Below are 115343 nucleotides of genomic sequence, written 5' to 3' on the forward strand. Positions count from 1 at the left end.
TTGGCTATTAACGCACATCGACGCAGCTCTCTATATCCCTCTTGTTACGCTGGCAAGTGTTGCTCTTTCTTACTGGGCGGTACGCCTTACCTATCGAGTTCGCTATTTATATTAAATTGATAACAAAGAGCCATAAAAGCGCTTCACGTTACTTTTATGGCTGAAGGAGGAATAGCTAGGTGGTTTAAAAAATATTATGACGAGGTCTGTGCATCAAACAACACACTGCGATTCATGGCGTTATTGGCAAGAAAACTGATAAACAGCATCACGATACTGAACACGGAAACCCCAGCCCAACCGAACTCTTCAAAAGCCATTACTCCAACAAATGAGCCCCATGCACCACCTAAGTAATAGCCCAGCATATACACGCCATTGATGCGACTTTGTGCCGCAGGATCAATGGAGAATACTCGTACTTGGTTAGAGACTTGCGCACTAAACACGCCCAGATCAATCAAGATAATGCCCACAATTAATCCAGCTAAGCTATCACCAAACACTCCTGAAATAATAAAGCCAAACACAATCAATGAGACCGCGACATTGATCATATTGCGTGAGCCCACTTTGCTCACCAACGAGCCGGAAACCTTAGCACCAATAATTCCCGCAAGAGCGATGACACCAAATAGACCCGCTTGTTGAGCATTGTAGTTAAAAGGAGAATCATTCACATGCAGCGCCAATGTCGCCCACAGTGCATTAAATGATGCAAACCAAAATGCACCGGTTAACGCCGATTGGCGTAAAGCGGCATGCTTCTTTAACAAGGTCGCCATACTCAGCACCAATTGTGGATACGGGATTTTGCTCGCGGGTATGTTTGACGGTAAAAAGCGATACAACAACAGACCAAAAATACACGCCAGTACCGCTGACATCATAAACACCGCTCGCCAACCAAATTGTTCACCAATGAACCCACTTAACGTTCGTGATAACAAAATACCCACGGTTAAGCCTGTCATTAAAGTACCAATCACTTTGCCCTTGCTCTCAGGGGTACTGAGCGACGCCGCAAAAGGAATTAACTGCTGGGTAATGTTGGCACTTAAACCAATCGCAAAACATGCAATCACAAGCATGAATAGGCTAGAGACAGAAAATGCCAATACTGATGAGGCAACCAATAGTACCGATAAAATCGCAATTAAACGTCGACGAGGAATGGTATCGCCTAACGGAGACAACAGTAACAAAGCGGCGGCATAACCCAGTTGCCCCGCAGCAGGAATTGAGCCTAACTGCTCACTGGTTAAGCCTAAATCGCTACCAATCTGAGGTAAAATAGGTTGGTTGTAGTACAGGTTTGCTGCCGTCGCCGATACTGCGCTCGACATTAACAACAGGCGCCCTTTACTTAATGGATTGTTATTGCTTTGATTCATTGATACACCGATAAACTCACACAACGAGTCACTATGACCCTGATACCAATCGTGATAATCCACTGTGATTGGTATTCCTAAATTAAAGGCGAGCATCATACGTCGACGTAATTGATACCAAAAATAATAAATTGAATTAGATTCAATACCAAAATTGAATAGATCAGGTTATTTCTGCTGTCGCTTTATTTCATCACAATGCTGATGGATTAATTGAGCAAAGTCCTTTGCCATTGGCGAAGCTCGATGTGTTTGATAAGTTAAAACTAGTGGAAGGGTATCTCGCATTCCATCAATGGGGACAAACACGCACTCATCACTGCGTAAATCTTGAATCGCAGAAGGCACAACAGACACACCAAGCCCGGAAGCAACTTGTGTTAAGACGGTTTGCATCTGCTTGGGATGATGAATAATACGCGGGGAAAATTGCGCAATTTGGCACTCTTTGATAATGCCATCAAACAGGCCAATTGCGGATTCACGATCAAATAAAATAAAAGGCTCATGCTGAATGTCTGACAACTGTATCGAAGCGCACTGCGCCAATGGATGATCCAGTGAAAGCACCGCGACCAATTTATCTTTGTATATTTCAAAAGAAGTATAACTTTGCGCGTATTGCTCTGGCATAGGGCGTGACAAGCTAATATCAATGCGCTGATCAAGTAATGCTTCTACTTGTTCGGCGGCGGTCATTTCCACCAAATTCACATCAATATTGGGGTGACTCTTTATGTATTGGCGAACCAAACGTGGTAGGAAGCTCAATACTGCGCCCCCTAAATAACCAATTGTCAAAGTGCCAATTTGTCCTTGCGAAGCTCGCTGAACAGCTTGTTTCGTTTGCTCTACTTGCAAGATAAGTGCTGAGGCATCTTTGAACAAACGTGCACCTGATGCGGTTAAAGAGACCTCTCTTGAGGTGCGAAAAAAGAGCTGGGTTTTCAACTCACTTTCCAGTGCAGCAATATGACGACTGATGGCAGGTTGTACCGTGTTCAACTCTTTTGCCGCTCTAGAAAAACTGCTAAAGGTTGCTACCGCTACAAAACTTTTGAGCGTTTTTATTTCCATATGACAAACCTACTTCTTTACTTTGCTAGTCAGATTTTGATGTTGTCACCAACGGCAAAGCCCTCTGATCTACTGCGCGCATCTAATCACTGGTCAAGCATTTGGTCAAGGTATTCAGTCGGTTTAAAAACGAGGCGACTGGGTGGTGAGACCACCCAAATCAATAGGCTTAGCACCTTTACCCGATATGTGTCATTTCATTTAATGTAAAGCTTGCCACCGCCCCTTCTGTAGCGGCCATATAGTCGGCAAGGTGAGTGTTCGCCATATGCGTTTGCCATAATTCACGAGATGCCCAGTTTTCATAGAAGGTAAAGTGAGCTGGATTCTCATTGTCTTGATGAAGATCGTAGTTAAGGCAGCCTTCTTCGGCGCGAGTAATATCAATTAACTTTAACAGCTCAGCTTTAACCAATTCCATTTTGTCTGCATTGGCAACGATGTTGGCTACGATAGTCAGTTTGGTCATTAGGTTCTCTCTTTCATTCTTTCCCAATACAGCGACATGCCAACTGGGTATGCGCATAGATTAAGGTTACACAAAGCAATCATAAACAGGTTAATCATTGAATTATTATCAATATATATTTGACAATAAGGCAAGATATTCATACGACGGCTATGACAGCCTATTCCTGTGCGTGACTTGGCTCTCATAACTGTCTTTTGTTGAATAAATCTGTATAATTCGTCGCCTCTAAATTCACAGTTCATGTTTTGCTAAATCCCTCTCTTTTATTTGGCAACTTTCAACTCCAACACCTAGGAATTCTTCTTTGATATCTACCGCAAACATCACCATGCAATTTGGCGCAGAGCCGTTATTTGAAAACATCTCTGCTAAGTTTGGTAACGGCAACCGCTATGGCCTCATTGGCGCAAATGGGTGTGGTAAATCAACCTTTATGAAAATCCTAAGTGGCGCATTAACACCGAGCTCAGGCAATGTATCAATTACTCCAGGGCTGAAGCTAGGCGTACTGAGTCAAGACCAATTTGCCTTTGAACAACACAATGTTATCGATGTGGTGATCATGGGCGATCGTAAACTTTGGGAAATCAAACAAGAGCGTGACCGCATTTACTCTTTGCCAGAAATGAGCGAAGAAGATGGCATGAAAGTCGCTGAGCTTGAAAGTGAATTTGCTGAAATGGACGGCTATACCGCAGAAAGTCGCGCCGGAGATATTTTACTACAAGCTGGCATTGAAGAAGAGTTTCACTTTGGCTTGATGCAACAAGTGGCTCCTGGTTGGAAACTGCGTGTGTTACTAGCGCAAGCCTTATTTGCTAACCCAGATATTTTGCTACTGGATGAGCCTACCAACAACTTGGATATTCATACCATTAACTGGCTCGGCGAAGAACTGAATCAACGTAAGTGCACTATGATCATTATCTCGCACGATCGCCACTTCCTAAATTCAGTCTGCACCCACATGGCAGACATCGATTACGGTGAGCTTCGCATCTATCCGGGCAACTACGAATACTTCCTTGAAGCATCAGGGCTTATTCGCGAGCAATTATTGGCAAGCAATGCAAAAAAAGCGGCTGAAATTAACGAGCTGCAAGACTTTGTGAACCGTTTTGGCGCGAATGCTTCTAAAGCAAAACAAGCCAGTTCAAGAGCGAAGAAAATGGATAAGATCAAGCTAGACGAAGTGAAATCTTCTAGCCGCATCAGCCCTTCTATTGACTTTGGAGAAGGCAAAAAACTGCACCGACAAGCGCTAGAGTTACAAGATTTAGGCCATGCGTTTGGCGATGAATTATTATTTGAAAACGGCAATCTCCTCCTTGAAGCAGGAACGCGCCTTGCGGTTATCGGTGAAAACGGTGTAGGTAAAACCACCTTACTGCGCTGCTTAGTCAATGAATTAGAGCAAACGCAAGGTGTAGTGAAATGGTCAGAAAACGCCTCTATTGGTTATTGCCCACAAGACAGCACCGCAGATTTTGACAACGACCTTTCGATCTTTGATTGGATTTCACAATGGCGTACCGTCAAGCACGATGATCTTATGGTACGTGGCATTCTTGGCCGCCTACTGTTCACCGCAGATGATGCGAACAAGAAAGCAAAAAATTGTTCTGGTGGCGAGAAAAACCGACTGTTATTTGGCAAGCTAATGATGCAAGACATCAACGTACTCGTCATGGATGAGCCCACTAACCACATGGATATGGAAGCCATCGAAGCGCTAAATAACGCGTTAAAAGACTATCAAGGTACGCTTATCTTTGTCAGCCATGACCGCGAGTTTGTCTCGTCATTAGCCACTTCAATCATTGATGTGAAAGACAAAAAACTCGTGAATTTCCAAGGTACTTATGACGAATATCTTGCCCATCAAAAGAAAGAACTGGCGATGGCTTAATACACGATAAAGTAATGTCATTCATTGTTAATCAATGAATAAACCACCAAAAAAGCCCCGTCACTTTGCAGTAACGGGGCTTTTTAATGCTTAGCGCATTACTTTTTATTACTGATAATATTACGAGTCACAAAGTCACGGTTTTTCACTAATAACCACATGATAAGTCCTAACAGCCCGACTGCAATCTGAATCAAACCAAGATCTTCAATCAGCGCATTTTGTCTTAAAGACACCAGTACCATACCTAACGAACCCGACATCATGCCGCAGAACTGGATAATCGCTACCGCCGAGCCTGTATCCTTCTCTTGCTGATCCAACATTAAGTTAGTGCCAGGAATTCGCGTGGTAATAATCGCCATCGTAATTGGCGCAGCAATGAATGCAAAAATCCAAGGAGAAAGATGACCAATCGTCAGTGTTAAAATGCCTAACAATAAGATAAAGATATAACAAGCCGTGATTATACTTTGAGTGCGAACCCGTTTTGACACTTTCATGTAGATCGTAGGGCCAAACGAAGCAAACAATGCATTAAAAGCAAAAGCATAACTAAATTGCTGCTCAGTCAAACCAAAGCCATTAATGTAAATGTAAGAGCCTGCGGCTAAGAATGCCATCAACGCCATTGGTGTCAGTGAAAATATCGCCAACAGAGCCACAAAGCGCGGATTTTTAAATACGGTAATGAGTCTTCCCCATGAACGCACCATTGAGCCTTCATAGCGATGTTGTAGTGTTTCTGTATAGCAAAGTGCCACCAGCGTTGCGACAAAGCCAAATGACGCTAAGAATACAAACATCATATGCCAAGAAGCGATTTTCAATAACAGTGCCCCAATCACAGGCGCGACCATAGGCGCTATGATCACCAGAGACATAATGGTTGCCATGATTTTTTCTCGCTCACGACCACTGTACATGTCTTTTACTATCGCCGTTGCTACAACGGTAATCGCACTACCACCAAAAGCTTGAAGTGACCTCGCACCAATTAAGATATCAACATTAAAGGCGAAAGCACAAAGCACACTCGCACACATATAGATGCCCAGTCCCGTCAACAATATAGGTTTACGCCCAAACTTCTCACTTAATGGCCCCCAAAAGAGCAAGCCAATCGCATAGGTTACAAAATAAATACTCAAGGTGAGGTTCACCATCGCTTGAGTAGTATTTAAAATTTCAACCATTTGCGGCAATGCAGGGAGATATAAATCTGTAGTTAGAGGAGGAAAAGCACTAATAATCACTAAAAAGAATAAAGTGCCTTTGTTACCAAGAATCGGTTGGTGTTTTGTCAAAATAAATCTCTATATCAAAGTGTAAGCGAGGTAAATGCGGGAGGTGATTTTGAGCTTAAGTCACACAAGTGTCAATTAGATATCCAATTCACCCTTTAATTACCACTTTCTTAAAGCCGACGTATAGAGAAAATTTTAGCTGAAAATTTATGCTAGTCACAGCCTTAGTTCTTCAGCTAATAGAACCGTACTACTTATCTTTTTCGAGGTTTTCTTGTTCGGTTACACCTCAACACATGAAAACCTCGAACCTGACTCCGTAATTTTGCTGGCTATTTCAGCGGGTCGTTATCTGGGAGTGCTTTATGCATCCACAAAGCTAAGCGTTTTTTGATGTTTGGCCCGTCCTGTTTGTCTTCTGGAAGTGGGGCGATTTGTTTTACGCCGACTAAGAATAAATAGACAGATTGAACTTTTAAAGGTTGGGTAGAACTTGGCAAATCAAATCCTTGCATCTTTGCCATCTTAAAACCGACTTCTATTGCTTTTTTTACTAGCTTGTCTTCGTTATGGATCTTAGCGGTTTTCGACATAGTAAACTCATCCTTTGCATTGATTTAAGAATGAGTATACCAAACAACAAAAATTACACGTATATCTAGATCTCAAGTTGGGAAAGCATCCGCAAACTGTCATACACACCTTCGCTCACAAATCATACTGCGGGAACGAGTCTTATCGAGCACACACGTCTCGTTTCAAAAATAAGTACTGTTAACAACAATATACCTGTGACGCCAAGTCCAATGCCGATACCGCCCCAAATGCCTGCTAGACCGTAGCTTTTCATTAAAAACCACGCTGCTGGAAGGCCAAATACCCAGTATCCAATGGCGGTCATAATGGTGGGCACCACTACTATTTTCATACCGCGCAATAGGTTAATGGCGAGTAATTGCCATGCGTCCACCACAAAGCACAATGCCACGACCCAAATGACAGAAATCAGCATATTACTGAGCTCATGACTGCTACCACTGTCTAACTGGAATAAATTGGCAATCACTTCGGGCCAAATCGCAAAGGCACTGGCAATCACTAGACTTAATACCGTAACCGCAATAAAGCTTTTACTGGCTATTTTGTTGATGCCCGCAAAGTTATTCGCGCCATATTCTTTTCCGACCAAAATAGCTGAGGCTTGAGCAAAACCGAAATTAATATTCCAAGTAAAAGATAAACACTGCAACATGATTTGATGTATCGCCAGAGACGCCACGCTGATACTGCCTGCCATCAAGGTGCCGCCATAAATAAGCCCATGCTCAAGCAAAGCAGCTAATGCGATGGGGCCTCCCATTGCGAGCATAGGTAATAACAGTTTTGCTGAGTATTCATCAGTATTTTTCCAAGGAGAGAAACGCTGATATTTATGTTGGCGAAATACCCAAAATCCATAACCTAAAAGGACAATCCAAGCCGACAGCGCTGTGCCATAGCCTAGTCCTGCGATACCCCAATGCAAATGAAAAGCCATGAAGTAACTAATGGGCACATTGATGAACACCGTAATAATGGACATGATCATGACTGAACGCACATCGCCAAAGGTGCTGGTTAATCCTCGAAGCACCAATAGCAATAAAGTGGGTAGCATTGTCCATTTAAGCGCATTTAAATATTGCATCGCCACCGCAACCACCTCTGGTGATTGCTTTGCCTCTATCAGTAAATGTGGCGCAAAAGAAAAGCTCAAAGTAAGCGCCGTACTCAATAATAAAGAGAGCATGACCGCCCCTTTCACCGCAAAGCGTATCTGCTGATGACCAAACTCAGGACGGGAAATACTTTGTCCATAAGCGATCGCAATTAAGTTTGCCACACAACCGACAATGCTTCCTGCGACAAGAAAAACAAACGAATACACCGAAGCACCCAGACCACCAGCCGCCAAATCGGCGACACTGATGCGTGACATCATCCATACGTCGGTTAATACCAACGCCATACCGATGAGTTGGGATAATGTAAGTGGCAACGCCAGTTTTAAAATGTTTTTCATAAAGACCTCATTGAATGCCTAGCCAAAGTAATGACTATTGCGCTAGCATTCAATTAACATTTACGCCTCTTGGCATTACTTGAAGTCATGGGAAAGCACAATGAAACCGTATCCAGATATTCCCTACTCCCACAACAGCTTGAAAATATTTGAAAGTGTCGCAAGACACTTAAGCTTTACGCAAGCCGCAACAGAGCAAAATGTCACTCAAAGCGCAATCAGCCGTCAGATAAAGCAACTGGAATTAGGGGTTGGTGTAGAGCTAATCATTCGCAAACATCGCCGCATTGAGCTTACCGCTCAAGGGAGTGAGTTATTTGCTGTGCTACAAAGGAACTATCAAAGCCTACAAACACTGATTGAATCGTGGCGACCAGAAACGCACAAACGCATCGTCATAAAAACAGCGCTAAGTTACGCCACTCGTTCTCTATTGCCTAAAATTCAACAACTGCAAGAACGTTATCCCGATTATGAAATAGTCGTGATCCCCACCATCGATGAGGACGAAGCGCTCCACTCTACTGACTATGACTTGCTGATATTGAATTCTCGAATGCCTCATCAATATAAAGATCGCAAAGACGTGCTGTTTCTAAGAGATGAGTACATGGCGCCAGTGTGCGCACAAAAACTCTACGCCCGAGACCCTAACTTTGATGCTCTGCTGCGTCTGCCACGCTTGCACCCTACCCTTGATCATCATGATTGGAAAACCTGGCTCAGCACTATTGGGCACAAAGATGCTATAAAAGTTCGTAATACTACCTTTTTCACCTTAGATCTGGCGCTAAGTGCTTGTCTATCGGGGCAAGGGGTCACGGTAACGGACTTATTGCTTATTTTGCCAGAACTTGAACATGGCTATTTAGTTTGTCCAAGCAAAGCACAAATTCAACCCAGTGCTTGGCAGTATTTCATCCATTGCCGAAGCACTTCTAGCATCGTTGAAGAAATTAAAGAATGGATACAAAGCGAAACAAAGAAAGAGCTCAGTGTATTAAAGAGGCTTAGTCAGGATTTTGAATGGTATATGGTGTAAAAATAGCCAATATTCGAGTATTTTTTATTTTCCTCATGCGAAATTGGCATATTTATGGGCAAAATCCGAATATTCAGTCACACACGATATATATCAATGACTTAGAAAAAGAGAAGAAGGTGATTTCGATATAAAAAGAAGGAAATAAAAAAGAATTACACAATAAACAAGCCCTTGATCACAAAATTTAGATCAAGTGCTAATAAATACAATTTTCAGGGTTTCAACTTTACCGACAAACTGATTAACTTGCCACACCTAGCGCGCGAGTAAACACTTATATGTGTGTAAACTTATATTTACACCCCTCTTTTTAAGCGCCTAGTCCAACCTATACATTGATAATTTGGAGACATCGTGGCGACTGGAAATATAACCGCAGCCCCTCGTGATAACTGGGGTTCAAAACTTGGATTTGTAATGGCAGCAGCAGGTTCGGCTGTTGGTCTTGGCAATATTTGGAAATTCCCATACACCGCCGGCGAAAACGGTGGTGGTGCTTTTGTACTTATCTATCTTGCCTTTGTCATCGTGATTGGTTTTAGCGTCATGCTAACGGAATTTGCCATTGGTCGTCATACCAGCCGCTCTGTCGTAGGTTCTTTTAAATCTACGGATAAACGCTGGAGCTTTGTCGGCATTATCGGTGTGCTTAGTGGTCTATTAATCATGGGGTTTTACCCTGTTGTCGGCGGTTGGGCACTGGCCTATGTACCAAAGATAGCGACAGGTTTACTCGATACACCTGAAGCCATCGGTGACAGCTTCGGCGGCTTTATCTCTGATCCTGTGCAGCCACTACTATGGATGGCCGCTTACCTAGTGCTTAACATTGTGATTGTGAGTAAAGGCATTTCAGGTGGCATAGAAAAAGCAGGCAAAATCCTAATGCCTCTACTGTTTCTTATTCTTATTGTGGTTGCAGTCAAAGGGCTTTCACTGCCAGGCGCAGGTGCAGGTCTTGAATTCCTATTTAAACCTGATTTCAGCAAAGTAGACAGCCACGTAGTATTGGCCGCACTGGGTCAAGCCTTCTTCTCTCTATCTCTAGGTATGGGCGCGATGATTACTTACGGTAGCTACCTGAAGAAGAAAGAGAACCTAGTACAAACCACAGGTATGGTTGTTGGCATGGATACCGCGGTTGCATTACTGGCAGGTATCGCCATGTTCCCTGCAATGTTTGCCTTTAATATGGAACCTGCCGCAGGCCCTGGCCTAGTATTCGTTGTTGTGCCACAGTTATTTGCTGAAATGGGACACGTTGGTTTGCTCTTTGCCCTGATGTTCTTTGTCGGCCTAACTGTCGCGGCGCTAACCTCTTCTGTCTCACTACTTGAAGTTGTGGTTTCTTACCTTATTGAAGAAAAAGGCATGAAACGTGTGACTGCGGTACTTTCTGCAAGTTGCGTAATGGCCGCAATGTGTGTGTTTGCGTCACTGTCTCTTGGCGGCGTTGGACCGAAACTGTTCGACACGGGTGTATTTGATATTTTCGACCTTCTGACTGATAAAGTATTCCTAGCGGTCGGCGGCATGTTTATCTGTATCTTTGCGGGCTGGCGTTTAAATCGTATCGATTTGGAAAAAGAAATCACCAACAACGGCAAAGTCTCCTTCCCACTGTTTGGTCTTTGGTACAACCTAGTTAAATACGTGATTCCAGTTGCTGTTGCTGTAGTTGCTTGTGCCGGTATATTGAGCGGATTTGAGAGCGGTAAAGGCGCTATCATGATTCTGGCTTTGGTGATTATTGGTAGTACAGCGCTGATTTCTAAGAAGCTTTAAGTTTGACTTAGTTATCACAATTTAAAGCGGCCTTAATGGTCAAGCCATTGTGATTTCGTGATGCTAAATCCAAAAGGAGTTCATTGTTGAGCTCCTTTTTTGCGTAGGGTGTTAGTTTAAATGAAAGCTCAGCTAGCCTAAACTTACTCGGATATCAGATATCGTAATGAACAGTTTATTGTCAGCATCCTGAAATGGTGTAAACCCATAGTGTTCATAAAACTGTGTTGCACCGTCTTTCGCATCGACAACTACGACTGGGAAAGCAACACTATCACTTGCAGTAAGTAACTTTCTTAGTGCATCAATCAAAAGCCACTCACCAAAGCCTCTACCTTTGTAACGGTCATCAACGGCTAAGCGGGCAATTAAACCACCCGAAGTCGATGACTGATGTTTTTTCTGTAATTTTTCAGGTAATGCTTTTAAATCAATCGGTGTCATGGTCAAAGTATAGAAACCAATAATATGGGTATTATCGTTTTCGTCCTCTAACACAAAAGTGCGGGTATTGTCTTTTTTGGCCTGCTGGCTAGCCATGACTTTTAAGTAATTATTTAGAGCCTCAGTACCACAATTGAAGCGCTTTCTATCATGTTTAGCTTTCTCTAGGAGTACAGTGTTTATCATCGAACTTTGCTATCGTAGCGATCAGCGGCAGCTTTTAGGTTGCTATTTACCATCGCAGGTTTATCTAGCGCATCCATCAATAACATCGCGTCAGCTTGGCTAAGCTTTAAAGCTTGTTCACGCTCGACAACTTGTTTAGCTTTCTCGACAGCCGCACTCAGCACAAATGAGTTTATGCTAGACATACCAGCGATAGCGGCGGCCTTAGCCAGCAAATCTTGTGTATCGACATCAACTCTAGCAGTGATGCGAGGTAATGTAGTCGCCATGAACTTTCTCCTATGTGTCAAAATGTCACACCACACATTATGCTCTAAAAATGAACAACAAGCAATGATTGTGTCATTTTGGCACACCAATAACAAACAGCCTCGCGAGCTCTTTTTATCCCTCACCAACAAATATTCATAATATCAATAAAGAGATTTTCCTCATCCGCAAAATTTGATACCTTAAACGGACTTCAGGGCGGGGTGAAACTCCCCACCGGTGGTAAAAGCCTAGCTTGAGCCCACGAGCGCCTTAGTCTCTACTTTTATGAGTAGTGGTTAAGGGACAGCAGATCTGGTGTGAATCCAGAGCCGACGGTTATAGTCCGGATGAAAGAAGTGACACAATTGATTTAACCAATGACGCCTAGTGATCCTCACTTAAGGCGGTTTTTGTGTTTTGCGTAAACTTGCTCGCTAGTCATAGCGGCAGTTCAGTTTATCGTGCCGATTGCCTAACCTCTTACGCTCTGTTCACGTTTATATCAAACCAAGCACACAAGTCACTTTTGACTTGCACGGCTTATATTTGGAGATCCTCGTGGCAGGTATTATTTTTGTTATGATCGCAGCTGGTCTTTGGGCTGCCGATACGTTATTTCGCTATCCGTTACTGGAAAGCAACAGCACCTTACAAATCGTGTTCTTTGAGCATTTGGTGTTGGTCGCTATCATTGCACTATTGCAAATTATGGTGCCTCGCTGGCGGTTTGCGTATATCAAAGGTTCGCTGTTTTCTTTCATCTTGATTGGTGTGTTTGGCTCGGCCATTGGCACTTTGGCCTTTACTAAAGCCTTTACATTGATGAACCCTACCATCGTTATTTTGCTGCAAAAGCTACAACCTATTGTCGCGATTTCGTTGTCAGTAATTTTACTCAAAGAGAAACTGCAAAAGCATTTTTTACTGTGGGCCAGTGTGAGCTTGCTGGGCAGTATTGTGATGATTTCACCGGATATCATAGCGCTGTGGTCTGAAAATTCCGTTTGGCACTATAACCCTAAAGTGATGGCTATTTTACTCGGTTATGGCTGTGCACTTTTGGCGGTTGTCGCTTGGGGAGCATCGACCGTTTATGGGCGAAAACTCACGCTTATGGGCTACAACACCATGCAAATCATGTCGGGTCGATACACCCTTGCTCTGCTTACTCTGACGATCGCTATGTTTGGCTATGGCGAATCATTCACACTTTCTCAGGGCAGTTTTTCCCACCTGTTTTATATGGTGATTCTGTCCGGTCTATTGGGAATGTTTATCTACTATAAAGGGTTAGAAAGGATCCCTGCCCGTTACGGCACGATTGCGGAACTCTTTTTCCCTGTGTCTGCGGTGGTAATCAACTGGATTGCTTTCGACGTCACCTTAACCCCCCAACAAATTATTGGTGCGGTATTGCTGGTCGGTGGCGCGTTAATGATCAGCCGTGAGCCAAAGCAAGCTGAACCACTTGAAGTGGACGCTGTATTAGCAAGATAATACCAACCCTAGCAACATATTTTGAGCAAAAAAAAGCTAGGCGACTGTGAGCAGTGAACGCCTAGCTGACTGGAAAATAGCAGAGGTAAGTAATGACTTACATCTGTACGTTCAAACTAATACCTTGGTTTATGGTGTAACGTACGCCTTTCTCTTTACCTTTAATGGTATCGAACATGCGCGACACTTTGCCCTTTTTTACCCATACTTGCAGCATGGCATCGACACCATCTTCAGATAAACCAAAGTGGTTAGAGAGCACCGTTCTTTCCGTTGTGCCATGTTCTTCAAGGTAAGCTTTTAGTTGTTGTAAAATCATAATACTGCCTTACTTATAGGCTCTATATTTAATTGGTGCGGCTAGACTCAGTCGCACCAGCCAACATAGACCTTATACCTTATACTGCTGGTTGTAGCTCATCTTGCCATTGCTGTTTTCTAGCATGGCGTTTAAGGCCTAAGAAAGTCGCTAAGCCCGCAATAATGATTCCCACAATCCAACATGCACTCACAACTGGGTTCATGCTGAACATCATGACTTGGTAATAAAGTACCGCACTTGAATAAGCCAGCCCCATTGTCCAAACCGCAATGAATTTAGCGTAATCACGACCAAACTCTCGTACGTATGCACCTAATGCTGCCACACATGGTGTGTACATTAGGATAAAGAGCAAGTAGGCAAATGCTGCGTGACCCGATACAAACTTACTTTGTAGGTTAGCAAATACAGATTGATCAACGTCTTGTTCTTCAGCAGCGGCTTGAGTATCGTTTAACTCGCCGACTTCAATCCCTAATGGATCGCTAAAGCTCAAACCCGATAAGTTTTCAGGAATCGACATAACGGCTTCTTTTAAGCTACCTAGCAAATCAAATTCAGCATCTTCATCCGCAGGTGCTGCATATAGATTATTTAAGGTACCGACAACCGCTTCTTTAGCGAAAATACCCGTCACAATACCCACTGTTGCTGGCCAGTTCTCGTCTTTTATCCCCATAGGAGCAAACACAGGAGTAATCACTTGCGCGACTTTAGATAGAGCCGATGTTTCACTGTCTTGGTTACCAAAACTGCCATCAGTGCCGATAGAGTTCAGGAAGCTTAAAATAGTCACCACAATAACAATGGTTTTACCCGCGCCAAAAACAAAGCGTTTCAGTTTTTGCCAAGTTTTAATTACAACATTACGTAGACGAGGGATTTCGTAATCCGTCATTTCCATAATAAAGCTGTCGTTACCACCCGGGTAGATGGTGTGCTTAAGAATGAGTCCGGTAAATACGGCGGCTAATATACCAATGATATACAAAGCAAATACCACATTTTGACCCGCACTAGGGAAAAATGCCGCAGCAAACAATGCATAAACGGGTAGACGAGCACCACAAGACATAAATGGTGCCATTGACGCCGCTAAACGACGTTCACGCTCTTGATCCAGTGTGCGACTTGCCATGATAGCAGGTACGTTACAACCAAAACCTAATACAAGTGGCACAAATGCTTTACCCGGCAAACCCACTTTTTGCATTACTTTATCTAATACGAAAGCGGCGCGAGACATGTAACCAGAACCTTCTAGAAGGGTAAGGAATAAATACAAGCCAGCAATCACAGGGATGAAGGTTGCGACGGTTTGAATACCACCGCCAATACCGTCTGCTAATAGAGTAACGATCCATTGTGGTAGTACCGGATCAAGTAGGTGGTGAGTACCATCCACAAGAACCGCACCAAAGGCGATATCAAAGAAATCAATAAATGCGCCGCCAATATTGATGGCAAACATAAACATCAAGTACATCACGCAGAAGAACAGTGGAATACCCACCCACTTGTTTAAGACCACCGCATCGATGCGCTCACTCAGACGACGTGTGATTTTGCCTTCGGTTAAGCGAAATGCTTTCGTGAGTTCATGTAAAAAAGTAAATTTCACATCAGCAATGTGCAAATCTAAATCCAGATCCAATGAGTGACGAGCTTGCGCTACCGTGTCTTTTACATCATCAGAAGCGGTGTTTAACACCAATGTATCGTCTTCTAAAGCGCGAATAGCCAGTGCACGCTCGTCAACCATGTCATTAGAAAAGAGTGAACGGATATCCGCCACAACGGCTTCAAACTCAGTGCCGTAATCCAATGCTAACGGCTCAACTTCGATGCCAGCTTCTAGCATGCGGTGCAAGTCGGTTTTAAGCTGAGTAACTTGATCTTCACGAGTTGCTGTTACGGTTAATACAGGGCAACCCAACGCTTTAGACAAGCCTTTCGTATTTACGGTTTGGCCGTTTCGAGCGAGTGCATCCATTTTATTGAGAATAACGACCATAGGTCGGCCAAGCTCTCTCAATTGCAGTGTGACGTATAAGCTTCGCTCTAAGCAGCTTGCATCAATCACGTTTACGATGACATCCGCTGGAGTAGAAAGCACTGCGCGAGAAGCAATGGTTTCATCCACACTGTTGGCGTCGTTACCGCTGTCTAGTGCATAGATTCCCGGTAAATCGGTTAGGCTAAACTCTGCGCCTGAAAAAGAATAAACACCGACTTTTTTCTCTACTGTAACGCCCGCCCAGTTACCGACTTTTTGGTTGGCACCTGTAAAGGCATTAAACAGTGTTGTTTTACCACTATTAGGGTTACCGACAGTTAAAATTGAATAGTCCATTATTGTGCCTCAACCATAATTTGTTGAGCCGTCGATTTACGAATAGCAACACTGACATCTCGAATTCTCACTTGCAGGGGATCACCCATCGGGGCTTTACGAATCAGAGTCACTAAAGTATTCGGCAGTACGCCCATTACCATTAGTTTTTTTCTAGTCGAAGTATCTAGTTGTTTTAGCGAACAAATATTAGCTTGTTGCCCAACTGCAAGTTCTGAAAGTTTCATAATCTAAATGCCAATTGTTATCATTTGCGGATAAATATATCACACTCTCTTACAGTTTTACTTATCTTAAATCAAAAAAAACACCCTATTGAAGGGTGCTTTAAAATATTTTTGATTATTACTAAATTTATTTTAAGCAGGTCTCAAACTGCTGAGAAAGCTGCTTTAGAAAAGCAAAATAAGCACCGGGTTTCTCTTCAACAGAACTGGCAAGTGGATCTAATTCACCCTGATTGACGTTGCTACCACGAGTAACGGTATTGATAACCGCTGGCGTATATTGTGGCTCACTGAATACGCAGTGCACATCCCCTTTGGCTAAACGTGTTTTAATTTGAATTAATGTTCTTGCACCCGGCTTTCTTTCTGGGCTCACCGTAAAGTGACCGAGGTGGTTCAAACCAAAGTAGTCTTCAAAATAACCGTACGCATCATGGAATACGTAGTAGCCCTTATCCTGAACTTCTTTTAATTTCACGCTAATTTCTGAGGTTGTGAGCTGTAAGTTATTTAAGAAGTGATCCAAGTTCACTTTATAGCTCGACTCGTTTTCAGGGTCGATAGCAATCAATCTTTCCGCGATACTCTTTGCAACAATCGCAACTTGCTTTGGCCCTAGCCAAATGTGTGGATCGGTACTTCCATGATGATGTCCTGCGTGCGAACCATGATCATGGGCATCAGTAAACTCACGAAGATCAATATGTGGGATTTGACTGATGGTCAAAGTGTTGGTTTGGTCTTTGACCACGCCAGCCATAAAGTTCTCTAAATCAGGCCCAAACCAAATGACTAAATCGGCATCTCGTAGTTTTTTCACATCAGACGGGCGTAAAGAATAATCATGTGGAGACATTGCCGTCCCCAAAAGAGCTGACGAGCTCGCGACATCTGTCGTAATTTCTTGAGTGATAAGATGTATCGGCTTGATACTACTTACCACCTCTATCGCCTGAGCGTTGTTGATAAACACCAATGAGAGTAGGCACAGCAATACACGTTTCATCGTTCAGTTCCATTGTATTAGAGAAAATTAACCGCAGATGTTACATTATAACACTCGCGCTTAGCAAACGAATTGTATAGTTGCTAATTATGAAAAAGCAGCGATACTACTCTTCTCATGAATAACAGCGCACTCATCGAACCGCACACTAAGCAGGCCAATCCGTTATGACACAAATCGTCTCATTAAAAGATGTGACCGTTCAGTTTAATAAACGCAAGGTATTAGACAGCATCACTCTATCGATTGACGAATCAGAAATTATTACTTTAGTTGGTCCAAATGGTGCAGGGAAATCAACCTTAGTTAAAGTGATTCTAGGCATTCATAAGCAGTACCAAGGTAAAGTATCCAAAGCCAATAAACTGAGAATTGGCTATGTTCCGCAAAAGCTCCACTTAAACGAAACACTGCCGCTCACTGTAGACCGCTTTTTACGCCTTGCTGGCAAGTACAGCCAACAAGAGCGCCAAGATGCGCTAGCCTTGGTCAGTGCAAGTCACCTGCTACATTCAGATATTCATAAATTATCTGGCGGTGAAACGCAGCGAGTGTTGCTCTCTAGAGCGCTATTAATTCGCCCTCAACTACTGGTATTAGACGAACCTGCGCAGGGTGTCGACGTGCAGGGGCAAATCGAGCTTTACAATCTCATTGATACTCTACGCCACCGTTTTAGCTGTGCAATATTTATGATCTCCCATGATTTGCATCTGGTGATGGCAAAAACCGACAGAGTCATTTGTTTGCAACATCATATCTGCTGCTCAGGATCACCTGCCGCGATTTCATCTCATCCAAGCTATTTACAAATGTTTGGCGGTGCACCAGAAGCGAGCCTTGCCTTGTATCAACACCAGCACGACTATCATCATCATGATCTCTCAGGTGAACCTGTTGCCGGAGATATCAACACTTGTCACGATCATCAGCACGGACATAAACATGATTGAGTTTTTATTGCCTTCCATTCTAGCCGGTCTAGGCATCGCGATTATTGCAGGCCCTTTAGGCTCTTTTGTCGTTTGGCGAAAAATGGCTTACTTTGGTGACACCCTCGCTCACGCTTCGTTGATGGGTTTAGCACTCGGATTTTTATTTGACATTAATCTATACCTTGCTTTAGTAGTGTGCTGTTTAGCATTGGGGTTAGTGTTAGTGACTCTGCAGCGTCAGCAATTGGTTGCTACCGATACCTTACTCGGGATATTAGCGCATAGCTCACTATCGCTAGGCTTAATTGCGGTGAGCTTTCTAGACAATATCCGTGTCGATCTGATGGCGTATTTATTTGGTGATTTGTTAGCGGTAAATACGCAAGATGTCATGTTTATCTTTATGGGGGTCGCGGTGATCATGCTGCTACTGGTCACCTTCTGGCGACCATTACTTTCTAGCACCGTTAACGAAGAATTAGCCGCAATTGAAGGCGTTAATATTTCACTAATGCGTTTACTCACTATGATAATGATCAGCGTTGTCATTGCCGTAGGCATGAAGTTTGTGGGTGCGTTAATCATCACTTCACTGCTTATCATACCAGCGGCGACCGCGCGACGTTTTGCCAAAAGCCCTGAACAAATGGCCATTATGGCCTCATTGATTGGCGCGTTGTGCGTACTATCAGGATTGAGCCTTTCTTGGCAATACGATACCCCTGCCGGCCCGTCAGTCGTGGTAAGCGCTGCATTCCTATTCTTGTTAGTGCAACTCAAACCACAAGACAATTAAACCCAATAAAAAAGCCTCTGATTCACTCAGAGGCTTTGTTCAACTGTGCTGCATTTAGGGTTAGATTACCAACCCGTAATCTCGCGTAGCCCTTGGCCAATATCAGCAAGACTTTTCACTGTTTTTACACCAGCGGCTTCCAATGCTTGGAATTTATCTTCCGCAGTACCTTTACCACCAGAGATAATAGCGCCAGCGTGTCCCATACGTTTTCCCGGAGGCGCAGTGACACCAGCAATGTAAGAAACAACAGGTTTCGTCACATGATCTTTAATATAGGCTGCCGCTTCTTCCTCTGCGGTACCACCGATTTCACCGATCATCACGATAGCTTCTGTTTCAGGGTCTTGTTCAAACAGCTTGAGAATATCAATGAAGTTTGAACCCGGAATAGGATCTCCACCAATACCCACACAGGTAGACTGACCAAAGCCTTCATCAGTAGTTTGCTTAACTGCTTCATAGGTAAGTGTACCGGAGCGAGACACAATACCCACTTTACCTTTCTTATGAATGTGACCAGGCATGATGCCAATCTTACACTCATCAGGAGTGATAACGCCCGGACAGTTAGGGCCAATCATCACCACACCCGCTTCATCTAAACGCACTTTAACGTCAAGCAAATCTAACGTTGGAATGCCTTCGGTAATCGTCACAATCAGTTTGATGCCTGCATCAATTGCTTCAAGAATGGCATCTTTACAAAACGGCGCAGGGACATAAATCACCGACGCTGTAGCAGCGGTGGTTTCTACAGCTTCACGAACCGTATTAAATACCGGTAAACCTAGATGAGTTTGACCGCCTTTACCCGGAGACACACCGCCCACCATCTGTGTACCATACTCAAGCGCTTGCTCTGAGTGGAACGTACCTTGCCCACCAGTAAAACCTTGGCAGATAACTTTTGTCTCTTTATTGATTAAGATAGACATTATTTGCCCTCCGCTGCAGCTACGACTTTTTCTGCTGCTTCAGTTAGAGAGTTTGCAGCAATAATGTTTAGACCACTTTCCGCCAGTTTTTGAGAACCTAAAGGTGCATTATTACCCTCTAAGCGAACTACGACGGGTACTTCTACGCCCACTTCTTCAACTGCGCCAATAATACCGTCAGCAATCAAGTCACAACGAACAATACCACCAAAGATATTTACCAGTACCGCTTTCACGTTACTGTCAGAAAGGATGATTTTGAAGGCTTCTGTTACACGCTCTTTGGTTGCACCGCCACCGACATCGAGGAAGTTAGCAGGTTGACCGCCGTGCAAGTTAACGATGTCCATTGTCCCCATCGCTAAACCTGCGCCATTCACCATACAACCAATGCTGCCATCTAGAGCTACATAGTTTAGCTCCCACTGCGCCGCATGTGCTTCACGATCGTCTTCTTGAGATGGGTCGTGCATTTCACGCAATTTTGGCTGGCGATACATTGCATTTGAATCGATATTAATTTTGCCATCAAGACACAGTAGGTTGTCTTCTGCTGTGATCACAAGAGGGTTAATTTCCAGTAGTGCTAAGTCGTACTGTGCAAACATATTGCCAAGACCAAGGAAGATCTTAACAAACTGTTTGATTTGATCGCCTTTAAGACCCAGTTTAAAAGCCAGCTCACGACCTTGATAAGATTGAGGCCCAACCAATGGATCAATAGCGGCTTTGTGAATCAGCTCTGGTGTCTCTTCTGCAATTTTCTCAATATCGACACCGCCTTCGGTGGACGCCATAAAGACAATGCGACGTGAAGCGCGATCCACTACTGCACCTAAGTACAGCTCGTTGGCAATATTCGACGCTTCTTCCACCAAGATCTTCGTCACTGGCTGACCGTTAGCGTCAGTTTGATAAGTCACTAGGTTTTGACCTAGCCACTTTTGAGCAAATTCTTTTACCCCTTCTTTGGTGTCATGCAATTCAACCCCGCCCGCTTTACCGCGACCACCAGCATGTACTTGGCATTTAACTACTTTTTTTGCGGTGCTAATGCGCCCAGCAGCTTCAAATGCTTCTTGTGGTGTATCGCAGGCATACCCTTCAGGGACAGGTAACCCAAATTCAGCAAACAATTGCTTCGCCTGATATTCATGCAAATTCATTAGTATCTTCCATTTTTATTTTTCAGTGATAACCAGGTCATCACCTTCATTACTTCCTCATGCTAAAGAGAATGCTTTAGCAGGTGTGGGGCGACTCTCTTTCTATGACAGTTACACCTATCAGTGTCAATAATGGGCATAAAGTCAAAATAAGGGCGCCTAATGGCACCCTTAATTCTTAATTACACATCGAGTAGAAGACGCGCTGGATCTTCTAATAGTTCCTTGATAGTGACCAAGAAGCCAACAGACTCGCGACCATCAATCAGGCGATGATCGTAAGATAGGGCTAGGTACATCATTGGCAAGATTTCGACTTTGCCATCGACCGCCATTGGACGGTCTTGGATTTTATGCATGCCCAGAATCGCCGCTTGTGGTGGGTTGATGATCGGTGTCGACATCAAAGAACCAAATACGCCGCCGTTGGTAATAGTAAAGTTACCACCCATCAACTCGTCGACTGTCAATTTTCCGTCACGACCTTTAATCGCAAGATCTTTGATGCCCTTCTCGATATCAGCAAAACCTAACGTATCACAGTCTTTTAGAACTGGGGTCACTAGGCCGCGCGGAGTCGATACCGCCATGCTAATGTCAAAGTAGTTGTGGTAAACAATATCGTCACCATCAATAGAAGCATTCACTTCTGGATAGCGTTTCAGCGCTTCAGTCACCGCTTTTACGTAGAAAGACATAAAGCCCAAACGTGTGTCATGACGTTTTTCAAACGAATCTTTGTATTGCGCACGCAGATCCATAATAGGTTTCATGTTCACTTCGTTAAACGTCGTCAACATTGCGGTGCTGTTCTTCGCTTCCAACAGACGCTTTGCGACCGTTTTACGCAAACGCGTCATTGGTACACGTTTTTGACTGCGAGCTGCCGCTGGCACTTCCACAGGAGCAACAGGTGCGATTTCTGGCGCTGCTTTTTTAGCGTTCGCCAAATGTGCATCGACGTCTTCGCGTGTAATACGACCACCGACACCAGTACCTTTCACATCAGAAGGACTCAAGCTATGTTCGGCCAACAAACGTCTTACTGCTGGGCTTAATGCTTCGTTATTTTCTTCAGTCAGTGTCGCTTTGTGACGCTTGTCTGGAGAAGCTTCGGTAGCTTCGGTTGAGTCTTTAGTTGGCTCACCCGCCACTGCGCCCGGCTTAATTTTGGCCAGAAGTTGCTTGGCAAGAACGGTTGCCCCTTCTTCTTCAAGGATTTCTTCAAGCACACCCGCTTCAGGTGCCGGAACTTCAAGGACAACTTTATCAGTTTCGATATCCACTAATACGTCATCACGCTCTACTCTATCGCCAGGCTTTTTGTGCCAGGTTGCAACGGTAGCATCTGCAACTGATTCAGGTAAATCAGGAACCAGAATTTCAATTGTCATTTGTTGGGCTTCCTTATTCTTCTAGTTCTTTATCAATTGTAAGAGCGTCATCGATTAACGCTTTCTGTTGTTTCAAGTGCACCGACATGTAACCCACCGCTGGTGATGCTGACGCAGGGCGACCCGCATAATTCAAAGTGGTGTTAAATGGCGTTGCGGCGCGGAAGTTGTGTTGGCTTGAATACCAAGCACCTTGGTTTTGAGGCTCTTCCTGACACCAAACGTAATCGGTCACTTGCGGGTAAATAGAGATCACTTCACGTAAATCTGCGATTGGGAATGGGTACAATTGCTCGATACGAACAATCGCCACATCATCAATCTCACGCTTGCGTCGTTCATCCAGCAGGTCGAAATATACCTTACCAGAACAGAACACCACGCGGCGTACTTTAGACGGCTCAAGATCATCCACTTCAGGAATACAAGCTTGGAAAGTACCTTCAGCTAAATCTTCTAGTGACGACACACACAATGGATGGCGTAACAAAGACTTCGGCGACATCACAATTAAAGGACGACGCATTGGGCGAACCACTTGGCGACGCAACATGTGATACACCTGTGCGGGTGTTGACGGTACCACAACTTGCATGTTTTGTTCCGCACACAACTGTAGGTAGCGCTCAAGACGTGCAGAGGAGTGCTCAGGGCCTTGACCTTCATAACCGTGAGGTAACAGTAGGGTAATGCCACATAGACGATTCCACTTTTGCTCACCCGAGGAGATAAACTGATCAATCACGACCTGTGCACCATTGGCAAAATCACCAAACTGCGCTTCCCAGATAGTCAGGCCACCCGGCTCTGCCGTGGTATAACCATATTCAAACGCCAGTACGGCTTCTTCGGACAAGACCGAATCAAAGACTTGGAACGGGCCTTGTTTGTCATGAATATTGGACAACGGCACGTAAGTGCTTGCATCACCTTGGTTATGCAATACCGCATGACGGTGAAAGAAAGTACCGCGCCCAGAATCTTGCCCTGAGATGCGGATACGCTTGCCATCGTCCACAATCGTGGCGTACGCCAATGTTTCTGCCATACCCCAGTCAATGGCTTTTTCACCTTCAACCATGGCTTTACGGTCGTTATAGAGCTTGTTGACTCGACTTTGCAATTGGTGACTATCTGGATAGTTACACACTTTATTGCCAAGCTCTTTTAGACGAGTAAGATCCAGTTGACTGTCCCACTCCATATCCCACTCATGGCCGATATAAGGAGACCAATCTACAGAATGTAAAGCCATTGGACGCCACTCTTTCACCACCACTTCACCGTGGTCAAGGGCATCACGATACTCATTGACTAATTGCGTGGCGGTATCGATACCAATCTCATCGCGCTCCATCATCACATCCGCATAAAGCTTACGTGGTGTTGGGTGCTTTTTGATTTTTTGGTACATCAATGGCTGAGTCGCATTGGGCTCATCCGCTTCATTATGACCATGACGGCGGTAACACACCAAATCAATCACCACATCACGTTTAAAGGTGTTGCGATAATCCAGTGCGATACGAGTGACAAACGCCACCGCTTCAGGGTCGTCCGCATTGACGTGGAATATCGGTGCCTGCACCATCTTCGCGATATCGGTACAGTACATGGTCGAACGGGTGTCTCTTGGGTTTGACGTGGTGAAACCAATTTGGTTATTGACCACAATTCGCACCGTACCACCCACTTGGAAGCCACGTGCTTGAGACATATTAAATGTCTCTTGTACTACCCCTTGTCCTGCAATAGCAGAATCACCATGAATAGTGATAGGCAATACTTTAGAACCGTCTTTATCACCTAAGCGGTCTTGGCGGGCTCGTACTGAGCCAATGACCACAGGGTTAACAATTTCTAAGTGAGAAGGGTTAAATGCCAATGCTAAGTGAACATTGCCACCGGGAGTGGCAAAATCGGCCGAGAAACCTTGGTGGTATTTAACATCACCGGTACCCCAAGTATCATCGTGTTTGCCCGCAAACTCGTCAAATAAGTCCTGAGGCTTTTTACCTAGCACGTTGACCAGCATATTCAAACGACCACGGTGAGCCATACCCACAACGACTTCGCGCATACCACTACGACCCGCATGACGAATGAGTTCTTTGGTCATAGGAATGAGCGCATCACCGCCTTCTAGAGAGAAGCGCTTTGCACCAGGGAATTTAGCACCAAGATAGCGTTCAAGACCTTCTGCTGCGGTCAATTCATCAAGATAGGTAATCTTCTCCTCTAGGGAGAACTCTGGTTGAGATTGAACTGACTCAAGACGCTGCTGAACCCAACGTTTTTGCTCAGTGTTGGTCATATGCATATATTCTGCACCGACCGAACCACAATAAGTCTTGTTAAGCGCTTGATAGAGGTCTTTCAACTGCATGGTTTCTTGCGCAACCGCAAACGAACCCACGTTGAAATTTTCGTTGAGATCATCTTGTGTGAGATTGTGGAACGCAGGGTCCAGTTCAGGCTGAACTGGGCGTTGCCACAAACCTAACGGATCTAGGTTGGCCGCTTGATGGCCTCTAAATCGATAGGCGTTAATAAGTTGCAAAACTCTTACTTGTTTTGCGTCGACATCAGGATCACTTACTTGGACACTATAATGCTTGGTCTCTTGTGCCAGTCTGCGAAAGTAGTCACGAACACGCGTATGGGACTGTTCCCCTTGTTCTGATGCCTGCACGGGCAGTTCATCAAAAACACGTTTCCATTCCTCACTCACCAGATCTGGGTCACTGAGATAAAGTTCGTAGAGTTCTTCTACGTACGTTGCATTGGCGCCAGCCAAGTGTGAAGACTCGAGCCATGCCTTCATCACACTGTTATGCATATATTCCCTTAATCTGTAGATTAGTACTTACTGTTTCGGTCTTTGCCGAACTTATCTTCAACCCAAAGGTTGGCTAAAACAGGCTTAACAGTAAACTCCGAAAAGCCCGTAATTTCAATGATCTAAACCGAACGATTTACCAACATCGTCTTAATATGTCCAATCGCTTTGGTTGGGTTTAACCCCTTAGGACATACACTGACACAATTCATGATGCCATGACAACGGAAAACACTGAATGCATCGTCTAAACTGTTCAGTCGCTCATCAGTTGCGGTATCTCGGCTATCAATTAACCAACGATAAGCCGCTAATAAACCGGCTGGACCGATAAACTTGTCAGGATTCCACCAGAACGAAGGACAGGATGTGGTACAACATGCACACATAATACATTCATATAAACCATCAAGGTGTGCACGCTCTTCCGGCAGTTGTTTGTGCTCTCGCGATGGTGGCAGTTCACCATCGGAGATAAGAAACGGTTTTACTTTGGCATAGTTGTCATAGAACTGCGTCATATCCACAATCAAGTCGCGTACTACAGGCAAACCTGGCAATGGACGAATGGTCAGAGTATCCCCTTTTAAGGCTGACAGCGGTGTAATACACGCTAGGCCGTTTTTGCCATTCATGTTTAACCCATCACTACCACATACCCCTTCACGACATGAACGACGGAAAGACAGCGACGGATCTTGTTCTTTTAGCAAGATCAGTGCATCCAACACCATCATGTCTGAGCCTTCTTCCACCTGTAAGGTATAAGATTTCATGTAAGGCTTGTTGTCCACGTCTGGGTTATAGCGATAGACAGAAAAATTCAGGTTCATATCTCGCTCCCTTAATAAGTTCTAGCTTTCGGTGGAAACGCTTCACGATGCACAGGTTCCATATTCACATCACGCTTAGACATACTTTCCGTTTCTGGATTGTAAATTGAGTGGCATAGCCACTGCGAATCATCGCGGTCTGGATAATCAAAGCGGGCGTGTGCGCCACGGCTTTCTGTACGGTAGTTAGCAGCAACCGCAGTTGCTACAGCGGTTTCCATCAAGTTATCAAGTTCGAGACACTCAATACGCTGTGTATTGAACTCTGTGGATTTATCGCTAAGGTGCGCATCTTGCAGGCGCTCGCGAATTTCACGCAACTCAGTAAGCCCCGTTGCCATCGCTTCACCTTCACGGAATACCGAGAAACTGTTTTGCATGCAGCTTTGCATATCTTTACGGATTTGCGCAGGGTCTTCACCGCTGGTGCTGTTCTCCCAACGCATAGTGCGCGCTAGAGACGCTTCAATATCTGACTCTGAAACTGCACGAGCTTCTGACTGAGCATCCAATGTATCACCAAGGTGTAGACCGGTTGCTCGGCCAAATACCACCAAATCAAGCAGCGAGTTGCCGCCTAGACGGTTTGCACCGTGTACCGATACTGAGGCAATTTCGCCACAAGCAAATAAACCTTGTACTTCCACATCTTGTCCATTGCCGTCGAGCTTAATGGCTTGGCCGGAAACTTGAGTCGGTACGCCGCCCATCATGTAGTGACAAGTTGGGATAACAGGAATCGGTTCTTTTACTGGGTCAACGTGAGCAAAGGTACGTGATAGTTCACAGATACCCGGCAGACGAGACTCGAGTACGTCTTTACCTAAATGATCCATCTTCAGCTTAATGTGAGGTCCCCAAGGGCCATCACAACCACGGCCTTCACGAATTTCAATCATCATTGAACGCGCCACAACGTCACGGCCAGCTAAGTCTTTCGCATTCGGTGCATAACGCTCCATAAAGCGTTCGCCATCTTTATTAAGAAGATAACCACCCTCACCACGACAACCTTCTGTTACAAGAACACCGGCTCCTGCAATACCCGTTGGGTGGAATTGCCACATTTCCATGTCTTGCATAGGAACACCAGCGCGCAGTGCCATGCCTACGCCATCACCGGTATTGATGTGAGCATTAGTGGTTGAAGAATAAATACGGCCTGCACCGCCAGTGGCTAAAATAGTGGCCTTCGATTTGAAGTAGCACATCTCGCCGGTTTCCATGCAGATTGCCGTACAGCCCATGACGACGCCGTCTTGGTTCTTCACCAAATCAAGGGCATACCATTCACTGAAAATCGTGGTTTTGTATTTGATGTTCTGTTGGTACAAGGTATGCAATAGTGCGTGGCCTGTACGGTCAGCCGCCGCCGCAGTACGCGCCGCTTGCTCACCACCAAACTGTTTTGACTGACCACCAAACGGACGCTGATAAATCGAACCGTCTTCAAAGCGAGAAAACGGTAGTCCCATTTTTTCTAGCTCGATGACAGATTCTGGACCGTTCTTACACATATATTCGATAGCGTCTTGGTCACCAATGTAGTCCGACCCTTTCACGGTGTCGTACATATGCCATTGCCAATTGTCTTCGTGAGAGTTGCCAAGGGCAACGGTAATGCCACCCTGCGCTGAAACCGTATGAGAACGAGTTGGAAAAACTTTTGATAGTAATGCGCAAGTTAAACCTTGCTCAGAGATTTGTAGTGCTGCGCGCATACCTGCACCACCAGCACCAATGACAACAGCATCAAATTCGCGAACTGGAATTGTCATCTATGCCCCCCAAAGAATAAATAGGCCAGAGAAAAAGTAACCAAATAGCACTGCAACGAGAACCAGTTGCAGGCTGCCGCGTAGCAGCGCTGGTTTAATGTAATCGGTTAATACCTGCCACACACCAATCCAAGCATGGATAAGAATGCAAAACAGTGCGATCATGGTAAATATTTTAGTGAACAGCCCACCAAAGAAGTGAGTCCACTGCAAATAACCAATATCACCAGAAAATAAGAAAAAGCCACAAAGATAAATGGTGTACAGCGTTAAGATAATGGCCGTAGCGCGAATCAATAGAAAGTCATGTACGCCATTGCGCCCTACGGAGGAAACAGGATTTACCATACTATTACTCCTGCAACGATTGCTAATACGCCTGTCACAATAAAGGAGATTTGAGCGCTCTTCGCACCGCTCTCTAATTCTTCAAAGTAACCAAGGTCTTGGCAAAGATGTCGAATACCGCCCACGATATGATAGAAAAGTGCAGTCAGTATTCCCCACAATATGAATTTGACGAAGAAACCATCCACATAGCTGGCCGCCTCCATAAATCCTTTTGGTGATGATAATGAGATAGAAAGTAACCAAAGCAAGATCCCTACAGCAACAAAGGTAATCACACCGGACACCCTATGCAGAATCGAAGCAATGGCAGTAATTGGGAAATGAATCGTTTGCAGATCCAAATTGACAGGTCTTGTTTTTTTCTTGTCCACGGCGTGCTCTCTCAGCTCCTTTGAACAGTTACAAATAGTAAACAATTGAGCTTTTTAGCAAAAAATTAACAAAAGCTTACATAAGTTAAGGTAAAAGCTAATCATCTTGTCATATCAGTCATCTATAACTTAAATTCGCCTCTAATTAGCAGAAGGCCGCCTTAGAGATAAATCAACGATATAGCTTTTATTTCATGGTCACTATAACGATTGTTAACAATGACGCACAATATTATTAACAAATTTTGTTACATACCCCCGATTTTTAGCAATTCCACTTATAGAAATCGAGGTAAGTGCACACAAAAAGCTATATAAATTGACATCGAAGGCGAACACCAGTACAAATTTGGTGCACCATTGAATCAAGATGGAAAATAAATAACAAAGGAGAATGTTATGGCAGATAAGCAAGCGACTCTGACTATTGAGGGTCAAGCGCCTATCGAATTGCCGATTATGAAGGGAACTGATGGCCCAGACGTGATCGATGTTCGTACATTAGGAAGCCAAGGGTATTTCACCTTTGACCCTGGTTTTCTAGCCACCGCATCTTGTGAGTCTCAAATCACCTACATTGATGGCGCCGCAGGTATTTTACTGCACCGTGGTTACCCAATCGATGAGTTAGCAAACAACGCAGATTATTTAGAAGTTTGTTATATTTTGCTCTACGGAGAAGCTCCAACTCGCGAAAAATACGAGAACTTTAAGAAAGTGGTTGGCCGCCATACTATGGTACATGAACAAATCGCCAGCTTTTTCCACGGTTTCCGTCGCGACGCCCACCCGATGGCAGTAATGTGTGGAGTAGTAGGTGCTTTAGCCGCCTTCTATCACGATTCACTCGACGTTAACAATGATGAACACCGTGAAATTGCAGCATTTCGACTACTGTCAAAAATGCCGACTCTTGCGGCAATGTGTTACAAATACAGCATAGGTCAACCGTTCATTTATCCACGTAATGACCTGACTTATGCAGAAAACTTCCTGCATATGATGTTTGCTAACCCATGTGAGGAATACGAAGTTAACCCTGTGGTTGCTCGCGCAATGGACAAAATCTTCACCTTGCATGCAGACCATGAACAAAATGCTTCAACTTCAACAGTTCGTTTAGCGGGCTCTTCAGGCGCTAACCCATTTGCTTGTATTGCGGCAGGTATTGCCTCTTTGTGGGGACCGGCACACGGCGGCGCAAACGAAGCTTGTCTGCATATGCTTGAGGAAATCGGTAGCGTAGACAAGATTGAAGAGTATGTGGCGAGAGCAAAAGACAAAGATGACCCATTCCGCTTGATGGGCTTTGGTCACCGCGTCTACAAAAACTACGACCCTCGTGCAACGGTCATGCGTGAAGCTTGCCATGATGTGCTAGAAGAGCTAGATATTAAAGACCCTTTGCTTGATGTAGCAATGGAACTGGAACGTATTGCACTTTCTGATGAATATTTTGTTGAGAAGAAACTCTACCCGAACGTTGACTTCTACTCAGGCATTATTCTAAAAGCGATCGGTATTCCAGTCTCTATGTTTACCGTTATCTTTGCTATCTCACGTACTGTGGGTTGGATTGCACACTGGGGCGAAATGCACAATGATCCAAATAACCGTATCGGCCGACCTCGTCAGCTTTATACGGGTGCAACTCAGCGTGAATTTAAGCCACTTCATGAACGTGAATAACGGCTAATCTCAACGCAGAATAAAAAGGCTTGAGCACTATTGTTCAAGCCTTTTTTGTCCTTTACGCTATATCGAACGACACCAAGTTACACTGGGTTATGAATATCCACAAAAGTCACTTCAAAGCCGTGTTCTTGTGCTAACCACTCACCCAGCGCTTTAATTCCATAGCGCTCTGTCGCATGATGACCTGCCGAAAAGTAGTGAATACCCTGCTCACGAGCGACAAAAGTCGTGCGCTCTGCAATCTCTCCTGAGATAAACGCATCAAGATTCTGATCGGCAGCAAGCTGAATATAATCCTGCCCTCCTCCCGTACACCAACCGACAGTTTCGATCACTTTGTCGGCATGATCTGGGGCGATATGCAGTGGTTCTCGATCGAGTACTTGCGCAATACGTAACGCAAACTCCGCACCAGTCAGCGGTGCTTTTAAACGTCCATAAAGTGCGATAGATTGAGCATGCCCTTCTAGACCACCTTCTATCTCGATATCGAGTAATTGTGCCAGCTGGACGTTATTCCCTAGTTCAGGATGAATATCCAGCGGTAAGTGATAACCATACAAATTAATGTCATTTTTAATCAAAGCGCGAATCCGGCGCCCTTTCATACCAACAATAGGCTCAGCTTCACCTTTCCAAAAATAACCATGATGCACCAAAAGTGCGTCGGCATTTTGTTTAATCGCCTCATCAATTAACGCTTGGGACGCCGTCACGCCCGTTACAATTTTTTTGATGTTTTCGACACCTTCAACCTGCAATCCATTCGGCGCATAATCTTTGATCTGCGTTGCACTTAACTTGTCATTAAGAAGGCTTTGTAATTTTAAATTATTCATTTTTATTCCAAATATTTGAAAATACATCGGATATGTAGCAAGTTAAATAAACCTCCTTTTACAGGTTTGTACCTATGCGGGTTTATTTATGCCTAACTATACGGTGAATGCTTCAATTTTAACTCAATTTGCACAGTGGATTGCAACTACCCCACCGCTATTTATAGGTGATGAGATCATTGTGCAGAAACTGCCCTTTACTCATACCGATAATCTGCAGATTAACGACTATCGTGGCAACTCTCGCCTTGGCTTTATATATCAGCACCTATGCCAAGAATTATTTACGCACTGCTCTCCCCTTGCTATCGAACAGACCGAACTGCAACTCAATAATGAAGGGCGAACACTGGGGGAGCTTGATTTCATTTTACGAGACCCATTCTCGCTTGATGCAAGCCATCTTGCTCAGCATTGGGAAGTGGCGATTAAATTTTACTTATTGCACCAAGGAAGATGGTATGGGCCGAACGCCAAAGATCGTTTAGATAAAAAATTGCGCCATATGTTAAATCATCAGCTCAAGCACACCCATACGCCATGCTTTATTGAGCAATATCCACAATGGCAATATCTGTCTCAGCACCTATTAATGCAAGGGCGTTTGTATATCAACCCCTTTGAGTCACACCCTATTCCTCGTTTTTGCGAAGGAAAAGAAATTAATGTAAGCCAAATTACCGGCTATTGGTGTTACCAAAAGCAGTTTTCCCAAATAGATGAATCTTTATATCAACTCGATAAGTCCTGCTGGGCAATTGGCGCAGCACTCACCCCTGAGCTCACTGCGGTGACAAAACCCCTACAGTCTATTTTGCACTGTCAGAGCCAATCGGGTCGGTTTTGGTTCATCGTGCCCGATAATTGGCCAAATAATACGTAGCTAATTTTTCAAACAGTGATTGCAAATTCTACTTCACTGCTCATGAAAACAAATAAAAATCGCTATAAAACAATAACTTAAGCATATAATAATATACAAAATATTTATCAATGCGTAAACTGGTCGCTACGTGCATATTGAACCTGCCAATGCAGAAGAATAAAGTCTTGCTACATTTTTAGCACTGGCTAGTTTATCTAGGAATTCTTATGGCACAATTGGTAGAAGCATTATTCGTTTTTATGCTGATGATCTGCGCCCCACTGTTCATCGTGATTCTTCTGCACCGAATGCAAGAGAGAAAAACCGCTCGACGCCTATCTCATTAATTTTTCAGCGTTTTTTAAGTCTCGATTTAATACCAATCACACTAAGAAAGTGTTCAGTACTAGCACAGCTATCGAGCATTTTAACAAGCTAGAATAACCCGTTATTTCGTACGATAGGTATAAGATATAAAAAAACCCATTGACCAAAAGGCAATGGGTTTTTGTCACTTTATCGATGTAAAAGCAGAGATTATAAACCTGCGGCCTTAAACACCTGATTTACTATTTCTTGCGCTTCCGTTTCAATCGCCTTTAAGTGCTCAGCACCTTTAAAGCTTTCACAGTAAATCTTATAGATTTCTTCGGTACCTGAAGGACGAGCGGCAAACCAACCATTTGCTGTGGTCACTTTTAGTCCGCCAATCGCAGCGCCATTGCCCGGAGCGTGTGTTAAACGCGCTGTAATCGCATCACCCGCTAGAGTATCGGCAGACACCATCTCAGCAGACAGCTTAGTCAGTACGTCTTTTTGTGGGCCGTTTGCTACTGCTTGAATACGGTTGTAGCTAGACTCACCGTGTTTCGCGGCTAACTCGTTGTAGTATTGCTGAGGGTTTTTACCCGTTACGGCAGTAATTTCAGCCGCTAGCAAACATAAGATGATGCCATCTTTATCCGTTGCCCAAGGCGTACCGTCTTTACGTAAGAAAGACGCCCCTGCGCTCTCTTCACCGCCGAAGCCAAACTTGCCTTCGTACAGACCGCCTACAAACCATTTGAAGCCAACAGGCACTTCACACAGTTCGCGACCAAGATCAGCCACAACGCGATCGATAATGGCACTAGAAACCAATGTTTTACCCACGGCAACTTCTGCGCCCCAACCTTCACGGTGACGGTATAAGTAATCGATACACACAGCTAGGAAATGGTTTGGATTCATCAAACCTGCTGGCGTTACGATCCCGTGACGGTCATAGTCCGGGTCGTTGCCAAATGCTAGGTCGTAATCGTCTTTCAGTGCTAGCAGACCTGCCATCGCGTAAGGCGAAGAACAGTCCATACGTACCACACCGTCTTTATCTAAAGACATGAACTGGAAGCTAGGGTCAATGGCTTCACTCACTAGAGTAAGATCTAGGTTGTACGCTTTTTGAATTTGACGCCAGTAATCAATGCCTGAACCACCTAATGGATCAACACCGATTTTTAAGTTGGCTTTTTGAATCGCTTGCATGTCAACCACGTTGACCAGATCCGCCACATAAGGAGCCACGAGATCTTTTTCAATAAACAACTCGCTGGCTTTTGCATCCGCAATGCCTACACGTTTTACATCCACCAGACCTGTAGCAATGATTTCATTGGCGCGATCTTCAATTGCTTTAGTCAACTCACCTTCCGCAGGGCCACCATGTACAGGGTTGTACTTGATGCCACCATCTTGCGGCGGGTTATGCGAAGGAGTGATGACGATGCCGTCAGCTTTCGCATCGTTGACTAAGTTATGAGTCAGGATTGCATGAGAGATACCCGGAGTTGGGGTATAGCCTTCATGCTCTTGACAGATAACCTGCACACCATTTGCTACCAACACGTCTACCACAGTAGAAAATGCAGGTTCAGAAAGTGCGTGGGTGTCTTTACCCACAAATAACGGCCCGGTCACTCCATGACTCGCGCGAACTTCAACGACTGCTTGCGCGATCGCTAAAATATGATTTTCGTTAAAGGTTACCTTATCAGCACTACCACGATGGCCTGAAGTACCAAACGCGACTTTTTGTGCCGTGTTGCCTGCTTCAGGTTGCAATAAATAGTAGTTAGCCACCAACTGGGGGATGTTGTGTAGATCTTCTTGCTGAGCCTTTTGCCCGGCACGAGGATGCATAGCCATTGCGTTATTCCTTTTTATAGTTCTTAAAATCAAAAATACCCACGAACCTGGGGGGATTCTGTGGGTATTATTCCTTGGGATTATATCGAACGTGTGACACGTTCTATTAATTCGGCAGGGAAGGACATTCTTACCATTAACTGCTCAACCATCTGACGTTTACGGCTGGTGTTGTTATTGGTAATCACCCAAAACGGTGACCCGGGAATCGCTCTTGGTTTGGTCGTAGTGCCACTTGCCAAAAGCACAGCTTCGTTATCTGCAAAGTAAACTCGCTTGCGCCCTTTTACTTGGGTCGCTTCAGCGAATCCGTCTTTATCAATTCTATGAAGCGCAGATAACATAAACATAAATCGATCAATCGCCTTATCAAGAGAGGCAAATTCATCTGAAATCAACTCGCTGCGGATTTGCTTGATAGGGTCAATAGACTGCGTTGGTTTACCAACGGTGATAGGTGTTGCTGGGCCTTTAGGTTCAACTTCAGTCTCAACTGGAGTGGTCTCGGCTTGTTTTTCTACAGCACCATTCACATCGAGTAAACGTCGTAGAATATCGGATGCACTCTCTCCAATACGTTGGGTACGGCTCGCGATAAATCTATACAGTTCTTCGTCAACTTCGATGGTTTTCATTCGCTTTTCACAATCTTATTAGTTTAAACTGCCTCAGATTATACCCAGTTATTGAACAAGTCTCTACGGAAAGAAAAAAGGAAATAGAGAAAATGTCGAGCCAGTTGCACTATAAAATCCAAGGTAGCGGTAAACCGATACTTCTCATTCATGGTTTATTTGGCAGTTTAGATAACCTAGGACTGCTTGCTCGCGATCTCAGTCAAGATCATCAAGTGATCAGTGTGGACCTGCGTAACCATGGCCGTTCTCCGCATTACCCTGAACACAATTACGAGGATCAAGCGTCAGACATACTGACTGTTATTGACGATCTTAAACTGACCGAGCTCATTGTGATTGGGCATTCGATGGGCGGTAAAGTGGCAATGAAGCTGGCTTCACTAAAGCCAGAGGCCATTCAACAATTAATCGTACTGGATATGGCACCAGTGGCTTACCATGTTGATCGTCACAGCAATGTCTTTGCGGGTATTCAGGAAGTGGCAAAACAAAAACCGACACTCCGCTCTGAAGCCATGTCGCAGCTCGCGCAACATATCGAGATGGAAGGTGTTAGCCAGTTTTTAAGTAAATCTCTATATAAAGAGGGAGAAACTTTGGGCTGGCGTTTCAATTACATCGCCTTACAAAATCAGTATGAACAAATCATGACTTGGGAGGATTTAGCGCCGAATCCCGTTGCAACTTTATTTATGAAAGGCGCTAATTCGGACTATATTCAAGCGGAACATCAACACAGCATTATGCAGCAATTCCCGAATGCGAAAGCACATATCATTTCTAATACTGGGCATTGGCTACATGCAGAAAAACCCGACATGGTATTGAGAGTGATTCGCAAGTTTATTACACAAAATTGAGGTTCAAGGGTAAACAGACCTCACTAGATTATGATATAGTTCCGCGATTGATTAAGCATAAAGGGATGCCATGCTATACGATTACATTAATCAAATTGAATCCATCGGACTCGATTTGTTGTTTGCAGCCGTATTTTTACTAATAGGCTTGGCAATCAAAGATGTTCTAAAGCAGGGCAATGTTCCTCCATTTGGGCGTCGTATCGTATGGTTAGTGCTGTTTCTAGGTTGTGCCGGCTTTGTGACCAAGGGAGTGATACAACTCTCTTGGGAAGGCTCAGGTTTATAATCTTTAACACCGTATAAACGCATCCCATTACATCCAATATAGGTACTGATTCTATGGCAAGTGTAGGTCTCTTCTTCGGCAGTGATACTGGTAATACAGAAGCTGTTGCAAAGATGATTCAAAAACAACTCGGTAAAAAACTGGTTCACGTTCAAGATATCGCAAAAAGTAGCAAAGAAGACATTGATAACTTCGATCTACTATTACTTGGTATCCCTACTTGGTATTACGGTGAGTCTCAATGTGACTGGGACGATTTCTTCCCTGAACTAGAAACCATCGATTTTAGCACTAAGCTCGTCGCCATTTTTGGTTGTGGTGATCAAGAAGATTACGCTGAGTACTTCTGTGACGCTATGGGGACAGTTCGTGATGTTGTTGAAGCGAAAGGCGGTACTATCGTCGGTTATACTTCAACAGAAGGCTATGAATTTGAAGCTTCTAAAGCACTGGTTGATGATGATAACTTTATCGGCTTATGTATAGATGAAGATCGTCAGCCTGAACTGACCGAACAACGTGTTAACGCTTGGGTAGAGCAGATTCATTCCGAAATGTGTCTGGCCGAATTAGAAGACTAAACCTTCTTTATTTGTAAAGGGGGCCTTTAGGCCCCCTTTTTTAATTTTGATACCTATCCACAAACAATACGCGTATAAATGCCATATACTGTTCATAATACCCTTCTGCTTTATGGATAAAAATGAGATTGACAACCTTTATAATGTTTATTGTTGTCTATCCTTTCCATATAATGAACAATTAGCGTACAGCTCAAATTTTTAAAGGAAGATACATGCCAGATAACAACAAAGCCCTGAAGGAAGCTGGGTTAAAAGTCACTTTACCCCGCTTAAAAATTTTAGAGCTCCTGCAACAACCCGGTTGTCAGCACATCAGTGCAGAAGAGCTGTATAAAAAACTTATCGATATCGGTGAGGAAATTGGGCTAGCAACGGTTTACCGAGTATTAAACCAATTTGATGACGCAGGCATTGTCACTCGCCATCATTTTGAAGGCGGAAAATCGGTCTTTGAACTTGCAACTCAACACCACCATGACCACCTTGTTTGCCTTGATTGCGGTGCGGTGATCGAGTTTAACGACGAAGTGATTGAACAGCGTCAGCATGAAATTGCTAAAAAATACAACATCAACCTAACCAACCATAGCTTATACTTATACGGTCGTTGTGCGTCAGGTGATTGCAAGACAAACCCTAACGCGCACAATTAATCTCATATAAAAAGGGTTTTATGTCATTCAGCAGAAATGGATTTACGCTGATTGAACTGGCCGTCGTCATTGTTATTCTTGCGGTGCTCACTGTTATAGCAGCGCCGCGATTTCTCAACCTCAATGCTGACGCTAGAGAATCAATGTTGCGCGGTGTTGCCGCCGAGATGCAGCAATCCATCAATTTTGGACACCACAAATGGGCGATTGAAGGTCGTTCCAACCAACCACAAATTGATCTTCCAAACTACGCCAATGGTGAAGTGGATTTCAATGATGTGGGCTTTCCTATTGGTACTACCAAGCAGGCCGTATTTAGGGCGCCTTATAACATCGGCAGTGGTGAAGTAGCATGTTCGCTATTGTTTGATGCCATTCTGGTCACCTCTCTCACCGCTACCCGAAACTATAATCAAGCCGATAACTTTGACTTTGTTGCCCGCCGCACCAGTACCGATCTCACCGGTGAAAATGACGGCCCCTATCAGACCAAATGCCACTACATCTATACCAAGGATGGCTTTGATAGAGATCCAGAAGTTGCCACGCATGTGATTTGGTATAACTCTCGCACAGGTAACGTGTATTACGTTAACAACGGATAAAAGCTCTCCCAACCCGACGCTTTAACACTCACGCTTGGCTATGACGTATAAACCGCTTTGAAGCAAATTGCGCCATGTGTGGGGCGAGCAATACCACCATCAACAAACGTACAATCTGCATACTCATGACAAAACCTAAGTTGACTTGGGTGTGGCTTGACAATGCTATCGCGGTAACGGCATCTAACCCTCCCGGCGTCGTCGCCAGATAAGCGGTCAAAGGACTGACATGGAATATCAGCACTAACAGTACAGCCACCAAACCGCATAATGAAATGAGTCCCAGAATAGACAATAGAATTTTAGGAAGCGCAAACAAGGCTTGTTTTACTATCTGTGGGCTAAATCTCATACCGATACTCACGCCAAGCACTAAATAAGCGATATCAAGTGTCCACTCAGGTACTTCAAGTACCGCAATCCCAGAGTTAACACAAAAAGCACTGGCAAATATCGACACGAGAAAACAGCCGGCAGGCAAGCGTGATTTCACCCCAAGATAAGAGGTCACCACAATAATAAACAGCGTTTCCAGCACAGCTACCAATGGATGTGGATCGAGCCAGTGCTGTATATGCAGTTGCGTGGATTGAGTAGCATCAATCGCTAAGAAATGCGCAACGGTCGCCGCCAATAAGCTAACCATAACCACACGTAGATACTGCATGAACGCCACTAAGCTAGGATCATTACCATAAGACTCTGCCATCACCACCATAGCGGATGCACCACCCGGGGCGCACCCCCATATCGCGGTACTGCCTGGTAATATGCGTAACTTAGCGAGGCTATATCCCATTAACTGGCAAGCGAGTAGCACCACCAGCGCTACGCCGACAAATATCCACCAAATAGACAGAAACGGCTTTAAGATACTTAAATCCAACACCCGCCCTGCCATCAATCCAATCACAGACTGAATCAGGTAAATAGCCGATTTTGGCGTTTTCACTGACCATTTATAAAAACTAAACACAATAGCGGCCAACATTGGGCCCAGTAACGTTGCAGCAGGGATATGTACGCTATCAAACAGGATGCCCGCGAATAGGCATGCGCAATAAACAAATAAGGTTCGAAATGAAAACATAAAAAATGCCAGTCAGTGAAACTGACTGGCATTTTACCTATCGCTTACCGTTAATAGTTAACTATTAACGGAATGTAATTTTGTCACTAGTTTACTTTAGCCCAAGTATCACGCAACCCAACGGTGCGGTTAAATACCAGTGCGTCAGCAGTGCTGTCTTTGCTATCTATGCAGAAGTAGCCCGTACGTTCAAACTGATAGCCTGCGTCCACCGCTGCGCTCACTAGGCTTGGTTCTACAACACCTTGTTTCGTGGTTAAAGACTCAGGGTTAATTACCGCTTTAAAGTCTTCTGCTGCCGCTGGATTTGGCACAGTAAATAAACGATCGTATAAACGAATCTCAGCAGGGACACCTTTGCTCGCCGAAACCCAATGGATAACGCCTTTAACTTTACGGCCATCGGCTGGGTTTTTACCTAATGTCTCATCATCGTAAGTACAGTAGATGGTGGTGATATTACCTTGCTCATCTTTTTCGATACGTTCAGCTTTAATCACATACGCACCACGTAGACGAACTTCTTTGCCCAAAACCAAGCGTTTGTATTTCTTGTTCGCTTCTTCACGGAAGTCATCCGCTTCAATCAATACTTCACGAGTAAATGGCACTTCACGATTGCCCATTTCTGGCTTGTTCGGGTGATTCGCAACCGTGAGGGTTTCGACCTGATCTTCAGGGAAGTTTTCAATCACAACCTTCACTGGCTCAAGAACGGCCATTGCACGCGGTGCATTTTCGTTGAGATCGTCACGAACACAAGATTCTAAAGAACTAAATTCAATCATGTTCTCTTGCTTTGTCACACCAATGCGCTGACAAAACTCACGAATAGAAGCTGGCGTAAAACCACGACGACGCAAGCCAGAAATAGTCGGCATACGAGGATCGTCCCAACCATTGACTAAGTTCTCAGATACAAGCTGGCTTAGCTTACGCTTCGACATAACGGTGTATTCAAGATTTAAGCGGCTGAATTCGTACTGATGTGGTTGAGTTTCGATAGTGATGTTTTCCAAAACCCAATCGTACAGACGACGGTTATCTTGGAATTCTAGGGTACACAGTGAATGCGTAATGCCTTCTAGAGCATCCGAGATACAGTGTGTAAAGTCGTACATTGGGTAAATGCACCACTTATCACCCGTTTGATGATGGTGAGCAAAACGCACACGGTACAACACTGGATCGCGCATCACCATAAAGGAGGAGCTCATGTCGATCTTAGCACGCAAACAAGCCGCACCTTCTGCGAAATCACCCGCACGCATTTTTTCAAACAAAGCTAAGTTTTCTTCTACCGTACGATTGCGGTAAGGGCTTTCTTTACCTGGAGCGGTCAAAGTGCCACGGTATTCGCGGATCTCATCGGCACTGAGCTCTTCTACATACGCTAAACCTTTATTAATCAGTTCAATGGCATACGCATGTAACTGATCAAAATAGTTAGATGAATAACAAATTTCACCAGACCAATCAAAGCCTAACCATTGTACGTCACTTTTGATTGAGTCAACGTATTCAATGTCTTCTTTTTCAGGGTTAGTATCATCAAAGCGTAAGTTACACTGACCTTGATAATCTTGAGCAATACCAAAGTTTAGACAGATCGATTTAGCGTGCCCGATATGCAGATAGCCGTTTGGCTCTGGCGGGAAACGAGTATGCACGCTGTTGTGTTTACCATCCGCGATATCTTTATCGATAATCTGACGGATAAAATTCGATGGTCGAGCCTCAGCTTCACTCATCTATAGCACCTCATGGTTCAATTTTGCGAATATATTCTTATGACCTTACATTGTATTCGTCTAAACAACTAAATCTAGATGTTTATGTTCTTAAAAGTAAAAAAAATGCCTCCCAAAGGAGGCATAAGGAAAATAATTAACCGTTATTCAATTAAGATGGCAACTCAACTGCTGTTAGGTCAGCATCAGCAGGGATTTGTTTCATTTCGCCTGCAACGATTTCAGCCAGAGGACCTAGGATAACTTGAACGTTATTTGAACCCAGTTTCACCACGCCCATTGCACCTAAATCTTTCAGTATTTTCTCGTTTACAACACTTGTGTCGTTCAGTGTTAGACGTAGACGAGTGATACATGCATCGATAGATGAAATGTTGCTGTGACCACCTAGCGCTTTTAGGTACTGTTTTGCAAGCTCAGAAGAGTTTGAAGAACCACTTACCGTTGATGCTTCACCTTCGTCGTCTTCACGGCCTGGAGTTTTAAGACCAAACTTAACGATAACGGTGCGGAACACTGCGTAGTAAATACCGAAGAACGCAACACCTTGAAGGATTAGCATGTACCAGTCTTTCGCCAGTGGGTTACGGCTAGAAAGAACCATATCCACAAGACCTGCCGAGAAACCAAAGCCTGCAATCCACTGCATTTGTGCAGCGATGAATACAGAGATACCGGTTAGCGCTGCGTGCAGAACGTATAGGCCCGGAGCTAGGAACATGAACGAGAACTCTAGTGGCTCAGTAACACCTGTGAAGAATGATGCGAAGCCTGCTGCAATCATAATAGATGCAACTTTCTCTTTATGCTTAGACTTAGAAGTGTGGTAGATAGCCAATGCTGCGCCCGGTAGACCGAACATCATAATTGGGAAGAAGCCCGCTTGGTACATACCAGTAACACCCAGTGTTGCCGTACCTTCAGCAATAGACTTCGCGCCGCCTAGGAAGTTTGGAATATCGTTAATACCTGCAACGTCGAACCAGAATACTGAGTTCAATGCGTGGTGTAGACCGATTGGAATCAGTAGACGGTTAAAGAATGCGTAGATACCAGCACCTACAGAACCCATACCTTGGATAGACTCACCGAAGTGTACAAGACCGCCGTAGATTGCAGGCCATACGTACATAAGTACGAATGCTAATAGGATACCTGCAAATGAAGTCAAGATAGGTACTAAACGCTTACCAGAGAAGAACGCCAATGCTTTATGGAGTTCAACGGTAGAGAAGCGGTTATAGATTTCAGCAGAGATAATACCCACAAGGATACCGACAAACTGGTTTTGGATTTTACCAAATGCTGCAGGAACGGCGTCACCGCTGATCCCTTGAATCTGAGCTACTGCTCCTGGTGATAGTAATGTTGTTACAACGTACATCATAACAAGGCCGGCTAGTGCAGCTGCACCGTCTTTGTCTTTTGACATACCGTATGCAACACCGACAGCAAATAGCCATGACATATTGTCGATGATTGCTGCACCCGCTTTAATAAGGAAACCAGCCATTGGGCTGTTTCCACCCCAACCGGTTGGATCGATCCAATAGCCGACACCCATTAATATTGCTGCTGCCGGTAGGGTAGCAACTGGCACCATCAGTGCCTTACCTACCTTCTGTAAATATCCAAGAATGTTCACGTTACTTCTCCTCCTGAGGAACCTGTTAAAACTTTTTTTAGTAAATTAATTTAGTCCTCTTCATCTTAAAGCGATAATTTTGCGTCGCAAATTAAAACCCTATAAACTGTGACCAGTGTCATATGAAAGTGGCGTACTGAATGGTTTTTGTTATCTGGATCATAAAACTTATTTCACTATATAAAATAACTGTTTTTTTCAGTATACTTCTTTTAGCCAAACAAAATTAAATCTCAATTAGATGCTCTTTTCGAGACTTACCCTATGAGATAGCAGCACCAAATTAAGCGCCGGGTTGTTTATAAATGTTCAATAGAATCAACAGGTTTAGTTTTACAGTGTGAGTGAGTTCATTGGATAAGTTTCTGACTAATAAGCGCTATTGAGGCCTATGAAAAGTTTTACAAATTAGAAGTACATTTACATCAAACAATTTATCAGGAGATGCAAATTATGTATGCATTAACCAACTGTACCGTATATACCGGTAGTGACATCTTATATAACCACGCTGTCGTCATTGAAAATGACCGTATTAAAACTGTCTGTCCAGAGCAAGACGTAGAGCAAGGCATCGAAGTGATCGACCTAAACGGTGCGAACTTAAGCCCGGGCTTTATCGACCTACAGTTAAACGGTTGTGGTGGAGTTATGCTCAACGACGACATCTCTCCTGAAACACTGCATACCATGCACAATGCTAACCTTAAATCTGGTTGTACTAGCTTTTTGCCTACATTGATCACCTCATCAGATGAAAGTATGCGCGCCGCCATTGCCGCTCAAAAACAATTTCAAGAGGAAAATGCACATCAATCGTTAGGCTTGCACTTAGAAGGGCCTTACCTTAACGTCGCTCGTAAAGGTATTCATACTGAGTCGTATATCCGTCAATCTGACGATGAGATGATTGATTTTATTTGCCAACATTCGGATATGGTTGCCAAAGTCACCTTAGCGCCTGAGCAAAACAATCCTGAACACATTACTCGTCTCACTGAAGCTGGCATTGTGGTTTCAATTGGACACACTGGCGCCACCTACCAACAAGCAAGAGACAGCTTTGAGCACGGCATCACCTTTGCCACTCACCTATTCAATGCCATGACCCCCGTAACTGTTCGTGAACCCGGGGTCGTAGGTGCTATCTTTGATACTCCAGAGGTGTATGCTGGTATTATTGTTGATGGACATCACGTTAACTACGCGAATATTCGCATGGCGAAGAAACTAAAAGGCGACAAGTTGGTCTTAGTGACCGATGCTACTGCACCTGCTGGCGCTGAAATGGACCAGTTTAATTTTGTCGGGAACACTGTATATGTTCGTGATGGCATGTGTGTAGGAGCAGACGGCACATTAGGTGGTTCAGCGTTAACGATGATCGAAGCGGTAGAAAACAGTGTTAAGCACGCTGGATTCGCTTTAGATGAGACTTTACGAATGGCAACACTGTATCCAGCAAAAGCTATTGGTCTAGATCATAAACTAGGTCGTATAAAAACTGGTATGATTGCTAACCTTACTATTTTCAATCGCAACTTTAATATTGAAGGGACCGTGGTAAACGGTCAATTTACAAAAGGATAGTTATGACGGGCGGACAAATTGGCAACGTTGACCTTGTAAAACAATTAAACAGTGCAGCTGTTTATCGTCTCATCGACCAACAAGGACCTATTTCTCGAATTCAAATCGCCGAATTGAGCCATTTAGCGCCTGCAAGTGTGACGAAAATCACTCGACAGTTACTGGAGCACAACTTCGTACAAGAAGTTGCCCAGCAAGCCTCGACCGGGGGACGACGAGCGATTTCATTAACCACGCAGGTGACTCAGTTTCATTCTATCGCGGTGAGAATTGGTCGAGATTACATTCAATTGTCCTTGCATGATTTGAGTGGTGAGATTCTGACTAAAACAGAATCTTCCATTCAATACAGCAATCAAGAACAATTGGTGGGTCAAATCATTGATAAGATTAAGCTGTTCAAGGCTAGCCTTGAAGGCTCTGATTACAATTTGATTGCCATTGGTGTCACTTTGCCCGGCCTAGTCAATCCTGATGAAGGTGAAGTGCAATACATGCCTAATACTCAGATTGACCATCTACCTTTAGGCAAAATTCTACAAGAGCAGTTTAAGCTCGAATGCTTTGTCGGTAACGACATTCGAGCGAAAGCCCTTGCGGAACATTACTTTGGTGCCACTCGTGACTGTATGGATTCTGTCCTCATCAGTGTGCACCGAGGTACAGGCTCTGGCATTATGGCTGGAGGACAAGTCTTTTTAGGATCGAATCGAAATGTCGGAGAAATTGGGCATATCCAAATCGACCCTTTAGGTGAACAATGTCAATGTGGCAATTTTGGTTGCTTGGAAACGGTAGCCTCAAACCCAGCCATTATTAAAGGCGTAAAAACCCGTCTCGCGCGTGGCTATAACTCTACCCTGTCTGATGAACCAAACATCAATATAAACACCATTTGTGAACATGCACTGCTTGGCGATGCATTGGCTACACAAAGTATTGTGCGAGTTGGTGTTCAGCTTGGTAAAGCCATCGCAATTGTAATTAACCTTTTCAATCCGCAAAAAATTGTTTTAGCGGGTGATATTACGGCGGCAAAAGAGTTACTATTCCCCGCAATTCAAAGAAATGTAAACAGCCAATCTCTAACCGCATTTCACAAAGACCTGCCTATAGTGTCATCTGAACTTGAGCATTTACCCACATTAGGTGCTTTTGCAATGATAAAACGTGCAATGCTCAATGGTATGCTGTTACAAAAGTTAATGGATTCAGAACACTAAATTTTATGACAGTAGACTCGGTTCTGGTTGAGTGACTGCTGTCTCTCAACCACTTCGAGACTGCATATAATGGACATCATGCTCATCTGTGGTGCATTTTTGGCGGGATTTATCGCGCAAAGATGCAACCTTCCTCCTCTAGTTGGCTTTTTGTTAGCCGGTTTTACTCTCAATGCATTAGGCTTTGAGAGCAACAATGCCATCAGTGAGATCGCCGACCTTGGCGTCACCTTATTGCTGTTCACCATTGGTCTTAAATTAGACGTAAAAGTACTTCTCTCAAAAGAAATTTGGGGAGGCGCCACATTACATAATGTCGCCTCAACCACGTTCTTCACATTGTGTTTATTTGGGTTGCAAGCGATTGGCGTGAGTTTCTTTGCCGATATGCCGCTTTCTCAACTGGCTATTTTAGGGTTTGCGCTGTCATTCTCTAGTACTGTATTTGCCATAAAAGCACTGCAAGACAACGGTGAGATCAACTCAACCTATGGCAGTATGGCCATTGGTATTTTGGTTATGCAGGATATCTTTGCAGTCGCCTTTCTTACCGTATCAACCGGAAAAATCCCAGAATGGTACGCCATCTTCTTATTTGCATTACCCGTAGTGCGTCCGCTGTTTTACAAAGTATTGGATAAAGTCGGCCACGGCGAGTTGCTGGTGTTGTGTGGCATCTTTTTTGCTTTGGTTATTGGTGCTGGATTATTTGAACTGGTTGGCGTTAAAGGTGACCTTGGCGCGCTGATCCTCGGCATGTTACTAGCAGGCCACAAAAAAGCCTCTGAACTCTCTAAGTCGTTATTTAATTTAAAAGAAATGTTTCTGGTTTGTTTTTTCTTAAACATCGGCCTTTCCGAACAACCGACCATGGCAGGCCTAATCCTTGCGCTGGTATTTATGCTTTTATTGCCCGCTAAAGGGCTCTTATACTACGTCATTTTGGACCGATTTAAATTTCGAGTTCGTACCTCGCTACTCACCTCTTTGACCTTATTCAACTACAGTGAATTTGGCCTAATTGTTGGGGGGTTGGCTTACAAAGAAGGTTGGATTTCGGGTGACATCATGGTGTCGATAGCGCTCGCAGTCTCTATCTCCTTTGTTTTAGCCGCGCCTTTAAATCGCTTTAGCAACAGCATCTATCGTCACAGCGCGAGCTGGCTTCGTGAACACAGTGATAGCAAAATCCATATTCGCGATCAGGCCATCAATATTGGGCAATCGCAAATCCTAGTGTTGGGTATGGGACGCATCGGTACTGGCGCGTATGACGAACTGAGTGAGCGCCATGGTGACATCTGTCTGGGCATAGAAATTAGAACGGATACATCAGAGCATCACGCCAGACGACAACGCAATATTCTGTGCGGGGATGTGACCGATTCTGATTTTTGGGAAAAGGTGCAAGATCTTGAACAAATAAAGTTGATATTGCTCGCTATTCCGAACAATAAAGGTAACCGTTACGCGCTAGAACAATTAAGGTTGAGAGGCTACACAGGAAAAATTGCAGCCATTGCTGAATATCAAGATCAGGTAGACCAATTTATCGAGTTAGGCGCCGATGCGGCGTTTAATATCTACAGTGAGGCGGGCAGCGGATTTGCACGCCATGTGTGCGACACTTTGTCGCCACAATTTACAACAAGCGCTCGTAGTAAGATGTAACCTCTTGATTTAGTGCTGTATTTATTTGCTTAGAACCCAGCCATTTCATTTGTATTGAAAGGCTAGGTTCTATTCTTAATAACCATTATCGAGAACACATGGATCATTGTGACCAATACTCTCTCAGATCTACAACAAGCTCAGTTTCAAAGCTATATCACAACCTATAACCGTAAACAGCTCAGGATATGGTTGCCCATTATTGCCCTATGCCTATTTTCATTTGGGATAGTGATGCCATTTTGGAGCCCCAAAAGTGCCCTACTTGACTCCGTCACCAATTTACAACGCTTTCGTGACTATTTGATCTTTTTTGGCCCTATCGCCTGCTTAACCATTTGGTTCTTCGTACCAAGACTGCCGCACAATAACAGTTTCAACATACTGTATTTGTTTTTAACCACTTGTATTCTCACTATTTTCCATGCAGCTTTAATTAGTCACTCTTACACTCTAGCCCCCATATCCGTCATCATGATCACAGCCTTAGTGAAAGTGACCATACTCAAAAGCCGAGAGATAGCCATCATCTACGGCAGCAGTATTATCTGCGGTTGTGCGTTTGTCATGTGGCAACAAGACCGCACTGACATTTTAAGTGTGCACCTGCTGATATCCAATTTGATCATCATTTCGTGGCTACTCTACTTAGGAAAAGATCACTATACATCTCAGTCACTTAACTTTATCCATACTCAGCAACAAAGTAAGGCAAAACAGCAGATCACTATGCAGTTGATGGAGCTAGAAGCACAAAAGGTACAACTCAAAGTGCTGCTTGGCCGAGATACACTGACGGGGTTATTTAATCGTCGCTACTTTGATCAAAAACTGGCAGAAGAAATCCAGCGCGCGACTCGCGCTCATTCGCCACTGGGTTTATTAGTGATAGATATCGATCATTTTAAAATGGTCAACGACACACTCGGTCATCAGGTGGGTGATGTATGCCTAAAACAAGTGGCGATCGCATTAAATAAAACCTGCCGCCGAGAAATTGATACCGTCGCACGCTTTGGTGGAGAAGAGTTTGTCGTATTGTTGCCCAATACCGATAAAAGCGGGTTAACGCTACTGGCAAAGCGCTTACTGCAAGCCGTATCTGATCTCAATATCAGCCACCCAACTCAGCCTAAACTCACTATTAGCATTGGGGGGTGCCAGTTTGATGAAGCCCATATGGATAGTCAGCAATTTTTCCAAAATGCTGACCAAGCGCTATATCAAGTAAAAAGCTCTGGACGTAACAACTTTATGATCCATACTCTTTAGTTGGTTATTATTGAGCCAGTAGTTAAACGCCATATACTAAACTTGGTGTTTTATTAGATTAAATCTATCGTACAGTACCTTTAACTATCTAAATGTTGATTTGTGGGTTGCTTTTTTTAGAAACAATGGCAAATTGAACTTATATAAAGTGAACTTTTAAGGAAGAATTATGTGCTCGGTATTTGGTATCCTCGACATAAAAAGTGATGCAAGCAAACTGCGCCCTGTCGCGTTAGAAATGTCGAAGAAACTTCGTCACCGCGGACCGGATTGGTCAGGTATTTACTCATCAGAAAGAGCTATCTTGGCACACGAACGTTTAGCGATCGTTGGCTTAAATAGTGGTGCACAACCTCTGTATAGCCCAGATAAAAAATTGGTGCTTGCGGTAAATGGTGAGATTTACAACCATAAAGAAATCCGAGCTCGTTACGAAGGAAAGTACGAGTTTCAAACTGATTCAGATTGTGAAGTTATCCTAGCGCTATACCAAGACATGGGCGCTGACTTGCTAGAAGAACTGAACGGCATCTTTGCTTTTGTTCTTTATGATGAAGAAAAAGACACTTACCTTATTGGCCGTGACCATATCGGCATCATCCCTCTATACCAAGGTCATGATGAGCACGGTAACTTCTATGTAGCGTCAGAAATGAAAGCGCTGGTTCCTGTTTGTAAAACAGTCAGTGAATTCCCTCCAGGTAGCTACCTGGAGTCAGGTGCTGCAGAAGCGACTCGCTACTACATCCGCGACTGGAACGAATATGCCGCAGTACAAGGCAACTCCACCAGCAAAGAAGAGCTAACAGAAGCACTAGAAGCGGCGGTTAAACGCCAGCTAATGACAGACGTGCCTTACGGTGTGTTGCTTTCTGGCGGTTTAGACTCATCTATCACATCAGCAGTGGCAAAACGTTTTGCTGCAATGCGTGTGGAAGATGACAGCCAATCGGAAGCGTGGTGGCCACAACTTCACTCATTTGCTGTGGGCCTTGAAGGCGCACCTGATTTGAAAGCGGCTCGTGAAGTTGCCGATCAAATTGGCACTGTTCACCACGAAATGACCTACACCATTCAAGAAGGTCTAGATGCCATTCGTGACGTGATTTATCACATCGAAACCTACGACGTCACCACTATCCGCGCGTCTACGCCTATGTTCCTAATGGGCCGTAAAATCAAAGCGATGGGCATTAAGATGGTACTGTCTGGTGAAGGTGCTGACGAAATATTCGGTGGCTACTTGTACTTCCACAAAGCGCCAAACGCTCAAGAATTCCATGAAGAAACCGTACGTAAACTATTAGCACTCAACATGTTTGACTGTGCTCGCGCCAACAAATCTTTGGCGGCATGGGGCGTAGAAGGTCGCGTACCTTTCCTAGATAAAGAGTTCATCGACGTTGCGATGCGCTTAAACCCGAAAGACAAAATGTGTGGCAACGGTAAGATGGAAAAACACATCTTGCGTGAATGTTTCGAACACTACCTTCCAGAAGCGATTGCTTGGCGTCAAAAAGAACAGTTCTCTGATGGCGTAGGCTACAGTTGGATTGATACACTACGTGAAGTAGCAGAAGCGAAAGTCACAGATAAGCAAATGGAAACGGCAAGCTTCCGTTTCCCGTACAACACGCCGACCACTAAAGAAGGCTACGTGTACCGCGAAATCTTTGAAGAGCTATTCCCTCTTCCATCAGCGGCTGAATGTGTCCCTGGTGGTCCATCAGTGGCGTGTTCGTCAGCAAAAGCAATTGAGTGGGATGAGTCATTCAAAAACAACGCTGATCCTTCAGGTCGCGCTGTGAAGGCCATTCACAACGAAGCGTATTAATCTCTACTCTCTAGAATAAACAAAAAAGGGGCGCTAATTTTAGCGCCCCTTTCTTTATGTGATGAAAAGAGTGGTTTGTGAGAAACGTTTTATACCAATTACAAGACAAGGTCTTTGTTGTCTATTTTCACCGCCACTTTTTTATTGATCATCGTGATCAATAATATCGAGCGAGTCTCGCCATCAGCCTCTTGATAAATCGCATCAACCCCAGAGAATTGACCAGAGCTAATCTCAACCTTATCCCCAATACTAGGAGTATTGCACGTCACAACCTCTTGAGCCTGCTCCTGCTGCTTTAAGGTATACACCAAATCACCTTGCAGCTCGGTTGGGTATGCGCCGGTACGAATAAAGTCTGACACACCGCGAGTGGAGCGCACCGTGGTAAACGAAGGGCCTTGCTCATAATCAAAACGCACAAACATATAGCTAGGAAATAAAGGCTCCACCTTTTGCGTACGTTTACCGCGCACCCGTTTTTCCATTACCAGCTTAGGGTAATACACTTCTACGCCTTGATTTTCTAAATGTGCTTGAGCACGTTGTTGATCACCACGTTTACAATACAACAAATACCAACGTTTCATGATCGCTACCTTATAACTAAAACGGCTTCTGTGGTCACAATTTTCTTTCACAGAATACTGTCGTTATATTATCAGCTCATCTAGCAAGTTAAAATCATAGCGACAAAGAAGTGTTTACTCATCACTCAACATTTGTTCATTCACTAGGCTTACCATCAAATCGATATGCGCATCGTTGTCGTTTAAACAAGGAATATAGTCAAACTGCTCCCCTCCTGCATCCATAAAGAGCTGTTTGCACTCCTGTGAAATCTCTTCCAGTGTCTCTAAGCAATCAACCGAAAACGCGGGTGCCATAATCGTTAAGTGTTTCACCCCCTGATGAGGTAACGTCTCTAATGTTTTATCGGTATAAGGTTGTAACCACTCTTCACGACCAAAACGAGATTGATAGGTCATTCCTATTTGATTGCTGTCCAGCCCAAGCTCTTTTGCCAGTAAATTCGTTGTTGTTTGGCAATGTTGTGGATACACATCACCATTATCAGCGTAACGCTTAGGTATGCCATGATACGAGCAAAGCAGGTACTCACTTTGTCCTTGCTCCTGCCAATTACGACGTACCGAATCGGCTAAGGCTTTTATATATAAAGGATGATCGTGATAGTCACCGATGACAGAAAAAGAAGGCACCACCGTCATTTTCTTAAAAGCTTTTCCAAGACCATCGACTACAGCCGCTGTTGTAGTCCCAGAATATTGAGGATAAAGAGGAAGTACGATAACTCTTTCAACCCCTTGCTCAATTAAGGACTGCATGCCATCAAATAAACTGGGATTACCATAGGTCATCCCTAACTCAACAGGAATACTCCGTTTTTGTTTGAGCAACTTTTGTTTGAGCTTAGCCGCTTGCCTTGCAGAGTAGACCATCAACGGGGAGCCATCATCCATCCAAACACCTTGGTAGAGTTTAGCGACCTTAGGTGCGCGCACAGGCAATATCACGCCATGCAACAAAGGGCACCATAGCCAGCGCGTCATATCGACGACTCGCGGATCATGCAAAAATTGACTTAAGAAGCGCTTTACCGCTTTAGGCGTTGCTTGGTCTGGTGTTCCTAGGTTAACTAATAACACGCCTTCTTTAGGTTGATGTTCCATAAAATCCTGATATTTAAGCAATAAAAAAGGACGACCTTAGGTCGTCCTTATAGTATCTAAATTCGCGTATCAATAAGCAATAATTAAGAAAGTGCTTTTTCGATGTCAGCGCTCACTTCTGCAACTTGCTTAGTACCATCAAATTTTAGGTACTGAGTTTTGCCTGCTTCTGCTTCTTTACCGTAGTACTGAACCAGTGGTGCTGTTTGAGAATGGTATACACCTAAACGAGCGCGAACGGTTTCTTCTTTGTCATCATCACGAACGACTAGTGCTTCACCCGTTACGTCATCTTTGCCTTCTTCTTTAGGCGGATTGAAAGTAACGTGGTAAGTACGGCCTGATGGAAGGTGAGCACGGCGACCCGCCATACGCTCAACGATAACATCGTCAGCAACATCAAACTCGATCACGTAATCAACCACAACACCCATTTCTTTTAGGCCGTCAGCCTGTGGGATAGTGCGTGGGAAACCATCAAGTAGGAAGCCTTTTTCGCAATCATCTTGTGCAATACGCTCATTGATAAGACCAAGAATGATGTCATCAGACACCAACTGACCTGCATCAATTACATCTTTAGCTTTTTTGCCTAGCTCAGTACCCGCTTTGATAGCAGCACGTAGCATGTCACCAGTAGAAATTTGTGGGATACCGTATTTTTCCATGATGAACTGAGCCTGAGTACCTTTACCAGCACCAGGAGCACCTAAAAGAATGATGCGCATTGTTTTTCCTCTTTAATGTTCTTCTTTTATACCGAAGCTCACAAGTCTACTGAAATCAGTAACTCACTGATTTTAATGTAAGTTTCGGTATAACTCTGTTTTAATAACGATTGAGCCCAGAATACTATCACAATTCTGAGCTCAATGTTCAGCTTTGAGTTTATTGGCTCTATTGCTTATTTAACTAATAGTTTGTTCACTGCACTCAAGAACTGACTTGGGTCCTCTAGCGAACCACGTTCAGCCAGCATTGCTTGACCTAATAGCAGCTCAACCCAACGACCAAATTCAATCTCATCCGCCGTGTCAGCCATTTGTGTGACTAAGTCATGCTCTGGGTTTAGCTCAAGGATATACTTCACTTCAGGAGCCGCTTGACCTGCTGCTTCTAGAAGTTTTGCCATCTGAGTGCCCATTTCCATGTCATCAGTCACAACAACCGCTGGCGTATTGGCCAATTTAAAGGTTGTACGCACTTCTTTTACGCGATCACCAAGGTACTCTTTCGTACGCTCTACCACCGATTTAAACTCTTCTTCGGTTTCTTTATGCTTCGCTTTTTCTTGCTCATCTTCGAACTGGCTTAAATCTAGACCGGCTTTAGTGATGGATTGGAACTGTTTTCCATCAAACTCAGTTAAGTAGTTCATTAGCCATTCATCGATGCGATCGTACATCAAGACAACCTCAATACCTTTAGCTTTAAATTGCTCAAGGTGTGGGCTGTTTTTCGCTGCTGCATAGCTGTCAGCCGTTAGATAATAAATTTTATCTTGGCCTTCTTTCATGCGCTCAACGTAACTTGCTAGGCTCACTGACTGCTCGCTGCTGTCTACTTCTGTTGAAGCAAAGCGCAATAGTCCCGCTACTTTTTCTTTGTTTGAGAAATCCTCAGCCGGACCTTCTTTTAATACAAGACCAAATTCTTTCCAGAAAGAGAGGTATTTTTCATCGTCTTTCTTCGCCAATTTCTCAAGCATAGTAAGTACGCGCTTAGTACACGCATTACGTAGTGATTGAGTCACTTTGTTGTCTTGCAGAATTTCACGCGATACGTTCAAAGGAAGATCGTTTGAGTCAATCAAACCTTTGACAAAACGAAGGTAAGACGGCATGAATTGCTCAGCGTCATCCATAATGAACACGCGCTGAACATACAGCTTCAAACCGCTCTTATGATCGCGATTCATCATATCCCAAGGGGCTTTAGCTGGGATATACAGCAAGCTAGTGTAGTCGTTTTTACCTTCTACTTTATTGTGTCCCCACACGAGAGGGTCCGCAAAATCGTTTGAGATATGCTTGTAAAATTCGGTGTATTCTTCGTCTTTGATTTCCGACTTGTTGCGCGTCCATAGTGCTTGAGCTTTGTTGATCTGCTCCCACTTAGTTTCGCCCGTTTCTTTGCCTTCGTCGTCAGTCACTTTGGTTAAGATAGACACTGGAATACCGATGTGATCAGAGTATTTGCTGATCACATCACGCAGACGCCACTCAGATAAGAACTCTTTACCTTCTTCGCGTAGGTGAAGAATGATCTCAGTACCACGAGACTCTTTCGTAATGTCTTCAATGGTGTAATCACCCTCACCCGCAGAATGCCATTGCACGCCTTGTTCAGCCGCAAGACCTGCGGCGCGAGTGCGTACTGTCACCGCGTCTGCCACAATAAACGCCGAATAGAAACCAACACCAAATTGACCAATGAGTTGAGAATCTTTTGATTGGTCTTCTGATAACTTAGAGAAAAACTCAGCGGTTCCTGATTTGGCAATCGTACCTAAGTGTTCAATAACATCGTCACGGCTCATACCAATACCGTTATCCGATACCGTTATGGTGTTTGTTTTCTCATCAAAAGACAATTTAACGCCAAGATCCGCTTCACCTTGATACAGCTCAGGCTGAGACAAAGCCTGAAAACGCAGCTTATCGGATGCATCAGATGCATTCGATATTAGCTCACGCAGGAAAATTTCTTTGTTTGAATATAGTGAGTGAATCATAAGGTGCAGAAGTTGTTTAACTTCAGATTGAAAACCTCGTGTTTCTTTATTCGCTGACACTGTCTCGCTCATTTTAACTCCATGAATTTTATGTTACTCATAAACGCATTAACGCGTGTATCTATTTATACGACGACTTATGAGAGATAAATAAGGGTAAGAAGGTTAATTTCAAGGTCATTAGCGACAAAAAAACTGCTTTTTAGATAAAATTTTATTATGCTATGACAGTCATCCGCTATAAAAGGCGATTCCTCTCACACTGCATCGAGAATGAGTGTGGCGACTCATCATTCATGTAGATAAAAATCAAAGAAGACCTAAATGAGCAAAATCGGTATTAAATACTTACTAGCCCAAAAGTATATTTTTGATCCAAAGAGCAATTCACTTATCGATCAATCAGATAACGATAGTTTGGTGCGACTTGGTAGCAATGAAAGCCGAATTCTTATGTTGCTTTGCGAGCACCCTAACGAAGTAGTCACTCGAGACCAGCTGCACGAATACGTTTGGCGCGATCAAGGTTTTCAAGTGGATGACTCAAGCTTAACTCAAGCGATTTCTACGCTGAGAAAAATGCTAAAAGATTCTACAAAGTCCCCTCAGTTTGTAAAAACTGTGCCAAAGCGTGGTTATCAACTGATATCTTCAGTAGAAGCCAGCTCTCCGACTCTGGCCGCAGAAGAACCGGCTGCGCCTGCTGTTGAGCCTGCATTAGCGTCAGTAACCACGGCACAGCTAAAAGAACCTAAAACCGAAGTCAGCTCAAAAAAGCCCGTATTCTGGAGTCAATGGGATTTCAATACGCGCGTCATGCTGATTGTGGCAGTACTTTTACCTATATTTACCTTATTGTTGCCTCATTCTTCACCTGCCACATTCCGCTCAGTAACCGTGGTCAATGACGTACCAGTAAAGACAACAGAAAGTCACCCTCCTTTGACCAACTGGCTTGAAAGTATTAAGAGCTGCGTAACCTACTACATGGACGCATACCCTGATGAGTCAGCACCTGTTGAAGTCATTGCGACCGCAAGCCAATCACAGCAACTATTTTTAAATTACATTCACAGCCCTGAATATTCAGCAGAAAATAGCACGGTACGCTTAGTGGCAAACCAACAAGATCTGTCCAAGATTTGTGCAAAAGGAGAGCGTAAATAATGAACCAGCGTATAGCATTTATCCTATTGGCCATTTCTACGGTACTCAGCGGTTGGTTATACTGGGGCAGTGATGTAAAAGTTGAGCAAGTATTGACCGCACGCGAATGGCAAACCAACCTTGATGCTTTTGTACACAGCGATCAGATTAACGAAGACTTAGTCGGTCCATTAAGAAAAGTACACATCACCTCAAATGTAAAATACCTGCCAAATGGCGAATACATCCGTTCATCGCGCGTACAGCTATTAAGTGATGATGACCAAGACATGCATGTGCTCAATATTGATGAATCTGGTGTTTGGCAATTAAGTGATAACTACTTATTGATCGACTTAAAAGAGTTTAAACAATCCACTGGAATCAGCAGTCAAAACTTTAAAGATTCGCAATTAACGATCATTAAACAAATATTGCGCACCGACGCTCAGCAGAGCCGTCGAGTTGATATCATCAATGATAATTCGATTCTTCTTACCAGCCTAGGGCACGGTTCTAGAGTGCTGGTGTCGACCTCAAGCTTGTAATATAAAAAAGGAGACTAACGTCTCCTTTTTTATTGTTTATTCAATTGCTTATACCAATCACACTCAGTAAGTGACCCGCAATAGCGAAGGGGAAATACTTGAGAACAAGGCCGATTTTTTGATACATCGTTGTTCTACAGTCCAAAATTCTAACGCCGTGATTTAGTCTGATTGGTATTAAATGCGATTAAATCTGAGTTGTTACCAGTACATCCCCATCAAAGCTGATCACACTCAGCTCAGTGCCATCCAATAAGCCATAGCTTGCAACATTACCGCCTTTCGGAATTGTCGAAGAACCAGGATTAAACAGCACGTACTCTCCCATTGATTGAGCAACGGGTAAGTGAGTATGACCGTGAGCAAGCACATCACCTGCTTTTAAAGGAGGCAGTCGATTTTGATTGTATAGATGACCATGAGTCAAAAATAAACGTTGTCCACTTTCCAGTAGCACGATCGCAAAATCACTCATTACAGGGAAATCAAGCAACATCTGATCCACTTCACTGTCGCAGTTACCTCGAACAGAAATGATATTGTCTTTATATTGGTTTAAGAGCTCGGCAACTTGTGCAGGGGCATACCCCTCTGGAACCGGGTTTCTTGGTCCATGATTGAGAATGTCACCCAGCAAAATAAAATGCTCAGCGCCAGAGGCATGATAGGCTTCCACTACCTTTTTAGTTGATTCTAGGCAGCCGTGTAAATCCGAAGCAAAAAACAGTTTCATGGTAAATTACTCTTATTCTTTTATATTTTCTCAGAGTGTAACAATGCCACCGCTTATGCACCAGAGCCAACCAGAGTCCGCGACAGAAAATAGCGCGTTTGCGCCTACTGGGTAGAATCTAACACCATGCCTTTAATGACAATATTGTTGTAGCTAACCATACCCATGACTTCCCCCTCAAATACCACAGGGGCGCGGCTGATACCAAAGCGTTCAAACAGGCGCGCGCAGTATTTTACATTCATCTCTGGCGATACGCACAATGCAGGTTTACTCATAATTTCGTACACATTGGTGCGCGCAGGAGAGCGGTTTTGCGCCAGCACTTTCTTCGCGATATCGTTCATCAATACAACACCAAATTCATCATCACTATGACGTCGGTTTACAATGAGGGCTTTCACCTCTTTAGCGCGAGCAATGCCTATCGCCTCCTCTACGGTCATTAGCCCATCCACGATAGCATACGTGCTCGACATGACATCTTTAACCCTTCGACTGGTTCGGCTCTTCATATCTCCTCCTCCACTATTTTGCTTAACGTTTCTACTTGATGCGCAACGCCCACAGCATCTTCCACATCAATTTGTACGGCAATACCCTGCCCTGACTCTTGATCAAACTCGCCGATATCACTGATTTTTTCGAGTATTTTACGAGAGAGATGCTCTTCGACCACAAACAACAGCACGTCTTTTTGTACCTCTAAGGTCAACCCCAAAAAGGTCCGTTTTTGGTTGAGTCCTTCACCTCTGGCGTTGCTGATTACCGTCGCTCCAGTCGCGCCAGCTTCTCGTGCCGCGTCAAGCACGGCATCTGTTCGAGTATCCTCAACAAAAGCCAATATCAATTTAAATCTCATTTGAGTTCTCCTTTTTTATTGGACGATGCCGATTCAGCCAGCGCGTAATCTGTGCGTAGGCCATTACCGTGATGATGGGAAATAAACTGGCAAATGCTATCAAGCCAAAGCCATCAATGAGTGGACTCCTATCTGGCACCGTAGAGGCTAACCCTAACCCTAGTGCAGTCACTAGAGGGACAGTCACCGTAGAAGTCGTCACGCCGCCACTGTCATAGGCAAGGGGAATGATCATTGGCGGAGAGAAATAAGTCTGAATAATCACCAGCGCATATCCCGCAATAATGTAGTAATGAATAGGATCGCCCGCGACGATTCGATAGCAACCTAAAGTAATGCCTATCGCGACGCCAAGCGCCACCGCTAACCGTAGGCCGTTAACCTTAATGCTCCCTCCGGAAACTTGGTTGGCTTTTATCGCTACCGCTATGAGTGAGGGTTCTGCAATGGTGGTGCTAAACCCAAGACAAAAAGCAAAAGCATACACCCAGTAATAGTCAAACCACTGCAACAGCCCAACGCTAGATAAACGCATCTGTTGCAAAAATTCAGGGGTGGTTAGCTGCATAGCCATAGTTTCACCCAATGGAAACAGCGCCGCTTCCAGACCCACTAAAAACAGGGCTAGGCCTAAAATCACTAATAAGAAGCCAACAAGTACTGAAGATAAATGTCGGATAGGCCGGCGCAGTACCACGCTTTGAAAGACAAATAACACAACCGCAATTGGAAATACGTCCATCACTGTGGAAGCGAAAACATCGAGGGTGTTCGCCAGACTAATCATGCTAACCACATGCCATACAGCATGACAAAAATCATGGGCAATAAAGAAGCAAAAGCAATAAGTCCAAAGCCATCTAACATGGGGTTGCGGCCTTTAATGGCAGAAGCAAGCCCCACACCCAGCGCGGTGACTAACGGCACGGTAATGGTCGATGTCGTCACCCCTCCAGAGTCATAAGCAATACCTATAATGCTTTGCGGAGCAAAAAAGGTCAGCAATACCACCAGCAAATAGCCACTGATGATCATAATATGAATCGGCCACCCCTTGATGATTCTATACACGCCTAACATCAGCGCACACCCCACCGATAAAGCAACCGTTAGCCGTAAATGATCGGCATACTGATCCATACTGGCGTGATCAGCTTCTATGGCCCCTTCTTTTGCTGCCACTTCAGCCGCCTCCATCGCCACGGCTGTCAATGCCGGCTCAGCTATCGTTGTACCAAACCCTAAACAGAAAGAAAAACACAGTAGCCAGAATACGCTGCCTTTTCGAGCAAAGGCTTGCGCCATTGATTCGCCCACGGGAAACAATCCCATATTTAAGCCAAGCACAAATAGCGTTAGCCCTAACACCACTAAAAACATGCCCAATACAATGGTTAAAAAATAGGGCAAAGGTTGCTGTAAAATCACCAGTTGAAAAAATGCCACCACCAACACAATAGGCGTGAGATCTTTTGTGCTATCAATAAAAGATCGTATAAAGGCATTCATAGGTGAAATTGCTCCTTTAGAAATGAGCTTCGCACTCGTCAATATCGTTCGACATCAACCCCTTCTTCTTAGAATTTAACTATGGTCAATTATTTTCCTTTTCGGTGTGACGTGAACCTCGAAATAGTGTGTCTATAATTATAGGTTCATTCTTCTAGACATAACGCGACGCACACAATCACAGGATGTGCTAAAAAAGGCGGTCTTAGAGATTTAATTGGGAGTGGCTATGCATATATTGATTACAGGTGGTACAGGGTTTATTGGTCGCGCATTGATCAAACAGCTTATCCCTCATCAAATAACGCTACTCACTCGAGATTGCGAGCACGCAGCAAAACAGTTAAAGCACATTAATCCGCGCAGCTTGCAATTTATCCACTCACTAGAGTCCCTAAACTGTCTCTCTGGTTTTGATGCGGTAATCAACCTAGCGGGTGAGCCTATTGTGGATAAACGCTGGTCTGAGGCGCAAAAAAAACGCATCAGTGAAAGTCGCTGGAACCTAACTCAGAAACTGGTTGATCTCATTCAACGAAGTAGCACTCCCCCTAGCGTCTTTATCAGTGGCTCTGCGGTGGGGATATATGGCGATCAAAAGCAGTTGATCGTTGATGAGAATAGCACTTATCAGGCAACAGGCTTTCCCAACACGGTTTGTCAAAAGTGGGAAGATATCGCGAATATGGCGCAATCTGCCTCAACTCGCGTCATTACCCTAAGAACAGGGATTGTGCTAGGCCAAGAAGGCGGTGCTCTAGAGAAAATGCTCTTACCCTATAAATGGGGGCTTGGTGGGCCAATAGGGGCAGGACAACAATATATGCCCTGGATTCACATCGAAGATATGGTGCGCGCTATCCAGTTTTTACTCGATAAAGACACCGCTTCAGGGGCCTTTAATATGGTCGCACCCCACCCCATCACCAATAAAGAATTTAGCCAAGTATTAGCTAAAACTCTTTCCCGCCCACACTTTTTGTTTACCCCCAAATTTATTCTCAAGCTGGCACTGGGTGAATCAAGTTGCTTGTTGTTTGATAGTATAAAAGCCAAACCCAAGCGCTTAACAGAACAGGGGTTTACGTTTACCTACTCAAGAATTCATCCTGCGTTACAACATTTACTCACTCGCTAAGTGCTGTTATTAACGCCAAGCTCAGAACAAAAAACAAGCAATCTGTCATTGCATACCAAAATCAATGACTTGGAAACACAAACATTGAAGCTATCTGCCTCAGTTCAAACTTTATTGCCTTAATTTCATAAATTTTGCATTTAGCCATAATTTTGTAATAAACAGTGTGCAAAATATCTCCTATTGCAATTAATCCTATTAAAGATTGAAGAGAACAGTATGTCTTTAAACAAGCTTAATTGGTTAAGCGTGGGGATTGTGGTACTGGTATTAGTGCTATTGTAATCCTTACAAAAACCAAACTTATAGAAGCTCAGGCTCACTCCGTTAATGACTGAATTTAACGAGATTGGCCTGAGTTTTTTCTTATGGGTGATAAACACCTTGAGATTAGCCAAAAGAACCCAATCTATAGAAGAGTTATCATTAGTTTAGGAACACCTACATGCACTCAGAATTCATCGTAGAAATGAACCAGCACAACTTCCAACAAATTTTGGAAGGCTCAATGACCACACCAGTTGTCGTCTATTTTTGGGCACCCATGAGTCAAGAAAGTGCAGATCTTGTTCCTCAAATGCAACAATTGGCACAAAACTATGCCGGAGCCTTTACTCTAGCATTACTGAACTGCGAACAAGAGCAGCAGATTGCGGGTCAATTTGGCATTCAAGCACTGCCGACTATTGCGCTCTTTAATCAAGGGCAAGCGGTAGACGGTTTAGGCGGCCCGCAACCGATTCAAGCCATTGAAGCTATGTTGCAAAAACACCTTCCTAGCCAAGATGAACTGAACTTGCAACAAGCATTGACTCTGATCTCAGAGCAAAAACACACCGAGGCCCTAGCCCTATTAACGACTCTACCTGAAGAGTTGCAAAACAAAGGTGAGATTAAATTAGCCAAAGCGGATTGCTTACTCGCGACTGGGCAGTTTAGTGATGCTGAGGCTCTACTGGCACACATTCCACTTGAATACCAAGACAACTACTACAAAGGACTGCTGGCTAAACTTGAACTGCATGCTCAAGCCGCAAACAGCCCTGAAATCCAAGCCTTGGAATCACAACTGGCGAGCGATGAAAGTAATGCGAAGATCGCCAACGAACTGGCATTGCAATACCATGAGGTCAACCGCAGTGATGAAGCATTAGCGCTGTTGTGGTCATTTATTGCCAAAGATCTTGGCGCCCTTGACGGTGAAATGAAAAAGACCTTTATGGATGTATTATCGGCACTTGGGCAAGAAAACAGCACGGCTAAGCAATACCGTCGCCAGTTGTACTCCATTCTTTACTAGAGTACTTGCATAGCCCACATCTCATCGTCACATAAAGCGCGAACATTTCGCGCTTTTTTTAATCTTCAAGCACGTAGAACTGCTGAAAAATAGGGTATAGTTATTCCTTCTACTACTTCATTTAGAGGAAAGTCAGCATGGATTCAACCCTCATTACCATTGCCATTTTTATCGCTTTGGTTGTCATCGTTCTTGTTGCCGGGATTAAAACGGTACCTCAAGGAAGCAATTGGACCGTAGAACGTTTTGGTCGTTACACCAAAACCCTTCAACCAGGTCTTAATCTTATCGTTCCATTTATCGACACCATCGGTAATAAAATTAACATGATGGAACAGGTGCTCGACATTCCAGCTCAAGAAGTCATCTCTAAAGACAACGCGAATGTCACCATTGATGCTGTCTGTTTTGTGCAAGTTTTCGATGCATCAAAAGCCGCCTATGAAGTCACAGAACTTGACCATGCCATTCGCAACCTCACTCTGACCAACATTCGTACAGTATTGGGCTCTATGGAGCTTGATGAAATGCTAAGCCAGCGCGATATGATCAATACTCGCCTACTGACGATTGTCGATGAAGCGACTAACCCTTGGGGCGTTAAGGTCACACGTATTGAAATTAAAGACGTGCAGCCACCCGCCGATTTAACCGCCGCCATGAATGCGCAAATGAAGGCTGAGCGAAACAAGCGTGCTGAAGTGCTGGAAGCGGAAGGGGTAAGACAGGCTGAAATTCTACGTGCTCAAGGCCACAAACAATCTGAAATATTAAAAGCCGAAGGCGAAAAGCAGGCGGCAATTTTACAGGCTGAAGCTCGCGAACGTTCCGCAGAAGCCGAAGCAAAAGCGACGCAAATGGTATCGGATGCCATCGCAGCAGGTGATATGCAGGCGGTGAACTACTTTATCGCGCAAGGTTACACTGACGCTCTAAAATCCATCGGTCAAGCTGAAAACGGCAAAGTCATTATGTTGCCACTAGAAGCAACCGGACTGATGGGCTCCATTGCTGGTGTCGCTGAAATGTTTAAAACAAGCAGTGACAAGGACAAAGCGTGATAGAGCTACTGCAACATGTTAATCACTGGCATTGGCTAGCGTTTGGCCTGACTTTGCTTTGTTTTGAGGTGCTCGGAACCGCAGGCTACTTTTTGTGGCTAGGGATCTCAGCACTGCTGGTTGGAATACTGTTGAGCATCTTGCCCCTTGGCTGGCAAATGCAATGGATGAGCTTTGCCAGCTTTAGTTTGGTCACCACTTGGCTGTGGTGGCGATATCAAAAAGGCAAAGATAAGCAAGATGAGAAAACCAGCACTCTCAATAAACGTTCTCAAAGCTTAATTGGTCAATTCACCACGTTAGAGCAAGACTTTCCGGTGGGTAAAGGTCGCTTAAATCTAGGAGATACATCATGGACAGCGGTGGCGTCTCAAAGTTTAAGCTCAGGGACTACCGTCGAAGTGTATAAAGTAGAAGGGATTGTGCTCTATATCCGAGAAAAAGCGTGACGTTACGATATAAAATCCAGACATAACAAAAAAGGGTCTTAGACAAAAATCTAAGACCCTTTTTCTATTAAGCGATACCGTGTTGCTGCATCAAGGTGACTAAGGCTTGTTCGTCTTGAACCTCCACCCCTAGCTCTTGCGCTTTAGTCAGCTTAGAACCAGCCGCTTCGCCAGCAAATAAAATATCGGTTTTCTTAGATACGCTGCCTGTGACTTTCGCGCCCAGATTTTGCAACGCCGCTTTTGCATCAGAGCGAGTTAGCTGTGACAAGGAGCCCGTTAATACCACAGTTTTACCCGCTAGAGGTAGTTCGCCCGCGGCTGCCACTTCTTCAATTTCTGGCCAATGAATACCGCTTTCAATCAACTCAGAAATCACCTGTTGATTTCGTTGTTGGGCGAAAAAGGCTTTAATGTGTTCAGCCACAATAGCGCCTACATCTGGCACTTCCAGCAGTTGCTCAATAGTGGCACTTTCAATGTTAGGCAACGTCTTAAAGTATTGCGCTAAGTTAGCGGCTGTCGCCTCACCCACTTCACGAATACCTAAAGAATACAAAAAGCGAGCTAATGTGGTTTGCTTGGATTTTTGCAATGCATCAATAACATTTTGCGCCGATTTAGGCCCCATTCTTTCTAAGACGGTAATACGTCCAGCACTCAATTTGAAAAGATCCGCAGGTGTTTGCACCATCTCTTTATCCACCAACTGCTCAACGACTTTATCGCCTAAACCATCCACGTCCATTGCTTTACGAGAAACAAAGTGTTTGAGGGCTTGCTTGCGTTGCGCGGAACACACTAGACCGCCGGTACAACGAGTGACAGCCTCACCTTCTGTACGCTCTGCATCAGAACCACAAACAGGACACACCACCGGATACACAATTTCGGCTGCACTATCTGGACGTCGTTCAAGCACCACACCTGTAATTTGTGGAATGACGTCCCCCGCACGACGAATGATCACCGTATCACCAATGCGAACCCCTAAACGCTGAATTTCATCAGCGTTATGCAAAGTGGCATTGCTGACCGTTACCCCACCGACAAACACAGGCTCTAACTTAGCCACCGGAGTGATGGCGCCAGTACGCCCTACTTGAAATTCAACATCATTCAGCAATGTTAATTCTTCTTGGGCAGGGAATTTATACGCAATTGCCCAGCGAGGCGCTCTTGCAACAAAGCCTAGCTGCTGTTGTCGCGCGATGTCATCAAGCTTAATCACCACACCATCAATTTCATAATCCAGTTGATCGCGAGTGTCTAAGATATGTCGGTAATAAGCGATCACTTCCTCTAATGTATCCACCTTACGTACCGCAGGACACATAGGTAAACCCCAGCCTTTTAGCTGAATAAAGCGTTGATAGTGACTCTCTACCAATTCACCGCCTTCAATCACGCCAACGCTATAGGCATAAAATCCCAAAGGTCGCTTGGCGGTAATACGAGAATCGAGCTGACGCAGACTTCCTGCAGCCGCATTTCTTGGGTTGGCAAAAGGTTTTTCACCTTTAGCAAGGGCCTGCTCATTAATACGCTCAAAGCCCGCTTTGGGCATAAAGACCTCACCTCGCACTTCTAAGTGGGTTGGAAATCCTTCGCCTTGAAGCTTTAATGGGATAGCACTAATGGTACGAACATTTTGCGTAATATTCTCACCCGTCGCCCCGTCGCCACGCGTCGCCGCTTGCACCAATACGCCATCTTCGTACATTAAGCTCACCGCAAGACCATCCAGTTTTGGCTCGCAACTGAATGCCCCCAGCGCATCATGATTAAGCCTGTCTTGCATACGCTTATAAAAGGCTTTGAGCTCGGTATCATCAAATGCGTTATCCAACGACAACATTGGCACTTGATGGCTCACTTGGGTAAAGCCTGAAAGTGGCGCACCACCTACGCGTTGCGACGGTGAATCTAACGTCACTAACTGTGGGTGACTCTCTTCAAGCTCAAGCAGTTGGCGCATCAAGCGATCATACTCAACATCAGGGATCTCAGGGCTATCTTCAACGTAATAACGCACCGCGTGATAATGCAGTGACTCAGAAAGCTTAGCGTGTTGTTGTTGAATAGAATCAGACATAAAGGTTTCTCAAAAATTAGGATAAAGAAAAGGCTCTATGTAGAGCCTTTTTTCAGTTTATTAGGTTGACCAGAAAACTAGAAAATATTGCTGGTTTCTTTTGGCTCTTGACGGTGCACAAAGTCTTGGATTTGACGTTTGTAGGCATCGATACGATCTCGCGTCATTAACGTACGTTTGTCATCAAGTACATTGCCACTTAAATTATCCGCAATCATCTGCGCAGTATGTAGCATGATCTTAAAGTTTTGCTCAGGATCGCCATAACAAGGCAGAGTCATGAAAAACGAAAGCCCTTTAGTGGTAAAGGTGGCCGGATCGTCGTGTGACAATGTGCCGGGTTTCAGCATATTCGCAACACTAAATAATACTTTACCTGTTCCAGAAATCTCAACGTGACGATGATAAATATCCATCGGACCAAAATGCAGGCCATTTTGCTCCATGCTCACAAATAGATCACTACCGATAAATTCCTCTTTACCGCGCGCTTCCACATGAAGTACCAACACTTCCATCTCTGGTTCTTCAACCTTAGCTGGAGCTTCAGGAGTGACAGGCTGTGCAACAACCTCTTCCGTTGTCGGCGCTGGAGAATCTTTTTCTGCAAATGCACTGTTATTATCAAAACGAATAGGCGCTTGCTCCGCTTTCACTTCGCTAGCAACGGGTTTGGTTAACTCTGGCTGGTCAACCGTAGGCTCTGTCGCACTCGGCTCTTTGGTAATAAAAGCAGAAGAAGGCTCATCATCATGTTTAGAGTAGGCATCCGAGCTGATAGTAATTGTAGGAAGCTCGTCGGGTTTAACCGATACTGTAGGTTTAACCACTTCGGTTGGCTGATGCGCCTTGCTGAACTTGTCACCTTGCGCCGTTTCTAATAACGGATCACCAATATCATCATCAAAACCTGAGAAACTTGGTTCTTTTTTATCGCTCTTTGAGGTTACTTTCACCACCTCAAAATCATCTTCTGGCGCAACAGTTTGTTTCGCTGAGTTATCTTGAGCGACACTTGATTCTGATAATGGCTCATCATCAAGTTTGCTCAGTGGTTTATCGGAAAATCGACCACTTTGTTCTCGTTTATTCGTCCATAAACCATGGATAAGTAGGCCCGCGATGGCTAAGACACCTACGACTATCAATACGATTCGCAATTCCTGCATTTTTTGCTCTCTGCTTTACTCTGGTGAGACACCGAGATTGAGTGACTAAAACTACTTTAACAAAACTCTGATGTAGAGTTGAACCTTTTAGCAATATCTATGTACTTTATGCTGTGATTTTGAGCACGCTTTTCTTATATTAGAGCTAATCCGCTGAAAACTCAGTATTTGGAACAATAAGATGCATCAAAAATTACACAATATGTCCGGTATCGGTTATTTTTTTTCTGGTTTTAAACTGGCTATGCAACCAGGCTTACGTCGCTATGTTTTTATGCCACTGCTCATTAATATACTGCTAGTAGGCAGTGCATTATTTTATCTATTTAGTCATCTCAATCAATGGATAGAGCACTGGCTTGGGGCATTACCTGAATTTTTAAGCTGGCTAAGCTATATTCTTTGGCCTCTGCTTACACTCACTATATTAGCCACCTTTTCTTACTTCTTTAGCACATTGGCGAACTTTATCGCCGCGCCCTTTAATGGGTTATTGGCGGAAAAGGTGGAACAACGATTAAGCCCAGAAAATATGCTGGAACAAAGCGTGGCCGATTTGATCAAAGACGTCCCAAGAATATTAGGTCGTGAATGGCGAAAGCTTGTCTACTTACTCCCTAAAGCCATCGGCTTATTCCTTTTATTGCTCATTCCAGCCTTTGGTCAAACTATTGCGCCTATTGTGTGGTTTATTTTTACCAGTTGGATGCTTGCGATTCAATATTGTGACTACCCTTTTGATAACCATAAAGTGGATTTCAATAGCATGCGTTTTGCACTCAAAGCGAAGCAAAGCAAGGCGTATGGATACGGCGCAATGGTCGCACTTTTCACTTCTATACCCTTTTTAAACCTCATTATTATGCCCGTCGCGGTGTGCGGTGCGACCTTGATGTGGGTCACAGAATTTAAGCAAGATCAGAAAGTTAGCTATTAGATATAACGTTTTATTCCTTTGTCAGAGCTAAGAACAGCTCTATTCTAAAGGCGTATGATTTAAGCCATTAAATTACCGAATAATACCAAAACCCTAATACTATTAGCGTGTTAACCCACAAGGAAGCAAGCATGAGCAAGATTTACGATGATAACTCTCAAACTATTGGCAATACGCCTCTCGTTCGTTTAAACCGCGTCAGCAACGGCAACGTTCTCGCTAAAATTGAAGCTCGTAACCCTAGCTTCAGTGTGAAATGTCGTATCGGTGCCAACATGGTTTGGGAAGCAGAGAAATCAGGCGCACTAAAAGAAGGCATTGAACTTGTTGAGCCAACCAGTGGTAATACAGGTATCGCGCTTGCTTATGTTGCTGCGGCTCGTGGTTACAAACTAACGCTTACTATGCCTGAGTCAATGAGCCTTGAGCGTCGCAAGCTTCTTAAAGCATTGGGCGCTAACTTGGTACTAACAGAAGCAGCAAAAGGCATGAACGGCGCGATTGCAAAAGCAGAAGAAATTGTTGCAGCCAACCCAGATTCAACTTTGCTTCTACAACAGTTCAACAACCCAGCTAACCCTGAGATCCACGAAAAAACCACAGGACCTGAACTTTGGGAAGCCACTGACGGCGAAATCGATGTATTGGTTTCAGGTGTGGGTACTGGCGGTACTATCACAGGTACAACGCGTTATCTTAAGAAAACAAAAGGTAAAGCCATTACTGCTGTAGCCGTTGAACCTGCTGAATCTCCAGTCATTAGCCAAGTTCTAGCGGGCGAAGATGTGAAACCAGGCCCACATAAGATCCAAGGTATTGGTGCAGGCTTTATTCCTGGAAACTTAGATCTTGAACTTATCGACAAAGTAGTCACTGTTACTTCAGATGAAGCGATTGAAATGGCTCGTCGTTTAATGGAAGAAGAAGGCATCCTAGCGGGTATTTCTTCAGGTGCAGCCGTTGTTGCGGCGAACAAAATCGCTGAACTTCCTGAATTTAAAGGAAAAACAATTGTAACTGTACTTCCAAGTTCTGGTGAGCGTTACCTAAGTACAGCATTGTTTGCTGGCATATTCACTGAGAAAGAAAATCAACAATAGCCTTAAAAAAACTGTGCCCAAATCAAATTTTCGACCAAAAAAGCCCCTTTCTGGGGCTTTCTTATTGATTAGTGGTCAGCATTTGGTAGTATTTCTAGGCTTTATTTTTTGCTTCAAAATAAAAGAAGCGATAATTTAGGCTGTAACCAAAAGTCATAAGAACTTACTCAGCCAAGGTCACGAGCCAATTTATTTATAATTGAGACTTGGACTTCAAAACATAATCTAAATATCAACGGGGTATATCACATGTACGAGAAGCAAGTAGAAATCACTGCAGAAAACGGTCTTCACACTCGCCCAGCAGCGCAGTTTGTTAAAGAAGCTAAATCATTTGATGCAGACATCACTGTGACTTCTAACGGTAAAAGCGCGAGCGCTAAAAGCCTATTTAAGCTTCAAACTCTAGGTCTAGTAAAAGGCACTCTGGTTACTATTTCTGCTGAAGGTCCACAAGCTACTGAAGCTGTTGACCATCTAGTCGCTCTAATGGATGAGCTGCACTAAGAGCCTACGTTCGATTATAAAAGCCACTTTGTTGTCATCAGCCAAGTGGCTTTATTGAAATAGACTCTATAAAAGCAAAAAATCAGTCACCCGCCCACTACAGACCAAGTTAAGGTAAAGCTATGATCTCAGGCATTCTAGCGTCTCCAGGTATTGCTTTTGGTAAAGCACTACTTCTTCAAGAAGATGAAATCGTTCTAAACAAAAACAAAATTTCAGCCGACCAAGTTGACTCTGAAGTACAGCGTTTCTACGACGCTCGAAACAAATCAGCCGCTCAACTTGAAATCATCAAACAAAAAGCTCTTGAAACTTTTGGTGAAGAAAAAGAAGCGATCTTTGAAGGTCACATTATGCTTCTTGAAGATGAGGAACTGGAAGAAGAGATCCTTGCTCTTATCAAGAACGACAAACTTTCAACAGATTTTGCAATCTACTCAATCATCGAAGAACAAGCCACTGCGCTTGAGTCTCTAGATGATGAATACCTAAAAGAGCGTGCAACGGATATCCGTGATATCGGTACTCGTTTTGTTAAAAACGCTTTAGGTATTAACATTGTTTCTCTAAGTGACATTGACGAAGAAGTCATTCTTGTTGCTTACGATCTAACGCCATCAGAAACTGCGCAAATTAACCTAGACTACGTACTAGGCTTTGCGTGTGACATCGGCGGCCGTACGTCTCATACCTCTATCATGGCGCGCTCTCTTGAGCTTCCTGCGATTGTCGGTACTAACGACATCACTAAACAAGTGAAAAACGGCGATACTCTAATTATGGATGCGATGAACAACCGAATCATCGTAAACCCAACTGAAGCAGAACTAAACGAAGCGAAACAAATTCGTGATAAGTTCCTTGCTGACAAAGCAGAGCTTGCTAAATTAAAAGACCTTCCAGCAGTGACTCTTGATAACCGTCACGTAGAAGTATGTGGCAACATCGGTACTGTTAAAGACTGTGACGGTATTATCCGTAACGGTGGTGAAGGCGTTGGTTTGTACCGTACAGAGTTCCTATTTATGGACCGTACTTCTCTTCCAACAGAAGATGAACAATACCAAGCATATAAAGAAGTTGCCGAAGCAATGGCAGGCCAACCTGTGATTATCCGTACTATGGATATCGGTGGTGATAAAGACCTTCCATACATGGATCTTCCAGAAGAAATGAACCCGTTCCTAGGTTGGCGCGCCGTTCGTATCAGCTTGGATCGTCGTGAAATTCTTCGTGACCAACTTCGCGGTATTTTACGTGCATCAGCGCACGGAAAACTCAGCATCATGTTCCCAATGATTATTTCTGTTGAAGAGATTCGTGAACTGAAAGCCGCTATTGAAGAATACAAAGCTGAACTTCGTTCTGAAGGTTTAGCGTTTGATGAGAACATTGAGATTGGCGTAATGGTAGAAACACCAGCCGCTGCTGCAATTGCTCACCACTTAGCTAAAGAAGTTTCTTTCTTTAGTATTGGTACAAATGACTTAACTCAGTATACTCTAGCAGTAGACCGTGGTAATGAGCTTATTTCTCATCTATACAATCCACTATCACCAGCAGTACTTACTGTGATTAAACAGGTGATTGACGCTTCTCACAAGGAAGGTAAGTGGACTGGGATGTGTGGTGAATTAGCGGGCGACGAACGCGCTACACTTCTTCTACTGGGTATGGGCTTAGATGAGTTCTCTATGAGCGGCATCTCTATCCCTGCAGTTAAGAAAGTAATTCGTAACGCAAACTTCTCGGAAGTACAAGCAATGGCAGAAGAAGCTCTGCAAATGCCAACAGCCGCAGAAATCGAAGCGCACGTAGCGAAATTTATCGCGGATAAATCAAACTAATAATATAATTTAATAGAATAAACTGCTTAGGAGCATGTAATGGGTCTGTTTGACAAACTTAAGAAGCTGGTATCGGACGAAGGCAACGCTGCAGGTTCAATCGAAATCATTTCACCACTATCTGGCGAAATCGTTAACATTGAAGATGTGCCTGATGTAGTTTTCGCTGAGAAAATTGTTGGTGACGGTATTGCTATCAAACCAACTGGCAACAAAATCGTTGCTCCAGTGAACGGTACTATTGGTAAAATCTTTGAAACTAACCATGCGTTCTCTATCGAATCAACTGACGGTATTGAGCTGTTCGTTCACTTTGGTATCGACACTGTTGAGCTAAAAGGTGAAGGCTTCACTCGCATCGGTTCTGAAGGTCAAGAAGTTAAAGCTGGTGATACTATCATCGAGTTTGATCTGGCATTCCTAGAAGAGAAAGCAAAATCTACTTTGACTCCAGTTGTTATTTCTAACATGGACGAAATCAAAGAATTGAACAAGCTTTCTGGCGCTGTAACTGTAGGTGAAACTCCAGTACTACGTGTAACTAAGTAATTTATACTTAGATTCAAGTGATTAAAAACGCAGCCAATGGCTGCGTTTTTTTATGCTTGTTAAGCATGCCAATCACACACTCCCCCAACTAAAGAGGAGTGTTTATTCGGCTTAAGCGATGACTAAGTTTTTGAGCATTGCTTGGCTAGGTGCAAAGAAGTAAGCACCCGTTACCGCTTTGGTGTAATCCAGCAATTGGTCGGTCTTACCATCAACTTGACCGTACATACTTTCTAGCATCGCGGTAAAGTTATGTACCGTGTTGCAGTAAGCGATAAATAGCAAACCGTGTGCGCCAGAAACGCTGCCGTACGGCAGGCTGTGACGAACGATCTTAAGGCCCTTGCCTTCTTCTTTAATATCTACGCGACCCACGTGTGATTGTGCTGCCACATCGTCTAGCTCAACCGAGTCTTCTTTGGTACGGCCAACGATTTTTTCTTGCTGTCCAACCGATAATTTATTCCATGCTGGCAGGTTGTGCTCAAAACGCTGCACCATGATGTAACTGCCACCGGCAAATGTACCTTCAGGAATCAAAGCGACTTCTGCTCTTTCGTCTCCCTCTGGATTTTCTGTGCCGTCGATAAAGTCAGTCATATCACGAGAATCAAGGTAACGATAAGAGTAAGTTTCATCCACAATCGTTGCCTCTTCCGACACTTCTGACATCAGTTTACGCAGTAAATAGAAGTGCAAGTCGTGACGATGAGAGTGACAGTGTAAAAGCACATCGACATCGGTCGTCGGCGCAATGTGCTCGTTGCACTCTAATACTGGGAACGGGATAAGTTCACTAGGTACATCTTCAGAGATGCTATTGCTCCAAAACTGATGAGAAAACGCAATACTGGTTGCTAGACTCGCACCCGGTTGGTTTGCGTTGATTTCCTCAACCCAACCATCTACTTTTTGTAACGCTGTTAATACTTTATTCTTGTCGCCCTTGACCTTTAAAAGAACATATAAAGCAAATGGGCTTGGCTCTGGAACTATCGCCGCTTGAGGTTGAATCATAGTTACTCCGTTCTAACTAATTATCGGAAATACTTTGGAAACAGTCTTTAACACGTCGGCTGTTAAATAGATAAATAATTATCCAGCTTAAGCCGACAACTGAGAGAGCACTCCCCCAACTAAACTGACCATCTTGTTGTAAAATGTTGTGCAACTCTGATGCGAGTTGCGCCATGCTAAGCAGAATAGAAACCGAACGTCCTAATCCAATTAGCTTATTTAACCAATGTCGATCTGGGCTTCTCAGTCCTATCACCCACATAAAAAATAGGCTAGGCACTCCCATACACATCATCATATATAGGCTGGAAGAGTTTGGGTAGATCATGGCCAGTATGTTGCTGCCTTGATCTTTTGTTACCCCAGCTAAGGCAAATACAATCCAACCTCGCGCTAAAAACAACCAACACAGCCACAGCCAAAAAGGGGCTTTTAAATAGCCGTTTTTATCATATTCTTCAATTAAGTACCGCACACTACTCACTTTATATTGAGGCATTTCTTTTTATTTAAAGGCATAATTAACCTCAAATCTTTACTGACTAAACGCTTATGAAGAATAACAATACCACGGTATCATCCCAAACCCAGCAACAAGCTATGCAAGTGGCAAAAGCCACACAAAAGCCGGGACAAACTAAAGAGCAAACTAAGTTAATTGCTCAAGGCATTGAAAAAGGCATCGCTGAATATAAAAAACGTCAAAAACAAAAAGCTCGTGACGCCGATAAGCTGAAAAAGCAAAGCCTAAAGAAAAAACAAAAACAGACATCGCCACAAGAGAAAACAGCCACTGACATGGAAACGACACCAACGCCGTCAGCAAGTAAATTGCCTTGGTTCTTGTTGGTTATCAGTTGGGTAGGATTTATCGCCTATACACTACTGATGTCTCGCCCGTAATTTTAAATAATATAAGACGCTATGGTTGCGGTATTGCCTGCAACCCACTCTTTATTCAAGGGCCCCCAATCAGACACCTGATAGTAGCCGTCATTATGGCGGCGACCATCTTGGATAAAACGCAGTGATACTCCAATCCCTGGTAAAGCTTTTAACACGTCTTGGATTGTTCGGCGAGGCCAACCTGTATATTCGACCAATTTAGGAACATTAGGACGCTCCATACTGGCGACTAAATGGGCAAGATACAAACGACGAGCAAAAACAGGATTGAGTTCCATTGCTACCTCCAAAATTAATTCAACAATTATTGCTAATATCGAAAAAGGGGACTTGAGTCTGATCAAACAACAGCAACTTATGTCCATATTCATCTGTTTTTCTATTCCTGTTTCTCACTCTGCATTACCTCAACTTGACTTATTGATACACCGCACTGGATTTGTTTGATAGGATTCTACTTTCGATAAACGCAGCAAGGACAGACGATGAGCGTAATTATGTATGGTATTCCCAATTGCGATACCATAAAGAAAGCTAAAAAGTGGCTACAAGAAAGCCAAATCGAATTCACATTTCATGACTACCGCAAACAAGGTATCACTAGCGAAATGGTCAGCGAATTTTGCGAGCATTTAGGCTGGGAGCAGGTGCTGAACAAGCGCGGCACTACTTACCGTCAACTTTCTGATGAGCAAAAACAGTCTCTCACTCAAGACACCGCTATCCCTCTTTTAGTCGAACATCCTGCGATGATTAAACGCCCTATCATTCGTGTTGGTGAGCAACTGCATATTGGCTTTAAAGCCGATCAATATGACCGTATTTTTAACGTTTAATCCCAAATTAAGGAAAAAAATAGGATGAACTCCAGTCCCGTTTTAGATTTAGCTATCGATCTTATCAGCCGTCAGTCTGTCACTCCTGAAGATGCAGGATGCCAGCCATTAATGATTGAACGCCTCAAAGCTCTGGGCTTTGACATTGAAATTATGCACTTTGACGACACCCTTAACCTTTGGGCTCGTAGAGGCACACAAGCCCCCCTATTTACCTTTGCTGGACACACAGACGTTGTGCCTGCGGGTAACTTAAATGACTGGAACACACCACCGTTTGAACCTACTGTCGTTGATGGCTACCTGTATGGTCGCGGCGCAGCCGATATGAAAGGCTCACTGGCCTCTATGGTTGTGGCGGTAGAGCGTTTCATTGCTGAGCATCCTGACCACAAAGGTTCTATTGCCTTTCTTATCACCTCAGATGAAGAAGGCCCGTTTATCAATGGCACAACGCGCGTTATCGACACGCTAACTGAGCGTAACGAAATCATTGATATGTGTATTGTCGGTGAACCTTCCAGCACAGATTATGTAGGTGATGTAGTGAAAAATGGCCGTCGCGGCTCTTTCACTGGCGAGCTAACCGTAAAAGGCATTCAAGGCCACGTTGCTTACCCGCACATTGCGAAAAACCCGATTCACCACGCCCTACCAGCGCTAACGGAGCTGACGCAAATTGAATGGGACAACGGTAATGAGTTTTTCCCACCGACCAGTTTCCAGTTGCCAAACCTAAACGGCGGCACTGGCGCGAGCAATGTGATTCCGGGTGAAGTACACGCCATGTTCAACTTGCGCTACAGCACCGAAATCCACCACGAACAAATCAAAGAACGTATCTATGAAGTCTTAAATAAATACGACTTTGATTACGATATTAAGTGGACCTTAAACGGCGAACCTTTCCTAACCGATACAGGTGATCTGCTTACTGCTGTGGTTGACGCGGTTACTACCGTAAATGGTAAAGCGCCACAACTATTGACCACTGGCGGCACCTCTGACGGTCGTTTCATCGCGAAAATGGGCGCGCAAGTGATTGAATTGGGGCCAGTCAACGCCACTATTCATAAAGTAAACGAGTGCGTAAAAGCCGAAGATTTAGACCTATTAGCAGATATGTACCAAAACGTATTGATTAACCTACTAGGAAAGTAACATGAATGAGACTAGCGATTGGACCCAGCAGCAATTAACCGGTATTGATGAGTCACACCTTACCGCTATCACTATTGATAAGCGTGAGATAAAGGTTCATCAAGCCGTTAGTGAAGCTCTTTTATCGCTAGTTCATCATGCGGCGCAACACGGTTTTGAACTGAGCATCGCCAGTGGTTTTCGCGATTTTGAGCGACAAAAAATGATTTGGAATAACAAGTACCTAGGCGTGCGCCCTATTCTAGACATTAATGGTGATCCACTCGACGCTCACTCTCTTGCCCCATTGCAGCGCATCCATGCCATTTTAAGATGGTCAGCACTGCCTGGGGCAAGCCGTCATCATTGGGGCTGTGACTTTGACCTTTATGCTAAGAACCTGCTTCCAGAAGGCATACAGCTACAACTAGAGCCTTGGGAATACTTACAAGGGCATCAAGCGCCCTTTTATGAGTGGCTACTCACTCACGCACCACAGCACGGCTTCTTTTTCCCCTACGCCAAAGACAAAGGCGGCGTTGCAGTAGAACCGTGGCACCTAAGCCATCAAGCCACCTCTGACAAAGCATTAGCCACCTTCAACAGCCAAATGCTTGCTGATATTTTGCGCCTTAATCCCATAGAAGGTAACAACGAGGTATTAATGCACCTCGATAAGATCTACACTCAATATGTCAGCAACATCACCACTTCGTAGGACGGTCACTCATGCTCGTAGACCTATTATTTAACCCTTGGGTCATTATTTTCATCGCCGTTAGCGTCGTAGCGGGCAACATAGCCGCGCTCAAATATACTGCAAATATGAAAGTAGGCACTATGTCTAAACAGCAAAAAGACGACATAGAAAAGCTAAAACAGCTCGATGCAGAACGTCAAAAACAGACCAATAAGAACTTGAAAGATAAAAGCCCAGCCGATGGTGACTCGGAAAGTGGGGATGAGTGATTTTGTTAAAAGTTGTTAGCCACCGTTATTATTCTTTTTCTATACCTCAGATATAACAAAGGCTCCAACTCGGGAGTCTCCGCCAAGACATAATCTTGGATTCAGAGCGTCATTACCGGACATAGCCTCGACCTTGAAGGTTACGCGGTGCCATACCAAAAGGTATGTCTGCTACACCGATAACTATAGTTATCGAAACAGCGAAGAAAAACAAAAACTGCCGAGCGTTGAGAATCTGTCTTAAACGCTTCGTATGCAACAATTCACCACTAAGGGTAAGTTTCTCTTTTTAGCTTTTCCTGCTCCTCGACAGATAGTTCAACATAATCGAAGAGAAGTTTATCCTCGTGCAGAGGTATTTTGCACATTCCTCCAAATTCAATAGTTGCATCATCTGTGAACATTGAATGCAATTCATCTTGTAGCCCCTTAGTGATATTTTTATAGCCGCTAAGTAAATGATTCATCTCAATAATGACACATTCAGTTTGATATAAAAAACCTGAGAATTGATAAAAATTGATACACTGAGAAAGCTCCTCAAAGTTCGGATGGAAAAGTTCACTTCCAGAGTAAGGGCTTATTTTAGCTACTTTATCCATTATATCCCTATTAATTTCATTGCGACGATCCATCATAGCAATGAGGTTATGATACCTTGCCTCCATATCAATATACGTATTGAGGTCCAAACAATTGTTAATATGCTTTCCCTCTTTTCCCTTAGCAAGCATCGCTTTTACAAGAAAACTGTATTTGCTATACCTGACATGACTATGCATTGGAGTGATATTTAACTCAGGGACTCTCAATCCTCTAGTGAACTTGCTGTCATCATTTGATACTTCATTACATAGCTCGCATATGTTTTTGATTGAGAAGTATCGCGAAGATATTATTTCCAATAGGTCAATATAATTTTCAATATCCTCTCGATTCTTTTTCTTTATTTCATTTTTATCCATATTGCTAAATGCAGCCATTGCAGCAAGGCAGGTTAGCAATAAACCTACAGCTAACGTCTCTAATAACTGACTTTCGATAAAAAAGGCAATAATGAAAAGGATGATCCATAAAGGGAACCAAAGCCAAAAATCTCGATATAGAAAGCTTGTATGCTTCATTAACTCTCCCTATTACATAGCATTCAAAATAATAGGCCAGCTCGCTTTTCTACTTGCTGCCCAACGTTCACTAAACCTATCATAAATCATTGAAATATAATGCATAAGCGTCGCATTTCGCACTCTAACTTTACGTAAAAACGAGACGACTCCTCAATAAAACAAGCCATCTCCCAAACTCAAACCTAATAAACTGTGTAAATACTTCATTCACTTCATCTGTGGGTGAATTAACAAGTTTGACCATCTAGTTAAAGCACTGGATATGAAGAAAGGTAGGAAAACTACTTGGACTCAAAATAACACCCACACATACGGAAACGCCCAAAGTTATTAGCTTTGGGCGTTTCTTCTAACAAACTGGGTTACGACAAACCGAGCTTTAAAGTGTCATATGCAAAATTGGAAAAGGTTTTCCCATGTCATCAAGGGGTGAGCGCGAAACGACTTTAAAGCCCATGTGCTGGTAGAAGCCTACTGCCTGTGGGTTTTGTTCGTTTACATCGACTTTGGTTGCACCTAACTGCTCTATTGCGTATTGCAGTAGCAGCTTGCCTATGCCTTGCCCTCGAGCCTCGTTTAGGATGAAAAGCATTTCAATCTTGGACTCATAGGTGCCTATGAAACCTTGAATTGAGCCCCTTTCATTTTTCACACATTTTAACGTGACAGTGGGAAACGCCTGCTCAATGATAATGGGTTTAAAAAACTCGATATCATCTTCTGTTATGAAGTCGTGTGTTGCTCGGACTGAATTTTCCCAAACATTCAGCATTTCTGCGTAATTGTCAGGAAACACATTGTCTACAATCATTGTTGATTCTCTATAGCTGACTGAAATTTATGTGTAGCCGCGAGTGCGCATTTTACCGACAAAAAGAATACCCGTCCATTTAGCGTGGTATTACTGTTGCTTGGTAAATAGAGACAATCGGAATAAAAAAAAGGAGCACCTAATCGGGTGCTCCTTTCGCAATTTATTTAAGAGTATTGATTACTCTTCGTCAGCTTCGCCATCTTTAGCCGTGCTAGTTTGTTCCATCATTTTGACTAATACTGGAATCATCTCTTTTAGCATGTCTTCTGAAACGGGTTTTCCAGCTTCATTGGTAATGTTAATCGAGGTTCGGTTACCTAGATCACCAAGCAAGAAGGTATAAGTCTGAGAGTCATAGCTCAAAGGCTTCATATCTATGCTTTGCCAGAAGTCATCATTAGGTTGGGAGAACGATGTTTCAATAGTGCCTTGAGACTGGTTACGCCCATCGATAGTGAAGCCCAATGTCGGTAACAACTCTGGAATTCGTTGCCAGAACACATCGTATGACGCGCGAGCAACAATAATCGGTAGACCACTGCGATCTTGTCCCATACTCAGCGGGATGACCTTCACAAGCTCTAGCGCTTTCTTCGCCGCTTCATCACGAACCACTTGGTCGTAACGAGACATCACCAAGTTAGTCATAAATGTGTTATAACGTTCTTTATTGGTTAGGCTAACTTCTTGCTCTTCACCGCCCTCTTTCCAGGCAATGAGGCTGATGCGGAATCCAAAACGGGAGTTTTCTTCGAAGCGCTCAATAAGATAACGACTACTTAGCGTTTCCTCTTCGTCTTCTTCTTCCCATACGATCCAATCTGTTTCAATACGGTCGTCAGTAGAGGTTAGGCGTTTGATATCACGAGCATCCATCATATCTTGCGCGGTTTGCCACACTTTATCGCGCTCTTCTTTGGTCAGCAGCCATAAAGTGACGACGCCATCGACTTGCTCAGTACGAGCACCAGGAATCAGCTCCAAAACTTGCTGTGGCGGACGAATATCAACTTGCTTGCCGATACCACCAACGTAATCTCCACTAGGGATATTAAAGTCGGGGTAAAACTCAAGCTTCTGCTCTGGCGACGATACAATGTCAGGACGCGGTTCAGCTTCAAGATACTTAAAATCGTCTTTCGCTTGACGACGTTCTGCTGCACTGCCCGCGCAACCACTTAAAATAGCGACAGCCAGTGTACTTAGCACTAGCTGATTAACAAACTTCATTGAGACTCCTGATCCTTAACACCCGATTGAGGTTCGAATCGTAGATAATTTGGTTTAACGAATGCCAGCTTGGTCAAGCGCAGCGTTCACGACTTCTTGGCCAGCGTCTGATAAAGGCGTCATTGGCAAACGCAATGCGCTGTTTTCAATAAGGTGCAATTGCTGTGCTGCCCATTTTACTGGGATTGGGCTAGATTCAACGAACAGTCCGTTGTGCAGACCCATCAATCGTTCATTGATCACTTCCGCTTCTGCATAGTTGCCTTCATCAGCCAGTCTAAACATATCAGCCATATCTTTTGCTGCAAGATTGTTGGTCACAGAAATAACACCTTGACCGCCTAACTTCACAAAATCGAGACCTGTCGCATCATCACCGCTCAATAAAACGAAATCATCGCCACAAAGCTTACGGTGAATCTCGACTCTTGAAAGGTCACCCGTTGCGTCTTTTAGCGCTACGATGTTATCGATTTTAGATAATCTTGCTACCGTTTCTGGATGCATATCAACGCCAGTACGGCCAGGTACGTTGTACAAAATGATTGGCACAGCGCTGACCTTAGCAATTTCAACAAAATGCTGGTACATGCCTTCTTGTGTAGGCTTATTGTAATAAGGGGTTACGCTCAAGCACCCTGCAATGCCTGAATCATTCAGCAAACGGCTAAATGTCACCGCTTCATGAGTGGCATTCGCACCCGTACCCGCAATAACAGGAATGCGACCGTCAGCAAATTCAACAATTTTGCCCACGACCTTTACATGTTCTTCAACGGTAAGCGTTGCCGACTCACCTGTAGTGCCTACTGCGACTATTGCAGATGTACCCGCATCAACATGGAACTCAACTAAGTTCTTTAGACTTTGGTAATCTACTTCATCATCTGCATTGAAAGGCGTTATCAAAGCAACAATACTTCCTGAAAACATGACTCACTCCCTAAATTTCATTAATATCGCATGGTACTTGATTGAGATTGGAAAACACAAGGGGATATGGGCATTGGCGTCAAGTTTTTACTAATTATTTGCATTCAAGATGACAGGATCGACATTCATTGAATATCGATATGTTAATCCTGTTAAACTTTCCAACATTTCCCCGCACGAAAACAAATGATTACGTGTAGACTGTAAAAATTCGTCAGTCAAAGGAGACTATTATGGCGCAGCATTTAATTATCACTGCCGTTGGTACAGATCGCCCGGGTATTGGCAACAAAATCATCCATCTTATTTCCGATCTTGGCTGCAATATCATCGATAGTCGTATTGCACTACTTGGCAACGATTTCACGTTAATCATGCTCATTTCCGGCACAGCATCTCAAGTCACCCGCGTTGAGCACTCCTTGCCTCAACTTGGCGCAGAGCATGATTTGCTGACCATGGTAAAACGCACCTCCACGCACACCGAATTAGCTCAGCAGTTTACGATTGAAGCGCACATTCAAGCCGACGATAAAATTGGTCTGACAGAACAAGTTACCTACTTCTTCGCCAGTAAAGAGATTGGTATCAATGCGTTAAGTGCGAAAACGCTTAATGTGGAACAGCACGATAAATTTCAAATTGCATTAAGCGCATCAATATCGGGCGAGTATAATTTAATGCAATTACAAGAAGAGTTTGCCTCATTTTGTGAATCACTTAATGTGCAAGGCACGCTTAATTTCATCAACAATGGATAATGTTTAAGGATTTTCAATGCAAACATTAACAGCAGGCACACCCGCTCCTGATGTCTCTCTACTTGATCAGGACGGCAATTCTGTCTCTCTAAAAGAGCTAAAAGGTCAAAAAGTACTGTTTTACTTTTACCCAAAAGCCATGACCCCTGGCTGCACCGTTCAAGCACAAGGGTTACGTGATATTAAAGCGGAACTAGAAGCGCACAATGTGATCGTGCTAGGCGCCAGTATTGATCCTGTTAAACGCCTAGGTAAATTCATTGAGCGCGATAGCCTTAACTTCACACTTTTATCCGATGAAGATCACTCTGCGGCAGAAGCTTTTGGCGTATGGGGAGAGAAAAAATTCATGGGGAAAGTGTATGACGGACTACATCGCATCAGCTTTTTGATCAATGAAGAAGGCGTTATCGAACACGTATTCAATAAGTTTAAAACCAAAACTCACCATGAAGTGGTATTGGATTATTTAAATCAAGCATAATCACATTCTGCGTCCCTAAAAGTAAAAGCCAGTCCTGTATATACAAGACTGGCTTTTTATATTTCATGGGAAACAATAACGCTTTACTGTTCGGGGCTTTGCAGCTCTTGCGTGGTATCCAAATCGGGATGATTAAACGCATTCACCACCGCTTTGACCAATGTCGCGAGCGGGATGGCAAAAAATATTCCCCAGAATCCCCATAGCCCGCCGAAAACCAATACAGCAATAATGATGGCAACCGGATGCAAGTTCACCGCTTCAGAGAACAGGACTGGCACCAATACATTACCGTCGAGTGCTTGAATGATGCCATAGGCAATCAATAGGTAATAGAACTGCGGTGCAAGCCCCCACTGGAACAAACCGACAATGGCGACAGGAATAGTCACCGCTGCCGCACCAATATACGGAATCAACACCGACAGCCCCACGGCAACCGCCAGCAATACAGAGTAACGCAAATCTAATATCGCAAAGGTAATGTAGCTGGCGCTACCGACGATCAAAATCTCCATCACTTTACCGCGAATATAATTAGAAATTTGACCGTTCATTTCATGCCAAACCTGATAGGCCAAATTCCTATTTTTAGGCAGGATACCCCCTAACATTCTTAGCATTTCGTTCTTATCTTTAAGAAGGAAAAAGATCAGCAAAGGAACCAAAATAAGATACACACCAAGCGTGGCTAAACTCACCAGTGACGCCAATGAGCCTTTCACGGCACTTTCACCCAAACCACCTAATTTATTCTTCATATCGGCAAACATGAACTCAGCGTTAGTCACGGTTGCAAACTCAGGGAAACGGTCAGGGATTGAGTCAATAAAATCTTGTAGCTGGCGATACATATTCGGCACATCATTAAAGAAATTGCCAATTTGTTGCCAAATGGTCGGAACAATGCCAATAAAGGCAAATAACACTAACCCCACAAACAGCAATAATACGATGATCACCGCTAGGGTTCTTGGGACGCCTACACGCACCAGTTGGACGACGGGCCACTCTAAAAGATACGCCAGTACAATAGCAACCAATAACGGTGCAATGAGGTGACCAAAGAAATAAATAGTAATAAAGCCAAATAGAATGATGGTCACTAAGCTAACGGCGTGAGGATCAGAGAATCTGCGTTTATACCATTGCTTCATCATGTCTAGCATTGTAATAGTTACTCTTTAATTATGGTTACGTGATAAATCTCAGCGTATTGCTTAACATCCACAAGCATACCCTGACGTAAAAAATAGGCCTTCATGTCGTTTACAGAAATTAAATCTGCCACTAAAAATGTAAGGCTTTGAGAAATGTGTAATACCCTACTTGCGCGCTTGGCCAACAGTAAAGTCATCGGACATCGTTCTTCAGTAAGATCAATGATTTCGACTGACATATTTGAACGTGTTCTATTTATTCTAAATACGCCTATTGTAAATCTTTTTTAGTTCAAAACCACCATTATCCCGTGTTAACCTAGTGACTAAGTTGTTAACAATTGTCATTTTGCTCTTTTCAAGAAACCAAATAGACTCTGTAGGGTCTTACCATTAGATAGCCCTCTTTTAAATGGAACTCGGATCTCACGTTACTTAAACAATGACTGCCACGAATTTAAAACGCAAAGCCTCGATATTAGCGACGCTATTAAGTGCATCCTTGTGCTTTGGTGCCCAAAGCTTTGCTAACTCAACAGACTTACCCGATATTGGTACAACGGCTGGCGCCACTTTGACCATAGATCAAGAGCGTCACTACGGTGATGCCTATATGCGTATTCTTAGAGCCAGCCAACCTATCGTCAGTGATCCTGTTTTAAGTGAATATGTTTCCAGTCTAGGCTATCGACTGGTAGCCAATGCATCGGACGTTAAAACGCCCTTTACCTTCTTTTTGATTCGTGACCGAAATATCAACGCCTTTGCCTTTTTTGGTGGGCATGTTGCGTTACACACTGGGTTATTTTTGCACGCGAATACCGAAGGCGAATTAGCCTCTGTGGTTGCCCACGAAATTGCCCACGTTACCCAGCGCCACTTAGCAAGGCGCATGGAAGATCAAGCTCGCAAAACGCCCGTCACGATAGCCGCTTTGGCCGCTTCTATTTTATTAACCATTGCTGCTCCTGAAGCGGGTATTGCCGCGATTACCGCCACGCAAGCAGGCTCAATACAAAGTGCGATTAACTATACGCGCAGCAATGAAAAAGAAGCAGACCGAGTGGGCATGAGCACCCTAATAAAAACAGGCTATGATCCACATGCTATGCCTCATTTCTTTGGCCGCTTAGCCGATCAGTACCGCTATGCCAGCAAACCGCCTCCTATGTTGCTGACTCACCCATTGCCTGAAGACCGAATCACAGACACCCGTGCACGCGCAGACGCCTACCCATCAAAACCGGTAGTTCCTGTACTTGAGTTTCATATGGCAAAGGCGCGCATTGTGGCACGCTATGTCGGTATCAACAGCGATGGCGCACTAGATTGGCTAAAACGCAAAGAGAAGTCAGCCCCAGCCAAGATAAAAGCGGCCTATCGATACGGCAAGGCGCTGGTTTATTTGGACACTAAAAAACTCGACAAAGCCGAAGCTCTACTTGTTCAATTGCAAAAAGAGTTGCCGAACAACAACTTTGTTTTAGACGCGCTTTCCGACCTAAATATTGCTAAGAAAACACCACAGAAAGCACAGCAACTGTTGGAAGATGCATTAAAAACAAAACCTCGTAATCCAACGCTAGAGATCAATCTAGCCAATGTTTTGATTGAACAAGATAAAAATAAAGAAGCCGTTCGGCTGCTACAGCGATACACGCACAGTAATCCAGATGACAGCAACGGCTGGCACCTATTGAGTAAAGCACACGCTAATTTAGGGGACTCGGCAAACGAAGTGGCCGCTCGTGGTGAACTGTACGCTCTTAGCGCGAACTGGAATCGTGCCATTCAAAGCTTTACCCAAGCCGCACAATTGTCTGAATTAGGCAGCTTGCAACAAGCGCGCTTTGATGCACGTATCGATCAGCTTTTACAACAACGCGACCAGTTTATGGCGCTCCAAAACTAAAAAGGAAATTTCATGTCTGTTGTTATTTTGCATAACCCTCGCTGCTCAAAAAGCCGTGAGACATTAGCCCTATTAGAAGAAAAAGGTATCGCACCAGAAGTCGTTCTTTATTTAGATGCTGAGCTGACTTTGGACTCACTACGTACTCTTTACGCACAACTAGGTCTTACTGAAGTACGTCAAATGATGCGAACCAAAGAAGCCATCTACAAAGAATTGAACCTAGGTGATGCTTCTGTCACTGACGAAGCACTATTTAGTGCCATGCTAGAACATCGTAAACTGATTGAGCGCCCTATTGTTGTTGCCAATGGCAAAGCAAAACACGGCCGTCCACCAGAGCAGGTCTTAGAGATCCTATAATGCCCAATTCTCATGCCATAGACATGGCTCCAACAACCAAGCTATGGCTACGAACGGCTCAGATAGGCCATTTTGCATTGCTAGCTTGGGTACTACTTTGGCACAGCGTCATTTCACCCGCAGCAGAAATTAATCCTTGGTTTCTCACCATAGCGTGGTCTGTGCCTTTATTGTTTCCAATAAAAGGGCTGCTGGCGCAAAAACCTTACACCTTTGCTTGGGCCAACTTTATTCTATTGCTCTACTTTCTACACTCGCTGACGTTAGTGTATGTAGATGAGGGTGAAAGAGCCTTGGCTATCATTGAGCTTCTTATTACCAGTATCACCTTTATCAGCAATACACTCTATAGCCGATTACGTGGCAGAGAGTTAGGTTTAAAACTGAAAAAATTATCGGAATATAAGCACGAAGAAGAGCAACGTTTTGGCTCTTAGGCTCAGGCTCTTAGACACTTAGCCGCTTAAGCGAATAACCAATAAAAAGCCCCTGAATGCTACCATTCAGGGGCTTTTTTAGTTCACTATTTCGTCTAGTTTAGGCTCAACACACTAAGAGATTGCGCCCTAAGCTAAGATTGCCATTCATAATCCAGAGTCTGATGTTGTGGCACCTCTTCCGTCAGCGCTTCTTGCGCTGTAGGCTGTTGCACAGGCGCTGGTAGTGATTCCTTATCGGCTGATGGCACATTGCCGGACAATTCCTCACCTGATGGCGACACGGTCCCTGCTTCATTGCTACTCTCGACGCGAGTCGAGGTAGCTGGCTCAGGAGATGCTACCACTGGCTTAGCCAATTTATGCACTTTATTACTTCTTAGTAATTGGCGCTCAAAGTCAGCTTTGTCTGTAATTAGGTTAATACGAAAATCAACATCGTCACCTTCAACTTGGCTCAGTTCCACCGAAGCAACACTTGATAACCCTTCTAGCATTCGTTCAATGCTAAAAAAGGAAAACGCATCTTCAACACCGGAGAAGGTGACATCAATGGATGAGGCCACTTCAGCACTGCGTTTACTTGAGCTTTTATTGGCGTAATAACGACCTAAATCAGCCACTAAGGCTTCCGTTACTTGCTTGTTCGTACCCGAGGCTTCGCCAGAAACAGGCGTTAATGCGCTGTCCGCGATAAACTGAGGCTTATCGTCATACAATGCCCAGCGTAAGCGTTGTTGATTGCCCTTACGGCTAATACGAGCCACCACCACAGCATCAACGTTATAGCGATGACTGCTGCTGGCTATCTGCTTAGTAAAACCACCCCATAGCTCTGTAGGTTTGATGCTAGTAACGTCATCTATATCCCCAACAGGTACAATAATAGGTAGCCCTTTTTGGCCCGCGACATATCGTAAATTAGCGACAGACGTTCTATCGGACTGCTCCCAACTGATGGTTCTATCGTATCCGTTGTCTTCAACAATCCACACCAATAGGCGAGCACGCTCTTCCGGCCAATACGGTAAATTTGCCTGAGCCAATAAAGATTGAATCTGTTTAGAGTTAAAAGACATCTTTAAAATAGGTTGATCATCTTTTTGAGATGTCTTAATCGTCGACAAAAAGCGACTGCTTTGAGTAATGGCCTTTTGTACAACAGGGTTATCTAAAGAAGCTGAATCACCCGTTGCTCGTACAATCACCTCTCTCATACCTTCACGGCGTGCTAATTCTTCACCGCTGTATTTGGCCCCTTCTTGTTGCTCAACAACAACAGCATCGGTATCAAACACGTTCACTTTGGTGACCGCAAGCGCAGAAAAGGAGGTTAATGTGGCTAGCAAACAAGCTAATAGTCGCATAAATAACTCAGTAGTATTAAGTAGTTAGGAAATAATAAGCGAAGATAGGAAAACCAACAAGTAGAGCCCATTCAAACGTGCTCTACTGCATAGTTTTATTGAACGTTATTTAGTACCGAAGATCTTATCGCCCGCATCACCAAGACCTGGAACGATGTAGCCTTTGTCATTCAAGCATTCGTCGATAGCAGCGGTGAATAGTTCGATATCTGGGTGTGCTTTTTCAAGCGCTTCGATACCTTCAGGAGCGGCAACCAAAACCAGTGCTTTAATAACTTTACAGCCTTTTTCTTTCAATAGATCAATGGTTGCGATCATAGACCCGCCAGTAGCAAGCATAGGATCAACCACTACAGCGATACGTTGATCGATGCATGATGCCAACTTATTAAAATACGGTACAGGTTCTAATGTTTCTTCGTCACGGTAGATACCTACAACACTAATCTTAGCGCTAGGCATGTGCTCTAATACACCATCCATCATGCCAAGACCGGCACGTAGAATAGGGACTACTGTCACTTTTTTACCTTTAATTTGGTCAATTTCAACTGAGCCGTCCCAACCTTCGATGGTCACACGCTCAGTTTCCAAATCAGCAGTTGCTTCGTAAGTCAGTAGGCTACCCACTTCTGTCGCTAACTCTCTAAAACGTTTAGTGCTGATATTGCCTTCACGCATCAAACCAAGTTTATGCTTTACCAGTGGGTGCTTAACCTCAACAACTCTCATAACTTTCTCCAATCGGATTCTAATAAACCTTCGAATTATATACCCAAACCATCCCAAGTTACGAGTGACATAAGTCTTAGTGAACAATTAATTCTGAATTCGATGTGCAATCGACACATTTGCCAATTTAACGGCATTTGCCGGGGATTTTGTGGTTATTTTTCTCTCATATAAAGCGCTGAAATCAACAACAAGCATAAATAACCGCGCAAACGTTTGCTATTGTCGATTATCCCTTGTTAGAATAGCGCCGATTTTTCTTCCCTAACTTTATCTAAACGAGGAATTTCCCGTGAGTAGTAACAAGGCTTCTCTTAGCTACAAAGATGCTGGTGTAGACATTGACGCTGGCAACGCACTGGTTGACAAAATTAAAGGTGCTGTAAAGCGCACACGTCGTCCAGAGGTCATGGGTGGCATTGGTGGCTTTGGTGCATTATGCGAATTGCCAACCAAATATAAGCAACCGGTACTGGTTTCGGGTACAGACGGCGTTGGTACTAAACTGCGTCTTGCACTAGACATGAAAAAACACGACACCATCGGTGTTGATTTAGTGGCTATGTGTGTCAACGACCTTATTGTTCAAGGTGCTGAACCTCTATTTTTCTTAGATTACTATGCAACAGGGAAGCTTGACATAGACACTGCGGCTGATGTTGTTGCAGGTATCGCTGAAGGTTGTGTGCAATCAGGTTGTTCACTGATCGGCGGCGAAACAGCAGAAATGCCAGGCATGTATGAAGGTGACGATTACGATGTTGCTGGTTTCTGTGTAGGTGTTGTTGAAAAAGAAGACATCATTGATGGTACTAAAGTCGCTGCTGGTGATGCACTTATCGCAGTAGGTTCAAGTGGCCCGCACTCAAATGGCTACTCACTTGTTCGTAAAATCCTTGAAGTTTCTCAAGCGGATCTAAACCAAGATCTAGAAGGAAAACCTCTAGGCGAACACCTACTAGAACCAACAAAAATCTACATCAAATCAGCACTTAAAATGATTGAGAAGCACGATATCCATGCGATTTCTCACATTACTGGTGGCGGTTTCTGGGAAAACATCCCACGCGTTTTACCTGAAGGCACTAAAGCGGTTATCGATGGTAACAGCTGGAACTGGCCAACTATCTTCAACTGGCTACAAGAAAACGGCAACGTTGACACTCGCGAAATGTATCGTACATTTAACTGTGGTGTTGGCCTAATCGTTGCTTTGCCTCAAGATCAAGCTGAGCAAGCTGTTGAACTTCTTAAAGAAGAAGGTGAAAACGCTTGGGTTATTGGTCAAATTGCACAAGCAAATGGCGAAGAAGAGCAAGTAGAGATCAAATAATAATGACTAACATTGTCGTCTTAATTTCAGGGAATGGAAGTAATTTACAGGCTATCATTGATGCCTGTATTAAAGGCGACATTGACGGTCAAGTCAGTGCGGTTATCAGTAACCGCGCTGATGCATTTGGTTTACAGCGAGCACAGCAAGCCAATATCCCTACCCATGTAAAATCGCATACCGACTTCTCTGACCGAGAATCTTTTGATCAAGCAGTGATGAGCATTATTGATGACTATCAGCCCGATATCATAGTGCTAGCAGGTTACATGCGTATCCTTACCGACGGTTTTGTGAATCATTACCTAGGTAAAATGGTCAACATCCACCCTTCTCTGCTCCCTAAATACCCTGGCTTACACACCCACCAGCGTGCGATAGAAGCCGGAGACTCTGAACACGGCAGTAGCGTACACTTTGTCACCCCTGAGCTAGACAGTGGCCCTATTATAGAGCAATCTAAGGTATCGATTGATGCGCACGATTGTCCTCAGTCGTTATTAGCAAAAGTACAAAAAGCAGAACATACGCTTTACCCTAAAGTGATCCAAGATATCATTGCAGGCCGCGTGGTTTGGCAAGCGGAATAACTGAACACCCACATATCCCATCACTTTGATTTTCATCGAATTCCGTTTTTAGAGAACGATCTCAGATAAAAAATATTCCGCATTATTCGTCCATGTTGCATATGGCACACATCGTTTTATCCGCATAATATTGCTTATTTCTACTGACTGAGATTAATATGCGTGCACTATGGCTGATGGTTGTTTTTGTCTTGTTCACCGCAGGAGCACACGCGGCGCCTTCGCCTGAGAGCCAAAACAGTCCTTATATTATCAATGGCATTGATGCCAGTGTGACGAAATACCCTTCTTTTGTTAGCCTGTATTATAACCCTTCTGGTTATGGATCAGACAATCGTTACTATTCCTATTGTGGCGGCACACTGATCGCGCCCAAGTATGTACTCACTGCGGCCCATTGTATTTACGATAATCATTTAGCGCAGCTGTATACCTCGGTTGTCTTTTTGCCGCAAGACGAAATAATCAATCACCCTACAGTGGCGGGCTTTAGCCGACGTATTAGTAATATTTACTATCGAACGGATTATAACGACGACCTAGATGCAAGAATGCCAAATGATATCGCTATATTGGAGCTGGATGCCCCAAGACAAATTGGTGAGTCAGTTGACTGGGCAATCGATGAATCATATCGCCATGACGCCAATGCTCAATTTATTGCGGTTGGACACGGCACAACCAACGACGAAAGCACCCACAACCATGTTCTGCAAAAGGTCGCGTTGACTTTAGTAGACAATGAAACCTGTCGCCAAGAGTTTGGGGAAGGCATTACATCGTCACATCTTTGCTTTGATGGGGAATATAACCCACAAACTCAATTAAAGAATTCTACCTGCAATGGTGACTCAGGTGGCCCTTTATATTGGACCCACAATGGACGTAATATTTTGGTGGGTATTACCAGTTTCGGACCGACAATATGTGGCACGCCGCTGCGTAATTTAACCTCAGTATTTACCGAAGTGGCCGACTACGATTTTTGGATTACTGATGTTTTGAACAACCAAATTGACCCAGACATTACCGTTCATCTGCGTGTTGGCGAAAAGAATAGACAGACTGGTGTTGTGGAAACCGTAGGACATCAAGTTGAATCAGAGCAAGTTGTAGAGAAAGTGCCGACCAGTGAACCCGTTAGTGTGGATTCAAACAGCAATTCGAAAAGAAGTGGCGGGAGCATCGGGGGATGCGGGTTACTGTTAATAGGGTTATTGGCGACTCGACGAAAAGTAACCAATATCCCCTATTGTTAAAGTGCTTCTGTAGGCGCTTGGCAACGTGGCTTTGCTTCTGCATAGGCGACATCGGCTAAAGCGCTTGCGTTACCATCAATCACTTCACCAAACTGAAATAAGGTAAACTCACCCGGCTTAAGCCTGTGCCATACTTCATCTTGAGTCAGCGGTTGGGTAGCGATAATAGACACCACATCATTTGGTGTGGTTTCCTCTTGGAAGTTAATAGTGACATCTTCGTCAATTAAACTTGCCTTACCAAAAGGGGCTCTACGCGTGATGTAATAAAGGTGGTTTGTACAGTAGGCCAGTACATACTCACCGTCTGAAAGCAGCATATTAAATACGCCCATCTCTCTTAGTTCATCACACTTCTCTACCAAAAATTGAAACACCTCTTTCATATCTTGAGGTGGCTCAGGGTAACGAGCTTCTAGATTATCTAATATCCAACAAAACGCTTTTTCGCTGTCTGTTTCTCCCACTGAGCGGTGACGAGATACAGGTAGCGCTTGATAGCCTGTTAATTGGCCATTATGAGCAAAGGTCCAGTAACGTCCCCATAACTCACGAGTAAACGGGTGGGTATTTTCTAAATTGACCCCACCGCGATTCGCTTGCCTAATATGACTAACAACGGCACAACTCTTGATAGGATAGCTTTGTACCAACTCTGCAATTTTTGAATCGCAGCTTGGATTAGGATCTTTAAAGGTACGAAACCCTTTTCCTTCATAAAAGGTGATCCCCCAGCCGTCTCTGTGCGGGCCAGTATTACCCCCACGTTGAATCAGGCCGGTAAAGCTAAAACAGATATCTGTTGGCACATTAGCGCTCATGCCAAGCAGTTCACACATACAAATCTCCTACTAAGGTTTTCGTTGTTTCTAGATTAAGCTTCCATTTCTTTTTCGATTAATTGAATAATGATATGGATGATTTTAATGTGGATTTCTTGAATGCGATCCGCATACCCAAAGTGTGGTACGCGCACTTCAACATCCGCCACACCGGCCATTTTACCACCATCTTTACCGGTTAAGGCGATCGTTTTCATGCCTTTTTCTTTGGCCGCTTCAATGGCTTTTAAAATGTTGCCAGAATTACCCGAAGTAGACAGACCAAACAGCACGTCACCTTGTTGACCAACCGCTTCTACATAACGAGAAAATACAAAGTCATAGCCAAAATCGTTACTCACGCATGATAGGTGACTTGGATCTGAAATCGCAATACCAGGATAGCCAGGTCTGTTCTCACGGTAACGACCTGTCAATTCTTCAGCAAAGTGCATAGCATCACAATGAGAACCACCATTACCACAAGATAATACTTTACCGCCTTGCTTAAATGAGTCAGCAATCGTTTTAGCCGCTAATTCTATCTGTGCAATGTTATTGTCATCGGATAAAAATGCCTGCAAGACAGTAGCAGCTTCAGATAGCTCACTCTTGATAAGGTCTTGGTACATAGCCGATCTCTCCTAAATTTATATGCTGTTGGCGTAGCCTCGAATGTAACAAGAAAAGTTTAGCAGTGTCGAGAGCCATGTTGTCAGATTTCGCACTCAATTGTTTCATTGTCTACTATTGCACCACCTTTCCTACTCCTCCCCCACTGACGACTCATTTCACAAAACAAGCACCCTCACTCTTTACAAAATCTTAACATTTGTAATACTTAGATAACTGGTTCGACCTCTTACCTTTGTTTGTTGTGTTTCTAAGCTTAGATTTGGGTTGTGAATATGATCAACGGAGAGACCTTTTACATGGAAATATTTTTTGCTCTGCTCACTTTAGTAGTGGTTTCAGGCGCTTGCCTCTATCAACGAAAGTCTTTGTTTATCAGCTTTGTGGCGAACACTTTTGCATTGCTCGTGTGCTCATTGGTGCTTGGGGTTTCCTTTGTTGCTTGGTTTTTCCTACTCACTATTACCGCCTTCATGGTGTTTGACCAGTGGCGACAAAACACCGTAACCAAAAAGGTACTCAAGGCATTTAAAAGCGTGCTTCCCCCAATGTCTCAGACCGAAAAAGAAGCGCTGGATGCCGGAACAACGTGGTGGGAGGCTGAATTATTTCAAGGTAAACCCAATTGGCAGTTTTTAAAGGATATCCCTAAATCTGAACTGAGCGCTGAAGAAAAAGCCTTTCTTGATGGTCCCGTCAATGAGCTTTGCGCCATGATTAATGATTACGACATTACCCATGAGCGCGCCGATATGCCGCCAGAAGTGTGGCAGTTTCTAAAGGACAACAAATTCTTCGCCATGATCATAAAGAAACAATATGGCGGTTTGGAGTTCTCAGCTTATGCTCAAGCGCTTGTTTTACAACGATTAGCAGGATGCTCGATTGTCGTTGCTTCAACGGTAGGTGTACCAAATTCTCTAGGACCGGGCGAACTGCTACAAATGTACGGTACAGAAGAGCAGCGTGATCATTACCTTCCCCGATTGGCAAACGGGCAAGAGATCCCTTGTTTTGCATTAACCAGCCCAGAAGCCGGTTCAGATGCCGGAGCCATTCCCGATTATGGTGTTGTGTGTAAAGGCAAGTGGCAAGGAAAAGACGTACTGGGCATGCGTCTCACATGGAATAAACGCTATATCACCCTCGCCCCTGTTGCCACCGTACTTGGACTTGCTTTTAAACTCAGAGATCCAGAAGGCTTACTCGGTGATAAGGAAGATCTCGGCATCACCTGTGCGCTGATCCCTACCCAACTAGAGGGGGTGAAAATTGGTCGTAGACACTTCCCTTTAAATATCCCTTTTCAAAATGGCCCAACTCAAGCCAACAATTTATTTGTCCCTCTCGATTTCATCATTGGTGGACACAAAATGGCAGGACAAGGTTGGAAAATGCTAGTGGAGTGCTTATCCGTTGGACGCGCAATTACTCTACCTTCAACCAACACAGGGGGCATCAAAACCAACGCCCTAGCCATCGGTGCTTATGCGCGTATTCGTCGTCAATTTAAACAACCTATTGGTCGCATGGAAGGTATCGAAGAGCCACTGGCGCGTATTGCCGGCAGTGCTTACTTACTGGAAGGCGCCAACCTACTCACTATGGGAGCGATCGACAACGGTGCTAAGCCTTCGGTGATCTCTGCCATTGTCAAATTCCACTGTACTAATCTTGGGCAAAAAGCCGCCATCGATGCCATGGATATCGCAGGTGGTAAAGGAGTCATGTTAGGGCCTTCAAACTTCTTAGGTCGCGCCTATCAGGGATCACCTATCTCAGTGACCGTTGAAGGGGCCAATATATTAACCCGCTCGTTGATGATTTATGGTCAAGGGGCCATCCGCTGTCACCCTTATGTATTAAAAGAGATGGAAATTGCCCATTCAGAAGCGCCTGATGCACTCGCACAATTTGATAAAGCGCTGTTTGGGCACATTGGTTTTGCTATGAGTAATCTGTCACGCAGTTTAGTGTTCGGAATAACCGATGGTATCGGCTCGGATGCGCCAACAAAAGACGCAACTAAGCGGTACTATCAACAGCTCAACCGCTATAGCGCCAACCTTGCCTTTTTATCTGACATATCAATGGCATTCCTTGGGGGGTCATTAAAACGCAAAGAGCGTCTATCGGCACGTTTAGCGGATATGTTAGGGCAGCTCTACCTATGTTCCGCTATGTTAAAACGCTTTGAACTCGACGGCAGTCCAAAAGAGGATCTCGCTTTAGTGCATTGGAGCGCACAAGATAGCCTATTTAAAATTGAATCGGCGATGTACGACTTTTTGCTGAACTTCCCTGTAAAATGGGTTGGATTAAAACTGCGAGTATTATTGATGCCGATAGGACGCGTACGTAAAGCGCCCTCGGATAAACTTGATAGTCAACTGGCGAAGATCCTACAAACTCCAAGTGCGACTCGCACAAGGCTTGGACGAAACCAATACTTTGAGCCGTCTAAATACTGTGTCCATGGGCAACTAGAATTAGCATTAACCGTGGTGCTGCAAGCTGAGCCTATTTTTGACAAAGTCTGTCAACAGCTAGGGCAACGTCGAGCATTTACTCAGTTAGATAAGGTTGCAGAACTGGGTTTGGAGGCCAATATCATTAATCAAGAAGAAGCTGAAATATTACAAGAGGCAGAACTACACAGACTGAAAAGCATTAATGTGGATGATTTTGATCCTGAGCATTTACCTGCCAAAGTAAAACAAGAGCAAGCACTGTGTAGCGCTCATTAACCGCCGGTAAACATTCGTTCACAATGAAAATAGCCCTGAAGATTCAGGGCTATTAAGTCTTAATCAGTACAGCGTTTTTGATAACCTTACCAACTCAACTCATCTGAAATTAAACCAAGACGCTCGGCATGAGCGACTAACTCTTCTTCACTGGCTTGGATAATTCGTAAAGGTGCACGCCCCTCTGCGACCCGCTGAATCGTTGATCCTGCCGCCCCTTCAGAATTTCCACCACCAAACTGAATCGCCGTTTGACCACCGGTCATAAACAGGTACACATCAGCCAATATCTCAGCATCGAGTAATGCGCCGTGGAGCACACGAGCGGAAATATCGATAGTAAAGTGTTTGGCCAATGAGTCTAAGTTTTTACGCGCAGGCATATTGGGCAAGCGTTTTGCCATTGCCAGGGTATCGGTAATTTTACAGTAGTCTTGGGTTTTACCGACTGAGGCGCCTATTTTGCTAAATTCATAGTCCATAAAGCCGACATCGAAGGGCGCGTTGTGTGCGACTAGCTCAGCGCCATCAATAAACTCAAGAAACTCTTGATGAACGTCTTTATATTCGGGTTTATCGAGCAAAAACTCATCAGTAATACCGTGGACTGCAATCGCATCAGGCTGAATCTCACGATCAGGTTTAATATAAACGTGAAAGTGACGACCTGTTAATTTACGGTTTACTATCTCAACCGCACCAATCTCAATGATTCGATGCCCAAGATAAGTAGGACCGCCTTCGCGGTTCATACCGGTTGTTTCTGTATCGAGCACCACGATGCGGCGCGAATTGTTACTAGTATTCATAAAATTAAAACTGTGTCAGACTAAAGGTAAGGCTGTTATTAGGCAATCATATCAAATCATGAATAAACAAGTTGAGATTTTCACCGATGGCTCGTGCTTAGGTAACCCCGGTCCCGGTGGCTATGGCATCGTTATGCGCTACAAAGAACACGAGAAGCTAATTTCTAAAGGCTTCACAATGACCACCAACAACCGTATGGAAATGATGGCGGCAGTAGAAGGGCTAAAACTTCTTAAAGAGCCGTGCAAAGTGGTATTGACCACTGATAGTCAATACGTACGCCAAGGCATCACCCAATGGATCCATGGTTGGAAAAAACGAGATTGGAAAACATCCAATAAAAAGCCCGTTAAAAACGCCGACCTTTGGCAGGCTCTCGATGCAGAAAGTCAGCGTCATGACGTTGAATGGAAATGGGTGAAAGGTCATGCCGGTCACCGAGAGAATGAAATTTGTGACGACATCGCTCGCCAAGCTGCTGAGTCTCCTACCGACGAAGATACCGGTTATCAACCCTCTTAAGCTGACATTAGTGCGTTAGCGCACTAATGTTTAACTCGGCAATTCACTCTGACTGGGGCAAGGCGACGCTTTAGCTTCCAGTGAGGTTTGATAGGCTTTAATGGATAGGTTCGCTTGCGCGCAACAATAAAGTATTGACTGCAAAAAGGGTTGCCCCAATTCCCTATTCCATTTTCAAGCCAAGTCCATATCGCTCTTTGCTTTTTCACTGGCACCAACCCATAGCTGTCCATATGTACCACTTGATAGTTAAGAAGACTTAACCAATCTTTGACCCTATGTGGGGTAAACATTCGGCCACACCAAGGCATACTGCGTTTGCGCCATGGCATAAGACTATTTAGCCCTGATAAGCTAATTGGATTAAAACCGGTCAAAATAAGATAACCATCATCAATCATGACTCTATCCACCTCTCGCAGTAAACGATGCGGATCTAGACAATAATCCAATTGATGGGCCATCAATACTACGTCTATGCTCTTTTCTAAAAAGGGCAAATCATACGCATCAGCTATCACATTATGTATGGGATTTTTGATGTCTAGGTTGATTTGATGCTGAATATTACAGTTACAACTGGTAATCTCACAGCTTAAACCACCTAATTTAAGCATGTGGTAGCCAAATAATTTAGGGCACCACTCATCCAAACGCATCTGTATAGCGTCACGAACCCACTGATGTTTAGGCAGGTCATCCCATGAATGGGGTTGGGTTATTTTCCGTGATATCCGAGCTGGTCGCATTCAGCAGTCATCCGTAAAGAAACAATAGGAATATCTTAATGTTAGTCGTAAAAAGCATACCTGCATTTAATGATAATTACATCTGGCTTATTCACAATAACCAAGGTCAATGTGCCATTGTCGATCCGGGTGATGCAACTCCTGTTTTGGCGTACCTAAAAGAGCATGATCTGCAACTGACGACAATACTGCTCACTCATCATCATTCAGATCATATTGGTGGTGTATCAGAGCTTAAACGTGAATTTCCCGAAGTCACCATTGTTGGCCCGAAAAAAGACGCCGTAGCGGGACTGACACACTCTGTAGGATCAGGACAACAGTTGGAACTGTTTGGTGAGCACTTCTTAGTTCTAGATTTACCAGGACACACCTTAGGGCACATTGGTTTTGTCGGTGATGGCAAACTGTTTTGTGGTGATGTGCTGTTCTCAGCAGGTTGTGGCCGAGTCTTTGAAGGAACGCCAGCGCAAATGTGGCAATCACTACAAAAACTCGCGTCTTTGCCTGTAGAAACCGAAGTGTATAGCGCACATGAATACACCTCGAATAACTTATCCTTTGCCATGGCAATCGAACCGAGTAACCCACAGTTACAAATTTACCGAGAAAAAGTGAATCAGCTTCGCGCGCATCAAAAGCCTACGCTACCGACCACAATTGAACAAGAAAAGTGGATTAACCCATTTTTAAGGGTAGATATACCGGAAGTTATTAATTCAGTCGCACATAAAACTGATGATCTGACTCCTGAAGGGGTTTTTACCGCACTGCGTAAATGGAAAGATAGCTTCTAATTCAGTACACTCTGGCACAATATTGAATTTATGCCCATTGACTGGTTCATCAAACTTCGCAAGTGAGATAACGAACAATGGAAAAGACATTGCACGAAGGCTTTTGAATGAAATTGAAATACAGCTGGATATTAGCTCTGGTACTTACGGGCTGTCAGACTCCGCAGCAGCCCACTGAACAAGAGGTCACCGAGCTTCCTCCAACAACACAAGAAAGCCAAGTTGAGGTCGCGCCACCCGCTCAAGAAGCCCCTAAAGAAACGGCGCAACAGCCCGTAGAAGAAGTGGAAAAAGCGCCAGAGTTAACCCCTCAGCAGCAACAAGATTTATGGAAACGTATTGGCATGCAACTTAAGCTGCCTGTCGCTGACGATAAAAAAGTAGAATATTACCGCAATTGGTATATCAAGCACCCAAGCCACCTAAGAACGGTCTCGAAAAGAGCTGAACCGTATCTGTACCTGATTGTTGAAAAAATCGAACAGAAAAACCTTCCTATGGAACTGGCTTTATTACCTGTCGTAGAAAGCTCTTTTGACGCTTTTGCCTATTCTCATGGCAGCGCAGCGGGCCTATGGCAGTTTATCCCAGGAACGGGCAAGTGGTACGGCCTTGAACAAAACTATTGGTATGATGGTCGCCGTGATGTAGAAGCCTCTACTGACGCGGCGTTAAAATACCTAAGCGATCTTAACAATCGCTTTGACGGAAACTGGAATCATGCGATTGCCTCCTACAACAGTGGCGGTGGACGCGTAAGCAGTGCGATTCGTAAAAACCGTCGCCTTAACAAACCCACCGACTTTTTCTCATTGGAGTTGCCACAAGAAACCAGCGCTTATGTGCCTAAATTAATGGCGATTGCGGATATCGTGGCGCACCAAGAGAAATACGGCGTTGAGATCCCGCCGATTGAAAACAAGCCTGTCCTTGTTAAGGTTGACCCAAAAGAGCAACTCGATCTTGGTATTGCTGCTCAATATGCAGATATCACGGTAAAAGAGCTGCAAAGCTACAACCCGGCCTATAACCAATGGGCGACTGCGCCAGATGGACCGCATCAGTTATTAATTCCTATTGATAAGAAAGATCAGTTCATGGCTCAGGTTGAAAAAAACCGTGGTAAAGGCGTTAAGTTAATACGCTATAAGGTTCAACCGGGCGATAGCCTTGGCCTTATTGCGCAAAAGCACAACACCACCATTAAGGTTATTCAAACCGCGAATGGCATGTCTAATGTCAATATTAGAGCGGGACACTACCTGTTGATCCCGACTTCAACAAAATCAAACAGTGCGTACATTCTAAGTGCAGAAAATCGCCTCAAGCAGACACAATCTCGCAGCCGTGGAGACTACAAAGAAACGCATACTGTGAAATCCGGTGACAGCTTTTGGACTATCGCCAAACAGCACAATGTCTCTGTACAATCTTTAGCGAAATGGAACGGCATGGCGCCCAAAGATACTCTGCGCGTTGGTCAAAAGTTAGTTGTGTGGAAGAAGGGCTCTGCTGGCGCCGTCATGCGTACCGTTTACTACAATGTGCGCAGTGGAGACAGCATCAGCAGTATTGCGCATCGCTTTAAAGTACGCACCAGTGACGTGATCAAATGGAACAACTTGAACACGTCAAAATACCTAAAACTAGGACAAAAACTGAAACTGTATGTCGATGTGACTAAAGTGACGGTTTAGTCGGCATTAGCGCAAAACGTGCTAGCAAAGGATTATGATCAGAGGCGTCACTTGTTGGCGCCTCTGCTGTGATTAACTGCAAGTCACGATAATAGATATGATCCAATACATGCCCATTCATAAATTCTGAACGTTGCCCCCTAGGAAACTGCGCTTCTTTAAAATGCGCTTGCGACATAATAGCGCTCAATGCTTCCATTCGTGTATCACTCCACGTATTAAAGTCCCCACCAAAGAGAACCGGACCTTGATGTCGCTGTAACTCATCTACCAATGTCAATACCTGTTGCTGATACTCCTCAGTACCCGCAGTAAAGTTAATCGCATGCAAATTCCCCACAGCCAGCACAGTGCCATCGGATAACGGATAAGTGGCAAACAGGGCCGATTTAGGCAGTTGTAACCAAGGTTCTGAGTTCAAATGAGCACAGATGCGAATAGGGTAAACTGGGGCTAAATTGAGGACACCAGCGCTGACATCAAACGCTTCAAATGCTTTTGCTTGTTGCCCTACCCACTTGATTTGATACAACCAATCTTTAAATTCGTCAGTTAAACTCACCTCTTGCAACAGCGCGAGTTGCTTTCCTTGCAATAACTGATTGAGGACGGGTTTCCAGTTCTCTCTATTTTGCTTATAGAGATTCCACACCAACACATCAATCAATCCGTCGTTGTCCAATACCGCTCCGTTTTGCGCAAACTCCTGACACTCAAAAGGACTCTCCTGTTGGCTATCTGTAATGCCATCAGTGAGCAATATGTGTTGCGACGTTGGGACGAAAAACACACGGTTAAAGATTGCTACAACAGCAATGACTACTCCCAAAACAATGAATATAAACCAGCGTGTTTTTTTAAGCGATGCCATAAATCACCTGTTGCAGATAATGATTTTTAGTCCAAAATAACAAGCCCCCGCACGGTGGCAGGGGCTTAAAAGATGAATCTAGTATAAAAGGAATAGCACCTAAAATTAGATTGCGTCTTCGTCTTCTTCGCCAGTACGGATACGAACCACGCGTTCAACATCAGCAACAAAAATCTTACCATCGCCAATTTTGCCCGTTTGTGCCGTTTCAACAATCTTATCGATACATTGTCCAGCCACATCATCAGAGACTACAATTTCTAACTTAACTTTTGGTAGAAAATCAACCATGTACTCAGCGCCACGGTATAGCTCAGTGTGACCTTTTTGACGTCCAAAGCCTTTTACTTCAGATACCGTCATCCCTGTAATACCGACTTCTGCCAATGCCTCTCGTACATCATCGAGTTTAAAAGGCTTAATGATAGCTTCAATCTTTTTCATTTCTACTCCCTAATTTGTTTAGCCAATTGCAAGTCCAAGTATTATCAATGTTTTTCCCAAAATTACCAAATAGGAATTCACCAATATTTCGTTATGCCAAGGCAAAACCGTATGATTATTTCATTGAAGCATAGTAAGCCGCTAAATTTTCCATATCTTGCTCATTGAGTAATGACGCTTGCGCCTGCATCACCACAGCTAAGCCACCGCTTCTTTCTTTGGCTTTATAAGCTTTTAGTGAGCTCACAATGTACTTAGCATTTTGTCCGTTTAGATGCGGGTAGCCGTCGATCATCGACTTACCATTTGCTCCGTGACAAGCCGCGCAGATCTGTGCTTTTGCTTTACCCGCTTCAATATCTGCAGCATTCGCCGTTGCACCGATAACTGATGCTAAAAGAGCGGCTACAACGAGAGACTTTTTCATAATATTACCTTGTTGATTGTATTTTTTCCCAATAAAAGCGGTGACTTGACCCAGTAAAGTCTCGGCATACAAATAAATCGCCAACCGCTACCACTTTATCGTTATACATCAAAATAGGTATCTGTGACCGTTTCCATGGTGGAATTTGATACTCCTGAAACAGTTTTTTTAATTTTCGGCTACCCACTCGCCCTTCGGGGTGAGCGCTCAAACCACTAGGATTAAACTGAACCCAAACGTTTTCATCCATATTCGCCATGCGAACGCCAAGACCAAACTCGCTGTTATCACTCACCGTAACACAGCCCAATGAGTGTGGCAGTTCCATCCTTTCGTTGAGACGTAAAGCTGACTGCCAGCCTTGTGCAAGGCTTACCTCTTCAACCAGATGAATCGAGTTTTGGAAACGACGTACCGTAATACAGCCAATAACCAGTTTAGGGTTCGCGTCTTGAGCGGCACTGATCACTTCATTAAACAATAAGCTCAGTTGCTTACGACTTGGCATTGGTAAGTGGTGGTGTTTAAACCATTGTCGCAGTAAACGATGGCGAATCGCTTCAGATACAGCACTTAACCGTTCAATACACAAACTGCGATCGGGATTCAGTGCTTGCTCATATTGATGTTGCAATAGCTCATCAAGTAGTTGCTCTTGCTCAAAACACAACTCTGCACTGCGCAGCGCATTTTTTTGTATTTCCGGCCAACGACTCGACAGCTTAGCCACCACTTCATGTCGTAAAAAATTTCGGTCAAACTGAGTGTCTTGGTTGCTTTCATCTTCTACCCACTCAAGTGTATGAGCCTTAGCATAATTATGCAGTTGCTGACGAAGCAACGAAAGAAAAGGTCTCACCAATAAACTGTCATTGAATACCGAACAAACGCCCATGCCTGCCAGCCCTCTAGGGCCACTGCCTCTTTTTAACGCCAGCAGTAAAGTCTCAAGTTGGTCATCGGCATGTTGTGCGGTTAATAACAGATCACCTTGACGCAAGTGTTTCGCCAGCAGCTCATAGCGAGCCTCTCTCGCTTGCGCTTCTAGGCTTTGCTTACTGTGACGATCTAGGTGAGCGTGTTCGACGAAAAAAGGCACTAAAGCGGCATCACACCACTGCTGACACTGCGCTGTCCAATAGGGCGCATTTTGACTTAATCCGTGATTCACATGCACGGCGATGACGTGTGAGGTTGGGTTTTGAGCACGATAACGAGCCAGACAATGCAGCATCACACGAGAGTCTAAGCCACCGCTCAACGCCAATACGATTTTTGAATCAGCACGTCGATAAGCCTCAATCACTTTGCAAAAAGTATCGAAAATAATGTCCACTGCATTTCTCACTATGTTCAAGCTCTTTAAAAAATAGACCAAACCAAAAAAGGTGAGCTAGTGCTCACCTTTGTTATTATCTTATTATTTGCCGTTGAGCAAATTTTAGATTAGCAGTAACCGTAGCTCATCAAGCGCTCGTAGCGACGCTCTTGTAGCTCTTCTTCATTTTTGCTATCTAGCTCTTTTAATTGGCTAATCAATACCGCTTTAATATTCTCAGCGGTGCCCACAGGATCTCTATGTGCGCCACCTAGAGGTTCAGTGATGATTTCATCAATTAAGCCGTACTCTTTCAAACGTGGAGCAACAAGGCCCATCGCATCTGCCGCTTGTGGGGCTTTTTCTGAGTCACGCCATAAGATAGAAGCACAACCTTCTGGAGAGATAACCGAGTACGTTGAGTACTCAAGCATGTTCACGTAGTCACCGACACCAATTGCCAATGCACCGCCAGAACCACCTTCACCCACAACGTTACAGATAACTGGAACGGTAAGACCAGCCATCGCTTTTAGGTTGGTTGCAATCGCTTCTGATTGACCACGCTCTTCCGCACCAACACCAGGGTATGCACCCGCAGTATCAATAAAAGTAATGACGGGCATGTTAAAACGCTCAGCCATCTTCATTAGACGAAGGGCTTTACGGTAGCCTTCCGGTTTTGGCATACCAAAGTTTCGGATGACTTTCTCTTTGGTTTCACGGCCTTTTTGATGACCAATAACCATTACTGGACGTCCATCTAGACGAGCCATACCACCAACGATAGCTTTGTCATCGCCAAACGCACGATCACCGCATAATTCATCAAATTCTGTGAAGGCATTTTCGATGTAATCATAAGTGTAAGGACGTTGTGGGTGACGAGCTAATTGAGCCACTTGCCACGCACCTAGATCACTAAAAATTTTCTTTTTCAGTTCTAAGCTTTTCTTTTCAAGAGAAGTGATTTCTTTATCTAGATCGACTCCATCTCCTCCACCGTGGCGACTGACATCGCGTAGGGCTTCAATTTTAGCTTCAAGCTCTGCAATTGGCTTTTCAAACTCTAGAAAGTTCAAACTCATCTAGCATTCCTTCATCTTTTTGCTCTGAATACAGGGTGTTCTGTAATCAGTTAAATTCGAGTTCTACCTGATCATTACCAAGTAGCTGCTTTAAATCGTCAATCAACGTATCGCTTGGCGTCACTCGCCATTCAACACCCAAGGATAACTTGGCTCTTGCGTCGCTACGTTGATAATAAATATGGACTGGAATAGTACCAGCGCGATGCGGCTCTAACACTCGACTGAAGCGTTCAAAGAACTGTGCATCAATTTGAGACTCTGATATCGAGATACTGAGTCCAGAAGCGTATTTCTCACGAGCATGCCCAAGATCCATAACTTCGCGAGCCGTCATTTTAAGGCCACCATTGAAATCATCAAAGCTGACCTGTCCAGAAACCACTACAATTCTATCTTTTTCTACAAGTTCTGCATACTTTTCTAGCATATCAGAAAATAACATCACTTCCATTCGCCCAGAGCGGTCGTCTAAAGTCAGAATACCAATACGAGTTCCGCGTTTGGTGGTCATCACTTTAGCCGCAATCACGAGGCCCGCTAAGGTCACAGATTGGTCACGTCTTGTAGGTGTAGCGTTATTTAATCGACAACTTGTGTATTTTGCCAGTTCTCGTAAATACAAATTAATAGGGTGACCAGTAAGATATAAACCGAGCGTTTCTCGCTCCCCTTCTAGCCACACTTTTTCAGGCCATTTAGGCACTTGCGCATAGGCTTGCTCAACATCGGAGTGGGTATCGGTTAATACGCCAAACATATCTGACTGCCCAAAAGCTTCCGCTTGGTGGTATTGACCTGCTGCTTTAACCGCTGCATCCACAGAGGCCATCATGGCTGCTCGGTGTGGACCTAAGCGATCTAATGCACCTGCTTGAATGAGCTTTTCAATGACGCGTTTATTGCACTTTTTAAGATCGACGCGTGCACAAAAATCAAAGAGATCTTTAAAGTGCCCGCCTTTGCTCCTCGCCTCGATCATGCTATCAATTGGGCCTTCACCGACCCCTTTGATCGCGCCGATACCGTACACAATCGCGCCAGTTTCATCGACGTTAAAGCGATATAGACCTGAGTTCACATCTGGCGGTAAGATTTTTAGGCCCATGCGGATACATTCATCGACCAGGCCGACTACTTTTTCCGTATTATCCATATCCGCAGTCATTACCGCGGCCATGAATTCGGCAGGATAGTGCGTTTTCAGCCATAGCGTTTGGTATGAAACCAATGCATACGCCGCCGAGTGCGATTTGTTAAAACCATAGCCGGCGAATTTTTCTACCAAGTCGAAGATTTTCATCGACAACTCGCCATCTACGCCGTTATTTTCCGCCCCTTCTTTAAAGACCGAGCGCTGTTTCTCCATCTCTTCCGGTTTTTTCTTACCCATAGCACGACGCAACATATCCGCGCCGCCAAGCGTATAGCCCGCCAAGATCTGGGCGATTTGCATAACCTGTTCTTGATACAGAATGATGCCGTAGGTCGGTTCTAGGGTTTCTTTTAATGACTCATGTTGCCATGTTTCATCAGGGTAAGAGATGGCTTCTCGGCCGTGCTTACGGTCAATAAAGTTATCTACCATGCCCGATTGCAATGGGCCGGGACGAAATAGCGCCACCAGTGCGATGATGTCTTCAAAACAGTCCGGTTTAAGGCGCTTGATCAAATCCTTCATACCGCGAGATTCCAGCTGGAATACCGCCGTTGTTTCGGAGTTTTGTAGCACTCTGAACGAGGCTTCATCTTGCAAAGGAATCGATTCGATGCGAACCGGCGCTTCACCCATTTTTTCAAGTCTTGGGTTAATCAGCCCTAGCGCCCAGTCGATGATTGTTAGCGTACGTAGCCCCAAGAAGTCAAACTTAACCAGACCTGCGGTTTCTACGTCATTTTTATCAAACTGAGTAACCGGGAAGTGCCCTTCAGCATCGGCATAGATCGGTGAGAAGTCGGTAATGGTGGTTGGCGAAATCACTACGCCACCAGCGTGTTTACCCGCGTTACGTGTACACCCTTCTAGGATGCGACACATATCGATAAGATCTTTAACCTCTTCATCGGCGTCGTAAATCTCACCAAGTTGTGGCTCAGCATCAAATGCTTTGCTTAGTGTCATGCCCGGATCAGGCGGCACTAACTTGGAGATACGATCAACAAACCCGTATGGATGACCGAGCACGCGCCCCACATCACGAATAACCGCTTTGGCCGCCATAGTACCAAAGGTGATGATCTGCGATACCGCATCTCGACCATATAGCTCAGCCACGTGATCGATAACCTGATCGCGCTTATCCATACAAAAGTCGATATCAAAATCGGGCATGGAGACACGTTCAGGGTTTAAGAATCGTTCAAAGAGCAGATCGTACTCTAATGGATCAAGGTCGGTAATCTTCAGCGCATAAGCCACCAATGAACCTGCACCTGAACCACGGCCTGGGCCGACAGGAATGTCGTTATCTTTCGACCACTGGATGAACTCCATTACAATCAGGAAGTAACCGGGGAAGCCCATCTGGTTAACAACGCCTAGCTCGATTTGCAGTCGCTCATCGTATTCAGGGCGACGTTCGGCGCGCACCTTGGGATCGGGGAATAGAAACTCTAAGCGCTCTTCTAAGCCTTCTTCAGACTTATGCACTAAGAATTCTTCAATACTCATATCACCGGTTGGGAAGTTAGGTAAGAAATACTCCCCTAGACGTACGGTAACGTTACAACGTTTGGCAATTTCGACACTGTTTTGTAAGGCTTCAGGAATGTCTGAGAACAGCTCACACATTTCTTCTTCAGTGCGCAAATACTGCTGAGCACTGTAATTTTTTGGACGACGCGGATCTTCTAGCGTAAAACCATCATGAATCGCCACACGGATTTCATGGGCGTCAAACTGTTCAGCATTGAGGAACACCACCTCATTGGTTGCCACTACAGGAAGGTGACTTTTGGTTGCGCATTCCAAGGCAAAATGCAGATAGCTTTCTTCATCTACGCGGCCAGTACGCGTAAGCTCCAGATAAAAGCGATCAGCGAAATGTTGTTGATAAAAATCGATACACTGCTGAGTCAGATCATCGTTGCCTTTTAATAAGGCTTTACCTACTTCACCGCTTTTTCCGCCAGAGAGAACGATCAAGCCTTCGTTCAGCTCAGCCAGCCATTCTTTATCAATCACAGGGTGATGTTGGACGTGACCTCGAAGATAGGCTTTTGAAATCAATAGAGTCAGGTTTTTATAACCTTGGTTATTGGCTGCTAATACCGTAATGCGCGTCAGTTCATCACCAAATTCAGGTGATTGCATCATAAAGTCAGCGCCAATAATCGGCTTAATACCCTCGCCGTGGGCCTTATTATAAAACTTCACTAAACCACATAGGTTAGTAAAGTCGGTCAAGGCCACCGCAGGCATACCAAGCTCGGCCACTTTCTTGACCAAAGGCGGCACTTTCGACAAGCCATCCACCATGGAATAGTCACTGTGGACGCGTAAATGTATAAACTTTGGCTGTGTCATAATTACTCTATTGTTCCGTTAGTCAAGCAGACCTAACGCTCGTTTAACTGGCTTAAAACTTTTTCTGTGCTCAGCAATTACGCCGTGCTCTTCGATAGCGGCAAAATGTGCCTTGGTCGGATACCCTTTGTGCTTAGCAAAGCCAAATTGCGGGTGCTTTTCGTCCAGTTCGATCATTTCTTGGTCGCGCACCACTTTAGCGATAATAGAGGCAGCGCTGATTTCAGCGACTCTTAAATCACCTTTCACAACCGCAAGCCCCGGCATCGCAATTGTTGGCACTCGATTGCCATCAATTAAGGCAAAGTCAGGCTGAACAGACAAGCCTTCAATAGCGCGTGTCATCGCCAGCATAGTGGCATGTAAAATATTCAGCTCATCGATTTCTTCAGGTGAACAGCGACCTACTGACCATGCGAGCGCTTTTTGTTTAATTTCTGGAAATAACGCCAAACGCTTCTTCTCAGACAGTGCCTTTGAATCGGTCAGCCCTTCAATAGGATTATTCGGGTCTAAAATAACCGCCGCCGTGACGACATCACCCACCAATGGGCCTCGCCCTACTTCATCCACTCCGGCAAACAAAGAGTAACCTTGCGGGTACTCAAAGGGAGGGTATTCTACTTTTGCTTTTGCTTTTGCTTTTGCTTTTGCCATTTACTTGCCTATTAAATTCAGTACTGCATTGGCCGCTTGAGTATCAGCGTCACGCTTTATCCACGCATGCATCTCGCTAAACTTATCCGTCATATAAGAGGTATCACCATCAATGATGTTTTGCATTGCGCTAAATATTTGCTGAGGATTACATTCTTCCATGATCAGCTCAGTAAGCAACTCTTCATCCGCAAGCAGATTCGGCAAGCTGTAATATTTATTCAGCATCATACGCTTCGCAATAAAGCCGGAGATTTTATTCACTTTATACGCCGTCACCATAGGACGATTAACCAACATGCCTTCTAATACCGCAGTACCACAGGCAAGTAAAATGAAATCAGCCGCAGCCATAATGTTACGCGCAGAGTTTTCTTCAATGATTTGGAAATCAAGTTCAGGAGCGGTTTGTTGCCAAATTTCTTCAAACTGCGCTTTTCGTGCGGGATTGACCGCCGATACGATAAAACCAATATCTGGGTATTTTTCATGCAGCAGTTTACAACCTTCAATGAAGTCTTGCGCCATTAACTTCACTTCGCCACGGCGACTGCCCGGCAGTACCGCGAGCCAGCGTTTATCTTGCTGTAGCCCAAAACGTTCACGCGCTTCACTTTTGCTTGAATGCATTGGAATCGCATCGGCTAGTGTGTGCCCAACAAATTCACACGCCACTTGATACTTATCATAAAAAGCTTTTTCGAAAGGAAGAAAGGCCAGCACAAGATCCGTTGCAGCATCGATTTTAAAAATACGCTTCGGTCGCCATGCCCACACTGATGGGCTGACGTAGTGTACTGTTTTCAGACCGGCATTCTTTAACTCTAATTCCAGTCGTAAATTAAAATCAGGGGCATCAATGCCAATAAAAACATCCGGTTGCCACTGTTTGAAAAACTTGGCCGTTTCTTTTTTTATGTGCAGAATGCGACGCAGTCGTCCTAGGACTTCAACCAATCCCATGACTGATAGCTCTTCCATATCAAATAAAGAGCGACACCCTAGCGCCTGCATTTTCGGCCCGGCAATTCCAACAAATTCAGCATCAGGATACTTTTGCTGAATGCCCTTGATAAGACCTTCACCTAGTGTGTCACCAGACAACTCTCCAACAACAACACCGATACGTAATGGTCGACTCATAAATTGCACTCCTAGACACAAAATAAGGAAACAAAAAGGACACAAACAAAAAGATCGCCCATTACAGCGATCTTTTAAAAAGGAAAACTAAACGCTGTTATTAGCGAATGATGCCACGGTTCACATCATTGTTTAGGTAATCAATGAATTGCTTAACCGCAGGGTACTCATCAGCTGATTTAGCAATTTCAACTTTCGCTTCATCTAAAGTGAGACCTGAACGGTACAGTGTTTTAAATGCACGACGTACAGCAAGAATATCTTGCTTCTCAAAACCACGACGTTTCATGCCTTCAGAGTTAATACCGATAGGGCTACAGTGGTTACCTTGCGCCATCACAAATGGAGGGATGTCTTGCGCTACCGTAGAGCCGCCGCCGATGAAGGCGTGCGCACCTAAAGTACAGAACTGATGCACAGGAACCAGCGCAGTAAGAATCACGTAGTCTTGTACTTTAACGTGTCCAGCAAGAGTCGCGTTATTGCCAAGAATAACGTTGTCACCAATGACACAGTCATGGGCAATGTGTGCGTTCACACAAAATAGGTTATCGCTACCTACTTGAGTAATGCCTTTATCTTGTACTGTACCACGGTGCATCTGCACACTTTCGCGAATCACGTTACGATCGCCTACCACCAGTTGGGTAGCTTCACCGTGATATTTCTTATCTTGGTTCTCTTCACCTAAAATGGCAAAAGAAAACACGCGGTTTCCATTACCAATTTTGGTTAAGCCTTTAATCACAACATGAGACATAATCTCATTGTCTTCACCAATTTCAACATCGCCACTGATGTATGTAAACGGCCCAACCGTTGTGTTGGCGCCAATAGTTACATTGCCTTCAATAACTGCAGTTGGATGAATTTTTGCAGTAGGATCAATCATATTAGAATTCTCGACGAGCACATTTTAGTTCTGCAGAACAAACAACCTCACCATCAACTTTAGCAACACCGTTAAACATCGCAATACCGCGACGATTTTTTAACAGCTCTACTTCGATGATCATTTGATCGCCTGGAGTAACAGGTTTACGGAACTTTGCTTGGTCTACACTAGCAAAGTAATACAATTCATTTTCTTTTGGTGCGCCAAAGGTTTTAAATGCCAGTAACCCTGTTGCCTGAGCCATTGCTTCTAGGATAAGTACCCCTGGAAATACAGGCAGTTGTGGGAAGTGACCCGTGAACTGAGGCTCATTAAAGGTCACGTTTTTCAAACCAACTAGATATTTTCCTTCTTCGTAATCAGTCACACGATCAAGAAGTAAAAACGGATAACGGTGTGGAAGAAGAGATTGAATCTCCATAATATCCATGGTCTTGTTTTCAGAAGTCAAAGTGCATTTCCTTTAATGTAACGCTTTAATTTATTTAAGATTATAGACTAAAAAGACCTGCTTATTGCAGGCCTTAATAGAGAATTTAAGAGCCGAGCTTTTTCTCGAGTTCATTGAGACGATTCAGCATATCTTCAAGCCTGTTAAGGCGAGCAACTGACTTGCGCCACTCTCGATTAGGTAGTGCTGGCATACCTGATGAATACACGCCTTTTTCAGTGATGCTGCGAAGCACCATAGCACGACCAGAGATCATGCTACCGTCGGCAATTTCTAAGTGCCCTGAAATGGCGGCGCCACCACCAATAATACAATATTTACCAATGTGAGTACTACCACCGACTACCGTGCCACCTGCAATGCAAGAGCCGTAATCGATACAGACATTATGACCAATTTGAATTTGGTTATCTAAAATCACATTGCTACCGATAACAGTGTCGTCTAACGCACCTCTATCAACGGTTGTGCTTGCGCCAATTTCAACACGATCGCCAACTCTGACTGTGCCGACTTGCGGGATTTTGATCCATTCGCCACGCTCGTTAGCGTAACCAAAGCCGTCTGCACCAATCACTGAGCTAGAATGAAAAACACAACGCTCACCGACTTGTACATGATGGTAAACCGTTGCATTAGCCCACAATTGTGTACCTGCACCAATGACCGCGTTTTTACCCACATAAGCACCTGCACCAATAGAGACGTTATCTCCTAGTACCGCGCCTGAATCGATCGTAGCATTTGGGCCAATAGAGACATTGCTACCAAGAACAGCATCATCTGCAATACTTGCCGATGCTGCTATTCCAGTCGCAGGAAGCTGCGGCGTATTTAACGCTTGAGCAACCTTAGCATAAGCTACATAAGGATCAGCGACGACCAGTGCATTACCAGAACATAATGCACGTTCGCTTTCCTTAACCATGACCACTGACGCCTTACACTCTGGCAATTGCTTTTTATAGCGTGGATTCGACAAGAAGGTAATTTGCCCTTCTTCGGCTTTATCCATTGCAGCTACCGAAGTAACCTTAGTATCAGGCTCACCGTAAAGTGTACCACCGGTAATTTGTTCAAGTTGTTGTAGCGTCAGTTCTGTCATAATTTATTACTTATTTAGTTCGTCGATCACTTTTTGTGATAGGTCTAGTTCAGGCTTAGCGTATTGAAGAGCTTGTGCATCTACAACCATGTCTACGCCTTCACGTTTAGCAACAACGTTTACCGCGTCTTGAATCACTTTAAATAGTTTTTGCTTCTCTTGCGCTTCACGACGTTTGCCATCACGCTCTAGAGATTGACCTTTCAGTTTGTATTCAGCTTCTAGGCCCGCAATTTCGATTTGCAGTTTACGTACGCCATCATCACCAAGTAGTGCAGCGTCGCGACGTGCTTTATCCGCTTTAGACTTAATCTTAGCTTCAATCGCTTTTAAATCTGCTGTTTTGTCTTTGAACTCTTCTTGAAGAGATTTAAGTACAGCCTCACGTTGTGGTAGCTCTTGGAAAATTTGAGCGGTATTTACATAAGCAACTTTTTGAGCAGCTTCTGCGGCATGCGCCACCAAAGATGTAGACAAAACTACAAGACTTAGGCCAGCTGCTTTAATTAGTTTTTTCAATTTATTATCCTCAAATGTTTAGAAGGTTCTACCAATTGTGAAAGTGAAGACCTCTTTGTCATCACCCTCATAAATTTCAATCGGAGTCGCTAACGAGAACACTAATGGTCCCATCGGTGACATCCATTGTACTGCGGCACCCACTGATGCGCGGTACGCAAATGGGTCTGAATAATCATAATAATAATCAGAACCCGGTAAGTTTTTATCTACATCAACGTCGTTAAACTCTGTATCCCATACACTGGCGACATCGACGAATAAACTCGTACGAAGTTGATTGCGGAAGCTATCTCCTGCAAATGGCGTTGGTACGATTAACTCCACACTACCCAACATAGTGGCGTTACCTCCGGCGGATTCATCCGTTGCGGAATAACATGGGTTGTTGCCACCGGCGTTACCAGAACAGCCTGATGGATCATCGTATACCGCTTTCGGACCCGCACTGTTTGAACCAAAGCCACGCAAGGTAGTGAAACCGCCCGCATAGAAGTTCTCATAGAATGGGAACAAGTTATCATTGCCACCCGTTTTGCCGTAACCATTACCATAACCTAAACGACCACGAAGCAATAATGCAAAGGTTTGTTTATGGTTGAGCGGGAAGTACTGTCTCGCATCGTACTGAATTTTATAGTACTGCGCATCCGAACCCGGAACCGTAATTTTACCCGTTAAACGTTGGTGGTTACCCGACGTAGGGAAGATACTTCTGTTTAGATTATTACGCGTCCAAGTCAGAGAAACGTCAAAATCATCAGTTTCTAATGTATTTTCTATGGCGTTGTAGTTACTTCCTTGGGATTGAAGGAAGTTCTCTATCTGAACATAAGGGTCTAAGTTAGATAAACTGTTGTGTGTATAACCAATACCCACTTCCACAAAGTTCAATTCATCAAATGGGAAACCCCAAGTTAAAGAGCCGCCGTAACTTTCATTGGTATAGTCAACAATGCCCGCCTCTGATGCTTCAAACTTGTTATAGAAAATCTTACCGCCCAAACTGACACCATCTAAGTTCCAGTATGGGTCACGATATTCTAGGCTGACGTTCTTTTGGTAATCGTTCATCATGGCATTAATGCCCACACGATTACCGGTTCCTAAGAAGTTATCTTGCTGTAGACCGACTTGGAAGCTGATACCTGATTCAGTACCGTAGCCGATACCAAAGTTAACGCTACCTGAGTTGGCTTCTTTAACCGAATACACGACATCGACTTGGTCGTCCGTACCAGGTACACGCACGGTTTGTACATCTACAGTTTCAAAGAAGCCGAGACGATTCAAACGTGTTTTACCAGTTTCAAGATTCTTAGAGTTAAGCCAACTGCCTTCCATTTGGCGCATTTCGCGACGCAACACTTCATCTTTTGTTGAGTTGTTACCAACAAAGCGAATATCACGCACGTAAATACGGTTACCCGCTTCTACGTTTACGACCAATGAAACGGTGTGGTTCTCATCATCAAACTCAGGCACGGTGCGTACGTTAGGATAGGCGTAACCAGACTCACCCAACACGCGCTTAATCGACTCTTCCATTCCGGTAACCGCGCCGCCGCTATAAACGTCACCTTCCTTAAATGGATTCATCTTTTCAAATTCATCGCGCTTGCCGATGAGCTCGCCTTGAACTTTGACATCTTTAACCGTGTATTGTTCACCTTCGTCTAAGAAGAGAGTGATGTACACCCCTTTCTTATCAGGAGAGATCGCCACTTGGCTAGAGTCCACTTTAAACTTGAGATAGCCCTGATTCAGGTAATACGACTTCATTGCTTCGAGATCGCCAGCAAGAACTTGCTTTTGATATTTCTCATCAGCCATGAAGTTCCACCATGGCACGTCCACATTCAAGTTGAAACGAGACAACAGCTCACTGTCTGTGTAGACGGTATTACCAATAAAGTTAATTTGTTGGATTTTGGCTGAAACGCCTTCAGAGAACACAAACTTAAGATCTGCACGGTTACGCGGTAGCGGTGTGACAACCGCTTGTACCGAAGCGTTGTATTTACCTACGCTGTAGTAAAAATCTTCAAGCCCTTTTTCTATGGTACTTAACGCAGTGCGGTCTAACGCTTCGCCTACACGTACACCGGAAGAATTAAGGTTTTGTTGAAGCTGTTCTTCTTCAATCGCTTTGTTACCCGAAAAAGAAACGCTGGCGATAGTCGGACGCTCGGTTACACGAACCACCAAATCATTGCCGTCACGCATGACTTTTACATCTTCGTAGTTACCAGAACGGTACAACGATTTGATGATGTCAGAAACATCTTTACTGCCAACAGTATCACCAACTCGAACGGGCATCTCCAATAAGGCTGCGCCGAGAGCAACACGTTGGAGACCTTCAATTTTTATATCTTGGACCACAAAATTTTCTGCACCGTAAGCTGCACTACTTCCAAGTAGTAACGCGGTAAGCAGGATACGTTTTAGCGACATATCGACTTCTAATTTCCTATAAAAATACGCTGTGAGATCTAAACATTACAGACGCATAAAATCGTTTAAAATTGCGATAGACATTAGTGCAAACACTATAGCGCCACCGACGCGGTACCCCATTTCTTGAATTTTCTCTGGTACCGGGCGACGGGTAATCGCCTCGACCGCAAAAAACAACAGATGACCACCATCTAAAATGGGCAGTGGCATCAAGTTGATAATTCCTAAATTAATACTGATTAAGGCCAAAAAGCCTAAGAAATACACTAAGCCATAATCGGCTGTGGCTCCCGCACCTTTAGCAATAGAGATAGGACCACTGAGATTATTCAATCCAACATCGCCTACCACCAACTTTTTCAGCATATTGAAGGTCAAAGATGTGACTTGCTTAGTTTTTTCAATCGCTCGACCGATAGAATCTATAGGACCAAACCTTAGATCGAATCGATATTCGTCTGGCCAAGTGCCGACTTTTGGTGACACACCAGCAAACCCTACCGTCCCGTCAGCGCTCTCTCGAGTACCGGGAGTGAGCGTAATCGGTAATGTCATGCCATTGCGCTGTATTTCAAGTTGTAATGACCGGTCCGGATTATGGCGGATAATGGAAGCAAAATCTTGCCACTCGCTCACAGAGTTGCCATTCACTGATAAAACAGTATCACCAATTTGTAATCCCGCCTTGTCAGCAGCGCCTCCCTCTTGAACATGTGCAAAGGTGAGATAAAGTTCAGGAGAGTAAGGTCTGAATCCCAAAGTCGTCATTGCCGACTCGGTTTCTAAATCAAAGTGCCAATCTTGAATATCGAGAGTGACCGTCCTTTGTTGACCAATGTCGTCCGCTGATGCCACGGTCATGCTCATTTGCTTGTCGCCAATATGCGCAATTAAGCCCATATTTACCGATTCCCAATCTGCTGTTTGGACGCCATCAATCGCTTTTAG

Annotated in this window: 112 protein-coding genes and 1 riboswitch (1 of these 113 running past the window's edge); of the genes, 46 read left to right on the forward strand and 66 right to left on the reverse strand. The window is 44.2% G+C overall.

Annotation, left to right across the window (positions count from 1 at the left end; translation table 11 throughout):
• Positions 1 to 194: 194 nt before the first annotated feature.
• The 3 genes from VEZ01S_RS00005 to VEZ01S_RS00015 all read right to left on the reverse strand — a co-directional run bounded on the left by VEZ01S_RS00005 (position 195) and on the right by VEZ01S_RS00015 (position 2940).
• Positions 195 to 1394 carry an MFS transporter gene (locus VEZ01S_RS00005; RefSeq protein ID WP_040889850.1) on the reverse strand — a complete coding sequence of 400 codons (1200 nt, stop codon included), beginning with the start codon at positions 1392 to 1394 and terminating at the stop codon, positions 195 to 197.
• 168 nt (positions 1395 to 1562) lie between these two features.
• The gene (locus VEZ01S_RS00010; protein WP_021711948.1) at positions 1563 to 2471 is read right to left on the reverse strand and encodes a LysR family transcriptional regulator; all 909 of its coding nucleotides are present in this window, start codon (positions 2469 to 2471) and stop codon (positions 1563 to 1565) included.
• 178 nt (positions 2472 to 2649) lie between these two features.
• Entirely contained in the window at positions 2650 to 2940 is a 291-nt protein-coding gene (locus tag VEZ01S_RS00015; RefSeq protein ID WP_021711949.1) for a putative quinol monooxygenase, read from the reverse strand.
• A 307-nt stretch (positions 2941 to 3247) separates the two neighbouring features.
• Between VEZ01S_RS00015 and VEZ01S_RS00020 the strand changes: the two genes are divergently transcribed.
• Positions 3248 to 4852 carry an ABC-F family ATPase gene (locus VEZ01S_RS00020; RefSeq protein ID WP_021711951.1) on the forward strand — a complete coding sequence of 535 codons (1605 nt, stop codon included), beginning with the start codon at positions 3248 to 3250 and terminating at the stop codon, positions 4850 to 4852.
• A 98-nt stretch (positions 4853 to 4950) separates the two neighbouring features.
• On the opposite strand, the gene VEZ01S_RS00025 is transcribed toward VEZ01S_RS00020, so the two are convergent.
• The 3 genes from VEZ01S_RS00025 to VEZ01S_RS00035 all read right to left on the reverse strand — a co-directional run bounded on the left by VEZ01S_RS00025 (position 4951) and on the right by VEZ01S_RS00035 (position 8161).
• Entirely contained in the window at positions 4951 to 6159 is a 1209-nt protein-coding gene (locus VEZ01S_RS00025; RefSeq protein WP_021711952.1) for a multidrug effflux MFS transporter, read from the reverse strand.
• Between the two features lie 272 nt (positions 6160 to 6431).
• Positions 6432 to 6692: a DUF5062 family protein gene (locus VEZ01S_RS00030; protein WP_021711953.1), complete on the reverse strand. Its 261-nt coding sequence runs from the start codon at positions 6690 to 6692 to the stop codon at positions 6432 to 6434.
• A gap of 122 nt (positions 6693 to 6814) precedes the next feature.
• Positions 6815 to 8161, reverse strand: a complete 1347-nt coding sequence (locus tag VEZ01S_RS00035) for an MATE family efflux transporter (protein WP_021711954.1) — start codon at positions 8159 to 8161, stop codon at positions 6815 to 6817.
• A 100-nt stretch (positions 8162 to 8261) separates the two neighbouring features.
• On the opposite strand from VEZ01S_RS00035, the gene VEZ01S_RS00040 reads away from it, so the two are divergent.
• Both VEZ01S_RS00040 and VEZ01S_RS00045 read left to right on the forward strand, forming a co-directional pair.
• Positions 8262 to 9203 (forward strand): LysR family transcriptional regulator, encoded by a 942-nt coding sequence (locus VEZ01S_RS00040; RefSeq protein WP_021711955.1) that lies wholly within the window; start codon positions 8262 to 8264, stop codon positions 9201 to 9203.
• 357 nt (positions 9204 to 9560) lie between these two features.
• Entirely contained in the window at positions 9561 to 10991 is a 1431-nt protein-coding gene (locus VEZ01S_RS00045) for a sodium-dependent transporter (RefSeq protein WP_021711956.1), read from the forward strand.
• Between the two features lie 132 nt (positions 10992 to 11123).
• Here VEZ01S_RS00045 and VEZ01S_RS00050 read toward each other — a convergent pair whose 3' ends face one another.
• A complete protein-coding gene (locus VEZ01S_RS00050; protein ID WP_021711957.1) occupies positions 11124 to 11621 on the reverse strand; it encodes a GNAT family N-acetyltransferase in 498 nt (165 codons plus the stop codon).
• Positions 11618 to 11890, reverse strand: coding sequence for a type II toxin-antitoxin system TacA family antitoxin (locus VEZ01S_RS00055; protein ID WP_021711958.1), 273 nt, complete (start codon positions 11888 to 11890; stop codon positions 11618 to 11620). Before VEZ01S_RS00055 ends, VEZ01S_RS00050 begins: the two co-directional genes overlap by 4 nt.
• A 186-nt stretch (positions 11891 to 12076) precedes the next feature.
• A riboswitch (FMN riboswitch) is annotated at positions 12077 to 12236 on the forward strand.
• Between the two features lie 195 nt (positions 12237 to 12431).
• Here VEZ01S_RS00055 and VEZ01S_RS00060 point away from each other — a divergent pair.
• Positions 12432 to 13370, forward strand: a complete 939-nt coding sequence (locus VEZ01S_RS00060; RefSeq protein ID WP_021711959.1) for a DMT family transporter — start codon at positions 12432 to 12434, stop codon at positions 13368 to 13370.
• A 97-nt stretch (positions 13371 to 13467) separates the two neighbouring features.
• Here the strand turns inward: VEZ01S_RS00060 and VEZ01S_RS00065 are convergent, their stop codons facing one another.
• From VEZ01S_RS00065 to znuA, 4 genes are all read right to left on the reverse strand, one after another.
• Positions 13468 to 13689 (reverse strand): FeoC-like transcriptional regulator, encoded by a 222-nt coding sequence (locus tag VEZ01S_RS00065; RefSeq protein WP_021711960.1) that lies wholly within the window; start codon positions 13687 to 13689, stop codon positions 13468 to 13470.
• A 79-nt stretch (positions 13690 to 13768) separates the two neighbouring features.
• A complete protein-coding gene (gene feoB / locus VEZ01S_RS00070; RefSeq protein ID WP_021711961.1) occupies positions 13769 to 16045 on the reverse strand; it encodes a Fe(2+) transporter permease subunit FeoB in 2277 nt (758 codons plus the stop codon).
• A complete protein-coding gene (locus VEZ01S_RS00075) occupies positions 16045 to 16272 on the reverse strand; it encodes a FeoA family protein (RefSeq protein WP_021711962.1) in 228 nt (75 codons plus the stop codon). The genes feoB and VEZ01S_RS00075 overlap by 1 nt, the downstream gene beginning before the upstream one ends.
• 127 nt (positions 16273 to 16399) lie before the next feature.
• On the reverse strand, positions 16400 to 17278 hold the full coding sequence (gene znuA, locus VEZ01S_RS00080) for a zinc ABC transporter substrate-binding protein ZnuA (protein WP_021711963.1): 879 nt from the start codon (positions 17276 to 17278) through the stop codon (positions 16400 to 16402).
• A gap of 167 nt (positions 17279 to 17445) precedes the next feature.
• Here znuA and znuC point away from each other — a divergent pair, with 167 nt between their 5' ends.
• Positions 17446 to 18231, forward strand: coding sequence for a zinc ABC transporter ATP-binding protein ZnuC (gene znuC, locus VEZ01S_RS00085; RefSeq protein ID WP_021711964.1), 786 nt, complete (start codon positions 17446 to 17448; stop codon positions 18229 to 18231).
• A complete protein-coding gene (gene znuB, locus VEZ01S_RS00090; protein WP_021711965.1) occupies positions 18224 to 19009 on the forward strand; it encodes a zinc ABC transporter permease subunit ZnuB in 786 nt (261 codons plus the stop codon). The genes znuC and znuB overlap by 8 nt, the downstream gene beginning before the upstream one ends.
• 65 nt (positions 19010 to 19074) lie before the next feature.
• Here znuB and sucD read toward each other — a convergent pair whose 3' ends face one another.
• From sucD to sdhC, 8 genes are all read right to left on the reverse strand, one after another.
• Positions 19075 to 19947 (reverse strand): succinate--CoA ligase subunit alpha, encoded by an 873-nt coding sequence (gene sucD, locus VEZ01S_RS00095; protein ID WP_021711966.1) that lies wholly within the window; start codon positions 19945 to 19947, stop codon positions 19075 to 19077.
• Positions 19947 to 21113, reverse strand: a complete 1167-nt coding sequence (gene sucC / locus VEZ01S_RS00100) for an ADP-forming succinate--CoA ligase subunit beta (RefSeq protein WP_021711967.1) — start codon at positions 21111 to 21113, stop codon at positions 19947 to 19949. Before sucC ends, sucD begins: the two co-directional genes overlap by 1 nt.
• A gap of 182 nt (positions 21114 to 21295) precedes the next feature.
• A complete protein-coding gene (gene odhB / locus VEZ01S_RS00105) occupies positions 21296 to 22507 on the reverse strand; it encodes a 2-oxoglutarate dehydrogenase complex dihydrolipoyllysine-residue succinyltransferase (RefSeq protein WP_021711968.1) in 1212 nt (403 codons plus the stop codon).
• Between the two features lie 13 nt (positions 22508 to 22520).
• The gene (gene sucA / locus VEZ01S_RS00110; protein WP_021711969.1) at positions 22521 to 25346 is read right to left on the reverse strand and encodes a 2-oxoglutarate dehydrogenase E1 component; all 2826 of its coding nucleotides are present in this window, start codon (positions 25344 to 25346) and stop codon (positions 22521 to 22523) included.
• A 122-nt stretch (positions 25347 to 25468) separates the two neighbouring features.
• Positions 25469 to 26179 carry a succinate dehydrogenase iron-sulfur subunit gene (locus tag VEZ01S_RS00115; protein ID WP_021711970.1) on the reverse strand — a complete coding sequence of 237 codons (711 nt, stop codon included), beginning with the start codon at positions 26177 to 26179 and terminating at the stop codon, positions 25469 to 25471.
• Positions 26180 to 26190: 11 nt separating this feature from the next.
• Entirely contained in the window at positions 26191 to 27957 is a 1767-nt protein-coding gene (gene sdhA / locus VEZ01S_RS00120; RefSeq protein WP_021711971.1) for a succinate dehydrogenase flavoprotein subunit, read from the reverse strand.
• Positions 27958 to 28305, reverse strand: a complete 348-nt coding sequence (gene sdhD, locus VEZ01S_RS00125; protein WP_021711972.1) for a succinate dehydrogenase, hydrophobic membrane anchor protein — start codon at positions 28303 to 28305, stop codon at positions 27958 to 27960.
• Positions 28299 to 28679 (reverse strand): succinate dehydrogenase cytochrome b556 subunit, encoded by a 381-nt coding sequence (gene sdhC, locus VEZ01S_RS00130; RefSeq protein ID WP_021711973.1) that lies wholly within the window; start codon positions 28677 to 28679, stop codon positions 28299 to 28301. The genes sdhD and sdhC overlap by 7 nt, the downstream gene beginning before the upstream one ends.
• Positions 28680 to 29078: 399 nt before the next feature.
• Here sdhC and VEZ01S_RS00135 point away from each other — a divergent pair, with 399 nt between their 5' ends.
• A complete protein-coding gene (locus VEZ01S_RS00135) occupies positions 29079 to 30368 on the forward strand; it encodes a citrate synthase (protein WP_021711974.1) in 1290 nt (429 codons plus the stop codon).
• An 86-nt stretch (positions 30369 to 30454) separates the two neighbouring features.
• On the opposite strand, the gene VEZ01S_RS00140 is transcribed toward VEZ01S_RS00135, so the two are convergent.
• Positions 30455 to 31213, reverse strand: coding sequence for a Nif3-like dinuclear metal center hexameric protein (locus tag VEZ01S_RS00140; RefSeq protein WP_021711975.1), 759 nt, complete (start codon positions 31211 to 31213; stop codon positions 30455 to 30457).
• A gap of 88 nt (positions 31214 to 31301) precedes the next feature.
• Between VEZ01S_RS00140 and VEZ01S_RS00145 the strand changes: the two genes are divergently transcribed.
• Positions 31302 to 32096: a DUF1853 family protein gene (locus VEZ01S_RS00145; RefSeq protein ID WP_021711976.1), complete on the forward strand. Its 795-nt coding sequence runs from the start codon at positions 31302 to 31304 to the stop codon at positions 32094 to 32096.
• A gap of 519 nt (positions 32097 to 32615) precedes the next feature.
• Here the strand turns inward: VEZ01S_RS00145 and pgm are convergent.
• Both pgm and seqA read right to left on the reverse strand, forming a co-directional pair.
• Positions 32616 to 34262 carry a phosphoglucomutase (alpha-D-glucose-1,6-bisphosphate-dependent) gene (gene pgm / locus VEZ01S_RS00150; protein ID WP_021711977.1) on the reverse strand — a complete coding sequence of 549 codons (1647 nt, stop codon included), beginning with the start codon at positions 34260 to 34262 and terminating at the stop codon, positions 32616 to 32618.
• A gap of 80 nt (positions 34263 to 34342) precedes the next feature.
• Complete coding sequence (gene seqA / locus VEZ01S_RS00155) at positions 34343 to 34897, reverse strand: replication initiation negative regulator SeqA (RefSeq protein WP_021711978.1); 555 nt, start codon at positions 34895 to 34897, stop codon at positions 34343 to 34345.
• 92 nt (positions 34898 to 34989) lie between these two features.
• Here seqA and VEZ01S_RS00160 point away from each other — a divergent pair, with 92 nt between their 5' ends.
• The 5 genes from VEZ01S_RS00160 to VEZ01S_RS17020 all read left to right on the forward strand — a co-directional run bounded on the left by VEZ01S_RS00160 (position 34990) and on the right by VEZ01S_RS17020 (position 37891).
• Positions 34990 to 35760 (forward strand): alpha/beta fold hydrolase, encoded by a 771-nt coding sequence (locus VEZ01S_RS00160; protein WP_021711979.1) that lies wholly within the window; start codon positions 34990 to 34992, stop codon positions 35758 to 35760.
• A 70-nt stretch (positions 35761 to 35830) separates the two neighbouring features.
• Entirely contained in the window at positions 35831 to 36049 is a 219-nt protein-coding gene (locus VEZ01S_RS00165; protein ID WP_021711980.1) for a DUF2788 domain-containing protein, read from the forward strand.
• Positions 36050 to 36102: 53 nt separating this feature from the next.
• Positions 36103 to 36630, forward strand: coding sequence for a flavodoxin FldA (gene fldA / locus VEZ01S_RS00170; RefSeq protein WP_021711981.1), 528 nt, complete (start codon positions 36103 to 36105; stop codon positions 36628 to 36630).
• Between the two features lie 215 nt (positions 36631 to 36845).
• The gene (fur, locus tag VEZ01S_RS00175) at positions 36846 to 37286 is read left to right on the forward strand and encodes a ferric iron uptake transcriptional regulator (RefSeq protein ID WP_021711982.1); all 441 of its coding nucleotides are present in this window, start codon (positions 36846 to 36848) and stop codon (positions 37284 to 37286) included.
• Between the two features lie 20 nt (positions 37287 to 37306).
• Entirely contained in the window at positions 37307 to 37891 is a 585-nt protein-coding gene (locus VEZ01S_RS17020; protein WP_021711983.1) for a type II secretion system protein, read from the forward strand.
• Positions 37892 to 37919: 28 nt separating this feature from the next.
• Here the strand turns inward: VEZ01S_RS17020 and VEZ01S_RS00185 are convergent, their stop codons facing one another.
• From VEZ01S_RS00185 to nagE, 3 genes are all read right to left on the reverse strand, one after another.
• Positions 37920 to 38981 (reverse strand): AbrB family transcriptional regulator, encoded by a 1062-nt coding sequence (locus tag VEZ01S_RS00185; RefSeq protein ID WP_021711984.1) that lies wholly within the window; start codon positions 38979 to 38981, stop codon positions 37920 to 37922.
• 86 nt (positions 38982 to 39067) lie between these two features.
• Positions 39068 to 40732, reverse strand: a complete 1665-nt coding sequence (gene glnS / locus VEZ01S_RS00190; protein WP_021711985.1) for a glutamine--tRNA ligase — start codon at positions 40730 to 40732, stop codon at positions 39068 to 39070.
• 151 nt (positions 40733 to 40883) lie between these two features.
• The gene (nagE, locus tag VEZ01S_RS00195; RefSeq protein ID WP_021711986.1) at positions 40884 to 42377 is read right to left on the reverse strand and encodes an N-acetylglucosamine-specific PTS transporter subunit IIBC; all 1494 of its coding nucleotides are present in this window, start codon (positions 42375 to 42377) and stop codon (positions 40884 to 40886) included.
• A 453-nt stretch (positions 42378 to 42830) separates the two neighbouring features.
• Between nagE and nagA the strand changes: the two genes are divergently transcribed.
• The 5 genes from nagA to asnB all read left to right on the forward strand — a co-directional run bounded on the left by nagA (position 42831) and on the right by asnB (position 49967).
• Positions 42831 to 43967, forward strand: a complete 1137-nt coding sequence (gene nagA / locus VEZ01S_RS00200) for an N-acetylglucosamine-6-phosphate deacetylase (RefSeq protein ID WP_021711987.1) — start codon at positions 42831 to 42833, stop codon at positions 43965 to 43967.
• Positions 43968 to 43969: 2 nt separating this feature from the next.
• On the forward strand, positions 43970 to 45190 hold the full coding sequence (gene nagC, locus VEZ01S_RS00205; RefSeq protein WP_021711988.1) for a DNA-binding transcriptional regulator NagC: 1221 nt from the start codon (positions 43970 to 43972) through the stop codon (positions 45188 to 45190).
• Positions 45191 to 45259: 69 nt separating this feature from the next.
• Positions 45260 to 46861, forward strand: coding sequence for a cation:proton antiporter domain-containing protein (locus VEZ01S_RS00210; RefSeq protein ID WP_021711989.1), 1602 nt, complete (start codon positions 45260 to 45262; stop codon positions 46859 to 46861).
• 108 nt (positions 46862 to 46969) lie between these two features.
• Positions 46970 to 48133, forward strand: coding sequence for a GGDEF domain-containing protein (locus VEZ01S_RS00215; protein WP_052032181.1), 1164 nt, complete (start codon positions 46970 to 46972; stop codon positions 48131 to 48133).
• 169 nt (positions 48134 to 48302) lie between these two features.
• Positions 48303 to 49967 (forward strand): asparagine synthase B, encoded by a 1665-nt coding sequence (gene asnB / locus VEZ01S_RS00220; protein ID WP_021711991.1) that lies wholly within the window; start codon positions 48303 to 48305, stop codon positions 49965 to 49967.
• Between the two features lie 98 nt (positions 49968 to 50065).
• Here asnB and rfaH read toward each other — a convergent pair whose 3' ends face one another.
• The 4 genes from rfaH to htpG form a co-directional block, all read right to left on the reverse strand.
• Positions 50066 to 50557 (reverse strand): transcription/translation regulatory transformer protein RfaH, encoded by a 492-nt coding sequence (gene rfaH / locus VEZ01S_RS00225; protein ID WP_021711992.1) that lies wholly within the window; start codon positions 50555 to 50557, stop codon positions 50066 to 50068.
• A gap of 114 nt (positions 50558 to 50671) precedes the next feature.
• Positions 50672 to 51661 (reverse strand): ferrochelatase, encoded by a 990-nt coding sequence (gene hemH, locus VEZ01S_RS00230; RefSeq protein ID WP_021711993.1) that lies wholly within the window; start codon positions 51659 to 51661, stop codon positions 50672 to 50674.
• 83 nt (positions 51662 to 51744) lie between these two features.
• Positions 51745 to 52389, reverse strand: a complete 645-nt coding sequence (gene adk, locus VEZ01S_RS00235; protein ID WP_021711994.1) for an adenylate kinase — start codon at positions 52387 to 52389, stop codon at positions 51745 to 51747.
• Between the two features lie 176 nt (positions 52390 to 52565).
• A complete protein-coding gene (htpG, locus tag VEZ01S_RS00240; RefSeq protein ID WP_021711995.1) occupies positions 52566 to 54467 on the reverse strand; it encodes a molecular chaperone HtpG in 1902 nt (633 codons plus the stop codon).
• Between the two features lie 252 nt (positions 54468 to 54719).
• Here htpG and VEZ01S_RS00245 point away from each other — a divergent pair, with 252 nt between their 5' ends.
• Together VEZ01S_RS00245 and VEZ01S_RS00250 are read left to right on the forward strand one after the other, a co-directional pair.
• Positions 54720 to 55562 (forward strand): winged helix-turn-helix domain-containing protein, encoded by an 843-nt coding sequence (locus tag VEZ01S_RS00245; protein WP_021711996.1) that lies wholly within the window; start codon positions 54720 to 54722, stop codon positions 55560 to 55562.
• The gene (locus VEZ01S_RS00250) at positions 55562 to 56089 is read left to right on the forward strand and encodes a regulatory protein ToxS (protein ID WP_021711997.1); all 528 of its coding nucleotides are present in this window, start codon (positions 55562 to 55564) and stop codon (positions 56087 to 56089) included. Before VEZ01S_RS00245 ends, VEZ01S_RS00250 begins: the two co-directional genes overlap by 1 nt.
• 187 nt (positions 56090 to 56276) lie before the next feature.
• Here the strand turns inward: VEZ01S_RS00250 and yfcE are convergent, their stop codons facing one another.
• From yfcE to VEZ01S_RS00275, 5 genes are all read right to left on the reverse strand, one after another.
• Entirely contained in the window at positions 56277 to 56822 is a 546-nt protein-coding gene (yfcE, locus tag VEZ01S_RS00255; protein WP_021711998.1) for a phosphodiesterase, read from the reverse strand.
• Positions 56823 to 56926: 104 nt separating this feature from the next.
• Positions 56927 to 57337 carry a CBS domain-containing protein gene (locus VEZ01S_RS00260; RefSeq protein ID WP_021711999.1) on the reverse strand — a complete coding sequence of 137 codons (411 nt, stop codon included), beginning with the start codon at positions 57335 to 57337 and terminating at the stop codon, positions 56927 to 56929.
• Positions 57334 to 57684: a P-II family nitrogen regulator gene (locus tag VEZ01S_RS00265; protein WP_021712000.1), complete on the reverse strand. Its 351-nt coding sequence runs from the start codon at positions 57682 to 57684 to the stop codon at positions 57334 to 57336. Before VEZ01S_RS00265 ends, VEZ01S_RS00260 begins: the two co-directional genes overlap by 4 nt.
• Positions 57674 to 58471 (reverse strand): DUF1538 domain-containing protein, encoded by a 798-nt coding sequence (locus VEZ01S_RS00270; protein WP_021712001.1) that lies wholly within the window; start codon positions 58469 to 58471, stop codon positions 57674 to 57676. Before VEZ01S_RS00270 ends, VEZ01S_RS00265 begins: the two co-directional genes overlap by 11 nt.
• Positions 58468 to 59193: a DUF1538 domain-containing protein gene (locus tag VEZ01S_RS00275; RefSeq protein WP_021712002.1), complete on the reverse strand. Its 726-nt coding sequence runs from the start codon at positions 59191 to 59193 to the stop codon at positions 58468 to 58470. The genes VEZ01S_RS00270 and VEZ01S_RS00275 overlap by 4 nt, the downstream gene beginning before the upstream one ends.
• 229 nt (positions 59194 to 59422) lie before the next feature.
• Between VEZ01S_RS00275 and VEZ01S_RS00280 the strand changes: the two genes are divergently transcribed.
• The 4 genes from VEZ01S_RS00280 to VEZ01S_RS00295 all read left to right on the forward strand — a co-directional run bounded on the left by VEZ01S_RS00280 (position 59423) and on the right by VEZ01S_RS00295 (position 63141).
• Positions 59423 to 60331, forward strand: coding sequence for a TIGR01777 family oxidoreductase (locus VEZ01S_RS00280; protein WP_021712003.1), 909 nt, complete (start codon positions 59423 to 59425; stop codon positions 60329 to 60331).
• 445 nt (positions 60332 to 60776) lie between these two features.
• A complete protein-coding gene (locus VEZ01S_RS00285; RefSeq protein WP_021712004.1) occupies positions 60777 to 61631 on the forward strand; it encodes a co-chaperone YbbN in 855 nt (284 codons plus the stop codon).
• Between the two features lie 137 nt (positions 61632 to 61768).
• Positions 61769 to 62692 carry an SPFH domain-containing protein gene (locus VEZ01S_RS00290; protein ID WP_021712005.1) on the forward strand — a complete coding sequence of 308 codons (924 nt, stop codon included), beginning with the start codon at positions 61769 to 61771 and terminating at the stop codon, positions 62690 to 62692.
• Positions 62689 to 63141 (forward strand): NfeD family protein, encoded by a 453-nt coding sequence (locus VEZ01S_RS00295; protein ID WP_021712006.1) that lies wholly within the window; start codon positions 62689 to 62691, stop codon positions 63139 to 63141. The genes VEZ01S_RS00290 and VEZ01S_RS00295 overlap by 4 nt, the downstream gene beginning before the upstream one ends.
• Positions 63142 to 63208: 67 nt before the next feature.
• Here the strand turns inward: VEZ01S_RS00295 and ligA are convergent, their stop codons facing one another.
• Positions 63209 to 65236: an NAD-dependent DNA ligase LigA gene (ligA, locus tag VEZ01S_RS00300; protein WP_021712007.1), complete on the reverse strand. Its 2028-nt coding sequence runs from the start codon at positions 65234 to 65236 to the stop codon at positions 63209 to 63211.
• A 77-nt stretch (positions 65237 to 65313) separates the two neighbouring features.
• On the reverse strand, positions 65314 to 66405 hold the full coding sequence (gene zipA, locus VEZ01S_RS00305) for a cell division protein ZipA (protein ID WP_021712008.1): 1092 nt from the start codon (positions 66403 to 66405) through the stop codon (positions 65314 to 65316).
• A 181-nt stretch (positions 66406 to 66586) separates the two neighbouring features.
• Here zipA and cysZ point away from each other — a divergent pair, with 181 nt between their 5' ends.
• The 5 genes from cysZ to crr all read left to right on the forward strand — a co-directional run bounded on the left by cysZ (position 66587) and on the right by crr (position 71345).
• Positions 66587 to 67342 carry a sulfate transporter CysZ gene (gene cysZ, locus VEZ01S_RS00310; protein WP_021712009.1) on the forward strand — a complete coding sequence of 252 codons (756 nt, stop codon included), beginning with the start codon at positions 66587 to 66589 and terminating at the stop codon, positions 67340 to 67342.
• Between the two features lie 131 nt (positions 67343 to 67473).
• Entirely contained in the window at positions 67474 to 68442 is a 969-nt protein-coding gene (gene cysK, locus VEZ01S_RS00315) for a cysteine synthase A (RefSeq protein WP_021712010.1), read from the forward strand.
• A 249-nt stretch (positions 68443 to 68691) separates the two neighbouring features.
• A complete protein-coding gene (locus VEZ01S_RS00320; RefSeq protein ID WP_021712011.1) occupies positions 68692 to 68949 on the forward strand; it encodes an HPr family phosphocarrier protein in 258 nt (85 codons plus the stop codon).
• 122 nt (positions 68950 to 69071) lie between these two features.
• Complete coding sequence (ptsI, locus tag VEZ01S_RS00325) at positions 69072 to 70796, forward strand: phosphoenolpyruvate-protein phosphotransferase PtsI (RefSeq protein WP_021712012.1); 1725 nt, start codon at positions 69072 to 69074, stop codon at positions 70794 to 70796.
• Between the two features lie 39 nt (positions 70797 to 70835).
• Positions 70836 to 71345: a PTS glucose transporter subunit IIA gene (crr, locus tag VEZ01S_RS00330; RefSeq protein WP_017029253.1), complete on the forward strand. Its 510-nt coding sequence runs from the start codon at positions 70836 to 70838 to the stop codon at positions 71343 to 71345.
• 111 nt (positions 71346 to 71456) lie between these two features.
• Here the strand turns inward: crr and VEZ01S_RS00335 are convergent, their stop codons facing one another.
• Entirely contained in the window at positions 71457 to 72362 is a 906-nt protein-coding gene (locus VEZ01S_RS00335) for a Dyp-type peroxidase (RefSeq protein WP_021712013.1), read from the reverse strand.
• 16 nt (positions 72363 to 72378) lie between these two features.
• The gene (locus VEZ01S_RS00340; RefSeq protein WP_040889856.1) at positions 72379 to 72837 is read right to left on the reverse strand and encodes a DUF2919 domain-containing protein; all 459 of its coding nucleotides are present in this window, start codon (positions 72835 to 72837) and stop codon (positions 72379 to 72381) included.
• 77 nt (positions 72838 to 72914) lie between these two features.
• Between VEZ01S_RS00340 and VEZ01S_RS00345 the strand changes: the two genes are divergently transcribed.
• On the forward strand, positions 72915 to 73265 hold the full coding sequence (locus VEZ01S_RS00345) for a DUF2956 domain-containing protein (protein WP_021712015.1): 351 nt from the start codon (positions 72915 to 72917) through the stop codon (positions 73263 to 73265).
• 2 nt (positions 73266 to 73267) lie between these two features.
• Here VEZ01S_RS00345 and VEZ01S_RS00350 read toward each other — a convergent pair whose 3' ends face one another.
• A complete protein-coding gene (locus VEZ01S_RS00350) occupies positions 73268 to 73546 on the reverse strand; it encodes a winged helix-turn-helix domain-containing protein (protein WP_021712016.1) in 279 nt (92 codons plus the stop codon).
• 207 nt (positions 73547 to 73753) lie between these two features.
• Between VEZ01S_RS00350 and VEZ01S_RS00355 the strand changes: the two genes are divergently transcribed.
• The 4 genes from VEZ01S_RS00355 to VEZ01S_RS00370 are packed head-to-tail and all read left to right on the forward strand — an operon-like array spanning position 73754 to position 76213.
• On the forward strand, positions 73754 to 74104 hold the full coding sequence (locus tag VEZ01S_RS00355; RefSeq protein ID WP_021712017.1) for an ArsC family reductase: 351 nt from the start codon (positions 73754 to 73756) through the stop codon (positions 74102 to 74104).
• A 24-nt stretch (positions 74105 to 74128) separates the two neighbouring features.
• Complete coding sequence (gene dapE / locus VEZ01S_RS00360) at positions 74129 to 75265, forward strand: succinyl-diaminopimelate desuccinylase (protein ID WP_021712018.1); 1137 nt, start codon at positions 74129 to 74131, stop codon at positions 75263 to 75265.
• 1 nt (position 75266) lies between these two features.
• Positions 75267 to 75962 (forward strand): M15 family metallopeptidase, encoded by a 696-nt coding sequence (locus VEZ01S_RS00365; RefSeq protein WP_021712019.1) that lies wholly within the window; start codon positions 75267 to 75269, stop codon positions 75960 to 75962.
• An 11-nt stretch (positions 75963 to 75973) separates the two neighbouring features.
• Positions 75974 to 76213, forward strand: a complete 240-nt coding sequence (locus tag VEZ01S_RS00370) for a DUF2897 family protein (protein WP_021712020.1) — start codon at positions 75974 to 75976, stop codon at positions 76211 to 76213.
• 269 nt (positions 76214 to 76482) lie between these two features.
• Here VEZ01S_RS00370 and VEZ01S_RS00375 read toward each other — a convergent pair whose 3' ends face one another.
• The 4 genes from VEZ01S_RS00375 to dapA form a co-directional block, all read right to left on the reverse strand.
• The gene (locus VEZ01S_RS00375) at positions 76483 to 77337 is read right to left on the reverse strand and encodes a hypothetical protein (RefSeq protein WP_021712021.1); all 855 of its coding nucleotides are present in this window, start codon (positions 77335 to 77337) and stop codon (positions 76483 to 76485) included.
• 382 nt (positions 77338 to 77719) lie between these two features.
• The gene (locus tag VEZ01S_RS00380) at positions 77720 to 78151 is read right to left on the reverse strand and encodes a GNAT family N-acetyltransferase (protein WP_021712022.1); all 432 of its coding nucleotides are present in this window, start codon (positions 78149 to 78151) and stop codon (positions 77720 to 77722) included.
• Positions 78152 to 78331: 180 nt separating this feature from the next.
• Entirely contained in the window at positions 78332 to 79384 is a 1053-nt protein-coding gene (bamC, locus tag VEZ01S_RS00385) for an NlpB/DapX family lipoprotein (protein WP_021712023.1), read from the reverse strand.
• Positions 79385 to 79438: 54 nt separating this feature from the next.
• Entirely contained in the window at positions 79439 to 80317 is an 879-nt protein-coding gene (dapA, locus tag VEZ01S_RS00390; RefSeq protein ID WP_021712024.1) for a 4-hydroxy-tetrahydrodipicolinate synthase, read from the reverse strand.
• Positions 80318 to 80550: 233 nt separating this feature from the next.
• Between dapA and VEZ01S_RS00395 the strand changes: the two genes are divergently transcribed.
• Both VEZ01S_RS00395 and bcp read left to right on the forward strand, forming a co-directional pair.
• Complete coding sequence (locus VEZ01S_RS00395; RefSeq protein WP_021712025.1) at positions 80551 to 81078, forward strand: glycine cleavage system transcriptional repressor; 528 nt, start codon at positions 80551 to 80553, stop codon at positions 81076 to 81078.
• A gap of 16 nt (positions 81079 to 81094) precedes the next feature.
• Positions 81095 to 81562, forward strand: a complete 468-nt coding sequence (gene bcp, locus VEZ01S_RS00400) for a thioredoxin-dependent thiol peroxidase (RefSeq protein WP_021712026.1) — start codon at positions 81095 to 81097, stop codon at positions 81560 to 81562.
• 83 nt (positions 81563 to 81645) lie between these two features.
• On the opposite strand, the gene VEZ01S_RS00405 is transcribed toward bcp, so the two are convergent.
• The gene (locus tag VEZ01S_RS00405; protein ID WP_021712027.1) at positions 81646 to 82731 is read right to left on the reverse strand and encodes an AI-2E family transporter; all 1086 of its coding nucleotides are present in this window, start codon (positions 82729 to 82731) and stop codon (positions 81646 to 81648) included.
• 8 nt (positions 82732 to 82739) lie between these two features.
• Positions 82740 to 82961, reverse strand: coding sequence for a sulfurtransferase TusA family protein (locus VEZ01S_RS00410; protein WP_021712028.1), 222 nt, complete (start codon positions 82959 to 82961; stop codon positions 82740 to 82742).
• Between the two features lie 203 nt (positions 82962 to 83164).
• Here VEZ01S_RS00410 and bepA point away from each other — a divergent pair, with 203 nt between their 5' ends.
• From bepA to VEZ01S_RS00425, 3 genes are read left to right on the forward strand one after another with little or no spacing between them, the layout of a single operon-like run.
• Positions 83165 to 84634 carry a beta-barrel assembly-enhancing protease gene (gene bepA / locus VEZ01S_RS00415; protein WP_021712029.1) on the forward strand — a complete coding sequence of 490 codons (1470 nt, stop codon included), beginning with the start codon at positions 83165 to 83167 and terminating at the stop codon, positions 84632 to 84634.
• A 12-nt stretch (positions 84635 to 84646) separates the two neighbouring features.
• A complete protein-coding gene (arsC, locus tag VEZ01S_RS00420) occupies positions 84647 to 84997 on the forward strand; it encodes an arsenate reductase (glutaredoxin) (RefSeq protein WP_021712030.1) in 351 nt (116 codons plus the stop codon).
• Complete coding sequence (locus tag VEZ01S_RS00425; protein WP_021712031.1) at positions 84997 to 85434, forward strand: DUF2069 domain-containing protein; 438 nt, start codon at positions 84997 to 84999, stop codon at positions 85432 to 85434. The genes arsC and VEZ01S_RS00425 overlap by 1 nt, the downstream gene beginning before the upstream one ends.
• Positions 85435 to 85568: 134 nt before the next feature.
• Here VEZ01S_RS00425 and VEZ01S_RS00430 read toward each other — a convergent pair whose 3' ends face one another.
• Positions 85569 to 86801 carry a DUF2066 domain-containing protein gene (locus tag VEZ01S_RS00430; protein ID WP_021712032.1) on the reverse strand — a complete coding sequence of 411 codons (1233 nt, stop codon included), beginning with the start codon at positions 86799 to 86801 and terminating at the stop codon, positions 85569 to 85571.
• Between the two features lie 105 nt (positions 86802 to 86906).
• Positions 86907 to 87533, reverse strand: coding sequence for a uracil phosphoribosyltransferase (upp, locus tag VEZ01S_RS00435; protein ID WP_021712033.1), 627 nt, complete (start codon positions 87531 to 87533; stop codon positions 86907 to 86909).
• Between the two features lie 292 nt (positions 87534 to 87825).
• Between upp and purM the strand changes: the two genes are divergently transcribed.
• From purM to VEZ01S_RS00450, 3 genes are all read left to right on the forward strand, one after another.
• Positions 87826 to 88866, forward strand: coding sequence for a phosphoribosylformylglycinamidine cyclo-ligase (gene purM / locus VEZ01S_RS00440; protein ID WP_021712034.1), 1041 nt, complete (start codon positions 87826 to 87828; stop codon positions 88864 to 88866).
• A 2-nt stretch (positions 88867 to 88868) separates the two neighbouring features.
• Positions 88869 to 89456 carry a phosphoribosylglycinamide formyltransferase gene (gene purN, locus VEZ01S_RS00445; protein WP_021712035.1) on the forward strand — a complete coding sequence of 196 codons (588 nt, stop codon included), beginning with the start codon at positions 88869 to 88871 and terminating at the stop codon, positions 89454 to 89456.
• Between the two features lie 158 nt (positions 89457 to 89614).
• Positions 89615 to 90715 (forward strand): S1 family peptidase, encoded by a 1101-nt coding sequence (locus VEZ01S_RS00450; RefSeq protein WP_021712036.1) that lies wholly within the window; start codon positions 89615 to 89617, stop codon positions 90713 to 90715.
• Here VEZ01S_RS00450 and VEZ01S_RS00455 read toward each other — a convergent pair.
• On the reverse strand, positions 90712 to 91554 hold the full coding sequence (locus VEZ01S_RS00455; protein WP_021712037.1) for a class II glutamine amidotransferase: 843 nt from the start codon (positions 91552 to 91554) through the stop codon (positions 90712 to 90714). The two genes, VEZ01S_RS00450 and VEZ01S_RS00455, sit on opposite strands and share 4 nt — an antisense overlap.
• A gap of 35 nt (positions 91555 to 91589) precedes the next feature.
• The gene (lpcA, locus tag VEZ01S_RS00460) at positions 91590 to 92168 is read right to left on the reverse strand and encodes a D-sedoheptulose 7-phosphate isomerase (protein ID WP_021712038.1); all 579 of its coding nucleotides are present in this window, start codon (positions 92166 to 92168) and stop codon (positions 91590 to 91592) included.
• A 300-nt stretch (positions 92169 to 92468) separates the two neighbouring features.
• Between lpcA and fadE the strand changes: the two genes are divergently transcribed.
• A complete protein-coding gene (fadE, locus tag VEZ01S_RS00465) occupies positions 92469 to 94916 on the forward strand; it encodes an acyl-CoA dehydrogenase FadE (RefSeq protein ID WP_021712039.1) in 2448 nt (815 codons plus the stop codon).
• An 86-nt stretch (positions 94917 to 95002) separates the two neighbouring features.
• Here the strand turns inward: fadE and dnaQ are convergent, their stop codons facing one another.
• Complete coding sequence (gene dnaQ / locus VEZ01S_RS00470) at positions 95003 to 95725, reverse strand: DNA polymerase III subunit epsilon (RefSeq protein WP_021712040.1); 723 nt, start codon at positions 95723 to 95725, stop codon at positions 95003 to 95005.
• Between the two features lie 58 nt (positions 95726 to 95783).
• On the opposite strand from dnaQ, the gene rnhA reads away from it, so the two are divergent.
• Entirely contained in the window at positions 95784 to 96248 is a 465-nt protein-coding gene (gene rnhA / locus VEZ01S_RS00475) for a ribonuclease HI (protein ID WP_021712041.1), read from the forward strand.
• A gap of 23 nt (positions 96249 to 96271) precedes the next feature.
• On the opposite strand, the gene VEZ01S_RS00480 is transcribed toward rnhA, so the two are convergent.
• Positions 96272 to 96997, reverse strand: a complete 726-nt coding sequence (locus VEZ01S_RS00480; protein WP_021712042.1) for a class I SAM-dependent methyltransferase — start codon at positions 96995 to 96997, stop codon at positions 96272 to 96274.
• A gap of 38 nt (positions 96998 to 97035) precedes the next feature.
• On the opposite strand from VEZ01S_RS00480, the gene gloB reads away from it, so the two are divergent.
• Both gloB and VEZ01S_RS00490 read left to right on the forward strand, forming a co-directional pair.
• Entirely contained in the window at positions 97036 to 97794 is a 759-nt protein-coding gene (gene gloB, locus VEZ01S_RS00485; protein ID WP_021712043.1) for a hydroxyacylglutathione hydrolase, read from the forward strand.
• Between the two features lie 107 nt (positions 97795 to 97901).
• On the forward strand, positions 97902 to 99491 hold the full coding sequence (locus VEZ01S_RS00490) for a LysM peptidoglycan-binding domain-containing protein (protein WP_021712044.1): 1590 nt from the start codon (positions 97902 to 97904) through the stop codon (positions 99489 to 99491).
• On the opposite strand, the gene VEZ01S_RS00495 is transcribed toward VEZ01S_RS00490, so the two are convergent.
• The 14 genes from VEZ01S_RS00495 to rseP form a co-directional block, all read right to left on the reverse strand.
• Complete coding sequence (locus tag VEZ01S_RS00495) at positions 99475 to 100362, reverse strand: endonuclease/exonuclease/phosphatase family protein (RefSeq protein ID WP_040889833.1); 888 nt, start codon at positions 100360 to 100362, stop codon at positions 99475 to 99477. The genes VEZ01S_RS00490 and VEZ01S_RS00495 overlap by 17 nt on opposite strands.
• Before the next feature lie 105 nt (positions 100363 to 100467).
• Positions 100468 to 100806: a nitrogen regulatory protein P-II gene (glnB, locus tag VEZ01S_RS00500; RefSeq protein WP_021712047.1), complete on the reverse strand. Its 339-nt coding sequence runs from the start codon at positions 100804 to 100806 to the stop codon at positions 100468 to 100470.
• Positions 100807 to 100921: 115 nt separating this feature from the next.
• Positions 100922 to 101233, reverse strand: a complete 312-nt coding sequence (locus VEZ01S_RS00505; RefSeq protein ID WP_021712048.1) for a c-type cytochrome — start codon at positions 101231 to 101233, stop codon at positions 100922 to 100924.
• Positions 101234 to 101237: 4 nt separating this feature from the next.
• The gene (tilS, locus tag VEZ01S_RS00510) at positions 101238 to 102569 is read right to left on the reverse strand and encodes a tRNA lysidine(34) synthetase TilS (protein WP_040889863.1); all 1332 of its coding nucleotides are present in this window, start codon (positions 102567 to 102569) and stop codon (positions 101238 to 101240) included.
• 110 nt (positions 102570 to 102679) lie between these two features.
• On the reverse strand, positions 102680 to 103639 hold the full coding sequence (accA, locus tag VEZ01S_RS00515) for an acetyl-CoA carboxylase carboxyl transferase subunit alpha (RefSeq protein ID WP_021712050.1): 960 nt from the start codon (positions 103637 to 103639) through the stop codon (positions 102680 to 102682).
• Between the two features lie 46 nt (positions 103640 to 103685).
• A complete protein-coding gene (dnaE, locus tag VEZ01S_RS00520; RefSeq protein WP_021712051.1) occupies positions 103686 to 107165 on the reverse strand; it encodes a DNA polymerase III subunit alpha in 3480 nt (1159 codons plus the stop codon).
• Positions 107166 to 107183: 18 nt separating this feature from the next.
• Positions 107184 to 107822, reverse strand: coding sequence for a ribonuclease HII (gene rnhB / locus VEZ01S_RS00525; protein WP_021712052.1), 639 nt, complete (start codon positions 107820 to 107822; stop codon positions 107184 to 107186).
• The gene (gene lpxB, locus VEZ01S_RS00530) at positions 107823 to 108965 is read right to left on the reverse strand and encodes a lipid-A-disaccharide synthase (protein ID WP_021712053.1); all 1143 of its coding nucleotides are present in this window, start codon (positions 108963 to 108965) and stop codon (positions 107823 to 107825) included.
• Between the two features lie 100 nt (positions 108966 to 109065).
• The gene (gene lpxA / locus VEZ01S_RS00535; RefSeq protein WP_021712054.1) at positions 109066 to 109857 is read right to left on the reverse strand and encodes an acyl-ACP--UDP-N-acetylglucosamine O-acyltransferase; all 792 of its coding nucleotides are present in this window, start codon (positions 109855 to 109857) and stop codon (positions 109066 to 109068) included.
• Between the two features lies 1 nt (position 109858).
• The gene (gene fabZ / locus VEZ01S_RS00540) at positions 109859 to 110290 is read right to left on the reverse strand and encodes a 3-hydroxyacyl-ACP dehydratase FabZ (RefSeq protein ID WP_052032182.1); all 432 of its coding nucleotides are present in this window, start codon (positions 110288 to 110290) and stop codon (positions 109859 to 109861) included.
• A 106-nt stretch (positions 110291 to 110396) separates the two neighbouring features.
• Positions 110397 to 111416, reverse strand: a complete 1020-nt coding sequence (lpxD, locus tag VEZ01S_RS00545; RefSeq protein WP_021712056.1) for a UDP-3-O-(3-hydroxymyristoyl)glucosamine N-acyltransferase — start codon at positions 111414 to 111416, stop codon at positions 110397 to 110399.
• Between the two features lie 6 nt (positions 111417 to 111422).
• A complete protein-coding gene (locus VEZ01S_RS00550; protein ID WP_021712057.1) occupies positions 111423 to 111935 on the reverse strand; it encodes an OmpH/Skp family outer membrane protein in 513 nt (170 codons plus the stop codon).
• 18 nt (positions 111936 to 111953) lie between these two features.
• Positions 111954 to 114392: an outer membrane protein assembly factor BamA gene (gene bamA / locus VEZ01S_RS00555; RefSeq protein WP_021712058.1), complete on the reverse strand. Its 2439-nt coding sequence runs from the start codon at positions 114390 to 114392 to the stop codon at positions 111954 to 111956.
• 45 nt (positions 114393 to 114437) lie between these two features.
• Positions 114438 to 115343, reverse strand: partial view of a sigma E protease regulator RseP gene (rseP, locus tag VEZ01S_RS00560; protein ID WP_021712059.1) — the 3' portion only. The gene runs 450 nt beyond the window's last position; 906 of the gene's 1356 nt are visible here — the last part of the coding sequence; the start codon falls outside the window, past its right edge; it ends in the stop codon at positions 114438 to 114440.

The organism is Vibrio ezurae NBRC 102218 (genome assembly GCF_000467185.1).
GTDB classification, from domain to species: Bacteria; Pseudomonadota; Gammaproteobacteria; order Enterobacterales; family Vibrionaceae; genus Vibrio; species Vibrio ezurae.

Coding starts and splice junctions, on each gene's coding strand:
- VEZ01S_RS00405 (WP_021712027.1), bottom strand. CDS start 82,731: ATGCTAGACATGATGAAGCAATGGTATAAACGCAGATTCTCTGATCCT.
- VEZ01S_RS00490 (WP_021712044.1), top strand. CDS start 97,902: ATGAAATTGAAATACAGCTGGATATTAGCTCTGGTACTTACGGGCTGT.
- asnB (WP_021711991.1), top strand. CDS start 48,303: ATGTGCTCGGTATTTGGTATCCTCGACATAAAAAGTGATGCAAGCAAA.
- bcp (WP_021712026.1), top strand. CDS start 81,095: ATGCAAACATTAACAGCAGGCACACCCGCTCCTGATGTCTCTCTACTT.
- VEZ01S_RS00210 (WP_021711989.1), top strand. CDS start 45,260: ATGGACATCATGCTCATCTGTGGTGCATTTTTGGCGGGATTTATCGCG.
- dnaQ (WP_021712040.1), bottom strand. CDS start 95,725: ATGAATACTAGTAACAATTCGCGCCGCATCGTGGTGCTCGATACAGAA.
- VEZ01S_RS00075 (WP_021711962.1), bottom strand. CDS start 16,272: ATGAAACTTTCAGAACTTGCAGTTGGGCAACAAGCTAATATTTGTTCG.
- VEZ01S_RS00160 (WP_021711979.1), top strand. CDS start 34,990: ATGTCGAGCCAGTTGCACTATAAAATCCAAGGTAGCGGTAAACCGATA.
- glnB (WP_021712047.1), bottom strand. CDS start 100,806: ATGAAAAAGATTGAAGCTATCATTAAGCCTTTTAAACTCGATGATGTA.
- VEZ01S_RS00495 (WP_040889833.1), bottom strand. CDS start 100,362: ATGGCATCGCTTAAAAAAACACGCTGGTTTATATTCATTGTTTTGGGA.
- nagA (WP_021711987.1), top strand. CDS start 42,831: ATGTATGCATTAACCAACTGTACCGTATATACCGGTAGTGACATCTTA.
- bamA (WP_021712058.1), bottom strand. CDS start 114,392: ATGTCGCTAAAACGTATCCTGCTTACCGCGTTACTACTTGGAAGTAGT.
- pgm (WP_021711977.1), bottom strand. CDS start 34,262: ATGGCTATGCATCCTCGTGCCGGGCAAAAGGCTCAGCAAGAAGATCTA.
- VEZ01S_RS00480 (WP_021712042.1), bottom strand. CDS start 96,997: ATGCGACCAGCTCGGATATCACGGAAAATAACCCAACCCCATTCATGG.
- VEZ01S_RS00375 (WP_021712021.1), bottom strand. CDS start 77,337: ATGAAGCATACAAGCTTTCTATATCGAGATTTTTGGCTTTGGTTCCCT.
- VEZ01S_RS00285 (WP_021712004.1), top strand. CDS start 60,777: ATGCACTCAGAATTCATCGTAGAAATGAACCAGCACAACTTCCAACAA.
- upp (WP_021712033.1), bottom strand. CDS start 87,533: ATGAGAGTTGTTGAGGTTAAGCACCCACTGGTAAAGCATAAACTTGGT.
- sdhD (WP_021711972.1), bottom strand. CDS start 28,305: ATGGTAAATCCTGTTTCCTCCGTAGGGCGCAATGGCGTACATGACTTT.
- VEZ01S_RS00145 (WP_021711976.1), top strand. CDS start 31,302: ATGCCTAACTATACGGTGAATGCTTCAATTTTAACTCAATTTGCACAG.
- VEZ01S_RS00410 (WP_021712028.1), bottom strand. CDS start 82,961: ATGTCAGTCGAAATCATTGATCTTACTGAAGAACGATGTCCGATGACT.
- VEZ01S_RS00290 (WP_021712005.1), top strand. CDS start 61,769: ATGGATTCAACCCTCATTACCATTGCCATTTTTATCGCTTTGGTTGTC.
- seqA (WP_021711978.1), bottom strand. CDS start 34,897: ATGAAAACCATCGAAGTTGACGAAGAACTGTATAGATTTATCGCGAGC.
- VEZ01S_RS00035 (WP_021711954.1), bottom strand. CDS start 8,161: ATGAAAAACATTTTAAAACTGGCGTTGCCACTTACATTATCCCAACTC.
- VEZ01S_RS00455 (WP_021712037.1), bottom strand. CDS start 91,554: ATGTGTGAACTGCTTGGCATGAGCGCTAATGTGCCAACAGATATCTGT.
- VEZ01S_RS00245 (WP_021711996.1), top strand. CDS start 54,720: ATGAGCAAAATCGGTATTAAATACTTACTAGCCCAAAAGTATATTTTT.
- VEZ01S_RS00260 (WP_021711999.1), bottom strand. CDS start 57,337: ATGAAGAGCCGAACCAGTCGAAGGGTTAAAGATGTCATGTCGAGCACG.
- lpxD (WP_021712056.1), bottom strand. CDS start 111,416: ATGACAGAACTGACGCTACAACAACTTGAACAAATTACCGGTGGTACA.
- dapE (WP_021712018.1), top strand. CDS start 74,129: ATGAACTCCAGTCCCGTTTTAGATTTAGCTATCGATCTTATCAGCCGT.
- cysK (WP_021712010.1), top strand. CDS start 67,474: ATGAGCAAGATTTACGATGATAACTCTCAAACTATTGGCAATACGCCT.
- bepA (WP_021712029.1), top strand. CDS start 83,165: ATGACTGCCACGAATTTAAAACGCAAAGCCTCGATATTAGCGACGCTA.
- VEZ01S_RS00335 (WP_021712013.1), bottom strand. CDS start 72,362: ATGATTCAACCTCAAGCGGCGATAGTTCCAGAGCCAAGCCCATTTGCT.
- znuB (WP_021711965.1), top strand. CDS start 18,224: ATGATTGAGTTTTTATTGCCTTCCATTCTAGCCGGTCTAGGCATCGCG.
- fldA (WP_021711981.1), top strand. CDS start 36,103: ATGGCAAGTGTAGGTCTCTTCTTCGGCAGTGATACTGGTAATACAGAA.
- VEZ01S_RS00010 (WP_021711948.1), bottom strand. CDS start 2,471: ATGGAAATAAAAACGCTCAAAAGTTTTGTAGCGGTAGCAACCTTTAGC.
- znuC (WP_021711964.1), top strand. CDS start 17,446: ATGACACAAATCGTCTCATTAAAAGATGTGACCGTTCAGTTTAATAAA.
- VEZ01S_RS00345 (WP_021712015.1), top strand. CDS start 72,915: ATGAAGAATAACAATACCACGGTATCATCCCAAACCCAGCAACAAGCT.
- fur (WP_021711982.1), top strand. CDS start 36,846: ATGCCAGATAACAACAAAGCCCTGAAGGAAGCTGGGTTAAAAGTCACT.
- feoB (WP_021711961.1), bottom strand. CDS start 16,045: ATGGACTATTCAATTTTAACTGTCGGTAACCCTAATAGTGGTAAAACA.
- VEZ01S_RS00450 (WP_021712036.1), top strand. CDS start 89,615: ATGCGTGCACTATGGCTGATGGTTGTTTTTGTCTTGTTCACCGCAGGA.
- VEZ01S_RS00275 (WP_021712002.1), bottom strand. CDS start 59,193: ATGAATGCCTTTATACGATCTTTTATTGATAGCACAAAAGATCTCACG.
- odhB (WP_021711968.1), bottom strand. CDS start 22,507: ATGACAATTGAAATTCTGGTTCCTGATTTACCTGAATCAGTTGCAGAT.
- purN (WP_021712035.1), top strand. CDS start 88,869: ATGACTAACATTGTCGTCTTAATTTCAGGGAATGGAAGTAATTTACAG.
- VEZ01S_RS00320 (WP_021712011.1), top strand. CDS start 68,692: ATGTACGAGAAGCAAGTAGAAATCACTGCAGAAAACGGTCTTCACACT.
- sucC (WP_021711967.1), bottom strand. CDS start 21,113: ATGAATTTGCATGAATATCAGGCGAAGCAATTGTTTGCTGAATTTGGG.
- VEZ01S_RS00505 (WP_021712048.1), bottom strand. CDS start 101,233: ATGAAAAAGTCTCTCGTTGTAGCCGCTCTTTTAGCATCAGTTATCGGT.
- VEZ01S_RS00365 (WP_021712019.1), top strand. CDS start 75,267: ATGAATGAGACTAGCGATTGGACCCAGCAGCAATTAACCGGTATTGAT.
- fadE (WP_021712039.1), top strand. CDS start 92,469: ATGGAAATATTTTTTGCTCTGCTCACTTTAGTAGTGGTTTCAGGCGCT.
- fabZ (WP_052032182.1), bottom strand. CDS start 110,290: ATGGATATTATGGAGATTCAATCTCTTCTTCCACACCGTTATCCGTTT.
- arsC (WP_021712030.1), top strand. CDS start 84,647: ATGTCTGTTGTTATTTTGCATAACCCTCGCTGCTCAAAAAGCCGTGAG.
- VEZ01S_RS00430 (WP_021712032.1), bottom strand. CDS start 86,801: ATGCGACTATTAGCTTGTTTGCTAGCCACATTAACCTCCTTTTCTGCG.
- VEZ01S_RS17020 (WP_021711983.1), top strand. CDS start 37,307: ATGTCATTCAGCAGAAATGGATTTACGCTGATTGAACTGGCCGTCGTC.
- lpxB (WP_021712053.1), bottom strand. CDS start 108,965: ATGAGTCGACCATTACGTATCGGTGTTGTTGTTGGAGAGTTGTCTGGT.
- VEZ01S_RS00135 (WP_021711974.1), top strand. CDS start 29,079: ATGGCAGATAAGCAAGCGACTCTGACTATTGAGGGTCAAGCGCCTATC.
- VEZ01S_RS00370 (WP_021712020.1), top strand. CDS start 75,974: ATGCTCGTAGACCTATTATTTAACCCTTGGGTCATTATTTTCATCGCC.
- dapA (WP_021712024.1), bottom strand. CDS start 80,317: ATGTTTTCAGGAAGTATTGTTGCTTTGATAACGCCTTTCAATGCAGAT.
- crr (WP_017029253.1), top strand. CDS start 70,836: ATGGGTCTGTTTGACAAACTTAAGAAGCTGGTATCGGACGAAGGCAAC.
- ligA (WP_021712007.1), bottom strand. CDS start 65,236: ATGTCTGATTCTATTCAACAACAACACGCTAAGCTTTCTGAGTCACTG.
- sdhA (WP_021711971.1), bottom strand. CDS start 27,957: ATGACAATTCCAGTTCGCGAATTTGATGCTGTTGTCATTGGTGCTGGT.
- rfaH (WP_021711992.1), bottom strand. CDS start 50,557: ATGAAACGTTGGTATTTGTTGTATTGTAAACGTGGTGATCAACAACGT.
- VEZ01S_RS00395 (WP_021712025.1), top strand. CDS start 80,551: ATGGCGCAGCATTTAATTATCACTGCCGTTGGTACAGATCGCCCGGGT.
- VEZ01S_RS00040 (WP_021711955.1), top strand. CDS start 8,262: ATGAAACCGTATCCAGATATTCCCTACTCCCACAACAGCTTGAAAATA.
- cysZ (WP_021712009.1), top strand. CDS start 66,587: ATGCATCAAAAATTACACAATATGTCCGGTATCGGTTATTTTTTTTCT.
- bamC (WP_021712023.1), bottom strand. CDS start 79,384: ATGAAGTTTGTTAATCAGCTAGTGCTAAGTACACTGGCTGTCGCTATT.
- VEZ01S_RS00165 (WP_021711980.1), top strand. CDS start 35,831: ATGCTATACGATTACATTAATCAAATTGAATCCATCGGACTCGATTTG.
- hemH (WP_021711993.1), bottom strand. CDS start 51,661: ATGGAACATCAACCTAAAGAAGGCGTGTTATTAGTTAACCTAGGAACA.
- VEZ01S_RS00115 (WP_021711970.1), bottom strand. CDS start 26,179: ATGAACCTGAATTTTTCTGTCTATCGCTATAACCCAGACGTGGACAAC.
- sucD (WP_021711966.1), bottom strand. CDS start 19,947: ATGTCTATCTTAATCAATAAAGAGACAAAAGTTATCTGCCAAGGTTTT.
- VEZ01S_RS00005 (WP_040889850.1), bottom strand. CDS start 1,394: ATGAATCAAAGCAATAACAATCCATTAAGTAAAGGGCGCCTGTTGTTA.
- VEZ01S_RS00250 (WP_021711997.1), top strand. CDS start 55,562: ATGAACCAGCGTATAGCATTTATCCTATTGGCCATTTCTACGGTACTC.
- VEZ01S_RS00425 (WP_021712031.1), top strand. CDS start 84,997: ATGCCCAATTCTCATGCCATAGACATGGCTCCAACAACCAAGCTATGG.
- yfcE (WP_021711998.1), bottom strand. CDS start 56,822: ATGAAACTGTTTTTTGCTTCGGATTTACACGGCTGCCTAGAATCAACT.
- sucA (WP_021711969.1), bottom strand. CDS start 25,346: ATGCATAACAGTGTGATGAAGGCATGGCTCGAGTCTTCACACTTGGCT.
- VEZ01S_RS00050 (WP_021711957.1), bottom strand. CDS start 11,621: ATGATAAACACTGTACTCCTAGAGAAAGCTAAACATGATAGAAAGCGC.
- dnaE (WP_021712051.1), bottom strand. CDS start 107,165: ATGACACAGCCAAAGTTTATACATTTACGCGTCCACAGTGACTATTCC.
- adk (WP_021711994.1), bottom strand. CDS start 52,389: ATGCGCATCATTCTTTTAGGTGCTCCTGGTGCTGGTAAAGGTACTCAG.
- VEZ01S_RS00140 (WP_021711975.1), bottom strand. CDS start 31,213: ATGAATAATTTAAAATTACAAAGCCTTCTTAATGACAAGTTAAGTGCA.
- gloB (WP_021712043.1), top strand. CDS start 97,036: ATGTTAGTCGTAAAAAGCATACCTGCATTTAATGATAATTACATCTGG.
- rnhA (WP_021712041.1), top strand. CDS start 95,784: ATGAATAAACAAGTTGAGATTTTCACCGATGGCTCGTGCTTAGGTAAC.
- glnS (WP_021711985.1), bottom strand. CDS start 40,732: ATGAGTGAAGCTGAGGCTCGACCATCGAATTTTATCCGTCAGATTATC.
- lpcA (WP_021712038.1), bottom strand. CDS start 92,168: ATGTACCAAGACCTTATCAAGAGTGAGCTATCTGAAGCTGCTACTGTC.
- VEZ01S_RS00350 (WP_021712016.1), bottom strand. CDS start 73,546: ATGGAACTCAATCCTGTTTTTGCTCGTCGTTTGTATCTTGCCCATTTA.
- accA (WP_021712050.1), bottom strand. CDS start 103,639: ATGAGTTTGAACTTTCTAGAGTTTGAAAAGCCAATTGCAGAGCTTGAA.
- lpxA (WP_021712054.1), bottom strand. CDS start 109,857: ATGATTGATCCTACTGCAAAAATTCATCCAACTGCAGTTATTGAAGGC.
- zipA (WP_021712008.1), bottom strand. CDS start 66,405: ATGCAGGAATTGCGAATCGTATTGATAGTCGTAGGTGTCTTAGCCATC.
- VEZ01S_RS00380 (WP_021712022.1), bottom strand. CDS start 78,151: ATGATTGTAGACAATGTGTTTCCTGACAATTACGCAGAAATGCTGAAT.
- rnhB (WP_021712052.1), bottom strand. CDS start 107,822: ATGGCAAAAGCAAAAGCAAAAGCAAAAGCAAAAGTAGAATACCCTCCC.
- VEZ01S_RS00065 (WP_021711960.1), bottom strand. CDS start 13,689: ATGATTTTACAACAACTAAAAGCTTACCTTGAAGAACATGGCACAACG.
- nagC (WP_021711988.1), top strand. CDS start 43,970: ATGACGGGCGGACAAATTGGCAACGTTGACCTTGTAAAACAATTAAAC.
- ptsI (WP_021712012.1), top strand. CDS start 69,072: ATGATCTCAGGCATTCTAGCGTCTCCAGGTATTGCTTTTGGTAAAGCA.
- VEZ01S_RS00055 (WP_021711958.1), bottom strand. CDS start 11,890: ATGGCGACTACATTACCTCGCATCACTGCTAGAGTTGATGTCGATACA.
- VEZ01S_RS00265 (WP_021712000.1), bottom strand. CDS start 57,684: ATGAGATTTAAATTGATATTGGCTTTTGTTGAGGATACTCGAACAGAT.
- VEZ01S_RS00030 (WP_021711953.1), bottom strand. CDS start 6,692: ATGTCGAAAACCGCTAAGATCCATAACGAAGACAAGCTAGTAAAAAAA.
- znuA (WP_021711963.1), bottom strand. CDS start 17,278: ATGAAACGTGTATTGCTGTGCCTACTCTCATTGGTGTTTATCAACAAC.
- VEZ01S_RS00185 (WP_021711984.1), bottom strand. CDS start 38,981: ATGTTTTCATTTCGAACCTTATTTGTTTATTGCGCATGCCTATTCGCG.
- VEZ01S_RS00270 (WP_021712001.1), bottom strand. CDS start 58,471: ATGATTAGTCTGGCGAACACCCTCGATGTTTTCGCTTCCACAGTGATG.
- VEZ01S_RS00355 (WP_021712017.1), top strand. CDS start 73,754: ATGAGCGTAATTATGTATGGTATTCCCAATTGCGATACCATAAAGAAA.
- VEZ01S_RS00280 (WP_021712003.1), top strand. CDS start 59,423: ATGCATATATTGATTACAGGTGGTACAGGGTTTATTGGTCGCGCATTG.
- htpG (WP_021711995.1), bottom strand. CDS start 54,467: ATGAGCGAGACAGTGTCAGCGAATAAAGAAACACGAGGTTTTCAATCT.
- VEZ01S_RS00015 (WP_021711949.1), bottom strand. CDS start 2,940: ATGACCAAACTGACTATCGTAGCCAACATCGTTGCCAATGCAGACAAA.